Raw genomic sequence first — 113,913 nt, 5'->3', positions numbered from 1 at the left:
TCACACACAGAATTTAAAATTGCCAGTTTGCTAATGCCAGTGCTTGCTGGCAGTTTAATGCGCCGCCAGCTTGAGGCCGATAATGCCTGCCATAATCATGCACAAGCTGAAGATGCGCAATGGTGATACCGGTTCATTAAATAGCCAGATGCCGCCGATCACAGTACCGACAGCTCCAATGCCAACCCAGACGGCATAAGCCGTGCCGACAGGCAGTTGCTTGACGCAGACGCCCAAGAGCCAGACACTGATGACCATGGTCACGATGGTCCAGAACGAGGGCCAAAACTTGGTGAATCCCTCGGTATACTTCAAACCGATAGCCCAGGCGGTTTCAAACAATCCCGCAATTATCAGTACTAACCAGATCATGAAGGTCCTTTGTTGATCGTTCAGGATTGAACGGCAATTAAATCCTCGTCGGTGAGCCAGCGCCATTCCCCCACTGCCAGGTTCTCTGGTAGCGCAAGTTGACCAATTTTGATACGTTTCAAGGCTTCTACGCGGTTGCCGATGGCGGCGATCATGCGCTTGACCTGATGGTATTTGCCTTCTGCCAGCGTGAGGTGTATCACGTTCTCTGTGATCTGTCTGGCGGCCAAGGCAGAAATCGTTTCGTCTTCATCAATTAGTTGCACGCCTGCCAACAGGTGCTGCATATCGGCAGTGCTCAAAGCGTGTTTGCAAGTCACCTCGTATACCTTGGGTACATGGTGTTTGGGCGAACTGACTTTGTGTATAAACTGACCATCGTCTGACAGCAAAATCAGGCCGGTGGTATCTTCATCTAGCCGTCCGATACACTGAACGCCGCGTTCAACCAGTGGGCTGGGCAGCAGCGTATAGATGGTCGGGTGAAATTGGGTTTTATGCGTACATTCATAATGCGCCGGTTTGTGCATCATCAGGTAACTATGCTCGCGGTATTGCCAGGGCTCACCTTCCACCGTGAAGTGCAGGCTGTTGTCGAGCGCAAACTTGGCGTCCGGGTCATCACAGGGTTCGCCATTGACGGTGACTGCATCGTTAACAATTAAAATGCGGCACATTTTGCGTGTGCCAAAGCCCTGCCGGTGCAAGATACGTTCTAAATCAAGTGTTTTTGCCATGCAGGAATTATACGTGAATGGTGCGCAGCTTTGGGCTGGGCGCGTGTTTGTGGATGGATTCCAGGCAAAAATCAGCCAGCCGCGCAATTCACGTATAATTCCTGCATGGCTTTTAAACATATTACCTCCCGCGATAACCCTGTCTTCAAGCAATTGCGCAAGCTGGCCGACCAGTCGCGTGAGCGCAAAAAAACGGCGTCTACCCTGTTGGAGGGCGTGCATTTGATTGAAGCCTACCATCAGGTCTATGGTGAACCCAGGCTGCTGATTATCCCTGAAGGGCATAGTAATGACGAGGCGACGGCCTTAATACAGCAGTTGACGGATGTGGATACGATGCTGCTGCCTACGTTGATGTTTGCCGAGTTGGCGCCAGTCGCATCCAGTAGTGGGGTGATGGCCTTGGTGGATATTCCTGCTGCGACGCTGCCCGCGCACTGTGATTTTGCACTGGTGATAGAAGATATCCAGGATCCGGGTAATTTGGGCAGCATCTTGCGGACGGCCGCGGCCGCAGGCGTGCAGGCCGCCTATCTGACTAAAGGTTGTACCGATGCCTGGTCGCCCAAAGCGCTCAGAGGCGGGCAGGGGGCACAGTTTATTTTACCGCTGATGGAAAGCGTGGATGCGCTGGAGGTGATTGCGGGCTTTTCCGGCAAAACCCTTGCTTTGACCATGCAGGGCGCCAGCTTGTATCAGCAAACGCTGCAAGAGCCCGTCTTGTTTGTGGTGGGTAACGAAGGGGCTGGGGTTTCTGCTGCGCTGCAAGCCGCGGTTGAGACCTGTGTCACCATTCCTATGGCACATCAGGGCACACTGGCCCTGGAGTCTTTGAATGCGGCCGCAGCCACCGCGATTGCCTTATTTGAATGCCAGCGCCAACGCGGGCTGGGCACATAGCCGCAGGTTAGTGTTTGATGCCAGGCGAGTTGTCTGCCTCAAACAAGGCGAGCGCTTCTTCTTCATCGACCACATAGTGTTTGTGGCAAAAGTCACATTGAATCTCAATGCTGCCTTGCTCCTGCAAAATGCTTTGCACTTCTTCCAGACCCAGCATTTGCAGCATATTGCTGACATTGGCTTGCGAGCAACTACAAAACGCCTGCACTTCGCGCCCGCTAAATAACCGTACATCTTCTTCTACAAACAACCGCTGCAAGAGAGTGACCGCTTCCAGATCCAACAACTCCGGGGCCGTGACAGTACCCGCCAGATGTTGCACACGGTTCCAGCAGTCCAGATCACTTTCTTGCTGCTGCGGCAATTTTTGCAACAGCAGGCCAGCCGCGCGGTTTCCCTCTGCGGTCAGCCACAGGCGGGTGTCAATCTGTTGAGAGCGCAGCATGTAGTTTTCAAGCATGCTGGCTATGCTGTCGCCTTCTAGCGGCACAATGCCCTGATAAGGCTCGCCCGTTTCAGGCATCAAGGTAATCACCAGCTGGCCTTGTGCGAGCCAGTCTGTTAAATGTGGGCCATTGAGTTCGCCGCTGACCTTGGCTGTCGCGCGGATATTTAAAGCAGAAGTGCATTCAACCACCAATAACTGCAAGGCGCCTTTACTTTGCAATTGCAAAATCAGTTTGCCTTGCATTTTGAGGGTAGAGGTCAGCAACACACTGGCCGCTGCAAATTCACCAATCACGCTTTTGAGCGCATCAGGCAGGCTCTGATGCTCAAGCGCAGTGAACAGGCTTTGATTGAGCTGAACAAAATTACCGCGCACGGCGGACTGTTCAAAAATAAAAGGGTGCAGTTGGTCTGGGCGTTGTGCGTTATTCATGTGTGTTATTTTAACATTGAAGCTTGGCGTCGCTGACACCCGCAATAAAAAAGCCCGCACAGTGGCGGGCTAAAATCACATGCATGCTAGATCAGAAATGATAGTTCAAGGTCGCACGGGCGTTTAAAGGCGCACCGGGCGTAATGTTATTGTTGTTGTGCGCAAACAGGGCATAGTCTTTGTTAGTCAGGTTCTCGATATTGATTTGCGTATCCCACTGCGGGCTTAACTTGGCAAAAATCGCTGCATCAAAACGCGTGTAACCAGGCAGCAGCGTGCTTTGGCTAGCCGTTGGGGTGGCCGCATACATTTCTGAGCGGCTGACCATGCCCAACGCGACGGCCCACATGTCATTGATCTGGTATTTATTCCACAATGAGAAGGTGCGGGTGGGTGTCATTGCCAGATTGCTGCCAGCCAGGATCGCACTGTTGCCTGCGCCTTGCTGTTTGGTGATTTCGCCTTCTTGCAACGTGAATGCGCCCATGACCTGCCATTGGTCAGTCACCTTGCCGCTCAGGCCAACTTCCAGACCTTTGGTTTCCTGGCCGTCAAGCAGAATAGAGTTACCTGTATTTGTAGGGTCTGCGGCCAAAACATTTTCTCTTTCAAGTTGAAAAATGGCGGCAGTCAATGCCAGATTGGGGTTGATATCCCATTTTGCGCCGACTTCTTTATTAATGAATTTTTCAGGCTTGAAGCTTTGAGTGCTCACGGTAAGACCAATCAACTGATCCCCAGCGCGCGGCACATATGAGGTGCTGTAGCTTGCATATAGCGAGCTATCCGTCGTAGGTTTGTAAATCAGCCCGGCTCGCGGTGAAAGCAGATTATTTGTGACATTGATATTGGCAAAGTTACCTGTTCGCAAGTCGGTGTAATTTGTTTCCAAATGATCATGTCTTAAGCCCAGGACTGCCTGCCATTTTGGGTTGAAAACGATTTGATCCTGCAAGTATATGGCGGCAACGGTAAAGTCGCTTTTCTGATTGCGGCTGGTTGTATTAAAGGCTACATTGGAAACTGTAGGGTTATCGGCCGAGACGCTGCCAGTTAAGTTTTCACTCGTTCCCTGAGTGAGTCGCTTATTTGTCGTATCTTGTGCAGCAAGCTCTGTCCCAGCCAGCAACTTATGTTCTACATTTCCAGTTTTGGCTGTATAGGTAATATCAGTTTGGTTAATCAGGTTCTCACGTTTTGTCTCATCTCGATAAGCGCCTAATTGCAGGGTATTGGCGGTTGTCACACTGCTATTTGCATAAACGTTTTGATAATACTTATCGTAGTAGGCCAAACGGGTACTGTTTTTGACCTGCACGCCGTTATCAAAGGCATGGCTGATGGCAGCATTAAAGGCGACAGTTTCTGTTTCGGTCGGGCTTAATTTTGCGTTACCAAAAAACTTGTCATAATCCTTGATGCGATAAGGACGATTATTCAGGTTGCTGTTGTCCCCACCGATAAAAGACGGTATGCCTCTATCCGCAGTGCGTTCGTCTTTAAAGTATTCGGCACTTAAAACAATCTCGGTTTTATCCCCCGGCTTGATCGTAAAGGTCGGTGTCATGCCGTAGCGTTTTAATTCCACGCCATCACGGTAAGAGTTGGAGTTTTCATACACCGCATTGAGTCTGAATGCTAATTCTTCGGACAACCCCTGACCATAATCCGCGGTGATACGGCGGTGATCGAAACTGCCATAGCTCACGCTGAGGTCTCTGACTGGATCCCAGCCGGCTTTTTTGCTGACGCGGTTCACGACACCGCCTGCGCCGCCGCGGCCAAAAATCATGCCGTTAGGGCCTTTAAGCACTTCGATACGGTCAGTGTTATATAAGTCGCGGTAAGTCTGAATGTCGTCGCGCAGGCCATCTACAAATAAGTCACCCGTAGTCTGGTTGCCACGTAATACAAGCTGGTCACGGTTACCTTCACCTTGTGCCGCTTGCACACCAGGCACATAGCGTACAGCATCAGCGATGCTTTGCATGGACTGGTCTTGCATAAAGTCGCGCGTAATCACGGTAATGGCTTGCGGTACGTTGACCAGCTCGGTATCGGTTCTGGTCGCGGAGGTGGAGCGCTTTGCGTTGTAACCCTTGACCGGTTTGGTGTCACTCTGTTTCTCTGCCTTGACCTCGACCTCTTGTAACTCGACGGTTTCGCTCTCACTGGCGCCTAACGCGGTCATGGATAAGAGTGCGCTACTAAAAAACAGCCCGATCGAGAGCAGCGTTGGACGAGGTCTGAACGGATTTTCTTGGGTATTTTTAATCGTCATAAAATTAATATCCTCTCAATGATTGTCGCGAATATTAACTTAGTTGATAATGGTTATCAATAAATTTTGTAAGTTTTGTCAGCAAATCACGGGATAAGCGTGAGTACTAGTCGCTAGCAAGCTGGCCGAGTTGCCAATGGGCCATTGCCCATTGCCACAGCGCAGGCAAGTTTGAAAAAGTGGGAACCGGTTGCGGTAAATAGGGTAGAAAGTTGAAGGCGGCAACGAGCGTGGCCAGGATATTGTCGAGCGGCAAAGCGGTTGCCAGGGTTTGTTTGCTGAGTTTTTGCCCTTGGTCGTTCAATACCAGCGGGATATGGGCATACGCTGGGGTGGCATAGCCCAAGCACTGTTGCAGATAGATCTGCCGCGTGGTGGACTGCAGCAGGTCAGCACCGCGCACCACATGGGTCACGCCTTGCAAAGCATCATCAACGACCACGGCTAACTGGTAGCTGAACAGACCATCGGCACGCTTGATCACGAAGTCACCGATGTCACTGGCCATGGCATGTTGCTGCCAGCCGACAATTCTGTCTGCAAAGCCGATATTGATGGCAGGCGTTTTCAAGCGCCAGGCAGCTGGTGTGTCTGGTTTAATGGGATGTTGCAGGCAAGTGCCAGGATAAATGGCACCTTCAATGCCCAGTTGTGTTGAGCTGTCGGCAATCTCCTTGCGCGAGCAGGTGCAAGGGTATGCCAGGCCCCGGTGGCGTAACTGCGCCAGGGCCTGCTCATAGTGCTCGGTGCGTTCACTTTGGTAGACGATTTTCTCATCCCAAACAAAGCCATAATGCTGCAGGGTGCGAATCATGTCTGCGCTGGCGCCGGCTACGCGGCGGGTGGTGTCTACATCTTCTATGCGCAGCAGCCAGCGGCCGCCCTGGCTTTTAGCATCGCAGTAACTGGCGACGGCGGCGACCAGTGAGCCAAAATGCAAGGGACCGGTAGGCGAAGGGGCAAAGCGGCCAACCACCATGGCGTTTTACTGGGTGACGTAAGGCGGAATATGCCAGGCCACCAATTGGCCGCCCCGCAATTGCAGATGACAGGCCATGCGCTCAATGCCCTGGCTGGAGACGTCAAAGGTATACGTGCGTTGTAACTGCATACGTCCATTACCATCCCTGGCAAAACCGACGCGGGCGCAAGCCACGGTTTCATCCAGAAACTGCAGATGGCAGCGCTCAGCCAACTGGCGGCCAATCTTGAGCGCGATCTCACGTTTCGAAATCGTATCCATCCAATACCATGCGCCCGCCATCAAAATGGCTAATAAGGCCCATTCAGCCATCGTTGTTCTCCTTTAAGACGATTATCTTTTTCAGTGTATGATGACCAATAATCCGTTTCATATTCATTTCATTCTTATTTAGTGTTGTTAACGATGAATTCAAGCCGCGAAGCAGATGCGATTCAAGCTTATTATAATTTATTGCACAGCAAGGGCGCTGATGCTGCCATCATGGCACAGCGCGACGCGGTGCTGGCTGAGTTAACGCCGCTATTAAAAGACCAGGAATGCAGCAGCACGGTCTACCGGCAAGCGGTGGACGATTGTCTGGCCGACAAGGAAGCCCAGCGCTGGCCAGAAATCCTGACCATTATCCGCGAGTTTTATCCTTTTTGGCGCGGCGATGTGAAAGCCGTCATGCAATATGCCGATACTGTCGGCTTTGAATTACATCCTATCGGTTGGCAGCCGGCGGTGATTGATTTGCAGTCCGTTTGGCCGGCGTTGCAGTCCGAGAAGTTTGAAACAGCAGAATTATGGCCGCTTAACGGCTACGTCAAAGCGCTCAAATCCATGGAGCACAAGCAGGAGATGGATATTGAACTGCGTACGCGCATGGCAAAGCTCATGTTGTTGCGCTTGCGTGAAGCACCACTCACAGAAAAAAACGCCTACCGCATCACCGCTGACGCAACCCTGCCGCTATTTAATCTCAAAAATACCCGTCACCTATTTTTAAACGCGGTGCGTGAATTTTACTATTTCTGGTCTGCGCATCCTGATGCGGTCGAAATGCTCAAGCAATTGCAACCGGTCGAGATCATATAAGTCTGTCCCTCCTCAGTATTGGCATACGACGATACGGTTATCCACCGCTTTATCCGTGTTTTGTTGACGCAAACTCTCGATGAGTTCGCATGGCATGCCTCATTCATCAGCATTTGAGCATCTTTAAGTACTTTTGTTTAAATATGCCCTAATTTGCACCAATAATGTGCAATGCACTTTTGATTGAGTTATTTTGGGGCGTTTTTGCCAGTGCCCAATCTCCACTCCTTTTAAAATCAATCACTTAAAAATGGCCTGATATTTGCTTGAAACCTGCGCATTTTAAAAAGGCGTGTCTTTCAAACAAAACGCCAATCAATAATTATTGAATTCGGAGAGCGAAATGGAATCATTAGTGACAGCTAATGACGTCCTGTTTGTATTGCTGGGGGCCATCATGGTCTTGGCAATGCATGCCGGTTTTGCCTTTTTGGAGGTCGGCACAGTACGTCAAAAAAATCAGGTGAATGCCCTGGTTAAAATTATGGTGGATTTTTGTGTGTCTACTATTGCCTATTTTTTTATTGGCTATGGTATTGCTTATGGCATCCACTTTTTCAATGGTGCCGAAACACTGATCGTGCAAAACGGTTATGGTCTGGTCAAGTTCTTCTTCTTGCTCACCTTTGCCGCCGCCATTCCTGCCATTATTTCTGGCGGCATTGCTGAGCGCGCCAAATTCAACCCGCAACTGGCCGCAACATTTTTGCTGGTTGGCTTTGTTTATCCGTTTTTTGAAGGCATTGCCTGGAACGCTCATTTTGGGTTTCAGGACTGGCTGAAGGTCAGTTATGGTGCAAACTTTCACGACTTTGCCGGTTCGGTGGTCGTGCATGCCATGGGCGGCTGGATTGCCTTGCCTGCGGTGATACTGCTGGGCGCACGTAATGGTCGCTATACCAAAGATGGCCGTTTGCATGCGTATCCACCTTCCAATATTCCATTCCTCGCTTTGGGTGCATGGATACTCACTGTAGGCTGGTTCGGTTTTAACGTCATGTCCGCCCAATCCATACAAGGCATTTCCGGCCTGGTAGCGGTCAATTCACTGATGGCGCTGGTGGGTGGCACGCTGGCCGCATTGCTGCTTGGTAAAAATGACCCGGGCTTTGTGCATAATGGCCCGTTGGCTGGTCTGGTGGCCGTCTGTGCCGGTTCTGATGTCATGCACCCACTCGGCGCACTGGTCACTGGCGCAGTCGCTGGCACCTTGTTTGTCTGGGCATTCACCCTCACGCAAACACGCTTCAAAATCGATGATGTGCTTGGTGTCTGGCCGTTGCACGGCTTGTGTGGTGCCTGGGGCGGTATCGCGGCAGGTATCTTCGGTGCGACCAGTCTTGGTGGCATGGGCGGCGTCAGCCTGATGAGCCAGCTGGCAGGTACTGCATTGGGTGTAGTGATCGCGCTAGTGGGCGGAACCATCGTTTACGGCGCATTAAAGAAAATCGTAGGTATCCGCCTGGATGCCGAGTCAGAGTTTGATGGCGCGGATTTGAGCATCCATAAAATCCCGTCGGTGTCTGGGGATTAAGGCCTATCACTTTAAGAAATATGTTGATGCTGTTTTAGTGCATTCATCAACGCTGAGAGGGATGGTGCCGCAGGCAACTCTGCGACGCAGTGTTGACCAAGATGGGCTGTCCCAACCAAACAGATAGGGTACTGGCGTCAAAGCCAGTCATGCGCTGACCGTCAACCTCGATGAGTGGCCGCCGGATCAGCAGTGGTTCGGCGCGCAGCATGGCCAATGCGGTGTCGGCATCCAGGGTGGCCGGATCTATCTCGCCATCCCTGATTTTGGGGGCGGCCGGATTAAACCAGGCGTGCACCGGCAATGAGCCAAAGAATTGCAGCAGGCGCTCACGTGTCCAAGGCTCGGTGAGCAGATTTTTGGCAATCAATGTGTGTCCGGCCGCAGCCAGTTGGGCTTTTTGCCGACTGTTGTTGCTGCAACCGGGTTTTTCATAAAACAGTATGGTGCTCATCTAGACCCCCTTGCAAGAGTGCGGGGACTTGCTGTTCGATTTCCTGACGGATGGTGAGTGGCAGGGCCTGCAGCCAACGTTCGGGGATGGCCTGACTGCCATAGCGGGCACCCGCCAGCATGCCAACAATGGCGCCGGTAGTGTCGGCATCTTCACCCTGGTTGACGGTGCCAATCAGGCAGTCTTCAAAATTGTCAGTGTTGAGAAAAAAATGCAGCACGGTTTGCATCGTGTCAACAATATAGCCGCTGGCCCGGCCCGGATAGGGGTCGAATTTGAATGCCGGGTACTGTTTGACCAGTGCTGCCGCCAGCAAGCGGCAGGCCGCACCACCCTGGCCATTGAACAGTGCATGCACCATGCTGCACAGCGTCAGGCAGGCGGCATCGGACAATGGGTGGTGATGAGTGAGGCGCGCTTGTGCCAGCGTGATTTTTTCAAACTGGTCTGGTAGGTGATAGGTGGCGATGGCAATGGGTGCCATGCGCATGGCCGCACCATTGCCGCCTTCGGCTTCTGAAGCCGGGCCTTGCAGCGTACCATGAAGCAAAAAGCGGCGGATGCCGCGACGGCAGGTGTTACCCACATCTATCGGGTGGCTTTTTAGCCAGTCGGCAAAGCCGCGGGCGGCCGTTTCGGCATGCCAGCCATTGTGGCTTAGCCAGGCGCGGCCCAGACACAGCGACATTTCGGTGTCGTCGGTAATCTGACCGGGTTTGAGCTTGAGCCAGCCACCGCCTGTCATGTCGCGATGCTGGCCTCGGCTGGCGATTTCTCTGGCAGTCATAAACTCCACTGGCGCGCCCAGCGCATCGCCGACCGCCATGCCCAGATATGCGCCCAGCGCACGTTGCATGAGGTCAGGCATAGCGGGCCATGACCTCGTATTCGCCACCCAGCGCGATGACTTCTTCCTCGCCGCACAGTGGGCTGTGTTGCAGCAAGCCGGGAAACAGTAACAGTTTGACCAGCGGCACTTCCACTTGCAATATCCAGTCACCAAACTCGTCGGCGCGCTCGCGGTTGCGGGTAAATGACACCAGATTGTTAAGCCGCAGCCTGCACAGCCCGGCACGCAGCCCATGTTGCCCCAGGGTCGGTTCTTCGTTGAGGTTCACGCCGCGCCACAGGGTCAGTGTGGGGTGCGAGGTCGGCAAGCCAAAACGCGCAATCACAAACTGACAATACTCGTATAACAAATCAAGCTGCATATGGATGCTGTAGTTATGAAAGCGGCTGCAAAACTTCTCTTCCAGATAGGTGACCCAGGCCGGGGAGGGGAAATGCCTCAGCGGTGCGCGGTGAAAGCTGGGCGCGAGGCCAAAGCGACTCTCCACCCAGCCCTTGAGCACCGCCCCCTGCGGGCTGTTGGCATCAAAGCCCCAGCCCTCCAGCAATTTGAGGTAGCTGGGTCTGAAACGGCGCGGGCCTTGTGCTGTGGCTGGCCGCTGCAAGTCAAAGGCGATGGTCATATAGTGAGCAAACCTGTCGGCGGCTTCTTCGGCGTTGCGGCTGGCGTGCAGCAAACGAAACAGCCCGCCGTGGGTCTCGCGTGCTCCGGCAATATGCAGGGGCTGCGGGTGACGGTTAAACGCGACCGAGCCCAGCAATCCGGCCGGAAGACCGACCAGGTTGGTGCTGTACCAGTCTTGCGGGCTTTCTTCCGCCTGCATGCCAGCGAGATGTAGCCTTAAACCGGGCGGTTTTCGTTGGGGTTGCGTACTGGCCCCATCAGCTTCAAGCCTTCCTCATAGCTGATTTCAGGGAAGTTGGCACTGAAGCTCATCGCTTTGGCAATAACGGCATCCAGCTTGGCGCCAGTATCCAGTTTTTTTAGGTCATTTTTTTCCAGGCGCAACAGTTCCAGTAGCTCGTTATATACCGTGGCTTCATCAATGGGCAGGATGTAGAAAGTGCTGCCGTTCATCTTGACCGTGTACTTTTTCAACAGGTCAATATTGTTGCAGAAGACGATATATTTGCCTTCCGGGAGCAGCACGTCTTTGAGTGCATCGACGAGTAAATCCAGATAACCAAATGACAACAGGTAGCCGGTAAAAAAAGGCATGCCGTTTTCGCCCTCCTGCGCATAGGCCATGACCTGGTCGCAGGTGATTTCTGGCGGGCGTGCTTCATCGGCCAGTTGCGGCGCAAACTTGATGGCGAGTTCGCCACGAAAGCCAAAACGTCCAGGCACTTTGGTGGCGTCTTTAAATACCGGGTTTTGCAAACGGTTGGCGGCATTGAGTTTGCCGAAAATGGTGCTTTCCATGGTGGTCATTGCAAGGTTCTCCTAAATAAATGAGGCCAGGGGTTACGCTGGCTGGTTACGAATAAAGTCTGCCGTTTTAAAAAAAGCCTGATCGAGCTGTGCCCTTAACGTGGCATCTGTCACCACTTCCAGCAGGGCACGCCGCATGCATAACATCCAGGCATCTCTTTCTGCCTCGCCGATACCAAACATGGCATGTCGCTGGCGCAGGCGGGGGTGGCCGCGTTCACGGCTGTACTCCTTGGGGCCACCCAGCCATTCGATCAGAAACTGCACCAGCACCGCCTTGGTTTCAGACAGGTCTGCCGCATGCATGGCGCGGATTGCGGCAGCTTCCGGTGCCGTGTTCATATGCACATAAAAGCGGTCGACCAGACGGCTAATGACCGCTTCTCCACCGATTTGTGCAAAGTGCGGATTGCCTTGAATTTGCGCGACCGGTTTGTGGCGGCTGGTATCCAGCGCCGGATTAATGGGGGGTAATGGCTGATGCATCCTGACCTCTCTGGGAACTGACAGATAGTCCTGATTCAGCAAGTGTTATACCAACAGCTATGCCAATTGATCTGCAGAAGGCAAGGATCAAGCCTGGATGAGGCTTGGCGGCCAGTTGATGCATGAAGCAACGCATTGAAAGGCGGCTGACCGTATGCAGAAAGGTTTGTTTCATACCGCACGCTGGGCGCCGCTTTTGTCGTGTTTGCGACAGAAAGTATTTAAGGAAATGTCGTCTGCGTTTTTGTAAAAATATAAATATAAATCAAACACTTAACTTTTATTTTTTCTGTTGGCACGCTACTTGCCATAGACAGGCTACATGGCCGACACCCTCCATCGCCTGATAAGAAAAGTGATTAGGTTGCGATTCGGAATCGGAAGATGGCTGCGTACAGCGACGAATTTTTCATTTAAACCTAAAGGAGCTTCAATTATGGCTGCATTACGTCAAATTGCATTTTATGGCAAAGGTGGCATCGGCAAGTCCACCACTTCTCAAAACACGCTGGCTGCGTTGGCCGAAATGGGTCAGAAAATCCTCATCGTCGGTTGCGACCCTAAAGCCGACTCTACCCGCCTGATTCTGCACGCAAAAGCACAGGATACCGTGTTATCCCTGGCTGCCGAAGCCGGTTCTGTCGAGGATCTGGAAATCGAAGATGTGATGAAAATCGGTTACCGCGACATCCGTTGCGTGGAATCCGGTGGTCCAGAACCTGGCGTGGGTTGCGCAGGCCGTGGTGTGATTACCTCGATCAACTTCCTCGAAGAAAACGGTGCCTATGACGGCGTGGATTATGTGTCCTACGACGTCTTGGGTGACGTGGTGTGCGGTGGTTTCGCCATGCCGATTCGTGAAAACAAGGCACAGGAAATCTACATCGTGATGTCCGGTGAAATGATGGCGATGTATGCCGCCAACAACATTTCCAAAGGCATCCTGAAATATGCCAACTCCGGTGGCGTGCGTCTGGGTGGCCTGGTATGTAACGAGCGCCAGACTGACAAGGAACTGGAACTGGCTGAAGCACTGGCAGGCAAACTGGGTACCAAGCTGATCCACTTTGTGCCACGTGACAACGTGGTGCAGCACGCCGAGTTGCGTCGTATGACCGTGCTGGAATACGCCCCGGACTCCAAGCAAGCTGAGGAATATCGTCAACTGGCGCAGAAAGTTCACGCCAACGCCGGTAACGGTACCATCCCAACCCCGATCACCATGGATGAGCTGGAAGACCTGTTGATGGATTTCGGCATCATGAAGAAAGAGGATGAAACACTGATTGGTAAAGCGGCGACTGCAGCTTAATGAGTCTTTGGCAGGGGGCTTTGCCCCTTGCCAACCCCTCCAGAGACGGTTTCAAAAGTTGAGGAGGTTACTTCCGGGCAATTTCAACAATTTTTGAAAAGTTTCTTTTTATCACTAGTTTTTAGTCGAACATAGGAGACAACGATGAGTGCGACTGCTGAAACAAAAGTCAACGGCGCCGAGCTGATTCAGGAGGTGTTAAAAGCCTATCCTGAAAAGTCCGCCAAAAAACGTGCAAAACATTTGAATGTGTATGAAGAAGGCAAATCCGAGTGTGATGTGAAATCCAACATCAAATCACTGCCAGGGGTAATGACCATCCGTGGTTGTGCCTACGCCGGTTCCAAAGGCGTGGTATGGGGCCCGATTAAAGACATGGTGCATATCTCGCATGGCCCGGTCGGTTGCGGCCAGTATTCCTGGGCGTCACGCCGTAACTACTACATCGGCACCACCGGCATTGATACCTTCGGCACCATGCAGTTTACCTCCGACTTCCAGGAAAAAGACATCGTGTTTGGCGGTGACAAGAAACTGGAAAAAATTATCGACGAGATTCAGGTACTGTTCCCGCTCAACAAGGGCATTACCGTGCAGTCCGAGTGTCCAATTGGTCTGATCGGCGACGACATCGAAGCCGTGTCCAAGAAAAAAGCCAAAGAGTATGAAGGCAAAGTGATTGTACCTGTGCGTTGCGAAGGCTTCCGTGGCGTGTCGCAATCGCTGGGTCACCACATCGCCAACGACGCCGTGCGCGACTTTGTGTTTGACAAAACTGACCCGGAAAAAAACAAATTCGAGTCCAGCCCGTATGACGTGGCCATTATCGGTGACTACAACATTGGTGGCGATGCCTGGTCCAGCCGCATCCTGCTCGAAGAAATGGGCCTGCGCGTGATCGCCCAATGGTCCGGTGACGGCTCGATTGCCGAGCTGGAAAACACGCCCAAGGCCAAGCTCAATATCCTGCACTGCTACCGCTCGATGAACTACATCAGCCGCCACATGGAAGAGAAGTATGGGATCCCATGGGTAGAGTACAACTTTTTTGGCCCATCCAAAATCGAAGAATCCCTGCGCAAGATTGCCAGCTTCTTTGATGACAGTATCAAGGAGAAAACAGAGCAGGTCATTGCCAAATACAAGGCGCTGACCGATGCCGTGATTGCCAAGTACAAACCACGCCTGCAAGGCAAAAAAGTCATGCTGTTTGTCGGTGGCCTGCGTCCCCGTCACGTGATTGGTGCCTATGAGGATTTGGGCATGGAAGTAGTGGGTACCGGCTACGAGTTTGGCCACAACGATGACTATCAGCGTACCACCCACTACGTTAAGGACGGCACCCTGATCTATGACGATGTGACCGGCTACGAGTTTGAGAAGTTTGTGGAAGCCGTGCAACCAGACCTGGTCGGTTCCGGCATCAAGGAAAAATACGTGTTCCAGAAAATGGGCGTGCCTTTCCGTCAAATGCACAGCTGGGATTACTCCGGCCCTTACCACGGCTATGACGGCTTTGCGATTTTTGCCCGTGACATGGACATGGCGATTAACAACCCGGTATGGGGCTTGACCAAAGCACCATGGCAACAAGCGGCTTAAGAGGAGAACTGAACATGAGCCAGAATGCTGATAAGGTTTTAGACCATTTTGAACTGTTTCGCGAACCAGAATATACGGAAATGTTCGCCAACAAGAAAAAGAATTTTGAATTTGCCGTGCCTGCCGATGAAGTGAAAAAGCAGGTCGAATACGCCAAAACGCAAGAGTACAAAGAGAAAAACTTTGCCCGCGAAGCGTTGACCGTGAACCCGGCAAAAGCATGCCAGCCACTCGGGGCCGTATTTGCTGCGAATGGTTTTGAAGGGACATTGCCCTTTGTGCACGGCTCACAAGGCTGCGTGGCATACTACCGCTCGCACTTCAGCCGTCACTTTAAAGAGCCGACTTCCTGCGTGTCTTCATCGATGACTGAAGATGCGGCGGTATTTGGTGGTTTGAACAATATGATTGATGGTTTGGCCAACTCGTATAGTTTGTACAAACCAAAAATGATTGCGGTTTCTACCACTTGCATGGCCGAGGTGATTGGCGATGACCTCAACGCCTTTATCAAAACCTCACGCGAAAAAGGCTCCATCCCGGCTGACTACGATGTGCCGTTTGCCCACACGCCAGCGTTTGTCGGCAGCCATATCACCGGCTACGATAATGCGCTCAAAGGCATTCTCAACTACTTCTGGGATGGCAAAGCCGGCACCGTGCCAGCCTTAGAGCGCAAGCCCAACGACAGCATTAACTTTATAGGCGGCTTTGACGGCTACGTGGTTGGCAATAACCGCGAAGTGAAACGCATGTTCAACGAGTTTGGCATCACCCCAACCATGCTGTGCGATCCGTCCGACGCCTGGGATACGCCGACCGATGGCGAGTTCCGTATGTATGATGGCGGCACTACACTGGAAGACACCGCCAACGCGATTCATGCCAAAGGCACCATCGTCATGCAGTCCATCTGCGCCGAAAAAACTGCCGAGTATATCCAGAGCAAAGGCCAGGAGGTGATCAAGCTGCATCACCCCGTCGGAGTAAAGGGCACAGACGAATTCCTGATGGCCATCTCCAAGCTCTCTGGCAAACCAATTCCGGCCAGCCTGACCAAAGAGCGTGGCCGTCTAGTGGATGCCATTGCCGACTCCAGTGCCCATATCCACGGCAAGAAATTTGCCCTGTATGGTGACCCTGACCTCATGCTTGGCCTGACCGGTTTTCTGCTGGAACTAGGTGCTGAGCCCACCACGGTACTCTCCACCAATGGTGACGATGCCTGGGCCGCCAAGGTACAGGCGCTGTTTGACGCCAGCCCGTTTGGTAAAAACTGCAAGGTCTATCCGAAGAAAGACCTGTGGCACATGCGCTCCCTGCTGTTTACCGAGCCTGTCGATTTCCTGATCGGCAACACCTACGGTAAATACCTGGACCGCGACACCGGTATCCCGCTGATCCGTTTGGGCTTTCCGATTTTTGACCGCCACCATAAACACCGCTATCCGGTGTGGGGCTATCAAGGTGCCCTCAACGTGCTGGTCACTATCCTGGACAAGATCTTTGACCAGATGGACATCAGCACCAATGGCATCGCTACCACCGATTACAGCTTCGATATTATCCGCTAGCCTGTGATTGAAGGCCTACCGGGTAGGGCGGTCCGATGTCTGGCCCGGTAGCAATGTAGTCCTGTCTCTTCCCCCACTTTACAATGATCGATTGTTGAGTGTTTAAGCCTCCCGGACGGGAGGCTTTTTTTATTTGAAATTTGAGAGAGGCTGCTTTTAGCAGTTAGGTACATTGTTGTCCGCGTGAACTGCGGTGCCGAGGGTGTATTTAGAATATTAGGATTTAGTGGGTTTTGATACGTGAGGTAACGCAGGCGAGTCGCCAACCGAGCTAACGTTTAAGCTCTGGGGCTTACGCCGCATCGCGGCGCAGTGTCCCATTGCTATTCATAACTTATATTCTCTAATGCAGTCCAACCCACTTTACTTTCACAATCACCGGAAATTATTTTAATTTCCCTCCACATATCAATCATACCCATTTTCGCGCGTTTGCCTGTTAATTGAATTGGCGTGCCCGCTGGAGCCATGCAAACATGTTTGGTGGGATCGCCAGCTGCGTCCAAACTTGGTGTGTTTACTACTAGCGTAGACCCTACTTTTGTATTCCTTAGAACGTAGCTTTTTGATTTGGTCTGCTCTGGATTGTTGTAATTGATTGTGACATCTCTATTGTTAGAACCAATCGCAGGGCTTTGATTGCCTGATGTAGAAATATTCTGCGTTTGATTCGGAGAAGATGAAACTGAAGGCGGAATAAAGACGATAACAAGGCCTATTATTGATGCTATTGAACCCCATAAACCTATTTTTTCGTACATTGATAAACTCCCATACCATGAAGACATGCTTTTTACTGAAGTAATTCTTTGTATTTTTTTAGCCACCGTGGCCCACGGGTATGCAGTGCCGCAATTCTCACAATGCTTTGGTACAGGCGTTGTGAACCCAATAGCCACAACACCATCAAAATGATAGTCACCTTTTATAGGATGATTGCAATTAGGGCACGTGATGATGGTTTTTGCACCGCAAATATTACAATAACTTCTCCGATGTTGTGGCGACGTATTATATCGATCAGTGATTTGATGACCGTTAAGGCACACCTGTTGGATATCGTAATAACTCATGTTTTTGTTTTATGCTTACCGAAGCTGTAGAAAAAACTTTGGGGGATAGTTTGTAGTGTTTTAAGGGGTAAACATTTCTCGTTTTGAGTTTGTGGTTTTCAGAGCAATTGTGGAGGTTTCTTTATTGCCATGGTGCGCCTTAAATTTTCTAAAACACTTAATCTACAGCGTCAAAGTTTGAATTCACCAGCTTGCGCGGCATTCGTGCGGATCCGGTGGACTGGTTGTTTAGCGCTCAGGGCGCAAATAACCATTTTTGTTTCCGATCTGATGCCATGTTCTCTTCGGAAAACGCATGCGATTCGTGACTCAGTATTAGCTCGCAATCACTATACAGTTTTCGAGCTGGGTCAAACAAGTCGGCAGTTGAACCTGTTTGCTTTCGTTTGATTTTGAGGAAAACTTTGAGGATTGTGTCTAATTGGAATACGAAATACATTAGGCCAGTTGGTAGCTCAGCAAAAAATAAGGCTTTTGCATCTTGAGCTTCATTACTTGTAATAGCCTCATTTATTAGTAGGTAACGGTTGGCCTTGCAGCAACGATGTAGACCTTCGATTAGTACTTGATAAGATCGGATGCTGGAAAAAACATTGCGCAGATAGTCCGTAATCATTTCAATATGCTCTTCAGGAGATAGTCCGTTGTTGGCGCGTTCCTGTGCCATATTTTCTAGATGTCCGTTCATTGTATAGAGCATCTGATGAATCCCGATATCGTTGGACAAAGTTTCAAGCCCTTGAAATCGAAGAGTGGAAATTTCAGTACGATAGGCTCCTATCTGATTTTGTATAATATTCATTACACGGGTTAGAATTGCTTGTCTACGAGATTCCTGCAGCTCTTTTCTCTGTAAACGTAGTTCAACCCTTTGCAAAAGGATTGTCCATATGAGGCCAGCAAAAGCGAGCCCGGAGAAGAGCGATGTTAGGAGACCAAAACTGTCGCCAAATGTGCCCGCAGCCTCAACTGTGAAATGTGTGATAGGCCATGTGAGAGCAATGAGCGTTATGGCGTAGAAAACAACGAGGCTAATTATGCCAATTACGAGCCACTTGAAAAGCCGATTGGTTTTCGTTTCTTCTGAGGGCTGGTCTTGAGCGTCGGGAGTATTCATGTGAGAGTTAGTAGCCTAAAGTAGGCATCCTAAATGACGTAAAACTTTGCGTCATTGAAGTTTTGTTTATGTAAGGAAAGTTGTGCTTTATTAACATATACCAATACTTGGTAGTTTTTAGAGCATCCTAAAAGGTTTAGATTACTACGTCAATTCCATCAACTAAACAACTTGAAAGCTGAAAATAAAAGTCAGTTTTGTGGGGCGTAAGGTTTGTTTAACAGCATCAACAATTACTTTAAATCACGCTGTAGCCTTTTAACTCTTTCCAAGCAGTCACCATAGGTTAAATCGCAATCGAGTCTTTCAATTGCTGCATAGACTGGCGCTAAAATAGATTTTCTTGTTTCACATTGATGGATAAAGGCTTCCAGATTTTTTGTGAATATCATTCTGTTTTGCAAAATTGCATCATACGCATGATCAATCACCACGGCCAAATCCAACAAGTCACGTGGCGTTACTCTATCGCCCCGATGCCATAATTTTTTAGCTACGATCTCTACAGGCGTTTCTAATAATACTTCTCGCCCCAGAACTTCATGACTCTCAAAAGGGGTTGAGGTTAAGGGGGATGATGCTACAAAGTCAATTTCACCTTCTGGCAGATAAAGCTTGAGGTATTCAGAGCCGTCGGTGTATTGCTGGGTAATTTCTTCGCCTTTTCCACCTAAGCGCGGATTGATGAACCCCAAAAATTGAGGGTCTGGCACAAAAATATCAATATCTTTAGATAAACGGTGTGCATAGTGAAACATCAACACCGTGCCACCGCCGAGGCTCCAACGTGGCAGTTCAACGCCATCCTTTGCCACTGCATCTATGAGACTAAAAGCTTGCCTGAGCAAGCTTTGCCAAACACCCGCAGGGAACTGTAACGGGTTAGCCATTGATCGCCTGCCAAAATGGCTTGGGTGATTCTATGGCCATTGCCAATTTAGCAAGGTTTTTCCAAAGATGTTTTGGGTTAGCCTGCTGTTGCATTGCCAGCTGTTTCACTGCGCCGGTCAACAAGGCAATTGAGGCCTCTTCAATTAAATGAAACAGCTGACCTTCATAGCCCATTGGCACTTCACCTTTCAGCATGACGGCTTCCAATTCATCCTGAGTCATGGTGTTTTTGTAACTCGTGTTAACGCTGCGAAGTAACATCTGTACAAAGTTCATCGGTTTACCCGTTGAAAATAGTGGCTTGCCAACAATATCCGCCAACTCAGATAACTTCACAGCGCCAATGTCGCCCACCTTGCCGTTTTCAAGATTCACAATTGTTACTCTTGATAGATGTGCAGCTTCAGCAAGTGCCTTTTGACTGAGGCCACATGCTACGCGCTCGTGTTTAATAATTGATCCTATTGTTTGAATATTCATAGCAAAAAGTTTAAGCTTGTCCGTAAATAAAGTAAAGAATACTTTACTTTTATTTGTCAGTATTACAGATTCTGTAGGGTGCTATAGCATACGGTACGCGCTATGGTTTGTTTAAAAGATCGCTATCTTAAAGCGTTAAACGCGCGTGTTTTGAGTTCCTTCCTGATGCGTTACTCACTCCCTTTTCACATGAAATACTGCTAGTGGCTAAGTCATGTCAATGGTGATTGCAGGAGTACGAACATTTAAACGTCTTGTACTTCATTTAATCTCGCCAGCTGGTATACCAGGTAATGGATGTTGACCCGGACGCTCGTCACATAACACCCTTCTTTGTCGCAAACCTTACAATCGAAATTGTCTTCTGGTTATTTTTTAACCTGTTGTTTATAAAAGAATATATTGGATTCGTGCATCTTGGCACAGCCTGTGCTATCTCTAGGGTAATACATGCGGAGATGTCACGATGCGACAAAGCAAGCCAGTCATCAACGATACCACCTTGCGCGATGGAGAACAGACGGCAGGGGTGGCGTTTAGCCGTGAGGAAAAATTGCGAATTGCTTTGGCGCTGGCGGAGATTGGGGTGCCAGAGCTGGAGGTGGGCATCCCGGCCATGGGCGAGGCGGAAATTGCCGATATACGCGCAATTGCGGCGTTGCAATTGCCGACCAGGCTAATGGTTTGGGGGCGTATGACCGAGGGCGATTTGCTGGCATGTTTGCGCACCGGGGTGCGTCATGTGAATTTGTCCTTGCCGGTGTCGGATTTGCATATTGAGCGCAAATTGCGGCGTGACCGGGCGTGGGTGTTGCAGCAGGTGGCGCAGGTGGTCTCGCAGGCGTGTCAAGAGGGCTTGCAGGTGTCAGTGGGCGGTGAAGATGCTTCCCGCGCCGACCCGCAGTTTTTGCAGCAGGTGGTGGCGGTGGCCGAGACGGCGGGCGCTTGCCGCTTTCGTTATGCCGATACCCTGGGCGTCCTTGATCCGTTTACCACGTATGAGCGCATTGCGGCTTTGCGTGCGGTCACTTCGCTGGACATCGAAATGCATGCGCATGACGACCTCGGCCTGGCCACTGCCAATGCATTGGCGGCAATTCGTGCCGGGGCCAGCCATGTCAACACCACGGTCAATGGCCTGGGTGAGCGGGCGGGCAATACGCCGCTGGAAGAAGTGGTGACCGCTCTGTGGCGCATCCACGGGCTGGATGTGGGGCTGGACATGCATGCCTTTCCAGAGATTTCGCAGCTGGTGGCGCAGGCGTCGGGCCGGGCCGTGGCGCTCAATAAAAGCATCGTCGGTGCGGCGGTGTTTACCCATGAGTCCGGCATGCATGTCGATGGCCTGCTCAAAGACCCGGCCACCTACGAAGGCTTTGACCCGGCTGCAGTCGGGCGAGAACGGCATCTGGTGCTGGGCAAGCATTCCGGTAGCCACAGTGTGCGCCATGTCTATGCGCAGCTGGGTATACGCGTGCAACATCACGAAACCGAATGGCTGCTGCAACGCATACGCCAGTTTGCAGTAAACACCAAGCGCAGCCCGGCCAGTGATGAGCTCAAACTGTTTTATCTCGAAGGCCAGACCACACCGGGGAGACTGTCATGCATGTAAATTCGCCAGTGCAGTCTGGCTTGCTAGCCCTGTTGCGCGAAGACCTCGCCTGCGTGTTTGAGCGTGATCCGGCTGCACGCAACCGGCTGGAAGTGTTGCTGACCTATCCCGGCTTGCACGCTACCTTGCTGCACCGTATCTCGCATGGCTTGTGGCGGCATGGCTGGCGGTTTGCTGCGCGCTGGCTGAGTTATGTCACGCGCATGCTGACACAGATTGATATCCACCCTGGCGCCAGCATCGGCCGCCGCTTTTTTATCGACCATGGCTGTGGTGTTGTTATCGGCGAAACCGCGGTGGTCGGCAACGATGTCACCCTGTATCACGGCGTGACGCTGGGCGGTGTGTCGTGGAATCCGGGCAAGCGGCATCCTACCCTGTGCGATGGTGTCATGGTCGGCGCAGGTGCCAAAATTCTTGGGCCGGTGGTGGTGGGCGCACAGGCCAGGGTAGGCGCCAACTCGGTGGTCATCCATGATATTCCGGCCAGGATGACGGTGGTCGGTATCCCCGGTCGCGTGGTGCTGCCTGACAACGCCAGACGCCAGCCACAGCAGGGCATAGACCTCGACCACCATCTGATGCCGGACCCGGTGGGCAAAGCGGTCACAGCTTTGCTAGACCGTATTGATCAACTGGAGCATACCCTAGCGGCGATGCGTGACAACCAGCAAGCCGCTTCCGAAGCCTTGATACAGCACAGCGTCGCCGAGGCGCGTGCACGCAAACGTTTCGATTCCTGAGCCTGCATTTCCTTTTTATGTTTGGAGAACCCTGATGAGTGCCTTGTTATCACAGATGCAATCTTTTTCTGCTGCCGAAGAGTTTTTCGCGTTTCTCGGTGTCGCCTATGACCCGCAGGTGGTACATGTCAATCGCCTGCATATCCTCAAACGCTTTCAGCAATATCTGGTGCGTGACCCTGTGAGCCAGACCTTGCCCGAGAACGAGCAGCGCAATGCCTATCAGCGCTTGTTGCATGCGGCTTATGACGACTTCGTGCGCTCCAACGCCGCTACTGAAAAAGTGTTCAAGGTGTTTCAGGAAGCCGATGGCAGCAAGACTTTTAATCTCAACAGTCTGAAACAAACATTGCCTTCACAACGTGCCTGATTTGTCGGGTTTGCGACAAATAATTTTAATGTGAGTTTTTCTTGTAACTTACTGATTTTTATATATAAAAATAATTTTTTTAGCATGGCATGGTTGTTGCAATACTGAAATAAAAGGCCGGGTGTTTCTGGTCTGTCATCCAGGTAAAGTCAGGCAAAAGGAAGGATTCGATATGCATATTGTGGTTTGTATCAAGCAGGTGCCAGACAGTGCACAAATTCGGGTGCACCCGGTGACCAACACCATTATGCGTCAGGGGGTGCCGACCATTGTGAACCCGTATGATTTGTTTGCGCTGGAAGAAGCCTTGCGCCTGAAAGATGAATATGGCGCGCGCGTGACCGTGCTCACCATGGGGCCACCGATGGCCGAGGCGGCGCTGCGCAAAGCGATTTCTTATGGCGCAGATGACGCCGTACTGGTGACCGACCGTATTTTTGCCGGGTCTGACACCTTGGCCACCAGCTATGCGCTGGCTGCGGCCATCCAGCAGATCAGCAAAGATATTCCTGTTGATTTGGTGTTTACCGGCAAGCAAACGATTGATGGCGATACTGCGCAAGTCGGCCCCGGCGTGGCAAAACGGCTGGAGATGCAGTTGCTCACCTATGTTTCAAAAATCCGTTCGCTGGATACTGACAAACAGGAAATCGTGGTCGAGCGCCGTTCTGAAGGCGGCGTGCAGGTGCTCAAAACCAAAATCCCCAGCCTGATTACCGTGCTCGAAGGCAATAACGAAATGCGTTTTGCCACCATGGCCAATATGTTCCGTGCTGCCCGTTATCCGGTCAAAATCTGGAATAAAGACGCTGCCGGGATTGAAGACCCGACCAAAACCGGCCTGAAAGGCTCGCCTACCGTGGTTTCCAAAGTGTTTGCACCAACACCACGCGCGACCAAGGCCGAGATCATTCAATGCGAAAGCAACGAGCCCAAAGACCTGAGCGTGACCTTGCTCGCCAAAATGTTTACCAAGTTTCCCAACATCGAGAAGGAGCTGCTGAAGCGGTCGGCTTGAACAGATCCAGGGAGCATGAAGTAAAGGAATCCATATGAGTGAAGAAACCAAAAAACCGGCACCGGCTGGCAAGAAGAAATTTGAGCTTGATGAGCGTCTGAAAGCGTATAAAGGCGTCTGGGTGTTTATTGAACATGAGCGCGGCGCCATACATCCCGTTTCGCTGGAATTATTGGGCGAAGGCCGCAAACTGGCCGATATGCTGGGTGTGGAATTGGCAGGCGTGGTGATGGGTCCTCCCGGAGAGACCACCCGCAGTTTTTGCCAGGAGGCCTTTTACCATGGCGCAGACCTGTGCTACCTGATTGAAGACCCGCTGCTGCAAGATTATCGCAACGAGCCTTATACCAAAGGGCTGACCGATCTGGTCAACAAATACCAGCCTGAAATCTTGTTCCTTGGTGCAACCACATTGGGCCGCGATTTGGCAGGCAGTGTCGCCACCACGCTCAAAACCGGCCTCACTGCTGACTGTACCGAGCTCAATATCGACCTCGACGTGCGCAGCCTGCTGGCGAGTCGCCCAACCTTTGGCGGCTCCTTGCTGTGTACCATCCAGACCCTGAATTACCGTCCGCAAATGGCCACGGTACGGCCACGTGTGATGGCAATGCCAGAGCGCGACGCGACGCGCAATGGCCGCATCATTGAAGATACCCTGAGCATGATAGAAGACAGCATCATTACCAAAGTGCTGGAGTTTATCCCGGACGAGATGCAAGACAAACCGCAACTGCCATTTGCCGACATTATCGTCGCCGGTGGCCGCGGCATGAAAAAGCCGGAAAACTTCAAACTGATCTGGGAGCTGGCGCAAGTGCTGGGCGCAGAAGTCGGCGCCACTCGCCCCGTGGTGCAAGCGGGCTGGGTCGAGCTAGACCGTCAGGTCGGCCAATCTGGCAAAACCGTACGCCCCAAACTCTATATCGCGGTGGGCATTTCCGGCGCCATCCAGCACAGGGTCGGCATGGATGCCTCGGATGTGATTATCGCCATCAACAACGACCCCAATGCGCCGATTTTTGACTTTGCTCACTATGGCATTGTCGGCAATGCCATGACCATATTACCGGCGCTGACCGAGGCATTTAAGGCACACCTGGCAACCGCAAGAAAGGCAGGCTAAGCATGAGTGAAAAATTTGATGTGATTATTGTGGGTGCTGGCCCTTCAGGTAATGCGGCGGCCTTGCGTCTGGCGCAGGCGGGCTTAAGTGTGCTGCAACTGGAACGCGGCGAAAGCTCGGGCTCGAAAAACGTGCAGGGCGCCATCCTATACTCAGATGCATTGGAAAAACTGATTCCTGACTTCAGGGACGATGCGCCGCTGGAACGGCATATCATTGAGCAGCGCATGTGGATCCTGGATGACGACTCCTACATGGGTTCGCACTACCGCTCGGACAGCTTTAACAAGCCGCCCTATAACCGCTACACCATGATACGTTCGCAGTTTGACAAGTGGTTTTCCGAGCGCGTGCAAAAGGCCGGGGCGCTGGTCATATGCGAAACCACGGTGACCGAACTGCTGCTGGATGGCCAGCGTGTCATCGGTGTACGCACCGACCGTCAGGGCGGTGAGATTTATGCCGATGCGGTGATACTGGCCGATGGGGTCAACTCCTACCTGGCGAAAAAAGCCGGCTTTCACCCCGAGCTGCATCCCAAGGATGTGGCGCTGGCGGTCAAGGAAATCCACTTTATGCCAACCGAGCTTATCGAGCAGCGCTTTAACGTCAAGGGCGAAGAGGGCGTGGTTATCGAAATGGCGGGCAAAATCACCAAGGGCATGATGGGGACGGGTTTTCTCTATACCAACCGCGAGTCGGTGACCATAGGCGTCGGTTGTATGCTGTCCGACTTCAAAGCCCAGCAAACCACCCCTTATGCCTTGCTGGAGCAAATGAAAGCGCATCCGGCCATCCAGCCGCTGATTGAAGGGGGCGAGATGAAAGAATACACCGCGCACCTGATTCCAGAAGGCGGCTACAACGCCATGCCGGATTTGTTTGGCGATGGCTGGCTCATCGTTGGCGACGCTGGCATGTTTGTTAACGCCGTGCACCGCGAAGGTTCCAATCTGGCCATGACCACCGGCATGGTGGCGGCGGATACCTTGATTGCCTTGCGTGCCGAGGGCCTGCCCTTCAGCAAGGCCAACCTCAAGCGCTACGAGGCCACGCTCAACGACAGCTTTGTCATGAAAGACCTGAAAAAATACAAGGACATGCCGGCAATCTTTCACAAAAATCCGCAGTTCTTTAATGACTATCCCGAGTTGTTGTCCAAAGCCGCCCACACCATGCTGACTGTGGATGGGGTGGATAAAAAATCTAAAGAAAAGCAGATACGCCACAGCTTCCGTCAACGCCGCTCACTGATGGGCCTGATGGGAGATGCGTTCAAGTTATGGAGGGCTTTTGAATGAGTATTGTCGTCAAGGTTGAAGAGAAACTGTTCCAGAACCGCTACAAGGTGGACAGCGGCAAGCCGCATATCGAGATCAAGGATGCTGACGTCTGCCGCCATTGTGACAGCCATGCCTGTACCGTGTGTTGCCCCGCTGGCTGCTGGACCATGGAAGGTAACGGCAATGTCACCGTGATCAGTGATGGCTGCCTGGAATGTGGCACCTGCCGCATTATCTGTAACGAGCACCGCAATGTGGCCTGGGAATACCCGCGTGGTGGCTACGGCATCCTGTTCAAGTTCGGCTAATCCCCTTTTTTGTATTGCATTGTTGGAGACATCCCCCATGAGTAAACCCGCCAGACAAGTGTTTGTATGTAACCAGGCCAGACCACCGGGCCACCCGCGTGGCTCGTGCCAGGGACGGGGCAGCAATGATATTTTGCAGGCGTTCTGGCAACAGGTGCAGACGCGCAATCTGTGGGAGCAGTTTTCGGTGACGTTTAGCGGCTGCCAGGGTCCCTGTGACAGTGGCCCGCATGTGCTGGTCTACCCGGAAAGCGTGATGTACGGTGGAGTGAGCAAAGACGACGTGACCGAAATCATAGACAAGCACCTGCTGGCAGGCGAAGTGGTCGAGCGCCTGAAAGTGCCGGACAGCGTGTGGTAAGCGAGGCGATAGATGCACGTTCGGCCTATGTCAGCCCCGCAATCGTCGGGGCATATTCTGAGCGCAACACGACCGAGCGGTATTGTCGCCCACGAGGATTTGCCGTCACCGATAGCCGGATATCTGGCTGCCGCCGCGGCTACCCGTGACTGGCGCGAGTCTGAATCGCTGTTGCTACGAGCCCAACAGGCCTCGCCCGACTGCCTGCATGTGTATTACACACTGTACAAGCTGTATGCCGTACACAATCGCCTCAGTGATGCCGAGCGGGCCGTGCATATGGCGCTGGACACGGCAGCCAGGCTGGCGCAGATCGACGGCCACTGGCAATCACTCACCGCGCAAAGCTGCGACTGGACACGGGTCGATTCGCCGCAACATTTTTTCCTGTTTAGTCTCAAGGCGTTTGCCTATATCCGGCTGCGTCAGCAACGCCTGTCAGAGGCACGGCAAATACTGAGCAAGTTGCAGGAGATCGATCCACAAGACACGGTTGGCGCCTCAGTCATACAAGCTTATGCCGATGGAGTCCCGCTATGAGCCTGGCTAGCGCCACCATGCTTAATATTATGCTGCAATCCTGCGAGGCAGTGCTGACCCTCACCGAGGATGTCGCTCCGGAGGGTTTTTTTAGCAGCCAGCTCACCCAGGCTGAAACCCTGCGCCACCTGCGTATTATTGCCGAAAATGTAGACCGGCTGCCCATGGAAAACAAAACCGCCATGTCGGAAATCGACTGGGCAGGCTGGAATGTCCTGCTGTCACAAGTTCGTTCATCGGGCGGCTTCGAGCGCGATGCCATTTGGTTTGCTATCCGCGCCATGGTGCCAGCGACCCTGATGTGGTTGCGCGTGTTCAGGCAGCAACAACCGGCACTATTCAGTATGACTGTATAAGAGAATGATGATGCTACCTGCCACCAACCTACTGCCGCAACGTGTGATTGTCTGTCATTTTGATAATTACAGCACTGCACTGCTGTTCGTGCGCTGGCCCCATGGCGGGTTGTTGGCACCGGCAGCCTTGCCCGCCAGTGCCAGCGTATTAGCAGAGCCTGACCGGCCGTTGCGCCAGCCTCTCACGGCAGCACAAGGGGTGGAAATCGTCAAAACCCTGAATGTGCCTGCTGACACACTGCAATACCAGCATGATTTTACGGCCTGGGTCACCACTGATGAAGGTCCATTACGCATTCATCTTTGTCGTTACATGACACCGGATGCGCCCAAGTCCGAAATCGCCTTATTTGGCGGGGAGTTCAGACATATGAGTGCCTTGCGTACTGCCGACAGGCAGGAGTTATTGTTATTACGACAGGTGTTTGACTGGTTTATGCGAGGTGAAGGGCAGTAACTGGCAGTTTTTCCGGTATCTATCATGGCAGCTGGCACAAAAACTGCATAGTCTTGCCTATCGCTATATAATCTACTTTATAGCGTAGCAAATGTGACAAACATGACAAAGGCAGACAGAAAGATGACAACGCAGATGACGCAGACCATGCAGGTAAGTGGCTCACTGGTACTGGGCCCCGAAGGCAGTGATGGCCAGGCTGGCTTGCTGACAGACCGTCGCCTGGCACTGCTGGAGCATATCGGTAGCTGCGGCTCTATCTCGCAGGCGGCCAAACTGGCAGGACTCAGTTACAAGGGGGCCTGGGATGCGGTGGATGCCATGAACAGTTTGTTTGGCGACGCACTGGTGCAGACTACCACAGGTGGCAAGGGTGGGGGCGGGGCGCAATTGACTGAAGCAGGCATCCGTGTCGTGGATGCCAGTCGCGTGTTAAGGCGTGAGCACCAGAAATTTTTACAGGCGGCCAGTGATGGCATCGCTGATTTTGACAACATTTATACATGGATGCGGAGGCTGACAGTGAAAACCAGTGCGAGAAACCAGTTTTTTGGCAAGGTGGTGGCAATCAAGCAGGCGCAGGTCAATGTTGAAGTGACCCTGCAATTGACTGGCGGCGACCAGATACACGCTGTCATTACCCATGATGGCTTGAATGAGCTGGGCTTGCAGGTAGGCAGCGAGGCCTGGGCACTGGTCAAGGCCAGCTGGGTGATCCTCGCCAGTCCTGAAGCCGCGACTGGCCTGAGTGCACGCAACAAACTGGGCGGCGAGGTGACTCGAGTACACCAGGGCGGTGTCAACGCCGAAGTCAGCCTGCGCAGCACCGGAGGCAATGTGATCACCGCGACCGTGACCAATGACAGTGTGGCCGAACTGCAACTGGCCGCTGGTAAAACGATGGTAGCCATCTTTAAAGCCAGCAGTGTGATTTTAGGGGTGAGCGAGTAGTTTTTTCTCTATCGCTATATATCTTGCTTTATATCGAGTCTTTGAATACATCAGGGAGCGCTTTACATGAAAAAAGTATCCATACTGGTCAGTCTGGCCTGGCTGGGGATGCCAACCAGCCAGGCGTGGGCAGATGCTGAAACCGATGCCCGCATCGCGCAATTGCAGCACATGCTGGAAGTACAACAAACACAAATGCAACAGATGGCAGATGCATTGAAGTTGCTCCAGGCACGGTTAGAAAAACCGGCGGAAACCAAAGGGGTAGCGAGCGATGACAAACAGGTCTTGCGTGATCAGCAGTGGAAGATGGACGCGATGGCCGATGAAATCAAGGCGCTACAATCTGCCCGTGGCAAATCGAGTGGCCAGCCAGTGTACGCCAACTTTAAAAATGGCCTGAGTTTTGAAGATGGTAGTGGCGCCTGGAAACTGGGCCTCAATGGACGCGTGCAAGCCGACTACCGCAGTTTCTCTCCGGATATTGCAGCCGCAGATACCTTCAACATTCGTCGCGCCCGGCTGGGTGCCAATGTGGCGATGAAGGATTTTGCGGCAAGACTGGAAGCCGAATATAGCGGTACGGCCAATAATGGCAGTGTCGGCCTGACCTATGCGCACGTCGACTACCTGCACTTTAACGGATTCAAATTACGCGCAGGTCAGTTCAAGCCTTTTTATGGACTTGAGCGTGCCATGAATGCCAACTTTACAGACTTTCAAGAACGGGCAGGCACGGATTATCTGCTGGGCGCCACTTTTGACCGCGGCGTGATGGTGTTTGGCGAACCTGTGCCAGGGTTGTTCTACAACGCTTCATGGACTGATGGCAAAGGCGTTAACACGGCCACTGCGAATGGTGATGAAACCGATGCCAAATATGACAACAAGGATGCGCTGGTACGTGTGGTCGGCAATATTGCCCAGTTTGTGGGCTGGAAAGACAGTGTCCTGCATGTCGGCAGCTTTTATGCCAGGGGTCAACAGGAACCTGGCAGCGTGCCAACCCTCAATGTACTGACCGAAGGCCGCGGTTACACCGTATTTTCTACCAGTGAAGGTTTTACGCGCGCAGTTGACCGTACGCGTGAGGGTTATGAACTTGGGCTGGCACACGGTCCGGTCAAGCTACAGGCAGAACATATACGTGAAAATTTTGATGGCACGGGGTTTGATCGTGACCTGACCGCATGGTATGCCAGCATCAACTGGCTGGTGAGCGGCGAAACTTTTGCCAGCACCTATAAAGATGGCATGTTTGGCCGCTTGCGTCCCAAACAGGACTTTGTCTGGGGGGGGGAGGGCTGGGGTGCGTTGCAACTTGGGGCACGTTACAGCAAGTTTGATGGCGGTGATTTTGTCAGCACTAACGCTACTGGAACCGGCAAGCTGGCAAGCGGGCGTAGCAATGCGTTTGATGCCTGGACGATAGGCGCCAACTGGGTGCTGACGCCCTATGTGCGTGTGATTGCCAACTATGTGCACACCCATTTTGATACCCCGGTGACCACCTCTGCCACCGTCTCAGGTAGCAGCAAAACGTATACGCTGGATCATGAAGACGCCGTCACCATGCGTGCCCAATTCGACTTTTAACTTTTATTCAGACAAGGAGATCCCATGCGATCACTCAAACAACTGTTGATAGCCAGCGTGCTGGCAGTTTCCATGCAGGTCCAGGCTGCCGAACCTTTTACTGTGGCCATTGCGGCCAACCTCAAATACGTGTTCGATGACCTGGCTGCCGAGTTTAAACAGGAAACCGGCATCGAGGCACAAAGCGTGCTCAACGCTTCTGGCAAAATTGCCACTCAGGTACGCCAGGGCGCGCCCTTTGATGTATTCATGTCTGCCGATATGGAGTTTCCCGAGGGCTTGTATAAAGAAGGTTTTGCCGTGACTGCGCCCAAGCCTTACGCCTACGGGTTGCTGGTACTATGGTCACAAACCGGGGCCGATTTAAGCAAGGGCGTGGCCGGACTGACGGATGCGGCTGTCGGCAAAGTGGCCATTGCCAATCCAAAGTTGGCACCGTTTGGCAAACAGGCACTCAAGGCCATGGAGTTCTACAAGGTGAAAGTGGCGCTGGAACCCAAACTGGTCTATGGCGAGAGCATTACCCAGGTAAGCCAGTACGTGGATAGCAAAGCGGTAGATGTTGGCTTCAGTGCCAAGTCGATTGTCGTTGCACCGGAGACTACAGGCAAGGGTAAATGGGTGGCTGTGCCAGAAGAGAGTTATGAGCCGATTGCGCAGGGCGTGGTCATCCTCAAGCATGGCATAGATAATAATGCGGATGCCGCCCGCAAGTTTTACGGGTTCGTGCAGTCGGAAAAGGCGCGTGCCATCTTTGCCAAAAACGGTTATAAATTGCCCTGAGGCATCACACAGGAAACATCATGTTAAGCATCGAGGATATACAGACCATTTGGCTGACCATCAAGCTGGCGAGCCTGGTCACCCTGCTATTGCTCATCATAGGCACGCCCGTCGCCTGGTGGCTGGTACGCAGCCGCGTCTGGTGGAAAGGGCTGGTGGCCTCGGTCGTGGCCTTGCCGCTGGTGCTGCCACCTTCAGTGTTAGGGTTCTACCTGTTGCTGGCGATGGGACCACAAGGCCCGCTGGGTAAGCTGACACAGGCCACTGGTCTGGGCAGTTTACCGTTTACTTTCTGGGGGCTGGTACTGGCCTCGGTGTTATATTCCCTGCCGTTTATGGTGCAGCCCTTGCACACCGCATTTGAGGCTATCGGTGAGCGCCCGCTGGAGGTAGCAGCAACCTTGCGTGCTTCGCCACTGGATACGTTTTTCAGTGTGGTGGTGCCGATGTCCTGGCCGGGGTTTCTGACGGCAGCTATGCTCACCTTTGCCCACACGGTAGGCGAGTTTGGGGTGGTACTCATGATAGGGGGCAATGTGCCGGGACAAACCCGCGTCGCTTCGGTACAGATTTATGATCATGTGGAAGCCCTGGAATATAGTCAGGCGCATACACTGGCCGCGGTCATGCTGCTGTTTTCGTTTTTGGTGTTGCTGGCGCTGCATGTGTGGCGCACGCAACCAAACAGGGGTTACTGACATGGGCATGGGCGAGATACAGGCACGTTTTCATCTTACCAGGCCAAGCTTTACTCTGGATGTAGACCTTACCCTGCCCGGGCGCGGCATCACCGTCCTGTTTGGCCCTTCCGGTTCAGGCAAAACCACGCTGTTGCGCTGTATTGCCGGTCTGGAGCAACCCAGGGAGGGCTATCTGCGCTTTCACGGCGAGCGCTGGCAGGAGGGGTCGTATTGCCTGCCTACACATCGCCGTCCCATCGGCTATGTGTTTCAAGAGGCCAGCCTGTTTCCACACCTGACGGTGCTGGAAAACCTGCGTTTTGGCCTCAGGCGCAATACGCAGGCGCGGCCAGCAGATCTGGAGGCGGCCATCGCCTTGCTGGAATTGACGCCGCTACTGGGTAGAAACCCGGCACATTTGTCCGGGGGGGAGCGACAACGGGTGGCCATGGCGCGGGCCTTAGCAGTAAGGCCGCGGCTCCTATTGATGGATGAGCCGCTGGCTGCCCTGGATTATGCGCGCAAACAGGAAATCTTGCCCTATCTGGAGCGCCTGCATGACAATCTGGACATTCCATTGCTGTATGTCAGCCATGCCCATGACGAAGTAGCACGCCTGGCTGACCATATCGTTATGCTGCAAGCGGGCAGAGTGCTGGCACAAGGGCCATTGCTGGAGAAGCTGGCGCAACTGGATACTCCGATCCGACTGGGGGAGGACAGCGGCGTGGTCCTGCAGGCGCAAGTCAGCGAACTTGACCAGGAATGGCATCTGATGCGGCTGGCATTTGACGGTGGCAGCGTCTGGACCAGGCAGCAAGACCTGCCGCTGGGGCGTCAGCTGCGGGTACATATTCAGGCCCGTGATGTCAGTGTGGCCATCCGGCCACAAACCGATAGCAGTATCCAGAACCAGTTGCAGGGTGTGGTCGATGCCATGGCCATAGACACGCATCCCGGTGTCATGCTGATCCGTGTCAAGGTGGGAGCTTCGGTGCTGATTGCCAGACTCACTAAACGCTCGGCGTCGACCCTGGGCATCACTGTCGGTCAGTCAGTCTGGCTACAGGTCAAATCGGTGGCACTGATGGAGTAGGCGCGTTTCGCGCCATGCACGACGCATCCGCATCTTGAATGCGCAAGAAAGGAGTCCACTCATGATAGAACAACTCTATGCCAATTTGTCTGTGGCTGAACAACAGCGAGTGATTCGCGCCGAGCGTTTTGAAAGGCACGATGAACCCTCACTGCAAGCTACCAAGATCCATGGCTACGCCGCCGACGGGGCTAAGTGTTTTTATTACCACAGTTTTGTCTTGTCGGAAGAGGGCTTTGATATCGATGAGTTTCCGCTACGCATCGATGTCTATTACGAACGGGTGATGGCCTGGCGTCTGAAAGACGGTGGCTGGTTAAAAACTACCACCATCTCTGATCAACTGGATGCTTGCCAGCCACGCTTTCATACCCGGCCAGCGGAATGGGTGGCCAGCCTCTGAGGGTAAACGCCTAGCTGGCAACTGCCAGTATCACCGCAGAGGCTTTGAATACCACGCTGGCACTGGCGCCCTGACTGAGTCCAAGTTCACGTGCGGCTTCATGGGTAATGCTCGCAAACACGGTATTGCCGCCTGGTAAATCGAGTTTGACTTCGGCACTGACCGGCCCGCTGATCACCTGTGCCACCACGCCGCGCAGTACGTTACGAGCGCTCAGGGCATAGCCCTCGCTCTCTGTCATCACCATCATGGAAGAGGCTTTGACCAGGGCCAGCACCGATTTGCCACTGGTCAGGCCCAGACTGTGTGCACTGCTGTGGGTGACCATGGCCACCAGCGTGTCGCCATTGCCGAGGGCAATTTCGATTTCGGTATGTACGCTGCCAGTGTGTACGGCAGTGATGTTTCCCTGGAACTGGTTACGTGCGCTGATTTTCATGACGATATTTTCCTGATCGGGTTGAGATACCATTAGTGTATGCAAGCGCGCTGTAAAACATCAACCGCAGCGTCGGGCCTGCGGCTGTCAACGCTGCTATATTACGCAGCGTGAGCCAACTTTTCCGGCAGCGCCTGCACCAGTGGTGCCAATGCTTCATAGCCGCCATCCACGCTGTAGACTTCCTTGTAGCGGAAGTCGTCAAACATCTGCGCAAACACCTTGCTTGCATTGCCGTGATAGCAATAAATCATCACCGGGATATTGCGCGGCAGGCTGCGCAAGACCTGTTCCAGTTTGTACTCGGACAGCTGGTCGGCCCCTGGCAGATGGCCACTCTGGTAACTGTGCATATCTCGGGTATCAAACAGCGCGATTTCCGCAAAGCGTTCCGGGTTACTCAACATTTCAGCGGCTTGTGCCGCAGCAATGGTTTGCCAAGTCATAGCTTACTCCTCTGGTCCAAAACATAATTCATAATCCACACAGACACCGCAACTGGGGGACTTGCATATCAATACGTTTTCCTGCTCGCACAGCTGCCGGTAAAAAAACTTTTTCCACTTCATGTCGCTGCTGTTTTTGGCCACCAGCGCCGGGAAATAGTCGCGCATCAGTTGCGACAGTTCGGCGCGGCTCGACAGTTTGAGGTCTTGCCACAAATGGTTGGCGCCGCTGCAGCAGGTGCCTGCAATCAATCTTGCCAGTGCATAGGTGTTCACGTGTTGATCCAGCGCATGTGCCATCAATAATGCAATCAAATCCTCAAACTCGTCCCAGCCATGGCCAGATGAGGCTAGGGAACTTGCTACAACAGCACTGGGCGGGGAGAGGCTCTGTTGCATACGGGTTCCCCTCAGGCCGGGGCGTGGGTATAGCACTTTTTCGGACAAATTTTGGCGCAGGCCTCGCAGCCCACGCAGTTTTCCGGATGGGCGATGGTCATGACTTTCTTTTCATACTCATCATCCTCATCGTCGCCCAGCGTCATGGCGATGCGGTCACCGTCTTCAGTAATGCCAACCAGCTCCAGCACATCACGGCCACAGACACGAAAGCAGCGGCCACAGCCTATGCATTTTTCCTCGGCAATGTGGTCGGCAAATTGCGGCGTCCACTCCACGCCGCTGGGTAAAGTCACACTGAAAGCCATGGTTTGCTCCTAGCCACCCGCTGCGGTCAGCCTTTTACGGGCGTCAGTCAATTGTTGATAAGCCTTGAAGGTTTTCTCGGCCACTTCCGGAATTTTTTCCCAGCCGGTCGGCAAGTCTTCGGACAAGTCATGCAAGTCCATTTTGAGCTGGGTGGCCTGGGCATTGAGTTTTTTTACCTCGGCCTTGATGGAGTCTACGTCGCTTGTTTCTATCTCACTCATGGCGCACTCCTAACCGTAATTCACCACTTCGGGAAACTTTTGTATCATTTCCACTGCGGCCTGTACCAGCTTCTGTCCTTCGGCGGCCAGCTTGTCCATGGTTTCAAAACCAAAGCGGTGCACATCACGCAGATGCTTGTTCACCACCACCAGGCGGCCTGCAGTCAGCAGCATTTTGCCAAAGCCCTCGTGATGCATTTTCATCATGGGCGAGACCATGACGCCGGTTTCCCGCTCCACCGCCAGGCCCACCGCGTTATAAAACAATTCTAGCCGCCACAAGGTTTCCGGGTCGGGGTCGCCGATAATTGGCATCTCGCGGCGCTGCTCCTTGCTGATGATGTACGGCGCCAGCAAGGTCGCATTATCCTTGCCTTCCCATGCGCCATGGGTGTCTTGCGCCCGCCATTGCTTAATCAGTTCGATCACAAATGGCGAGGTCCAGGGATCACTCGCTACTGGCGCTTCAGCGACTGCTGTCATGTTTTTCTCCTATAAATAAATATTGCTTACCGCATTAACACTCAAACGCCTTCGGTTTTCTCTGTGCACTCCGTGTCCTCGGTGGCTCAAAATGAATTTAAAAGCTTTAATTAGTCACAGAGCGCACAGAGGTCACAGAGAAATTCTTAGTTTGCTGAGTGCACTTGCTGCTTTTGTGTTTTATTGGCGAATCATTGCGTTTACGAAATCATTTTTTAATCACAGCACAGGCCAAACATTTATCCGGTTCTACCTCTGTGCGCTCTGTGTCCTCTGTGGCTCAAAAAGCCTTTAAAACCTATACCGTTTCTTCTTCCTCATCAAAGTCCAGCGCGGCTGCCTGGTCTTTGAGCAGGGCTTTGCGTAACCATGGGGGTGGGGTGCCTTTGAGCACATCCTGCAATTTGCCTAAAATTTCGTCTATCGGTTCATCAGCGGTGACCTTGACCGGGTGTATCTTGTGCGCCACCACACGGGCAGCGGCGGAGCCACCTATGGCCGCCACATACAGCAGCGCACAGTCCTTGATAACTTCCAGTTTGGGTGCCAGCTTGTCTTCGTTGCCGTCTTCTTTTAAATCGCCATCAAACGGCACCGAGTGTAAAAACGTCCAGTTTTCCGGCGTCAGCTCATAAATGGCCAGGTGCTTGGCCCAGCCAAAGTGGGCGTCGACCCGTTTTAAATCCTGTGTAGCAAATGCGACTTTCATATGGGTTTCCTTTACGGGGTTAACTGAAATGCACAGTGCTTTCTAAATGCATGTCGCTTGCGCTGTGGCAACTGCCAGCAGGCGTGCAACTGTTACAGCCGCTGGCAGCACCGGCCTCTGTAGCCGGTGTGGGATACCAGTGATCAGGGGCCGGTTCATGGCTCTGTGCCAGAAAGGTGTTGGCCAGTTCAAATGCCAGATCACGCGTGCCCCGGTAGCCCACGCTAACTTTGTGTGCGGCGCCGATACGGTCAAAGGTGGGGATGCCGATACGGATAAAAGGCAGATGCAGGCGCTCGGCCAGTTGCCTGCCGTGCGAGTGTGTAAGTAGCAGGTCGCAGTCTTGCGCCAGTGCTTCCAGATCTTCCAGATCACCGATTTGAACCTGTTCTATAGGCAGTTGCGCCAATAACGGCGAGTGGGTGGTAGTCACCGCGCGCAAGTCACAGCCCATCTCTAGCAAAAACTGGCCGTAGCTCCACAACATGTCGGGTTCGGCACCGATAGCGACGGTTTTGCCGCCGGTATAAAAATGCGCATCCAGCATGGCGTCCTGACACTGGCTGCGCTGGCGGCGCAGTTTCATCGGCACGGGGGTGCCGGTGAGTTCGGACAGGCATTGCACAAAGTCATCACTGGCGGCCAGTCCGGTCAGCCGCTCAAACAGACGGTAGGGGACGCCACATTGGGCTTCCAGCGCCTGCGCTGCCGGGCGCATCTGCTCGCCGATAGCGAGCGTATAGCGTGCAGCACCCAGGGTCTGTAACTGCTCCAGCGTGGTGCCGCCCAGTGTAGTCGGTGTAAAGTCGTCCGGAATATGGCCATCCAGCGAGCCGGAAATGTCGGGCACTATCACCGCCTCCAGACCGAACAGTTCGACAATATCGCGAATTTCCTGCAAGTCGCCCGGTGTTAAATGGCTGCCAGCCAGTACATTGACGCGGCGTGCATGGCGCACGCTCACAGGCTGGGCAAAGTGCTGCACGATTTTCAGCACCGCCTTGCTCCAGCCATCCTGAAACGCGCCCACGTAGTCAGGCGTCGATACATACAGGATATGCATGTCGGCCAGCTCGGGGTGTTTTTGCGCAATCAGCTTGAGATAGGCATCCACATCATCGCCCTTGGTTTCGGTCAGCCCGGTAGAGGCGATGCCGAGGATGGAGGGCTGGTTGCGTTTCCAGATATTGACGATGGTCTGCTCGATATTGTCCATGCCACCAAGGATGGTGGTGACCTCGCTCATGGCCGTGGTTTGCATGGGGATCATTTCGCGGAAATGCCGCACAAACAATACCAGCCCGAATGAAGTACAGCCCTGCGAACCATGCAGGGTAGGCAGGCAGTGCTGCAAGCCCATAAAGGCCAGCGCCGCGCCTATCGGTGCGCTCATCTTGAGCGGGTTGACGCTACAGGCTTTACCGGGGTTGAGTACTTGTGCCATGGTCTTGCTCCCTTCAGGCCGCGATGTCGCCGCTGGTCAGTGGCGGCTCATCGCGGCTGACTGCCGTTTCCCACGGCGCTGGTTGCCGCACCTGTTGCCACACCGGGTGATACAGCGATTGCGTGATGTTTTTGACCAGTTCCACCATGCCCACATAGCCCGCATACGCATGGTGACGTTCCTGGTTAATATCCAGCCACGGCATTTTGGCCTTGAGCGCCACAAACTGGCTGCGCCCACCCGAGAGCATGATGTCGGCCTTTGCTTCCTTGAGCATGGCATACATGTCGCGCGGACGCATGTCGTCTATCATGTGGGCATCCTCGCCCATGATTTCCTTGATCTTTTCCTTGTCTTCCTCGGTGGATTTTTTGACGCTGGTGCCCACCACCTCCATTCCTGCTTCCTGTAAGGCTGACACCACAGACCAGGATTTGACGCCGCCGGTAATCAGCAACACGCGCTTGCCACTCAGGCGCAATTTGTAGTCGGCTATCGCCGCCCACGCACGGGTTTCTTCACGCGTAATCACTGCTTCGGTACGCGTCATCAACTCGGCATCTGCACCTTGCTGTATCAGCAGGTGGGCAATCTGGCGCAAGCTGTCGCTCATGTCGCCAATGCCGTAAAACGAACCTTCAAAAAACGGAATGCCATAACGCTCTTCCATCTTGCGCGCCACATTGATCATGGCCTTGGAACAAACCATCATTGCCGCCCTGGCGCGGTGCGACTGCGCTACTTCATGGTATTTGGCATCGCCGGAAATACAGGCCAGCACGCGGATGCCCAATTCATCCAGCAGCGGTTTGACCTGCCACAACTCACCGGCCAGGTTATATTCACCTATGATATTAATGTCGTACGGCGTGGTGTACTCAGGCTCCTGTGTGCCAATCACATGCGCCAGCAATGCTTCACCCGCCAGCTTGTTGCCCAGGTTTTTTGGTCCGGCAAAGCCTGGCGAATTCACCGGGATCACCGGCTTGCCAAATTTCTCACTGGCTTTCTTGCACACCGCCTCAATGTCATCGCCGGTCAGTGCAGGCACGCAGGTCTGGTAAACAAACACCGCAGGCGGGTCATATTTGGTGATGATTTCTTTAATCGCCTTGAACAACCGTTTTTCACCACCATAAATCACATCCAGTTCGTTCATGTCGGTGGTAAAGCCAGTTCTATAGAGAGTGGAATCAGAGGACTTGGCGCCACGGTTATCCCAGGAATTCCCTTCGCAGGCAATCGGCCCATGTACCAGATGCGCGACATCGGTAATCGGCTGCAAGGCGATCTTGGCACCATCAAAAGCGCAGCCACCGGCGGCGGCACCAGGCGTCAATTGCTTGGTACAACCTTTCTTGCGTGCTTTTTCATCCTTGGCCTGATTTTTATCGCAGCCGGGTTCATTAAACACGTCCTGAATTTTTTCGTTCAAACTTGCCATGACAAGACACCTTTGGAGTTCTTGTTGTGGTTATTGCAAGGAATGTGCCACGCTGTTTATGTGTTTTAACTGTATGAATTTAAAGAACATTATTTTAAGTTATTGAATGTCGGAAAGCAGACAAATGCGACAATCGGTGTGGGGATAGATGGCATGTTGTAGGGTGAGATGCATGCCCACACGTTGAGGTACTGGATGATGCGATGCCATGTGATTGAGTAGAACGTTATTGTTCTGATTTTTTGATAGTTGGTGAATTCAACGTCGGCGAGTTGGTTTAGTTTTTTGGGTTTATTAATACGGTTTGTTTCGCCTGTAGGCGAGTTACTTTCTGTTGCTTGCCCCACAGAAAGTAACCAAAGAAGAGGGCACCCAGCCATCACGGCCTTCGGCTTCCTTGCGTTGCTCAACAAAGTAAGCGGTCACGAAACTCGCCCTAGCAGCTTGCACACTTCGCAAGCTGCCGCGGAGCTCAGACAGTCGCTCCCTTTTTCCTTACTTTGTTTCCGCTACTCAGCGTGATGGGATGGGATCTGTCTCGCCAAACTCACAGCGTAGAAGTTTGGACCGTTGAAAAACACCAATTCATTTCTTCAATCCACGGATCGTTGCGCTCATCGGGTGTTCGGGGTCCCCATCTGCCGCGCCGAGTAGCGCAGGCAAAATAAGATCAAGCGAGCGGCTGTTCGAATCCCGCGGTGGCCTGCGGTGTGTGCAGGCCGCTAGGATGAGTTTCGCGAGCGCTTATTTTGATGAGCAACGCAGGAAACAAGCGGAAGCTGGGGTGCACTTTCTTTTGGTTACTTTATCTTTGTGCAAGCAAAGAAATGTAACTCGCCTACAGGCGAAAAGGCGCGTATCAACAGAGCACCAAAGTACTGGGGGACAAGCACCAGAAAGTGACTCGCCTACAGGCGAAAAAGAATATTACATATAACGCACTTCTGTGTGGGCATTCATGCCCATCCTACAGCTAATCTATAAAAAATCAGAAGAATCACTTTTTCTCGACTTTGAGGGGCAAGCGCTTTAGTCCATCTCTCTGGCATGGTTCAAACTATATTTCGGCAAGGCAATCGTCAACGCTTCACTGCCTATTTTCACCTGGCAAGCCAGTCTGGATTGCGGCGTTAATCCCCAGGCTTTATCCAACTGGTCTTCTTCCTCATCAGTGGCAGCCGTCAGGCTGGCATTGCCCTGCTGGATAATCACATGACAGGTGCTACAGGCACACACGCCGTCGCAGGCGTGTTCCAGGGCAATGCCCGCGTGTAGCAGGGTGTCGCACAGCACTTTGCCGGGTTTGGCTTCAATCTGCATACCTTGCGGGCAAAGCTCGGGGTGGGGCAGGATGGTGAGCTGGGTCATACGGTCAGGCTTTCCAGATGCTGGCCAGTGAGTGCCTGCTGTATGCTTTGGTCCATGCGGCGCGCGGCGAAGGTGGACGAGGCGTTGTTAAGGGCTTCGGTGGCATGGCGCAGGTCTTCGATCTTGTTGCTGTCACCCATGATCAGGGTTTCCGCCAGCGCGTAAATATGTTGCCAGATATGGTCCCATTCGGCTTTGCTGAGCAGGTTGTGGCCGTCTTCGGCCATGGCGGTTTCGGTGGCGTCCAGTAAGCGTCTGGCTTCCACCTGGGCTTCGCGCAGGGCGCGCATGCGCTTGTCGTGTTCTGCGTGTTCGACACCCGCACGCAGCAGGCGGGTGATTTCGTCTTCACTGAGGCCGTAAGAGGGTTTGATACTGATTTGGGCGGCAACGCCACTGGTTTGCTCGATGGCGGAGACTGACAGCAGGCCATCGGCATCGACCTGGAAGGTGACGCGGATACGGGCGGCGCCGGCTACCATGGGCGGGATGCCGCGCAGTTCGAAGCGGGCCAGCGAGCGGCATTCGGCCACCAGTTCGCGTTCGCCCTGAACCACATGAAAGCTCATGGCGGTCTGGCCGTCTTTGAAGGTGGTGAAATCCTGCGCGCGTGCCGTGGGCAGGGTGGCGTTGCGCGGGATGATTTTTTCGCTGAGGCCGCCCATGGTTTCCATGCCCAGCGACAGCGGGATGACATCCAGCAGTAGCCATTCCTGGTCTGAGCGGTTGCCTGCCAGCGCATTGGCTTGCATGGCGGCACCGAGCGCCACCACCTGGTCGGGGTCGAGGTTGGTGAGCGGTGGCTGTTTGAAAAAATCGGCCACGGCTTGCCGCAGTTGCGGCATGCGGGTGGCGCCACCGACCAGCACCACACCCTGAATGTCGTTTGTTTGCAAGCCTGCATCACGCAGTGCACGGCGCACCGGGCTAAAGGTTTTGGTCAGCAGTGGCTGGCTCAGCTCAAAAAACAGTTCGCGGCTGAGGATGGCGTGGATGTCGCCGTGGCTGGACAGGCTGCAACGGAGTTCGGTGCTGCTCTGGCTGGTCAGGCGTTCTTTGGCTTGACGGCACTCGTTGAGCAGGCTGCGCATGTCGGCGGCGTCTAACGTGTGCAATTGCAATGTGCTGCACAGCCACTGGTAGATGGCGAGGTCAAAATCATCGCCGCCCAGGGCTGAGTCACCGCTGGTGGCCAGTACCTCGAATACGCCACGGTTCAAGCGCAGGATGGAAAAATCAAAGGTGCCGCCCCCCAGATCATAGACGCAATACACGCCTTCCGCGGCGTTATCCAGCCCGTAGGCAATGGCAGCGGCAGTGGGCTCGTTAAGCAGGCGCAAGACATTGATACCGGCCAGTGTGGCGGCGTCCTTGGTGGCCTGACGCTGGGCATCGTCAAAATAGGCAGGGACAGTAATCACGGCGCCGGTGAGTTCACCGCCCAGGCTGTGTTCGGCGCGTGCACGCAACACCTTGAGGATGTCGGCAGAAATTTCGACCGGGCTGCGCACCCCGGCCACGGTCTCCAGTTTGACCATGCCCGGGCTGTCTACCAGGCGATAAGGCAACTGCCCCAGGTGTTGTATGTCTTGCAGGCCGCGTCCCATCAGGCGCTTGACCGAGACGATGGTGTTGCGCGGGTCACTGGCGGCGGCAAACTTGGCCTCCCAGCCCACGGTGGTCTCAGCCACCTGATAGCGCACCACCGAAGGCAGCAGGTGGCGACCATGGTCATCGGCCAGTGCCACACATTCGCCACTGCGCACGGTGGCCACCAGCGAGTTGGTGGTGCCGAGATCTATGCCGACGGCCAGTCTGTGCTGGTGGGGCGCTGCACTTTGCCCCGGTTCTGCAATTTGCAACAGTGCCATAGTCACTCCTCAGAATACGCTGCGCGGGCATGCCCCGCTGTGAAACTTAAACGCTGAAACTCTCGCCGCAGCCACAGTTGGCCTTGGCATTGGGGTTGCTAAACTTAAAGCCTTCGTTGAGGCCTTCTTTGGTGTAGTCCAGTTCGGTGCCATCGAGATAGACCAGGCTGGTTGGGTCTACCAGCACCTTGATGCCATGGCTTTCAAAAATCTGGTCTTCTTCACGCGCTTCATCCACAAATTCCAGCGTGTAGGCCATGCCGGAGCAGCCCGAAGTTTTAACACCGACGCGCAGGCCCAGGCCCTTGCCGCGGCTTGCCAGAAATTTTTGTACACGCCCGGCGGCGCTGGGGGTGAGAGTAACAGTCATGTTCGACTCCTGTGGTTTATACCGAGAACGAGCTGCCACACCCACAGGTGGAGGTGGCGTTAGGGTTGGTAATGACAAAGCGCGCGCCTTCCAGGCCTTCCTGATAGTCTATGGTGGCGCCCATCATGTATTGAAAGCTCATGGCATCTACCAGCAGCGACACCCCGGCTTTTTCTACCACCATGTCGTCTTCGGCGACCTGGTCATCAAAGGCAAAGCTGTACTGAAAACCGGAACAGCCGCCACCGGTCACGTACACGCGCAGCTTGAGGCTGGGGTCACCTTCTTCGGCCAGCATTTCGCTCACCTTGCCGGCGGCATTGTCGGTAAAAATAATCGGGGTCGATAAAATGTCGTCACTCAAAACGGCTTCAGTCATGGCGGGCTCCTAGGCTTGGGGCTGGCAGGCGTCGTACTCGCCCTGTTCCAGCCCGTTTTTGTTGCGATAATCGGAAATGGCGGCGCGGATGGCATCTTCGGCCAGTACCGAACAGTGGATTTTTACCGGTGGCAAGGCCAGTTCATCGGCAATATGGCTGTTCTTGATGTCCATGGCCTGATCCAGGGTTTTGCCCTTGAGCATCTCGGTCACCAGTGAGGAGGAGGCGATTGCAGAACCACAGCCATAGGTTTTGAATTTGGCATCCTCAATCACGCCCTCGGCATTGACCTTGATTTGCAGCTTCATCACGTCGCCGCAGGCCGGTGCGCCCACCATGCCTGTGCCCACATCCTCGGCATTCTGGTCAAAACTGCCAACATTGCGCGGGTTTTCATAATGGTCGATGACCTTGTCGCTATAAGCCATATGTGTCTCCTTAAACAGCCGCCGCGCTGGGTTCGCGGTGTGATTCGGTGCCGTGCACCCAGCTCACGGAAGATAAATCAATGCCGGACTTCACCATCTCCCACAGCGGCGAGAGTTCGCGCAGTTTGCCGATCTTGGCGCCGATGAGCGCAATGGCAAAGTCCACGTCCTGCTCGGTGGTGTAGCGGCCAATCGAAAAGCGGATAGAGCTATGGGCCAGTTCGTCTTCACGGCCAATGGCGCGCAACACATACGAAGGCTCCAGGCTGGCCGAGGTACATGCGGAGCCGCTAGACACAGCCAATTCTTTAATTGCCATCATCAGCGATTCGCCCTCAACGTAGTTAAAGCTGACATTGAGGTTATGAGGCACACGCTGCTGTAAATCGCCATTGAGGTAAGACTCCTCAATCTGTGACAGGCCTGCCCACAGGCGGTCACGCAGCAAGCGGACGCGGGCGTTTTCCTCTGCCATTTCAGCCCTGGCAATGCGGAAGGCTTCGCCCATGCCGACAATCTGGTGTACCGGCAAGGTGCCGGAACGGAAACCGCGCTCATGCCCACCGCCATGCAACTGTGCCTCAAGGCGGATACGCGGTTTGCGGCTGACAAACAGCGCGCCTATGCCTTTGGGGCCATAGGTTTTATGCGCGGAAAAGCTCATCAAATCCACCGGTAATGCTTTCAGGTCTATCTCCACCTTGCCGGTGGCCTGGGCTGCATCCACATGAAAAATGATGTTTTGCGCCCGGCAAATTGCGCCCAGCGTGGCGATGTCCTGGATCACGCCGATTTCGTTGTTGACCAGCATGACCGAGGCCAGCACGGTATCTGGCCGGATCGCTGCCTTGAAGGCTTCCAGATCGACCAGGCCGTTTTCCAGTGGTGATAAGTAGGTGGCGCTAAAGCCCTGGCGTTCCAGTTCGCGCACGGTATCCAGCACCGCCTTGTGTTCGGTGGCCACGGTAATGATGTGCTTGCCCTTGCTGCTGGCATAAAACTGCGCTGCGCCCTTGATGGCGAGGTTGTTGGATTCGGTGGCGCCAGAAGTCCAGACGATCTCTCGCGGGTCGGCATTGACCAGTGCGGCCACCTGCTCCCGTGCTTCTTCCACAGCGGCTTCAGCTTCCCAGCCGTAAGGGTGGCTGCGCGACGCCGGATTACCAAACAGCTCGGTGAGGTAGGGAATCATTTTTTCCGCCACGCGTGGATCGACGGGTGTCGTAGCAGAGTAATCAAGGTATATCGGTTTCATACAATCAACCTGACAAAAGGTGGGTTCAGGCTAGCTTGAGCAAGCTCTGTGCCATGCCGGGCTGGATTGATTTAACCTTTTGATTTATATGTTAATTTATTAAATTCATGACCAGGCTGACAATGGAGGCTTGTCGTGTTTGTCGTGAATGCGACAAACAAAGCAGAGATATTGTTGTAAGGGTTGTTGCATTGTGCAGGTAGGCAGTTCACCTGCAACAGGTTGTAACAGTGGCTGAGACTATTTAATTATGTAAAACCTCTTGGTCAAATAGCCGTGAACCCCGTTTTTATCCGGGTTTTGCACCATTCGTATATATCAGCTTCAATGATCATGTACCCCGGCATGAAAATTGCTGAATTCAGCCTAACTCTTCATTTTTCAGGTGGGTATGATGGCGAACTTGTCGGATTCCAGCCACGTGGCACTGGTCACAATTTATGAGATAGGCAAGATACTCAGCTCCTCGCTAGACCTGCAGAAAACGCTACGACAGGTGGTGAACCTGGTCGCCAACCACTTGGGCATGCAGCGTGGCATGGTCTATGTGCGCGACGATGGCGACAGTTTGCAGGTACTCGCCTCAGTAGGCTTTAGTAAAGAGGAGGTCGCACGGGCGCGTTTCAAGGTTGGAGAGGGCGTGACCGGCAGAATCTGCCAGATGGGGATGCCTGCGGTGATTCCTGACCTGGTGCAAGAGCCATTATTTTTGAATCGAACTGGTGCGCACCGCGAAGTGGAAGGGATGACTGTGGCCTATCTGGGCGTGCCAATTAAAACTGGCCGTGAAACCATAGGCGTCCTCAGTTTTGAACGGTTTGCCGAAGATAAACAGGGCCTGTTTGAAGAAGACTTGCAACTGCTGACCATGGTGGCCAACCTCATGGGGCAAACCATCTTGCTTAATCAGCAGGTCACCAGTGACCGAGAACAGTTGATGCAGGAGCGTCAGCGCCTGCAAAAAGAACTGGGCAGTAAATACAGCATAGACAATGTCATTGGGCAGTCGAAACGCATGCGCGAGGTATTTGCCGATGTGCATATGGCCGCTCCCGGCAATAGTACAGTGTTGCTGCGCGGTGAGTCTGGCACCGGCAAAGAAGTCATCGCACGCTCTATCCACTTTCTTTCATCTCGTAAAGACAAGCCGTTTATCAAGGTTAATTGTGCGGCACTCAGCGAGAGCCTGCTCGAATCCGAACTATTCGGCCATGAAAAGGGTGCTTTTACCGGCGCCATGCAAGAGCGCAAAGGCCGCTTTGAACAAGCGCATGGCGGTACGCTGTTTCTGGATGAAATTGGTGATACCTCAGCCGCCTTTCAGGTCAAGCTGTTGCGCGTATTGCAAGAGCGCGAACTGGAGCGCGTCGGCGGCAACAAAACTATCAAGGTTGATGTACGGCTCATTTGCGCCACCAACCGCAATCTGGAAGAAGCCGTCAACAAAGGCGAGTTTCGATCCGACCTCTACTTCCGCATCAACGTGATTTCCATCTCGCTGCCAGCCCTGCGCGAGCGACGCGATGATATTCCCCTGCTGGTAGAAAACTTCCTGGGCAAATTCAACAAAGAAAACAGCGCCCGTGTCAGCATCACCCCCGAAGCCATGAATGTACTCAGCAACTGTCACTGGCCGGGCAATGTGCGTGAACTCGAAAACTGCGTTGAACGCTTTGCCACCATGGCGCGCAGCAATTTGATACGCGAGGTGGATATCCCTTGCCAGACCAACCACTGCCTATCCTCCACACTGTGGAAATACCAGGCCCAAGGCACCGTGATTCCCATTGCCCCGGTCAATGTCAGCCCGGCCAGCCCACCGCCCCCGGTCGAGTTGCCGCCGCAAGAGGCGGCTGAAGAAATGCCCCTTACCGAGCGTGAACAACTGGTGCAAGCCATGGAAAAAAGTGGCTGGGTACAAGCCAAAGCCGCACGTCTGCTAAACCTGACGCCAAGGCAGATGGGGTATGCGCTGAAGAAATACAATATTGAGGTGAAGCGGTTTTGAGTGAATCCTGCGTAAGCTAACCATTGGCGGGGCTGCCTGTTACTGCATGTGCTGGCGAAACTTTATGGTGCGCGAGTCTGCCATCGCATATATAGCACGTGCAATGCATGAGCAGGTTAATTGCTATCGAGAAAGTCGGCTGAGACATTGCTTGCAGCAAGCAACTCAAGAAAGTCGCTCCAGTCCGCGGGTTTGCTAGAAAGGATGACATCGCCAGTCGCTTCATCCTTACGGATAAACATTTCTTTGGTGTCAAATCGATATTCCGCTGGCAAGCGTACCGCCTGACTACGGCCATTGATAAATATTTTTGCAGTCTGACTCATCATCACACTCCAAGTTTTGACGTTGTAGATGCCAAAGTGTATATCATCGGTTAGCAGCCATGCAATTGGTGCATATGCAAGCTCAGATTAGTTGAAGGTGTGGCTTAACCGTGAAGCGACATAGAGACAGAGGCTTTAATTTTGCATCTTTATCCAAACAAAATTTCGTAATGCAAGACTCGACCCCCGTCGTGTTCTTAATTACGTTTTAATACTCCGCATCGAAAAACACAGACCCATTTCCAGCGGCAGCAACACGAACTAGTTGATCAACGGTATAGGTCTGAGTGTTTTTAATAACGAGCTTTGCTTGGTGTTTTGAGGCTGCCGCCGCAATGCGAACAACCTGATCCACTGTTTTGCCTTTGGCGTCGATAGTCATGCCACCGCCTGCTGCAGCAATTCGAACGATTTGATCAATTATCAGGGCCATCCTCTACTCTCCTTTAGTGTTGAAATTTGGTGCTTGGCTAATTTTGGCCGGAGCGCCTATCGTGAGTTGAGGCGCCTGCGCGGTTTTTCGCGCAGGCACCTCGAACGTAGTGTTATGTGCGGCCACACGCATCACCTAAACCGCTCCCCAATTTGTCGAGTAAGGATAGGAGAACTTCAATGTCCCCCTTAGACACCACGAGGCGCTGGCCGGCCTTGTATGTCGAATCACCAGATTTCTCGACATAGCGCTGATCGATGATTCCGTCGTTATGCGCAAGGATGTGACGTTTCTGATAGAGAACCTTCAGGCTGCTCACCTCTTGAGCTGTTAGCCATGATTCATAGCCCTTACTCAGTGCCGAACGCCAGAGTTCACTCCCTTCATCGATCCTCTGAAAGACATTGAAAGGGGCTTTTCCAAATGGCTCGTATAGCCCTTCACAGTATTTCTGAAAGGCGGTGACGCCGTCGGATAGACAGGTTTCCCTTAAGGACCGACAAGTTAATTCCGCTTCATCTTTTCCCACTGCATCAGCGAGTGCCTGCTGGACGACTTCTTCGCTATCTTTCTTTGCCCTAATCTTTCTCAAGGAATCGTGATACGTGCGAACGACGGAGTTAGCGCCACATGCCGGACAAAAGTAGGCGCTGCCGACCACTGCAAAGCGAGCCGAGCAGTTGTCGCACCGTATTTCCAACTGCATTACGTCAGCTGCTTTTGCTGGCATTGCGTACGTTCGTTGCGTACCACCCTTTACCTCCATTGACATGGAAATAAAGCTGTTGCGAGATTGGCTGCGATTAAACTTCTGGGCGTCGGACCGAAGTGCATTGTTGATTTCGCCCTTTACAACCACCATGGCTTCCGACTTTGAATGCTCCACTTGTTCAATTGTAAACCATTGATCTGCTGGCGCCTCATGTCGGCACATTGGACACCAAACGGCTTCATTTCTGAACAGATTGGACCAGTCGTCCTCGTTCACCTTGAATAGGAACTCGCATTGCGGAGAGGGACACTGTTTATCGATGTAGCCCTTCTCGTCCGTCTGAATTGGAATCGAGATTGACCGACCATTCAATCCCTGAAGTTGCTTGATGAGATCCTCAAACATTACTATTCACCTGTTGAGCGCATAACTATTAAGTAGCCGTCCCAATGACAGCATGTAAACGAGCGGTATTTTTTCAATTTACTAATCAAACCATATACCTAGGTTAAAAATAGAAGGCGTAATTTAATCGGAAAAATCGTCAGTCGATTCTGACCTGTTTACATGGCTTAAATAATGCCATAAGTGTTAAAAAACCAGCAAAAAAATCTTTTTTGATGCTAATTCAAAAAGCTTTTAATTTTTGATCACTGACGGAAAATCCACTGGATACCCGCGTAGCCAGCATGACGAGCATTAGAAATAGTTTGCAACTACCTTAGTTTCCATACCCTGTGCTGTTAGTAATCCGACAATCATTTTTAGCTTTGTCACATAGCTGACAATGCAACTCCTCTGAAAATTTATATTTAATTCATTGATTTTTAATGGATTATTTTATATCTGCCAGATGGCATGCGAATTGCAATACTCCTTGTAAATTCATATTGAGGAGCATGCAATGGCAATTTCGGCAGAAAGCCCAGCGAGCACAAGTCGCTTGCGTCCCTTATCCGGCATTAAGGTGGAGGTGGCTGGTCAGGCGGCTTCCGGTTGCAGTACAACTGGTGGCGAAGGTAAAGCCAGTTGCGGTTCCTCCGATGGTCAGGGGGATATGCCTGCGGAAATCTGGGACAAGGTTAAAAATCACCCGTGCTATTCCGAGGAGGCGCATCACCATTATGCGCGCATGCATGTGGCGGTGGCGCCGGCTTGCAATATCCAGTGCAATTATTGCAACCGCAAGTATGACTGTTCTAACGAATCCCGCCCCGGTGTGGTTTCGCAAAAGCTGACGCCGGACCAGGCAGTGAAAAAAGTGCTGGCGGTGGCGAGTGAGATTCCGCAAATGACGGTGCTGGGCATTGCCGGGCCTGGGGATGCATTGGCGAACCCGGCCAAGACCTTTGAGACCTTCCGCCAGTTGCAGGAGCAGGCGCCTGATATCAAATTGTGCCTTTCAACCAATGGGCTGGCGTTGCCGGATTATGTGGATGAGATTGCCAAATACAATGTGGACCACGTCACCATCACCATCAATATGGTAGACCCGGACGTGGGGGCGCAGATTTATCCCTGGATTTTTTACAACCACAAGCGCATTTACGGCCGCGAAGCCGCCGAGATTTTGACCGAGCGGCAAATGCTGGGCCTGGAGATGCTGACTGCGCGTGGCATTCTCACCAAAATCAACTCGGTGCTGATTCCCGGCATCAACGACGAGCACCTGTATGAGGTGAACCGTGCGGTGAAAGCGCGTGGTGCTTTCTTGCATAACATCATGCCGCTGATCTCAGAGGCTGAGCATGGCACTTACTTTGGCCTCAACGGCCAGCGCGGGCCAACTGCGCAGGAGCTCAAGGATGTGCAGGATGCCTGCATGGGCGGCGCTAACTTGATGCGGCATTGCCGTCAGTGCCGTGCCGATGCGGTGGGCTTGCTGGGTGAGGACCGTAGCGATGAGTTTACCCTGGACCAGATCGAGCAGATGGACGTGGTGTACGACATCGATAAACGCCGCGCTTATCAGGAGAAAGTCGAAGCCGAGCGTCAGGCCCAGCATGCGGCCAAGCAATCGGCACTGGCCGAGCAGGGTGCCGACGATGGCATGAAAGTGCTGGTGGCGGTGGCAACCACTGGTGGCGGCAAGGTTAACCAGCATTTTGGGCATGCTGACGAATTCCAGATTTATGAACTGACTGCCAGCTCGACCACCTTTGTCGGTCACCGTCGGGTGGATTTGTATTGCCAGGGCGGCTATGGCGAGGATGAGCAATTGCCTTCCATCGTGAATGCGATTAATGACTGCCATGCCGTATTGGTTTCCAAAATCGGTGCTTGCCCACGCGATGAATTGTTGGCGGCAGGCATAGAGCCGGTGGAGGAATACGCCCACGAGTTTATTGAAAAAGCCGCTTTGGGCTGGTTTGCCGGTTACCGTGCCCGCGTTGCCAGTGGCGAAATCACCCATATTCCACGCGGCGATGCTGCGATTCGACAAGGCGCGTTTAAAGCAGCCTGAGCCATACAGTAAAGGAGACCTCACATGGCATACAAAATTGTAACTTCCCAATGCACAGGCTGTTCAGCCTGCGAGCCGGAGTGCCCTAACCAGGCCATTTATGAAAAAAATGGCGTGTTCATGATCAAGCCGGAAAAATGTACCGAGTGTATCGGCCATTTTGACGAAGCGCAGTGTGTGGCGGCGTGCCCGGTAGATAACACCTGCATTATCGATAACGCCTATCCGCGTTATCAGGCATAAACGGAGAACCGACATGGAACTGACGATCACCCCCAAGGCAGAAAAGTTTATCAGCCGCATGATTCGATTTAATGGCGGCACCGACCAGCACGGTTTTCGGCTGGTAGTTAGCCCTGGTGGCTGTTCTGGCCTGAGCTCTGAGTTTAGTGTGGAGGCCGCGCCTTTTGCCGGGGATGCCATTGTTGAGGCCAGCGGCGTACGCCTGTTTTTACCCGCTGAATCGCGCATGTTACTGGATGGTGCCGTGGTGGACTTTATGGATAGCCCGATGGAGTCTGGCCTGACCTTTCTCACCCCCAACAGCGGCAGTTGCGGTTGCGGCAGCAGTGGCGGTGGTCATGGCGACCATGCCAGCCATGGTGGCCCGGCGACAGTCAGTATCTCCAGTATCCAGCGGAAATCCTGAGGATTGCCAGCGGGTAGGGTGCGGCCATGGATGCTGACTTTAAACCGGAAGTGCTGGAAAACAGCTGGTTTGCTGAGCGCTACCGCGCCTTGCCTGCTGTGGCTAGCGAGCAACTCCGATTGGCCAGTATTCACTACGCCGACAGCAGCCGGGCCGAAACGCATCTGGTCATGGCGCGGATGATGGCGCCCCACAATCCTGCCGTCAAGGTAGCGGAATACCGTTTTTATTTCTATCAGGCCCGGTTGCAGGAGGCGCTGCGGGTGGCCGAGCAATGCATGGCAATGACGGCGTTGGAGCTCGGTTTTCCGCTCAGTTGGCGGCTTGTCAGTCCGCAACATGGTCAGTTTGAAAGTGATGAACCCGCCCACCGCTTTTATCTATTTTGTCTCAAGGCTTATGCCTATTTGCTGATGCGGCTACAGCGGTTGCAGGCTGGACGGGAGGCGGCAGAAAAACTGATGCAGCTGGATCCGGCCAACAAAGTGGGCGGTCAGTTGCTACTGGATGTGCTGGATCGGGCAGACCGGGAGGCTGAGGATGATTGAGCCCGGATCTATGGATCGCTTGCAGGCAGAAAGACACTGGATGGACAGTGATTTGCCTGGGGTTGACTGGCAGGGTAACGCCTTGTCATGTTCCTCCTGTGAGCATGCGGAATTAAATGCGCAGGGGCTATGCCAGTTGATGCGCAGTTGTGTGCATGACCGTTATGCCAAGCGCATAGACCGTTTTTTTAGCCAGCATCCGGCATTGGCCGTGCGCTATATTGACCACCCCTATTTTGAAGTGCGGGCAGTGGCGGCCAAGTTTCTGGATGTTTTTCACCTGAACCGCCTGGTCAGTGATGTGGATGAAACCGTACGTGCCAGCGTTGCTTTGCGCTTGCCGTCACATTTGTTGCACAAACTCATCTATGACCCTGACCGTGAAGTTCGCATCCGGGTGGCTTTGCGCTTACCCGAATCTGAATTGGGCAGTCTGTTGTATGACAGCGATTATTACGTGCGTGTGATCGTGGCACGCCGCATTGCCCCCACACAGCTGTTTTATCTGATGCACGATGCCGATGCCTCGGTACGCCGCGAAGTGGCGGAACGTATCGGCATGGACTGGCTGCCTTTACTGGCAAATGATAGTGCGCAGGAAGTCCGTTTGACGGCCATTCGCCGCTTGCCGGTCGCGATGTTGCCTGCATTCCGGCTGGATGCCGACTGGCGTATTCGTTTTGAAGTGGTGTTGCGCATTGCGCCCGAGTTTTTAGCAGACATGAGCCGCGATAGCGACGAGGCGGTGGCGATGGCGGCTGTCGCCAGGTTACATCCGCATCTGCAACCCTCTGTCCTGACCCACCCGAGTGAACATAAGGAGAGTGTCCATGGCGACCAATATCGTACGTGACAGTGATGTCGTCGAACTGGTGAATCCGCCCCGGTTTGACTATGGGCAAAAGGTGCGCTCGAAAAAATATGTGCGCAACGATGGCACTTTCCCTGGCAAAGAGGTCGGGGAGATTCTGGTGAAAAAAGGCGATGTCGGCTATGTCACCAGCATAGGCACGTTTTTGCAGCAGTTTTATATCTATGGTGTGGATTTTTACGAGTTGGGTTACCGCGTCGGCATGCGTGGCAAGGAGCTGGAAGCCGATGCGCCAGAAGATGACGATGAAGACCTGCTGGCCGATGAGGCCGCGCAACAGACAGAGGAGGCATCAACATGACTGAAGTCGTAAACGCAGGCGCCAGTCTGGCCGGATTTAATCTCAGGGAGCCGCGTACGCCGCGCTTTCAGTGGGGGCAGCCGGTGGTGACCCTGGTGGACTTGCTCAATGATGGCAGTTATCCCGACCTCGCCGAAGCCGCCTTGCTGGCCGAGGCCGGGGCGCGCGGCGAGGTGGTCAATGTTGGCATGGTGGAAGACAGTGGCATCCCGGTCTATCTGGTGGAGTTTGCCGATGGCAAGGTCATCGGCGTGCTCGAAGAGGAGCTGGCCCCGGTGTAAGGGGCCTGCACACAGTGATGGCAATGCCGGTCACCTCTCTGTGTCCACACCCCAACGCGGTGGACCGCCTGCGTATCGAAAAACTGCTCGCTGGGCGCAGTCGCTACAAATACGTGGCGGCCACGGTCACGCCCTGTACCGACGGTTATCTGGTGCGTAGCCCATGCTGTTCGCGCACGGTAGATCCGCAGGGCGGCGAGATTGATATTGCCCGCATTGAATACCAGTCAGGGGATTTCTGGCGCCTGTATCGCAAGGATGATGTCAGGCAATGCTGGCGCGCGCATGCGGAGTTTCACAGTTTGTCCAGCTTGCTGGATGTGCTGATTGCAGATGTGAATCGGGAGTTCTGGCGATGAAATGGCTATATCTGGACCATAACGCAACTACGCAGCCGCTACCGCAAGTGGTGGAGGCCATGCTGCCCTGGCTGAGTACGCACTATGGCAACCCGTCCAGCAGTCATCCGCTGGGGCGCCAGGCGCGCGAGGCACTGGTCAATGCGCGCGCCAGTGTGGCGGCTTTTTTGCAGGTCACCCCGGCTGAGGTGGTGTTTACCAGTGGCGCCACCGAATCCAACCATCTGGCCATCATGGCGGCTTTGGCCGCCCGGCCCGAGCGGCGGCAGATTGTCACCAGCGCGGTAGAACACACCTCGACCCGTTTGCTGCTGGCACAGTTGGCAAAACAAGGCTTCGAAGTGGTGGAAGTTGGTGTCGATGCACAGGGGCAATTGTCCATGGCTGACTTGCTGGCAGCGGTGGGGCCACAGACTGTACTGGTCAGCCTCATGCATGCCAATCATGAAACCGGGGTGATTTTCCCGGTGGCTGAAGCGGCCGAGATCGCCCACCGCCATGGCGCGCTCATGCATGTGGATGCGGCACAAAGTGCGGGCAAGCTGCCACTCAATATGGCGGCGCTGGGCTGTGATTTGCTCGGGTTTTCTGCGCACAAACTGTATGCCGCCAAAGGCACTGGCGTGCTCTATGTGAAAAAAGGGCTGAGCCTGCAACCCATGCTGTGGGGCAACCAGGAACGTCACCGCCGCGGTGGCACCGAAAACCTGCCCGGCATTGTCGGGCTGGCCACCGCCTGCGATGTGCTGGGCGGAGACCTTGCCACCCATGCCAGCCGCATGGCGACCTTGCGTGACCAGTTTGAACAGGCCGTGCTGCAGGCACTGCCCGCCGTCGAGGTCAATGGCGGCGGCCCTAGGGTGGCCAATACCAGCCATCTGTGTTTTGCAGGGTTAAGTGCGGACTCGGGTACAGACCTCAATGGCGAGGCCTTGCTGTTGCGACTGGAAAAACAGGGTGTGCTTGCCTCGCGTGGCAGTGCCTGTAGCGCAGGCGGCAATCAGCCTTCGCATGTGCTGCTGGCCATGGGCCGCAGCGAGCAGCAAGCCTTGTGCTCATTGCGTTTTTCGCTGGGCATACACCATACCACCGCAGACATGCAGCAGTTACTGGCGGCTGTGGTCACCAGCGTCAGACAGTTGCAACTGCAACAGGCCGCCTAACCCCATTTGAAAGGAAACACAATGAAAGTGATGATACGCCGTACCGAACAGGGCTTGTCGCTCTATGTCCCGAAAAAGGACCTGGAAGAGCCGATTGTCGAACAGGAAAAGCCCGAGTTGTGGGGCGGCAGCGTCAAGCTGGCCAATGGCTGGCTGCTGAGTTTGCCGGAAATGGCCGCCGATACCCGCCTGCCGGTAACGGTAGAAGCGAAACGCATCGGTGAGTAAAGGAGAACAGGATGTGTATTGCTGAACAAACCCTGAACGAGATTGTGACGGCGCTGGGCGATTTTCGTACTGTGACCAGCAACCCGTTGACCATGTTGCGCGAGTGCTATCCGGACATCAGCTTTCTGCGCATGGCCGAGCGCGATATGGATGAAGCGCCATACTGTCGCCTGAGTGATTTCAACCTGTATTTGCTGGATACCCGCGAGCACTGTGTCAAACTGACCCGTCAGCTCGAGCATGCCACCGGCATCGTACTCACCCAGCGGGATGCCTGACATGGCCGATCAGGATTATGCGGGCAGTGCCATCACTTTGAGCAGCGCCGATTATGGCGAAGCCGAGGCTGCTGCGTTGGCCATGGTCTTGCAGCGCAATGCACAAAGTACAGGTCCGCTTGTCCCGGCGTTTGAACAGGCTTTTGCCAGCTGGCTGGGGCGCAAGCATGCCATTGCCGTTAGCAGCAGCACCATTGCCTGCCTGCTGGTGCTGCGGGCGGCCGGCATAGGCAGTGGCGACAGCGTGATTGCGCCCTCGTATAGCTGGCGTCATCTGGCGCATGCCATCCACTGGAGCGGGGCGCAACCGGTGTTGAGCGAGATCGATTACTGGTCGCAAACCCTTGCCGCAGACAAGATTGAAGCTGCCTTGCAGCGGGCACCACAGGCCAGGGTCAAGGCCCTGCTGGTGAATAATACCAATGGTCATCCGGCAGACTGGCAAGCTTTGCGCACCCTGGCACGTGCCCAGCAATGGTTGCTGATAGAAGATGCCAGCGAATCTATCGGTTCACGTTATCAGGGACAGCTCACCGGCAGCTTTGGCGATGTGGCGGTGTTTGATTTCAGCCAGCCGTCTGCCCTGTGTTGCGGCAAGGCCGCTATGATCGTCACCGATGATGACACGCTGGCGCTCAAGCTCAGGCATTATCGTCAGCATGGCCATGACGACCAGGCCTCGCTCAGTGCCAGCCTGCGGCCACCGCTGGATGCCGGTATCAGCGAGCTCACGGCTGCATTGGGGCTGATTCAGCTGCAACGCCTGCCGGAGATACTGGCCAAACGCAAACTGGTCGAAGCTTGGTATCAGGCACAGATCTCCAGTTTTGAAGGCATCAAACCGCCTTATATCGCCCCCGGCGTTGATGAAGTGCACTGGATGCTGTACTGCGTGCATCTGGGCACCCGTTTTTCAGCCAGTAGCCGTGATGCCATGGTCGAAGACATGTCCACCGAACTGGTGGAGGCCGCAGCTTACTGCAGACCGCTGCATTTGCAACGCGCCTATGTCGAGCAGTATGGCATGCGCAAAGGGCATCTTCTGGTCACCGAAAAGGTGGCTGACCGCGCTATCGCGCTGCCTTTTCACGGCGGGCTCACTGAAGACCAGATTGCCTTTATCGTCAAAACCGCCAAGGACGCCTCCATCAATCTCGGCGCCGGTGCGGCCATTTATCTCTAATCCTGCAAGACTTCGTCATCACAAGGAATACAACATGCCTACGCAACCACTGCCAGAAAGCGAACTGCAAGCCATCCGTCAAAGCCTGAGCGAAGGCAGTGTGATTCCCTATCTTGGGCCTGCCGTGCTGGAACTTGCGCCGACCACCTGCCAGGTGCCCGCCACGCCGGAAGCGCTGGTGGCCATGCTCACCACCAAGGTCAGCGTGCCACACAAAATCCGCAACAATCTGACCGCCGCTGCCCAGTTTATCGAGAACTTCAAGCACCGCAAAACACTGGTCAACCTGATGACGGAGGCCTATGCCGCCGGGGCCAGCCCCAATGCCTTGCACCGCTTTCTGGCCGTTTTGCCCAAGAAGCCGCTGCTGGTGGTGGATAGCTGGTATAGCAATGCCATGGCACAGGCGCTGGCCGGGCAGCACAACTGGGGCATGATACAGGGCGTGTCACAATCTGAGCACCTCGGGCAATGGGTGCACTATGTCGAGCCCGATGGCAACAGCATAGAAGCCAGCGAAGCCGATGCCTGGACCACCGTGCTTTATCAGCCGCTGGGCAGCAACCAGCCCGCACAAAACTATATTATTTCCGATTCTGACTATGTCGAGGTCCTGACCGAAATCGACATCCAGACCCCGATTCCGCCTCGCGTACAGGAGTTGCGCCATGGCGCGCACTTTCTGTTTATGGGATGCCGCTTTAACCACCAACTCACCCGCACCTATGCCAGACAGATCATGAAACGCTCTTCGGCGCAGCACTGGGCGGTAATTGCCGGGCCGCTGACTCGCATGGAAGAAAAATTTCTGGCCGAACAGCAGATACGCCGTATCGACCTGCCGCTGGCTGATTTTGTGCACTGGCTGCAAACCGCCGAGCTGGCGCAACCGCTGGTCGCTGCCTGAGGAGCCCGCCATGCCCTTGTATGATTTTCAGTGTAGCCAATGTGGCAAAACTCAAGAGCTGTTGCTCAAACTCAATGCCAGTGCGCCCGCCTGCCCGCATTGCGGTGGTACGCTGCAAAAACAAGTGTCCAGACTGGCTGAACCCGGCAAAACCGCTGGCATCATCGCCAGCGCCAGGGCGCAAGCCAAGCGCGAAGGGCACTTCAGCAACTACGCTGCTGCCGAAAGAAAAAAGCTGTGATGCGCCATGCCTAGGGTAAACCTGACCGACGCTCTATATTAAGCTTCGCAAAGGGCGCGCGCGTTAACAGTTTTTCTACCTTCACAGAATGACGTCAGTCCTCCATGAGCGGGATCCTGACGACATGCTTGTCGCTTCCCCCCTTTTTTCTATCTGATCAATGATTAAGCGTGTAGAACTCGGTCGGTAATTTTGTGCAAGCGCAAGGTGTGACATTTCTTGAGATAACGACTCAAGCGTTTGCAATAGGCAGGAGGGGGAGGCGTAGTCTTGATTTAATAATACTATCGTTTAAATGAGGCTTAGGATTCATATTTAAACTCTACATTTCATTTCTGACAACCAAGCCACTGTTACATTTAATTTGGAGAGTAGAAATGAAAGTCTGTCATCGTATAGGCCTGATGTTAGCGGGTGTTTTCATGCAAAACCTCGCTTTTGCCCAAGGCGTGTCAAGTTTCGGGATTGCTGTTTTGCCCGACACACAATTTTATTCACGCTATGCTACACCTGCAGAAGGTAATCAATTTATGGAAAGATATGGCTCTGAGCCATATACATCGCAAACAAGCTGGTTGGTGCAAAACTCAAAAAAATACAATATTCCTTTTGTGGTTCACGTAGGGGACGTCGTGGATCAGCAGAGTAAGATTCCCCAGTGGGAAGTTGCAAGTAAGGCAATGAAAATACTTGAGGATGGTGGTGTGAATTACTCCATTCTGGCAGGGAATCATGACGTCACTTACGGATGTAGCTACTGGGGGTCGCAAACAGATTGTACAGATGAGCAAAGAACGAGTAACGACAACTATTTAAAGTACTTTCCTACTTCCAGAGCCCAAAAACAAGGCACTTTTGGTGGGCGTAGTCCCAATGGCTGGCATGAATATCACATTTTTACGGCTGAAGGTCAGCAGTATTTGGTCCTTGCTCTTTCGTGGCGTGCATCGAATTCTGCCATTGCATGGGCTCGTCAGGTGATCAAGGATCATCCTACGCTCCCTGTGATTTTAACGAGTCATGAGTTTTTGGCGATACAAAGTGACGGTGTCAATGTTGTAGAAACAGACTACAGTAACTTTTTATGGGATCAGCTGATCAAGGATAATGATCAAATATTCATGGTGGTTTGTGGTCATAATCACGGTGCTGGACACAAGGCAAGAGTCAATAGTTATGGCCACCCGGTTTGGGAGATGGTGGTTGACTATCAAATGGCTTACCAAGGCGGTAATGCACAAATGCAGGTATATGAATTTGACCTGACCAATAACAAAATTAATGGCTTGTCATTCTCGCCTTGGGTACCAGAAAAGCCTGAGTCTACTGTGACACAGTTTGACCGTGCACTCTTAAGCGGGAATGGCAATGATTTTTCTGTGGATATGGATTTTGCAGAAAGGTTTAAGGGATTTAATTCCACATTCATTGCGGGCTCAACAAACTACCACACATCTATTGTCGAAGAGTTGCGTAATGATATTGCTGAAAGCTTCACCGAGCCGTCAGAGCCTGTCATTCTCACACCGCTAGATCGGGATGATTACGCACATAGCGGTAACACCCTGGCACATTGGAAATTTGATACCGGCACAGTGGGCACTCCTGTCATCAATGGCTCTGATAAGTATGCCGTGCCTGATCAAACCGGAAAGAATCCATTGCACTTTGAGGGTAAGTCTGGCGATATTATGTGGTCAGCCGATCATCATGCCTATTCCGCCTCTAATGGTAGCGTTTGTTTTATGACAAACGACAAAACCAAACCCAATCCTGCTTTCTTTTTTACCGATGGTAACGGGGCTTTAAGTAATGAGCAATTTAAAAACTCAGGATATACGGTTGAAGCTTTCGTGAAAATTGCCAAAGACTGGACACCGGCGAATGGCGCCTGGATGAATATTCTGACGCGTGATATGCCCAGAGGTTGGATTGGCGGTTATCAAGGGGGTGACGGGGGGGAGAGCTCACTGTTATTTGCGGTTTCTAGCCTTCGAGAGTTTCAATGGGAGCCCACTACCTTTTTAAGTTCAGGTGTTGCCGAAAAAACAAACTGGTCAGGGGAGGTGATGGCCGATACATGGGAGCATGTTGCGATTGTGAATGATCCTGTGACACATGATACAACGATGTATGTTGCAGGTGCCCCGGTTTTGCGTAATGTCAAATCAGCCGTTGGGATCGCAGGTTTAAATTGGGCTGCCTGGGTTGTTGGCGCCGGTCAATATGGTGGCTGGCAAGGCGGGCATGTCAACGGGTTCCGTGGTTGTATCAACGAAATTCGTATCACCAACGCGGCACTGACTCCCGATCAGTGGCTAACCGCTCGTAAAAACAGGGTTACCCCAGCCGGTAGTCGTCAAGTGGTTAACGCTACAAACAATGATGATGAAATCATTGTCACGGGCGGATCTATGTTCACTGGAGGTAATGGTCACAATACTTACGTGTTGCGTTCGATCCGGGATGCCGGTGCTACGGTTACCGATTTCATTGTTGGGCGTGATAAGTTGAACCTCATCCAGTTGCTGAAGGCGGTTGGATATAAAGGAAGTGATCCAATCGCAGATGGCTATGTGCGTGCAGTCAACCAGGGGGGCGATACCATTATTCAGGTGGATACTGATGGCGCTTCCAGACCGACTGCTTTCCGTACACTGATTACTTTGAAAGCAACAACCGCTAATAAAATCGACAAAAATAGCTTTTATTTCTAACGATTTTTCTTAAACAACTCAGGGTGGTGCAGATGATGAGCACTACCCATTCATGACATTCATGAGTCATATCACAGGAGTATTAAAATGAAACCGCAATTGATTTTACGCAATGTGTTGATCGCTTCTTTAATGATCTTCTCACTCTCGGGCCACGCAATGGCAAACAACCTCCAGGTACAAAGTTACAGAGGCGATGTTGGCAATTTGAATAATGTATGGACGCTCACTACAGCCTCTAAATTCAACCAGGATGATTATCCCCTTGATGCTGGTGTGCTGAATGTTTCAGGCAATGAGCCTGAGCAAACAAATATTGGCACCGGGTTGGAAAACTATCTAGGTTTGGCTGATGGCAGTTTGGATATTGACTCCTTCAGTGCGCAAGCTTACGAAGGCTCTGCAATGAAACTGAGTTTCAACTTAAAAGCGGGCGACACGCTTTCTTTCGACTACAGCTTTGCAACGCGCGATGTAGGCGCAAGTAACATTGGTAAAGACTACAGTTTTATTGTGATCAACGGCAAATTGTCTACCTTAAGCGATGTGGGTAAAACAACTGCAAGCCATGCCTCCGGTAATGATTTAGCGAGTACTGGTCTCACCAGTTTCTCATTCAAAGCAGACCACACGGGTAATTTCGATATCTATTTCGGCGTGGTTGATATTGGCGATTTCAATGCGAGTTCTACACTGCGATTGTATGGTTCACAGCTAGTTGCTGCAGTCCCTGAGCCAGATACAGCGATTCTGTCACTGATGGGCTTGGGTTTGGTTTGCTTGGTACGCAGGCAAAAAAGAGACGTTTAATCACTGGTTTTTAAAGGGTTAACACATGGCTGCTACCAACTGTTAGCAAGTGTAGCAGCCATATTTTGACAATCTCAGCGCAGCCAACACCAATGAACATTGTCAGTTTTTTTTCAATATCAACTCAGTTAACTCGACTCATTTTTTTATCAGTGATTGCATCTAGCGCACTCTCTGCTGAAGCGATCCAAAATGGACTATCTCCATTGGAGGGACCACAAAATAAAAATCCATATCGAGGCAATCGCACGTCAGAAAATATTGGTTATCGGTTATATAAAGCGCACTGTGCCCTCTGTCATGGGGAAAATGCTGTCGCCCAGGGCAAAGCCCCAGATTTGCGTTTTTTACCTACAGCAGAAGAGGGGGATGCTTTTTACTTCAAATCCGTGCATGAAGGAAAAAACAGTAGCAATAGCAAAATATCCATGCCGGCTTTCGCAGATAAATTGACCCAAGAGGAAATATGGGCAATTCGTACCTGGTTGGAAACTATCCCCAATGGCGATGAGTAATTCTAATCAGTAACATGACATACCGCTTGACTCGAGCCCTATTGTGAGAGCATGAAAGGCTATTGTCTTTTTGTGTTGTGACTAAATCAACGCTTATTCTCAACTTCTTAATCGTTTACAGACTGCTCCTGGCAGTCCTGATTAACCAATGACAAGCCAGCCACCAGCCGGTTTTCTGTATTCATTGATGCTGGTAACCAAGGCAAGGCGGTATCACAATTCCGTTTCCAGTGTGAATATGGTGACCAGGCCAACCAGTCAGAAGACGCCAACGCATTGACCTGGCTATCGTTGCTGGGATGGCACGCTAGGCGTCAGCCTCACATAGACCTCACGCAAGCCTGATACCACCAAGACTTGGTTGACGTTGTTGTATCAGTTTTAATTCTTTCTTGCTGGCGAGTCCCAATCGAAGTGCGATTTTTACTTGAGCGATACTGACTCAGTGGGGCTGCTGGGGACAGTCACCAGTGTCTTGAAGTTACTGTAAGGCATGGGTTTATAAAAGTAATAGCCTTGCACGAACTTGCACGAAGTGGTGTTCAAAAAGTTTAACTGCTCCAGAGACTCTATGCCTTCTGCCACTACTTCAAAATGCAGAATTTCGGCCAGTTTGACGATGGCCTTCACCAGCTCGGTATTGTCCAGATGTAAGGGAATGTCGTTCATAAAGGCACGATCTATCTTGATCTGGCTGATTGGGTATTTGGTTAGATAGCTCAGTGAGGAGTAGCCTGTCCCAAAGTCATCCAGTGAGACTGTAATGCCCAGTGATGCGATCTGTAACAGGGTTTTTAGTACCTCCTCACTCTTCTCCAACAGCACAGATTCTGTGATCTCCAGTTTGATCCAGGCCGGATCGCACTGCCAATGGCTTAATTTTTGTTGCAAGCTGTCAAAAAACTGCGGCGCCTGAATCTGGTGCGAAGACAAATTGATTGCAATCGGGATCATGTCAAGTCGGTTCTGATTGATTTCGACGGCATAAGCGATGCCTTGATTCAGAATCCAGTCACCTATCTCCAGAATCTGCCCGTTGCGTTCAGCCACAGGAATAAATTTATCTGGCGGGATAAAGCCTTTGAGCGGATGTTTCCAGCGGATCAAGGCCTCGGCACCGGCAATCCGGTTGTCGCGAATATCCACTTGCGGTTGCAGGTAGATTTCAAATTCCTTGTTTTCAAGCGCATGTGACAGTGCGGCTTCCATTTCAATATAATCAAGAGACTCTTGTAAAAAACCCGGGGCAAAAAACAGATACTGCTGTAGTGTTTTTTCCGCCTTGGTTGCTGTCAGCGTCGTGTAGGGAATCAAGAGCTTGAAGTTCTCAGTATCTTGCGGCAGCTTCATGATTCCGGCAAAGGTCTTGATCTTGATGGCGCGTATGCCCAGCGAATAAGGGGCTTGCAGGCGTGCAATCAGTGTTTCAATTTCGGTCACCAGCTTTTTATCATCCCCGCATTCTTCTCTGACCCATAGAAAACTCGAATAGGCGACGCGTGCAATCATGCTGTTTGACACGACTCTTTCTTGTAGCCGTGCCAAAAACTGGTTCAATAGTTCAGTGGTGCTGGCCGGTCCAATAAACTCTGACAGCTCTTCGAGTGACTGTACCCTGATCAGGGTCGCAACGACGGGTTGGTCTGCGGAGAATCGCTGCGGGTAATGGTGCAAAAAGCCCAGTTTATTCAGCACTCCGGTTTCTCTGTCAAACAGCAAGGACTGCTGCAGCCTGAACATTAGACTGTTTTCTTGCACTTGTTGTGGCGGCGTTTGCTTGCCTTCCAGCAAACCATTAATCACGCCTATAAACTCATTTGGCTCTGACCCCAACACCGCCAGAATCCTTGCATAGGTTTTTTTGCCCGCAAAATACAACACGGCCAGCAGGAGCAGCATGCTGGCCAGATAAATACCGATATTGGTAAATTCAAGATATTCCAGTGACTTGAACTCTTGCCAGGTTTGCGAAAGATTCCCGGCCAGTGCGGTGTCCACGCTGTCTATGGTCGCTTTCCCGGCATGAAACAGAGGTGTAAATCGTGTTGTGACTGAGGCTTCTGACTTATCAGCCGGTTGCTGGATGAGTAACTGGTTGAGTTCGTCTTTAAACAGATGGAAGTTGCTCTCTATTTCGTCAATCAAACTAGCATTTTGCGAGTTGATTGCAGGGAGTTGTTTCAACTGCTCCACCTTGTTAGTCAGCACATGGAGTTTGTTCAATATTTCTGGCAGGACGTGATTGCGCTCATATAAATCCTGCGTTCTGAGCGACTCTCGTACATCGGCAATCAGCATCAGGGTTTCTGTTCTGACCTCGTTCAGCGCCTCCATATTCGGGATCAAGGTATTCATGATCACCCCGCGTGAGAAGTAGGTTTTATGCGTCATCCAGATCAGACAGCCAACGGTCAAGGTAATGCTGATAATCATCATGAAGACGAATTTCAACAAGGTCCGTTTGATGTTGAGTTCCTGCATTTTCATAGCTAATTCCTTGTTTTAACGTGAAAAATTCACGTTGGCGGTTATGCGCCGCTCGTCTCTCTATAACGCCATAAATACCGTAGGCTTTAGGCCTGATTCTAGGATTAGATTAGGATAAATAAACCCACGCTTATTAGAGGATTAACGCATCCGTCAGTCTCTTAAAATTGAGCTAGACAAATGTAATTTCATTGGCACTACTGTAAGGATCCCATGAATGCAAAATTATTACGATCACACCGCGAGCAGCAATGATATGCCTGAATTTCACAATGAGGAATTACAGCAGTTGTGCCAATCGGTGCTGCCACTATGGGCAGATCAGATCCATGCTGCAAAAACACTGACCAGTAGCTCGATTGATGAGTTAAGTGCCAAGTTTGCAGGATTGTCGCAAAGCGTACGTGCGGTCACCAGCCATGGACAATCGCAGAGTAATGCGCAATTGCTTGAATTGCTCAATTTAAGCCAGGATCAGTTAGCCATGGTGATTGCCTTGCTCAAAAACAGCATCGAAGAAAAGCAGACGCTGCTAGAGGCCGTTTCAACTTTATCCAGTTATACCAAAGAACTGTTGGATATGGCAGATATTGTCACTCGCATCGCCAAGGAAACCGGGATGGTCGCTGTCAACGCTGCGATTGAAGCAGCGCGTGTCGGTGAGCGCGGCCGCGGGTTTGCTGTGGTGGCCGATGCAGTGAAAAGACTGTCCTCAGATGCCGGCCGTACCGGCTCGCATATTTCTGAAACCGTGAATCGTGTGTCGCAAGCGATTAAAAATGTATCGCAAGTTTCAAAAGAGTTTGAAAAGAAAGATGCGCAAACCCTGGTTGAGGCCGAACAGATTGTGAATACGGTACTGGATAAATTTGGCCATACCGCGAATGAAGTGGTCGCAGAGAGCCAGCAGATGGTTAAAGAAAGCCAGCATGTGGCACAAGAGATTGATCACGTGTTGTTTTCATTGCAGTTTCAGGACCGTGTCAGTCAAATGCTAAGCCACGTTCAGCAGGATATCGAAAAACTGAATCAGCGCGTGGACGATGTGAACGGACTGGGCAGTGTTGATGAATGGTTAAAACAATTGAAGTCCACTTACACCATGCGTGAGCAAACCCAGATCCACGACAAGCGCTCCAGACCAGCTGTTGCTGCCAGCAAAAAATCTTTCACTGCGAGTGCCGCGCCACCGGCCAGCACCAGCAACGATGCAGATGACATCACTTTCTTTTAAACGCTTTAGATAATAAGGAATTAGCCATGGCAAAAACCATACTTATTGTAGATGACTCTTCTTCTTTGCGATCCGTAGTTGGCACCGCTCTCAAAGGCGCCGGTTACGATGTGATTGAAGCCGAAGACGGCAAGGACGCACTGACCAAGTTAAACGGGCAAAAAATCCACCTCATCATTAGTGATGTGAACATGCCCAATATGAACGGCCTTGAGTTCCTCAAAGCCAGCAAGCAAATCCCCGCCTACAAATTCACACCAGTGATCATGCTCACGACCGAGAGCGCCGAAGAGAAAAAAATGCAGGGTCAGGCTGGGGGCGCCAAGGCATGGATGGTGAAACCTTTCCAACCGCCACAATTGTTGAACGCCGTGTCCAAGCTGGTGTTGCCATAGCGCATCACCCTTAGCCATCCGTCGATTTTCTATCTCAGGGAGTTCCAGTATGCCAGTCATGATTGATACCAATGAAGCGCGTTGTGCGCTGACCTTTAGTGGTGAACTAAATATTTATAACGCAGCAGAGACCATGGCCCAGGTGAAGGCGGAGCTCAGCAAGACCTTGCCTTTGCATCTTGAGTTGGCCGAGGTGGACGAAGTCGATGCGGCTGGTCTACAAATTTTGATGGCAATCCGCTTGCATGCACTCTCACATGGCGTGGATTTCCAACTTGCAAACCCCAGTGATGCGGTCATGGATTTGATTGAGCTCTCTGACACCGCTGGCTTTTTTGGCATCACCCAGGTGCTGACAGAAGTTGCCGCTTGAGACCACTATTTAAGGAGGAAACAAGATGCAACTAGATGAATCCCTGCAGATTTACATCATTGAAAGCCGTGATTTGCTACAGCAGATGGAAGAAGCGCTGCTGACGCTGGAACAGAATCCCGGAGACGAAGAAAAGATTAATGCCATCTTCCGTGCGGCCCACACCATTAAAGGCTCGGCCGGCTTGTTTGGCTTGGACTTTATCATCAGCTTCACCCATGTGGCTGAAAGCGTGCTGGATAAAGTGCGGAATGGTGAAATTGAAGTCACTGAAGAGATCGTGGCCCTGTTTCTTGAAGTGGGCGACTTTATCAGCAAGCTGATTGATCATGTGGCCGAAGGTACTACCCCAGATGCCGACACCCTGGTGGTCAACGACAGTTTGATTCACCGGCTCAATGTTTACCTGGAAGCCAAGCAGACGGCCAAAGCCGTGGCTGAGTTGCCAGTTGCGACTGTCACCGCCGCCGAGCCGGGCGCGGTAGAAAGTATGGACACCGCAGAAACCGGTTGCTGGCATCTCTCCTTGCGCTTCGGTCCGGATACCTTCCGCAGTGGCATGGATCCGTTCAGCTTCTTGCGTTACATGAATACCATGGGCCGCATTGTGCACATGGTCACCCTCACGCAAGCCCTGCCTGCACTCGAAGAGATGGATGCCGAGAGCTGCTTTCTGGGTTTTGAAATCAGTTACGAAAGCCAGGCCAGCAAAGTCGAGATCGAAGGTATTTTTGATTTTGTGCGTGATGATTGCGAGATTCATATCCTGCCGCCGCATGGGCAGATTCAGCACTATATCGACTTGATCGACCGCCTCTCCAATGAAGACATGAAACTGGGTGAGATTTTACTCAAGTGCGGCACACTGACGCCCAATGAGCTGGAGGCGGCGCTGGCCAAACAGGCCAACCCTGCAACTGGCGACAAGCAGCCCATCGGCCAGACACTGGTCAATGAGCAACTGGTGCAACCCGCGGTGGTCAATGCGGCGCTGGAAAAACAGCGTCAGGTCAAAGAAACCAAAAATGCCGAATCCAACTATATCCGCATTGATGCCAACAAGCTGGATGAGCTGATCAATCTGGTGGGCGAACTGATTATTGCAGGGGCTGGCGCCACACTGATTTCCAATAAGATCGGTGATAGTGCCATGAATGAAGCCACTTCCAATATCTCTACGCTGGTGGAGCAAGTACGTGACTCAGCACTGGCCTTGCGTATGGTGCAAATCGGCGCCACCTTTAGCCGCTTTAACCGTGTGGTACGTGATGTCAGCAAAGAGCTGGGTAAAGATATCCGCCTGGAGATCAGTGGCGAAGAAACCGAGCTGGATAAAACCGTGGTGGAGAAAATCAGTGATCCACTCACGCATCTGGTACGCAACTCCATGGACCACGGCATTGAATCGGCCGAGGTGCGTGTTGCCAAAGGCAAACCCGCTTATGGCACGCTCAAACTCAATGCTTTCCACGACTCCGGCAGCATCGTGATTGAAGTCAGTGATGATGGCGCGGGCCTTAACCGCGACAAGATTCTGGCCAAAGCCATAGACAAAGGCTTGGTCAGCCCTGAGCAGTCACTCAGTGACAAAGACATTTATAACCTGATTTTTGAAGCAGGCTTTTCTACCGCAGACGCCGTCAGCAACCTGTCTGGCCGCGGGGTGGGCATGGATGTGGTCAAACGTAATATTCAGGCCCTGCGCGGCACTATTGATATCCAGTCGCGGCCTGGCTTGGGTTGCACCATGAGCATCCGCCTGCCACTGACACTCGCCATTATTGATGGCTTTCTCGTGGGCGTGGCCGACTCTTCTTATGTGGTCCCACTGGATATGGTGGTGGAGTGTATCGAATTGTCGACGGCTGATTACGAGTCTTCAATCAGCGATAAACGGAACTTTATTAACCTGCGGGGCGAGGTATTGCCTTACCTCAAACTCAGGAATGAGTTCGAATGTAAAGGTGAGCCTCCAGCACGACAAAACATCGTTGTGATGCAGTATGCAAATCAAAAAATAGGATTAGTGGTGGATAAGTTGATTGGTGAATTCCAGACCGTGATTAAACCCCTGGGCAAGGTGTTTGAGAACGTCAAAGGTATTGGTGGCTTCACCATTCTTGGCTCAGGCAGCGTGGCACTGGTATTGGATGTGCCGCGCATGATGCAACTGGCCAATATGGAAAGCATAAAAGAGCAGGCGCTTGTGGAAAGTTAAGTGATCACTCTCCCAGTGGCGTAACCAAACAATTTATTGATTAAAGAAAGCGGGTTTGTAATGAAAGTTTCTCACAAGATCTCCCTCATGATTGCCATCGCAATCCTTGGATTATTCAGTTTGATCGGTCTCAGCTACAGTAGTCTGGAAAAAGTGTTTGAGGCGACCAACAATGCCAACGTGAACGGGATTCCAAGCATCAGTACTTTAAACGAGGTCATGAAGAAGTTTGGTCAATTGCGGGTCAGGGTGTATCGCCATGTACTCAATACCGATCAAAATGCCATGACATCGATTGAAACTGCGATTAATGAGGCGAAAAAAGGCCTCGAAGATGGTCTGGTGAAATACAGCAATGAGAACATCTTTGATGCAAAAGATAAAGAGCTGTTAGATCGCGTGCGTAAAGGTTACGAGGCATATCTACCAGGGATGACTGAAGTCATCAAACTCTCGAGAGAAGGTAAGCAAAAAGAAGCACTTGCCATTTTGACTTCTAATGCAAAAGTAGCTGAGGAGTTGAATTCTTCGATTGATGAGCATATGGCTTATAACCAGTCTTTGGCTAAGGCCTCAGCTGAAAATGCGATTGAAGTCAAATCAAGCGCCGTCACTACTGGCTTGATAGTGGGTGGTTTACTTTCGTTTGCTGTATTGGCTCTCGCGCTCTTTATCATCCGATCCATCACCCGCCCACTCAATAGCGCTGTGATTTCTGCCAATGCCATTGCCAATGGTGATTTAACGCAAACCGTTGAAGTCACCTCCAATGATGAAATCGGCCAGATGATGGCCTCCATGAAAACCATGTCTCAAAAAATCAGCACGGTGATTAACGAGATCAAGGCCTCTGCTGACAACATTGCCAGTGCCTCCGAGCAAGTGAGTGCGACAGCACAAAGCATTAGCCAGGCGACCAATGAACAAGCCGCTTCAGTAGAAGAGACCTCTGCGTCAGTCGAGCAAATGAGCGCTTCTATTAACCAGAATGCTGAAAACTCTAAAGTGACCGATGGCATTGCAGGTCAAGCGGCTAAAGACGCCAACGAAGGTGGGGCTGCGGTAAAAGACACTGTGATTGCCATGAAGAGCATCGCTGACAAGATCAGCATTATTGATGATATTGCCTACCAGACTAACTTGCTGGCCCTGAACGCTGCGATTGAAGCCGCGCGAGCAGGTGAGCATGGCAAAGGCTTTGCCGTGGTAGCGGCAGAGGTTCGCAAGCTGGCTGAACGTAGCCAGGTGGCCGCGCAAGAGATTGGTGAAGTGGCGAAAAACTCCGTGGGTCTGGCTGAGCGTGCCGGTGACTTGCTGGATGAGATCGTGCCTAGCATTAACAAAACCAGTGATCTGGTACAAGAGATTTATGCCGCGAGTGAAGAGCAAAGCAGTGGAGCCTTGCAGATTACGGCTGCGATGAATCAACTGAGCCAGGTGACCCAGCAAAATGCCAGCTCCAGTGAAGAACTGGCGGCGACCGCTGAAGAGATGAGCGGCCAGGCCGAGCAACTGCAACAACTGATTGGATTCTTCAAGGTGGGGGTAGATGATCATCTGGTCTCGGCAGCCACTAAAAAGGTGATCAAAAAAGTCTCTAAACCAACGATTGGTCATGTGACTGGTGCCAAGTCAACTAACGACTATGCAACTCAAGTCGATGAAGCACAGTTCGTAAAATTCTAAGGAATATTGATTGTCGACATTCGCAGCAGCCTACAGGCGAGATTGCGAGAACTGCCGACAACTGTGAAAGGAAAAGTCATGAGTGAACTGAGTGTGGCAGAGCCACCAAAAACTCGGCAAGTATTACTAGAGAATACGATTCAGCAATACCTGACCTTCGTTCTCGGGCGCGAGACGTTTGCCCTCAATATTCTCAATATTAAAGAGATTATTGAATATGGTCAGCTCACTGAAGTGCCCAAAATGCCAGCGTTTATCCGTGGAGTGATTAATTTACGCGGGGCGGTAGTACCGGTGATTGATATGGCTGCGCGTTTTGATAAGCCCAGCGCAGAAATTACCCGTAAAACCTGCATTGTGATTATTGAAGTTGCACATGCAGAAGGCACGCAGGTGGTGGGGGTGATGGTGGATGCCGTGAATGAAGTGGTGGATATCGAGTCTGCCAACATTGAGCCAGCGCCAAGTTTTGGTGCCAATATCCGTGCGGATTTTATTGAGGGCATGGGCAAAATTGATGGCAAGTTTGTGATTATTTTGAATGTGAACAGTGTGTTGTCGGTAGATGAAATTGCCACCTTGGCCAGTGATATGCAAAAGCATCACTAAATGTTGAAAAGGAATATGAAATGAAGATGACCGTTGCGAAAAAGATGATACTGCTGATCGGCACAGCTGTATTCGGCCTGATTTTAATTGCATCTATGGCGCAGTATTACCTGGATCAGGTTTACAACAAAACCAACTACCTCAATATTAATACAGTACCCAGTATCATTATTCTGGATGAAATGTCCAAAGCCTATGCTGATATGCAAGAAACGGTTTACCAGCATATCGTCAATACGGATGACGCCACCATGACGCAGCTTGATCGGGTGGTTCTTGAGTACCGCGCCAAGCTGGATGAAGGTATTAAGAAGTATGAGGCTGAAAATATCACGGATGATAAAGATCGTAGTCTGATTGAAGGCATCAAGACGGAGCTCAGAAATTATGACAATGTTCGTGAGCGTGTTTTATCTCTCTCACGCGCCAACAAGATTGATGATGCACGTAAGGCAGTGTTTGCGGCTAAAGATGACTTCCTGAAAGTGTCTCAGGCGATAGAAGCGGACAGAAGATATAACGTGGAGATTGGTCAGAACGCTTCAAAAGACGCCTCTGACACACAGGCGACCGCTTTACTTCTATCCCGCACAATCGCCTTGGCAGTCATCGTGCTAGCAGCCACTATTGGCTTCTTTATCACTCGTAACCTTCTCAAGCAATTAGGCGGTGAACCTGATTATGCAGCCTCTGTGGTTAAAACAGTGGCAGCAGGGGATTACACCATTCAAGTAGAAACCAAGCCAGGTGACACTAACAGTCTGTTGTACTCCATGAAGCAAATGGTTGAACAATTGTTGGCACAAATCGGTGGCGAGCCTGCCTATGCTGCGGGTATTGTCAAGCGCGTGGCTGAAGGGGATTTGACGGTTAAAACGGATATCCGACCTGGAGATAACAGCAGCATTTTGTTCGCTATCGACAATATGGTGAACCGCCTCACAGGCATTATTTCTGAAGTCCGAGGTTCTGCTGACAATATCGCCAGCGCCTCCGAGCAAGTGAGTGCGACGGCACAAAGCATTAGCCAGGCGACCAATGAACAAGCCGCTTCAGTAGAAGAGACCTCTGCCTCCGTTGAGCAGATGAGTGCTTCGATTAACCAGAATACAGAAAACTCCAAAGTGACCGATGGCATTGCTGGCAAAGCGTCTAAAGACGCCAACGAAGGTGGGGCTGCGGTAAAAGACACTGTGATTGCGATGAAGAGCATTGCTGACAAGATCAGCATTATTGATGACATTGCCTACCAGACTAACTTGCTGGCCCTGAACGCTGCGATTGAAGCCGCGCGAGCAGGTGAGCATGGCAAAGGCTTTGCCGTGGTAGCGGCAGAGGTTCGCAAGCTGGCTGAACGTAGCCAGGTGGCCGCGCAAGAGATTGGTGAAGTGGCGAAAAACTCCGTGGGTCTGGCTGAGCGTGCCGGTGACTTGCTGGATGAGATCGTGCCTAGCATTAACAAAACCAGTGATCTGGTACAAGAGATTTATGCCGCGAGTGAAGAGCAAAGCAGTGGAGCCTTGCAGATTACGGCTGCGATGAATCAACTGAGCCAGGTGACCCAGCAAAATGCCAGCTCCAGTGAAGAACTGGCGGCGACCGCTGAAGAGATGAGCGGCCAGGCCGAGCAACTGCAACAACTGATCTCCTACTTTAAAGTGGGTTCAGAAGAGACTGCTTTTGCCTCTTCAGTGAAAAAGAGCGTTAAAAAAGTGACCACGCCAGCCAGTAGCAAGTCAGCACTGCATGTAGCGACGGCCAATGCCGCCGATATTGATGAGTCACAGTTTGTGAAGTTTTAACTTGAGTGGGATCTGTGTGGCTTGTGCCGGGAAGCATAGGTCACACGGCCAGTCGGCCAGAAGTTTGTCAAATCACATGTGATCAATTTTGGGGGAAAGCATTATGTCTATCTTGAACTACAGGGCAGTCAATAAAAGTCGTATTCAAATTGCGCAGCAATATTTAATGCAATTGGCGAAGGGGCAATTGAATCAAGCCATTGATTTAAGCGTTCAAGATGAATTAACCCCCTTATTCCTGCAGATTTCTGAGTTGCAACAGCAGTTGGCGCAGAAGCAGCAATCGCTGGATGCTTTTACGCATGAGCTCAATCATATGTCTAAAGAGCATGACGCAGGCGATATCGATGTCGTCATGAATGCAGACAAGTTTCAGGGCGAGTTCAAGACCATGGCTGTGGGGGTGAATACCATGGTCGGTGGCCATATTGCGGTGAAGAAAAAGGCCATGGCGGTGATCAAGGCCTTTGGTGAAGGCAACTTTGATGCGCCTATGGAGCAACTGCCTGGCAAGAAAGCGTTTATTAACGACACCATCGAAAACATGCGTAGCAACCTCAAGGGCTTTATTGCTGACATGAACCATATGTCCAAAGAGCATGATGCCGGTGATATTGATGTTGCGATGAGCACAGACAAGTTCCAAGGCGACTTCAAGACCATGGCGGTCGGTGTGAACACCATGGTTGGCGGCCACATTGCCGTCAAGAAAAAAGCCATGGCAGTGATCAAGGCCTTTGGTGAAGGTAACTTTGATGCGCCCATGGAACAGTTGCCAGGCAAGAAGGCCTTTATCAATGACACCATCGAAAACATGCGTAGCAACCTCAAGGGCTTTATTGCGGACATGAGGCACATGTCCAAAGAGCACGACGCGGGCGATATTGATGTGGTGATGAATGCAGACAAATTCCAAGGCGACTTCAAGACCATGGCGGTCGGCGTGAACACCATGGTTGGTGGCCACATTGCCGTGAAGAAAAAGGCCATGGCAGTGATCAAGGCCTTTGGTGAAGGTAACTTTGATGCGCCTATGGAGCAATTGCCTGGTAAAAAGGCGTTCATCAATGACACCATCGAAAGCATGCGTAGCAACCTCAAGGGCTTTATTGCGGACATGAACCATATGTCCAAAGAGCATGATGCGGGTGATATTGATGTGGTCATCGATGCAGACAAATTCCAGGGTGACTTCAAGAGCATGGCGGTCGGTGTGAACACCATGGTGGGCGGCCACATTGCGGTGAAGAAAAAAGCCATGGCGGTGATCAAGGAGTTTGGTGAAGGTAACTTTGACGCACCTATGGAGCAGTTGCCAGGCAAGAAAGCCTTTATCAATGACACCATAGAGATGGTCCGCAGCAATATGAAAGCCATGTCGCGTGAAATTAACCTGCTGATTGAGGCGGCTTCACAAGGCAATTTGACCATACGTGCAGATTCCAGTTTGTATAAAGGTGATTACCGCAAGATGGTGCAAGGCCTCAATGACATGCTGGATAACATAGTCAATCCGCTGGTAGAGGTCATGGCATTGATGAAAGAGGTCGAACAGGGTGATTTGACCCAACGTATTGACAATGAATACCAAGGCCAGCTTGAAGAGTTGAAGCTGTCCGTGGTCAATACGGTAGAGCGCTTGATGCAAGTGATTGTAGAGGTCAGGGGTTCTGCAGACAACATAGCCAGTGCCTCCGAGCAAGTGAGTGCCACCGCACAAAGCATCAGCCAGGCGACCAATGAACAAGCCGCCTCGGTAGAAGAAACTTCTGCTTCAGTGGAGCAGATGAGTGCTTCGATCAATCAGAATACCGAGAACTCCAAAGTGACTGATGGCATTGCCGGTAAGGCCGCTAAAGACGCCAACGAAGGCGGGGCCGCGGTGAAAGACACCGTGATTGCCATGAAGAGCATCGCTGACAAGATCAGCATTATTGATGACATTGCCTACCAGACCAACCTGCTGGCTTTGAACGCGGCGATTGAGGCGGCACGTGCCGGTGAGCATGGTAAAGGCTTTGCCGTGGTGGCAGCAGAGGTGCGCAAACTGGCGGAACGTAGCCAGGTGGCGGCGCAAGAGATTGGTGAAGTGGCTAAGAATTCCGTGGGTCTGGCTGAGCGTGCCGGTGACTTGCTGGATGAGATCGTGCCTAGCATCAACAAAACCAGTGATCTGGTACAAGAGATTTCTGCCGCGAGTGAAGAGCAAAGCAGTGGTGCAGAGCAAATCACTGCAGCCATGAACCAATTAAGCCAGGCAACCCAGCAAAACGCCAGCTCCAGTGAAGAACTGGCGGCGACGGCCGAAGAGATGAGCGGCCAGGCCGAGCAACTGCAACAGTTGATCGCTTTCTTTAAAGTGAGTGGTGAGCATCACGTGCTCAAGGGGGCAGACAAGCCAAAAGCAAAATCACAGGGCAGTAAGCCTACTGTGAGCAAATCTTTCAATAGCCCAGTGATACAAACGCCTAAAACCGGCACCTTTGGTGGCGGCATTGATGAGGAGCAGTTCGTGAGGTTTTAAGTCGTCACGGCGACGTACAGTGTCGCGTGATTGTGATGCGCTTGAAACCAACAACGAGAGGATAGAAAAATGAGTGAATTGGTAATTGCAAGAGGTGAACAGCATCAGTTAAACGGTTTTTCTGATGCCATGCAGCAGTATTTGACGTTTGTCCTCGGACGAGAGGTGTTTGCGATCAATATCCTGAATGTGAAGGAAATTATCGAGTATGGGCAGTTGACTGAAGTGCCCAAAATGCCGGCGTTTATACGAGGAGTGATTAACTTGCGCGGGGCCGTAGTGCCTGTGATTGACATGGCGGCACGGTTCGACAAGCCGACGGCGGAGATCACACGTAAAACCTGTATTGTGATCATTGAGGTTGCACATGCGACGGGAACGCAAGTGGTGGGCATGATGGTGGATGCCGTCAATGAAGTGGTGGATATCGAGGCGGGCAATATTGAGCCAGCGCCGAGCTTTGGTGCCAATATCCGCGCAGATTTTATTGAAGGCATGGGCAAGATAGAGGGTAAGTTCATTATTTTACTCAACGTTAACAAGGTACTTTCTGTCGATGAAGTGTCTAGCCTGGCGACTGGCTCGACCTTGGCCAGTGAGTCTGCAGCGAGTTAAGTAGTGAAGGGGTAGCACATGGATCAGATTGAATCATTGACAGTAAAAGAATTTGGCTTGTTTAAAAGCTTTATTTACGCACAAGCCGGCATTGCCCTGTCAGACGTTAAAAAACCGTTGGTCAGTGGCAGGCTTAGCAAACGCTTGCATTTTCATCAACTCAATTCGTTTACGCAGTATTACAAATTGATCAATGATCCTGCCAATGCAAAAGAAAAGCAGATTGCGATTGATTTGCTCACCACCAACGAAACGCATTTTTTCAGAGAGCCCAAACACTTTGACTTCTTTAAAGAGGTGATTCTGCCCAAACGTAGCAAAGGCAAGCCTTTCCGGGTCTGGAGTGCGGCGTGCTCGTCAGGTGAAGAGCCCTATACGATTGCCATGTTGCTCGATGAACATCTGGGCAAAGAGCCCTGGGAAATCGTCGCCTCAGATTTAAGCACCAAGGTCTTGCAGCAGGCACAAAGCGGTTGTTACAACATGCAGCGTGCCTCCGAGATCCCCAGACCTTATCTGACCAAATATTGCCTGAAAGGCACCGGCGATCACGATGGTGAGCTGCTGATTGTGAAAGAGCTCCGCCAACGCATCAAATTCTTGCAGGTCAATCTCACCAAGCCTTTTCCTGATCTGGGCCAGTTTGATGTGATTTTTTTGCGTAACGTGATGATTTACTTTGATGTCGAGACTAAGCGACAGATTACTGATCAAATGTTGCCTTTGCTCAAGAATGACGGTTACTTCATGATCAGCCATTCCGAGAGCTTGAATGGCGTCACTGAGAAATTTGTCTCTGAAGCGCCTTCTATTTATAAAAAAACTGCTAATTAGTTGTTATGTTGATGCGTACCCAGCCTGCCTTGAGTTTTGGATTGTTGGATAAGAAGCCTGAAGAGGTTTTTGAGGTTTTTTTGCAGCCTGGCGAGTGGTATTGGGGCGATGCCGATACCAGAATTCGTACTATTCTGGGCTCCTGTGTGGCAGTCACGATCTGGCATCCGGCAAAACAGATGGGGGGCATGTGCCATATCCTGTTGCCGCAACGCCATGTTTCACATAAAGAAAAAAATGAAACTGCTGCTGGCAAGTCAGGCAAGTATGCAGATGAAGCGATTGCCTTGATGATGGAAGAAATGGCCAAGTGCAAGATTCGACCACAAGACTGCCAGGTGAAAGTATTCGGCGGCAGCAATATGTTCCCGCAATTGCAGATCAATCAGAAAAACCATATTGGTGACCGTAACCTGCATGCCGTTCTGATGCTTCTGGCAGAGTATGGTTTTCATGTGCATGCCAATCATTACGGTGGCGAGGACTCACGCTATATTATTTTTGATATCTGGAGTGGGTTTGCCTGGGTGAAAAGCAAGGTTTAACGAGAATATTAATTATGAAAAAAATCAGGGTCATGATTGTGGATGATTCAGCAGTGGTCAGAAAAGTCCTTGCTGAGAAAATTTCAAAATCTTCAGAGATTGAGGTCATCTCTGCAGCGGCAGATCCCATTTTCGCCATGGATAAAATGATGAAAGATTGGCCAGATGTAGTGATTCTGGATGTGGAGATGCCCAGAATGGACGGCATCACCTTTCTCAAGAAAATCATGTCGCAGCGCCCCACGCCGGTCATTATCTGTTCGACGCTGACCGAAAAGGGCGCCGAAACCACCATTCAGGCGCTGGCGGCCGGGGCGGTGAGTATCGTGACCAAGCCCAAGGCGGGCTTGAAAGATTTTTTAGAAGATGATGCCAATGACATTATCAATGTGATCAAAGTCGCGGCAAAAGCCAATCTGAAAAGAATCTCGCATGCTGAGCCTGTGGCCAAGGTCGCCCCTAAACTGACGGCGGATGCGGTACTCGCGGCGACGAATCGTGCCATGGCGCAAACCACAGAGGGGATAGTGGCAATTGGGACCTCAACAGGCGGTACGCAAGCACTGGAGGCCGTGTTGACTTCATTACCACGTGTTTGTCCTGGCATGGTGATCGTGCAGCATATGCCCGAAAACTTTACTGCAGCATTTGCCAAAAGACTGAATGAACTGTGCGAGATTGAGGTCAAGGAAGCCGCCCATGGCGACCGCGTGATTGCCGGTCGCGCTTTGATTGCGCCCGGTGGTAAGCACATGCTGCTTAAACGCAGTGGCGCTCAATACCATGTTGACGTGATTGATGGCCCGCTCGTCAGTCGCCATCGCCCTTCGGTCAATGTGCTCTTCCGTTCGGTTGCTCAGCAGGCGGGTAAGAATGCTCTGGGCATCATTATGACGGGCATGGGGGATGATGGCGCCCAGGGTCTGAAAGAAATGCGAGAGGTGGGCGCAAAAACGCTTGGTCAAGATGAAAGAAGTTGCGTTGTATACGGAATGCCTAAAGAAGCAAACAAGCTGGGAGCCGTTGAACGGGAGGTTTCTCTGGCAAAAATTCCACAAGAAATTGTGATGTATGGTAGTGGGAGATAAGGTGAAAGCGCTGATTGTGGATTCTTCCAAGTCAACAAGAAAAATATTGTCATCTTTGTTGAAGAAATACGAGATTGAGGTTGAAGAAGCTGCAAGTCCCTTACAGGCAATCGAGTTATTAGACGGGCAGCATGTTGATTTGCTTTTGTTTTCTTACCATCATAAATCCATGAATGGGATTGAATTTTTTAAAGCATTGCCTCCAAAAACACGTAGCAGCTGCGTGAGTTTGTTGGTCGCATCAAATGCCATTCACCAAATTGCGCATGAATCTATTGAGGTGGGAATTACAGCCTGCTTTAGTAAATTAAATATCTCCTCTTTAGATACATTCATTCAGAACTTTGCACAGGCTAAGCGCAATAAACTCCAAGGTCGGGTGTTGCTCATTGAAGATAGTCCGTCTCTTTCTCAAGTCTATGGCGAGCGATTAGCGAGCATCGGGCTTGATTGCGAATTTTGTGTCGATGCTGAAGGCGCGATTCAGCGCATCAGCGACAACACTTACGATTTGGTGATTACAGATTTCAGCTTAGCCGGGATAGGCGATGGATTCTCCGTGATTAGCGCAATAAGAAATTCTCATGACGCGGCTAAGTCACGTATTCCGATATTGGCTATTTCAGGCTTAAATAGTCCTGCACGGCGAACACAATTGCTACTCAATGGTGCAAATGACTTTTACTCAAAAGACTCGTCTCTGGAAGAGTTTGAAATCAGGGTCAAGCATTTGCTGGAGAGCTATCAACTATTGCTCACATATGAGATGCAATATCAAACCATGCAATCACTGGCAACGCATGATGCATTGACCAAGTTATATAACAGACATTATTTGCGTGATGTACAGCAGCAAGTCATTTCTGAAGCCTATATGTCTTCCAAACCATTGGCGCTAATCGTGGCCGATGTTGATTTTTTTAAACAGATCAACGATACCTATGGCCATAAGATTGGCGATGAGGTATTAGCTGCGGCCGGTGCTTTATTTGCAAATTTCTTTGCGAATGAACTGTGCTTTCGTATTGGTGGGGAAGAGTTTTTAGTGATTTTGAAAAATACAACAACGTTAGCGGCCAGTCAGTATGCACAAGGCTTTTGCGACTACTTTGCGAATCAACATTTATCTGGTTTGAATGTCACGATCAGTGCTGGTGTTGCCTCGTATGAGTATGGAGACGATTTCGAACATCTCTTTGCGCGTGCGGATAATGCGTTAAGCAAAGCTAAACTTTCAGGTCGAAATCAGGTGGTACTTGATCAGTCCTTGAATATGTTGTCGCTGATGGCCTGATGAGTGAGATCTGATCATCGCTTAATTTATAACTTATGATGGGGCGTTGCCGTGCGTGGATTTAGTTGTGTTATCGTTTTGATTTCTCTCATTTTTTCAAGTTTTGCTCGGGCAGAAGTTGAAGAAGACGGCCGTTATTGGCTGAATATTTATGCGCAAGGTAAATTGCCGGTAGAGAATTTATACTGGAGCATGGACACGCATCCGCGCTGGCGTGATGAGGGCAAGCATTTTGATACGCTGATTCTGCGCCCGTCCATTTTTTACAAGGTGACGCCCAAGGCCAGTGTCTGGTTGGGTTATGACACGATTATCAATCATCCGGCAGGCGCCTCGGCCTATCAGGAAAACCGCTTGTGGCAGCAGTTTTCTTACCAGTTTGACCCGATTGGCGGCGTGAGCTTGAGCAGCCGTTCCAGGCTGGAAAACCGTGAGCGCGAGGACTTTAGCCAGCATGCCTATCGCTGGCGGCAAATGGTGCGCGCCAGTCTGCCTTCGAGCTTGAATCCGCAATTATCCTGGGTGGTGTATGACGAGTTGTTTATCAACTTTAACGATACGCACTGGGGTCCACGCAAAGGGTTTGACCAGAACCGCCTGTTTCTGGGCGTGAACTGGAAATTCAGTGACTTTAGCAATGCAGATATCGGCTATCTGAACCAGTTTATAAATACCAAAACCGTAGACCGTGAGAATCATGTCCTCATGACGGCGATCCGTTTTAATTTTTAGCGCAATCTGTCGTTAAATGCATATGAACTTAAGTAAGATCGTTTCGACTATGTTGGTGTTGACCAGTGGTTTGCCACTGTCTGTCAAGGCGGAGGAGACGCCGGTAGCGGTGTCCTCACCCTTGAGCTTGAGTGGCTACCTCGAGACCTACTATGTGCGTGATTTTAATGATCCGCCCAACCATAAACGGCCCGACTTTATCTATAGCCATAACCGGGCCAACGATTTGAGCATCAATCTGGCCATGATCAAGGCCAGTTTGAATACGCAACGTGTGCGCGGCAATCTGGCGCTGGCTTCGGGCAGTTATATGCGCGCCAATTACGCTGCCGAGCCCAAAGACTTGCAACATATCTTTGAAGCCAATGCGGGTGTCAAGCTTTCTGACAAACATGATCTCTGGCTGGATGCCGGGGTGATGCCCTCGCACCTGGGTTTTGAAAGTGCGATCGGCACCGAGAACTGGACGCTGACGCGGAGCTTGATGGCTGAGAGTTCGCCTTATTTTGAAACAGGGGCCAAACTCAGTTATACCTCAGCCGATGGCAAGTGGATGGCGAGTGGCCTGGTGTTGAGTGGTTGGCAGCGCATCCGTGCACCACAAGGCAACACAACGCCGTCCATCGGCCATCAGCTCACCTATAAACCGAATGATCGGGTGACGCTCAATAGCAGCTCGTTTATTGGCAATGACAAATCTGACCGTGCGCGGCAGATGCGTTATTTTCATGACTTTTATGGCATCTTCAAGCTGGATGAGCAGTGGAGCCTGATTACCGCGTTTGATATTGGCGCCGAAGAAAAACCGCTAGGAGAGGGCGACGGCTACAATGTGTGGCTGGCGCCAGCCGTGCTGGCCAAGTATCAGTATTCCAGCCAGTTTAGTGTTACCGGGCGCGTGGAATACTATCAGGACAGACAGGGGGTGATTATCAACACCGGCACCCCCAACGGTTTTAAAACCATGGGTTACTCGGTGAATGCCGATTATAAAGTGTGCCCGCGTGTTACTGTGCGTGCTGAGTTGCGGCAGTTGCAAAGCAGGGATGATATTTTTAATGAGTCGGGCCGTCGTCAGACTGATCAGAGCTTGATCGCAGCGACGGCGATTGCTATTCAGTTTTAATCAAGCCCATACTGAGGGCCAGGCAAGAGCGATGCGATGCAAACAAGGGTTTGCTTGTATGGCTCTACCCCAAAAATGTCAGTGTGTATGAGTTCATCTAAGGAAGCAGTTATGAATGCAGCGACACAAAATAACAGTGCAGACAGTGCAAGCGCAAAACAGACAGCGGGCGAATACCTGACTTTTATTCTCGGCAACGAGCAATACGGGATTGATATCCTCAAGGTGCAGGAGATCCGCGGCTATGATCCGGTGACCCATATTGCCAATATGCCTGCCTTTATCAAAGGCGTGGTCAACCTGCGCGGCAAAATTGTGCCTATCGTGGATTTGCGTATCAAGTTTGATCTGGGCGAGGTGGTCTATAACGAATTCACGGTCGTCATTATTCTGAACCTCAGTGGTCGCGTCGTCGGCATCGTTGTCGATGGTGTATCGGATGTGCGGGAGTTGTACGAAGAGAATCTGCGTGAAATGCCGACACTGGTGACACGGATTAACACCAACTATGTGATTGGTCTGGCAACAGTTGAGAGTGAAATGATTATTCTGGTGGACATCGAGCGCTTGATGGCCAGTGATGAAATGGAATTGATGGACAAGCCCGCCGAATAAATGTGCCACTGCCAAATAAAAAATAAACCTGCGCAAGCAGGTTTATTTTTTTGTGGCTACCCAGGCTTACTTTTTAACCGTCTCGCTAGGGTTGTGATACCTGGCCAGCCAATGAGCATAAGGGGCGGGCAAGACCCAGGCGGCCTGATCTTGACCCAGCGCCTTGGCCGCAAAATAAGGCCAATGCGGATTTTCAAGGTGCGCGCGGCCGATCATGGCCAGATCCAGTTGCTCGTTGCGGATGGCGCCATCCGCCAGGGTGGGGGCACCAAAGCCCCAGGCGGAAGACACCGGAATCCCGGCTTCTTGACGCACGCGCTGTGCAATCGGCGCCAGAAAAGCGGGTCCCCAGGGAATATTGGTTTCAGGGATGGTAAAGCCGACACTCACACTGAGCATATCCAGGCCACGATCACGCCAGGCTTTCACCAGCTGGATAGACTCATTCAAGGTTTCTTCATCTTTGCCATCATACTCAATCACGCCAAAGCGGGCTGTCAGTGGCAGATGCTCCGGCCAGACGGCGCGAATGGCTTCCAGGGTCTCAATGGTAAACCGTGAGCGGTTTTCAAAACTACCGCCATATTGGTCGGTCCGCTGGTTAGAGTGCGCCGAGGTAAAGCTTTGCCCCAGATAACCATGTGCAAAGTGGATTTCCAGCCATTCAAAACCAGCGGCCAGTGCACGTTTGGCCGCAGCCACAAAGTCATTTTGTACGCGGGCAATATCCGCTAGCGTCATGGCTTGGGGGACACGCGGCAAGCCACCACCAAAGGCCAGGGCAGAAGGTGCAATCGGTTGCCAGGCACGCGGATCACTTTCGGCCATATGGTCATCGCCCTCCCAGGGTTTGTTGGCACTGGCTTTGCGGCCGGCATGCGCTATCTGGATGCCGGGGACTGCGCCTGCAGCTTTGATGGCCGCCGCAATCTTGCGCAATTGCTCTGCTTGCGCATCATTCCAGATGCCCAGACACCCAGGTGTAATGCGGCCTTCTGGCGCCACGCCGGTCGCCTCCACAATCACCAGGCCACTGCCACCGCGGGCCAGTGTCGCGTAATGCGCCTGGTGCCAGTCGTTGGCGACGCCATCTTCGGCCATGTACTGGCACATGGGCGGCACCGCAATGCGGTTTCTTAAGGTCACTGCTTTTAACTGGAAACGAGAAAACAAATCAGCCATAAAACGTCCTTTAACAAATGTGTGTTGCAGAATGGGTTTAAATTCTATTGTTCGAATATAATCGAACAATAGAATAATATCAAGAGGTATGATAAATTCAGACCATGCGACAAATTAAACATCCCAGCATCGAGCAGGTCGAACTCACCGACCTCATGTATGCCTTGTCAGATCCGACACGGCTTGAAATTGTCGGGCGACTGGCGGTGGCTGGCCGAAAGATGACCTGCGGCGAGTTTGACTTGAATCGGCCTAAATCCAGCCTGTCTCACCACTTTAAAATTCTGCGTGCGGCCGGCCTGGTAGAAACTCTCATTGAGGGGACAGAGCATATGAATGCGTTGCGTCTGGAAGAAATTGAGCAGAAGTTTCCCGGTGTCCTCAAGTCTGTGTTGCAATCCTTGCGTCTAGCAGGGGTGCCGTCATCCGAATAAACATGTGCCTGAAAACAGGCACACTAACGCAAGCGCTTGTGATGTCCTAGCGTTGTTGCCCCAGTCTGAAACTGAAAGCGTGAAGTGAACCTGATCAAAACGTATTTGATGGCTACCCTGGCAGCGATTCTGTGGGGAGCCAATTTCAACCTGGCAAAACCTGTGCTGGCTGAAATGAGCCCTTATCTGGCGGGTGCGAGCCGCTATGTGATCGCTGCCATGGTGATGATTCTGATTGCCAGGCTCAAGCATGCCACGATCCCGTTACGTGAGTGGAAAGCCTATCTGACGCTGGGCATTGTCGGTGTGTTTGGGTTTAACCTGTTTTTCTTTTTGGGCATGCAGCATTCATCGGCAATCAACGGTGCCTTGATCATGGCTTTAAATCCCTTGCTGACCGCTATTCTGGGTTACTTTATTTTGGGGGACCGGCCAAGTCGGCGGCAGTGGATGGCGTTTCCGATCGGCATCGCTGGGGTGGCGATTGTGGTATTGGGGGGCGGCGCACAATGGACGATAGCGACTGGCGATCTGTATATCCTGATTGCTTCGTTAAACTGGGCGCTATACAACGTGCTGGTGAAAAAGATGATGCCCAAACAGGTGAGCGGTATAGCCAGCACAGCGGGTATCATGACCGTGGGCGCACTGGCTTTGAGCGTGGTGGCGGTCTGGCAGGGCAGTGCGTTTAGCATGCTGAGCCCGCATGCCGGACTGGCATTGATGACGATGGCGCTGGGCGGCGGTGTGTTGGCCTACCTGTTCTGGAATGCCAGCATTAAACATTTAGGCCCTGCCAAAGCAGCGATTTTCATGAACCTGATTCCAGTCACCACTATGGTGATTGCAGCAGTTGAACAGGTGCCACCAACGCACGCACAACTGTTTGGTGCCGTGCTCGTGATTAGCGCTGTCAGCTTTAGCGCGTTCTCACGAGCGAAAACAGCCTAGGTCTTCATCAAATCGGCTGGTATGCGTTGCGGAGCGTTGATGCCGTTCCGTACAAGGGGCCGGTTATCGTAGTCAAGCTGCCTCTACCAATGGCGCTGTCAACTGCCAGTGTGTCTGCTGAGTAGTCGCTTGGTCGAGTTTGAAGCGTTGTACTGATTGACTGAGGTGATGTGCCTGATCAAGCAGTGACTCTGCCGCTGCAGCCGCCTCTTCAACCAGCGCAGCGTTTTGCTGCGTGGCTTCGTCAATGGTAGTGATGGCCTGATTGACTTGTTGAATCCCTTTGCTTTGTTCGAACGAGGCGTCGCTGATTTCGGTCATGATTGCTGAGACTTTTTTCACTGAGCTGACTACTTCCTCCATGGTTTTCCCCGCATTGCCGACTTGTTTTACCCCTTCATAGGTATTGCTGACTGAGGTTGTAATCAGTTCTTTGATCTCTTTGGCGGCGATAGATGAACGGTGTGCCAATGCGCCCACTTCGTTGGCTACGACGGCAAAGCCGCGACCCTGTTCTCCTGCGCGCGCGGCTTCTACCGCCGCGTTCAAGGCCAGTATATTGGTCTGGAAGGAGATGCCATCGATCACGGCAATAATGTCCTCAATTTGCTGTGCACTTTCATTCATTGCATTCATGCTTTCAATGACCTGGCGCACTACTTCGCCGCCGTTTTCAGCGACACTGGAGGCTGCCAACGCCAGTTCGTTGGCCTGTTGCGCATTTTCGGTATTGTGTTTCACGATAGACGCCAGTTGTTCCATGCTGGCCGCTGTTTCTTCGAGATTGGCGGCTTGATCCTCAGTGCGGCGTGAAAGCTGGTTATTGCCCGCTGCAATTTCACTGGCTGCTATGTCAATGGCCTCTACCGCCTGACGCACGGCTTTGATCGGTTCGACAATCAGGTCCAATGTCTGGTTGACGCCTGCAATGACTTTACGGAAATCCCCGGTATGTTTTGTCTCGTCTGCCCGCACCTGAATGCGTCCTTCTTTGGCTGCCTGTGCTAACAGGGCAGAGTCTTCGACCAGGTGGTTGACCGCCTGGATGCAGGTATTCAGATTGCGTTTGATTTCGTTAAAATCACCATGATAGGTTTCGGTAATCAAGGCAGGAATCTCGCCACGTGAAATGCGTGCGACATAACTGGCCGCCATGTTGAGCGGCACGATCACGGCATCCAGTGTCGCATTGACGCCTTCTACAATTTTACGGAAATCTCCCTCATGTTGACGGGCTTCGGCACGGGTAGAGAGTTCGCCCCTCACTGCGGCTTGAGACAGCATGTTGGTATCCGCAATCAATGCATTGACCGCCTCAATACACTGGTTCAGGTTGTTTTTAATAGTATTAAAATCCCCGCGGTAAGTGTCTGTGATTTTTGCCGGGATACGACCTTTGGCAATATGATCCACATATTCTGCAGCGACATTGAGTGGAGAAATGACCGCATCCAGCGTATGGTTCACGCCCTCAACAATTTTGCGGAAATCGCCTTCATGTTTGCTGGCATCTGCACGCGTAGACAAGCGTCCGGCAACCGCCGCTTCTGACAACATATTGGCGTCCGTAATCAGCGCATTCACGGCATCAATGCAATGATTAAGATTATCTTTAATGGCATTGAAATCGCCATGATACGTTGCAGTAATTTTGTCAGGGATATTGCCTTTGGAGATATCTGCCACATAGCTCGCCGCCACATTTAACGGCACAATCACACCATCCAGCGTCTGGTTAAAGCCCTCGACCAAGCGCTTGAACTCGCCATTAAAGGCTGCCGTCTCTGCACGCCTAGACAATTGCCCTTCAATCGCTGCTTTCGCCAGCCGGTTGGTTTCCGTTGAGAGTTTGCTCAGCGTGCGTTGGAGTACCTGCATGGAGTGCGCGACACTGGTTTCATCGCCAACAGGCAATGCAATGTGCGCTGAAAAGTCACCATCAGAAAAACGGCCAGCCAACTCTGACAACTCAACAGGATCCATACCCAAACGTTTTTTAACCGTGCTGACGATGAAATAGCCTAAGCCGCTGGCAAACGCGATCAGCAGCAACACCATCACATAATTGGCGATCTCACCCTTGGAAATGACTTGCGCTGTTTCAGCTTCCAGCGTTTGCGCTGTCTTGTTTGTGTAGATGACCACCTGATCAACAATTGTTCGATGGGCCTCGTAGGCAGCGTTTAACTCGTGCAATGCAGACTCAATCTGCTTTTTATCCTGCGCATTCAGCGCAGGGATAAATTTGTGATCGTATATTGCAAAAAAAGCCTGGCCTGAGGCATACAGCTGTTCAGCCATCAAATGCTTGATCTCGGGGTTATTAAGTTTCTTCTCCCAGTAAGCATGGCGTTTTTCAAACTCGGCCCTAAGTACGCTGACTTTTTGCTGCAGGGGGCCCGCGGATGATGCATTCATGGCGACGCTTTGCAGAATCAGTTGCCAGGTTTCAATCAGGTATTCCGGTGGGGGTAATACGTCAGCGACCAGATCCTTCTGGTCTATGATCTTGTTGTATTGCTCCCCATTAATCGCCACTGTTTTATTGGCCTGCATATTCAAAAACACGAACAGGCAAACAGCCAGCAGGATAGTCGTCAAAACGCTGACTATCAAGGTAGACAGCTTGAGACGTGCAATTTGCATGAAAAAAGTCCTCTTTAGTAATAGTTACACGCTATGAGTCTGCTATTAAACCCCTAAATAACGGATGGGAATAAGCGGATAAAGCCTGATTGAGTCTTGTAAATCATTTATTTTCATAATATTTATTTTCGTGATTTTTTATTGTTTTCAATGTAGTTGTCGTGGCTATCGTGTATGTAAGTCAGAGCTAACTATACGGTTTGTCCAGTAGCAAGCCTGATTGGATAAGGTATCAAAGTTATTGAACCTAACACTCGACTCTATGGATGAAGCCAAGTGTTAACTGATGCCCTGGGGGTAGTTTAGTCAAGCAACCAACAGCGCTGTAAGAAAAAACCTCCTATTGGCAAATAGGAGGTATAAAGAACCTTTGGAGATCAATTCAAAGGTGACTTCACAACATTGAATCTAAAGTGAAAAGACGTTGAGTGTGCCGCCGCCTGGCGCGGCGTTATATTTGGTCAACTCTTTGTACGCACCGCTAGCACCCAGCGCATCTGTGTCATTGCTCATCCCCAGGTTCATGGCAACCCCTGCCCAACCACCAATCCCGGAGTAGATGCCTACATACTGTTTGCCTTTATGACCATAGGTGAAAGCATTGCCGACCACGCCAGAACCCACTTGCATTTTCCAGAGTTCTTTACCAGATTTGGCATCTACGGCTTTGAACCAGCGATCCAGCGTTCCATACATGACAATGTCACCAGCGGTGGTTAAGGCCCCACTCCAGGCTGAGAATTTTTCTTTGTTGTACCAGACATTCTTGCCGTTCATAGGGTTGTAAGCAGCAAAACCACCCATCACGCCATCTGGCCCAGGAAACATGGTCAAGGTTGCCCCTACCCAGGGTTGACCTGCAACATATTTGGATTCCACCGGTTCATAGGTCATGCACAAGTGAATCAAAGGCGTGTACATATAGCCGGTTCTTGGGGAGTAGGCAGCAGGTTGCTGGTCTTTGGTACCTTGTGCAGCCGGACAAATACCCTTGGCGTTGTAGTCCTGATGGGTAGAGGCCGCCGCGTTCTTGTCAGGGATCCCGGTTTTTAAATCAATCCCGTTGGCCCAGTTCACAAATGGATGCACTTTCTCGGCAACAACGATGGAGCCGGTTTTCGCTTCAAAGGTATAAGCAAAGCCGTTACGGTCATGGTGCCAGGCATAAGTTTTACCTGCTTTATCAAACAGGATCAGCTCATTGACGCCATCGTAGTCCCACTCGTCATGAGGTGTTTTTTGATAGCCCCATTTGGCCATGCCCGTGTCTACATCACGCGCAAACACAGTCATTGTCCACTTGTTGTCGCCAGGGCGGACATCCGGGTTCCAGACCGAAGGGTTGGCCGTGCCGTAATACATCAAGTTGGTTCTGGGATCAAATGAAAACCAGCCCCAGATTGAGCCGCCGCCATGTTCCCAACCATTTTTAACCGCTTGCGGTTTTAGCCAGGTTTTGATACCAAGGTCTTTTTCAGGATATTGCAGTTGTTCTTTTTTCAAGGCTTTGAATGAGCCCCCTTGTTTATTGCCGCCGTTGACATCCTGATACACAGATAAAGCACTGTAGTGCGGATTATCTGCATTAAAGCCTTCGCCAATCAAGGCATCCGCATCAGAGCCTGTACTATAGGCGCGCCAGGCTAAGGAACCATCTTTGGCGTTATAAGCCGACAGGTAGCAGCGCAAGCCAAACTCTGCGCCTGAACATCCCACAATCACTTTGTCTTTGATCACATGGGGTGCTGCCGTGAGTGTCCCGCCCACTTTGGTATCGACGACCTTGGTGTCCCACAGTTTGGCCCCGGTTTTTGCATCCAGTGCGACCAGCATACCGTCGTTTTGCGTCAGGTAAATCTTGCCGTGACCCCATCCCAGTCCGCGGTTGACGTTGTCACAGCACAACACTGCCTGTACCGACGGCTCCTGTTTAGGGAAGTAAGACCAAAGAATCTTCTGATTGTCATTGAGGTCCAGTGCATACACATTGTTAGGAAAGGCGGTGTGTACATACATGACACCATCCACCACAATCGGCGAGCCTTCATGACCTCGGTTAACGCCTGTCGCAAATGTCCACACCGATTTAAGGTTTTTGACGTTGTTTGCATTGATTTGATTTAATGTGCTGTAGCCCTGATTGCTATAGTTGGCACGGGGGTGCACCCAGTTATTCGGGTTTTTCATGGCGGCTTCCATATCGGTCTCGGCATACGAGACTGGCACATAAGCCATAGCACTTGCCATGGCGACGATCGCTAGGTGAGTTGTTTTCACGTTCATTGATTCTCTCCATATTCTGATAATCTTGGTTTTAATCTCCCGGTCGTTTGGGAGAGACTGATTGCATCAGTGCAGCCACTGTAACCATCTACTGGTGCTCAAAAACCAGCCAGAATTCAAATGTTCATGGGTCCAGGCTTGAAACCTGCCTGCTCATGTCAACAATAGGTAAACTGTGTTTTGAGAAAAACAATCACACACGCTTGCGAGAGAAAGCTGAGGGGGTATGTTAAGACCATGGGACCTGGTAATTAAGCTGGATGAATCGTCGTCCACGCCGTTTTATTTGCAACTGGTTACACTAATCATTGCAGAGATCAAAGCCGGTAGGCTCAAGCCACAAGATGCTCTGCCGGGTACGCGGGAGATGGCCACCAAGCTTGCCATCAATCGAAAAACCGTTGTACTGGCTTATGATGAACTCATCGCACAAGGATGGTTGCAGTCAGAGGGCAGGCGGGGCACCTTTGTCGCAAGTCATTTGCCTATAACCTTGCATCAAGCACCAAGCCAGGCATCATCACATCCCTTGGCCACTGTTGCTGTGATGCCCAATGCCACATTCCCCGCTGCAGAGCGATTTGAAATCATCATTAATGATGGCATTCCTGATTCACGCCTGATTCCGTTTGAAATTATTTCCCGCGCCTTTCGCCATGCCCTGATACATACCGCTCGATCCAGCCGTCTCGGCTATAGCAATCCCTTGGGGACGGATGAGCTGCGTATGGCCATCGCGCAAATGCTTAATATGGAGCGTGGCTTACATGTCAAACCAGACAATATTTGTGTGGTACGCGGGAGTCAGATGGGCATTTTTCTGACGGCGAAAGTCATGATCCAGCCAGGCGATGCCGTGGTCATGGAGCGACTCAGCTATCAGCCAGCGCGACTGGCCTTTCAGGCTTGCGGCGCAGAAGTGATCACGGTGGAGACTGATGAACATGGCATGAATATTGACCAACTGGATCATATCTGCAGCAAGCGCGAGATCCGTTTCGTCTATGTGACGCCACATCATCAGTTTCCGACGACGGTCATGATGAGCATGGAGCGGCGCATACAACTACTCACTGTTGCGGCAAGGCATGGCTTCAAAATACTGGAGGACGATTACGACCATGAGTTTCATTACATTTTGCAGCCTGTATTACCTTTGGCTTGCCGTAGTCCTGAAAGCGTAATTTATGTCGGCTCACTTTCCAAAGTGTTGGCGCCTGGCTTACGTGTGGGCTATATCGTGGGGCCAGAAGCATTTATTCAGGCCTGTGCCGACCATATCATGATCATAGACCGGCAAGGTAACCCGGTGACAGAGCTGGCGGCGGCAGAGTTGATGGGCAACGGAGAGCTAAAGCGCCATATTCTGAAAACCTTGAAGATTTATGACCAGCGGCGAAAAACACTGGCGGCCGCCCTCAACAAGGACTTCGATCAACTGGTGGATTTTAATTTGCCTAGTGGCGGTTTGGCCTTTTGGCTCACCTTAAAAAAAACAATTGCCATGCAAGACTTTCTGCTGTGGTCCAAGCAGCATAGACTACATTTTCACCGCGATAGCCTCTATGCGCATGCTAATCAGACAGTGGCTGCGATCCGGCTGGGGTTTGGCAGTCATGATGACAGGCAACTCGCGCAGCTGCTAGGCAAGCTGCATGAACTGCTAAGCAGCTAACTTTTCGGTTCTGCACTTTCTGGACCATCCTATATTTCGTAACAGGCTCACGACATCAGCGTGCAACGCTTATACATTCTCTCCTGAAACAGCGGTATCTGCCGGCAAACGCTACCGGTAAAGGGAGAAATGCGATGAACGATACAACCATGCGTAGAAAAGTGGCCATGGTGATCCGTCACCTTGCCTTTGAGGATCTTGGGACATTCGGCCCGGTGCTACAAAGCAGGAATTATGAGATTCGATATGTTGAGGCAGGCGATCCATTGCCTGCGTTGCCTGATGTCATACAAGCCGATTTAGTCGTCATTCTGGGTGGTCCCATCAGTGTGTATGAGCTGGGACGCTACCCGTTTCTTAAGGATGAGGCTGAACTGATTCATACCAGACTACTCGCGCGTAAACCCATGATTGGTATTTGTCTTGGCGCACAACTGATTGCCAAGCAGCTGGGCGCCGAGGTGTTGCCCATGCGGCAAGGCAAAGAAATTGGCTTTTCACCGCTGAGTTTGACTGCTGAAGGCAGGCAATCTGCCTTGGGCTTACTGGGGTCTGAGGTGTCAGTACTCCATTGGCATGGAGATCAGTTTTCTGTGCTGCCGCAGGCCAAGTTGCTTGCAGGGACGTCACATTGCCCAAATCAGGCATTTAGCCTTGGTGATTATCTGTTGTGCTTGCAGTGCCATCTGGAGTTTGATGCAAGTGCGCTTGAAAAATGGCTGATTGGACATGCCTGTGAATTACATATGGCAGAGATCAATCTGCACCAGCTGCGCGGGGACAGCAAACTGTATGCTGCCGCTTTGTCGGACGCAGCCCAGCGCGTATTTCATGCCTGGCTAGATCAAGCAGAACAGGATCTGCCATGAAAAAAGTCATCGGTGTGGTGCAAGCGGTATGTATGGGTACTCCGCGTGCTTTTTTGCGTCCTGGGACAACCAGCGCCATATTAAAAACGGCTGTGCATGTGCCTGTGAAGGTTGGTTTTACAGGATTGCAGGGCGATGAGCAGGCAGACAGACGCCTGCATGGCGGGCTTGATAAAGCGGTGCATATTTATCCGAGCGAGCATTATGCACAATGGCAGCAATACACTCGCTATCCCTCAGCAAACTTGATGAGTCATGGCGCATTGGGTGAAAACCTGAGCACAACGGGGCTCTCAGAACTGACGATTTGCATGGGGGATAGATTGTCGATAGGGAGTGTCATGCTGGAAGTGACACAGACTAGACAACCTTGCTGGAAAATCAATGATCGCTCCGGGATTCCAGACTTGGCCCAGCAAATGCAGATATACAGGAAGACGGGTTTTTATTGTCGTGTCCTGCAGCCGGGAGTGATTGCCGCTGGCGATGTCATAACCTTGAACGAGCGTCCGTATCCTGACTGGAGCCTGCACAGGATGCTGTTATTGCTTTATCACTCCCCGCTAGATCAGAATGAATTGAAAAGTGCACTCAACCTACCCTTGGTGGACAGATGGCGGACCATGTTTGAGCACAGGCTTGAGACTTCATCGGTGGAGAATTGGTCCGCACGGTTGGCAGGGCCGCAGCGCTATGAGCCTACGTTATAGACTCATCGTCTGGAAAGACTTCCGGCTTTGGTGCAAGGTGGAAACACAGGGCCCGATGGCAAAAGAGGTCGTGCGAGACATGATGGCACTATTGAGTGCGTCGGCAGGTTATTCCATAGAAATTCAGGTCTCCTACGAGGAAAACCGGATTCTGGAAACAGGTCCTCATGGCACCCGATTGCTCGCCATGGAACCTATTTTTACAACCGTAGATATTACTTCTCTAGAACTTGAGTAGAAAGACAAAGTCATGCATTTGATGCATACCTATCAGCGCCTGCCAGTGATGTTTCAACGAGGTAAAGGTGACCGTTTGTGGGATATTCACCAGACGGAATATATTGACGCCATTTCTGGCATTGGTGTTACCAGCCTGGGGCATGCTCATCCTGTGATTGCTGAACAGCTTGCAGAGCAAGCAACGCAATTAATTCATACCTCTAATATGACAGAAATTTACTGGCAATCGTTACTTGGCGAAAAACTGTGTGCCTTGAGTGGCATGGACAAAGCCTTTATTTGTAACTCCGGGTGCGAGGCAAATGAAGTTGCCTTAAAGATTGCACGGCTGTATGGCTTAAGAAAAGGCATTACTCATCCGGTGGTGATTGTGATGGAGAATGCTTTTCATGGCAGGACCTATGCCACCAATGCAGCGAGTTCCAATGCCTCCAGGCAGACTGGGTTTGAGTTTGAACGGCAGATTGCAGGCTTCATCCGGGTGCCCTTTGATGATTTAGCAGCAATACAACAAGTTGCGGCTGAGCAGAAGCGTGTTGTTGCGATTCTGGTGGAGCCGGTTCAAGGCGAAGGTGGCGTTCAAGTGTTCTCACCGGGCTATTTAAAGCAATTAAGATCACTTTGTGATCAGCATGGTTGGTTGCTGATGTTAGATGAGATTCAGTCTGGTCTTGGTCGAACCGGTCAGTGGTTTGCCTACCAGCATGAACAGATTGTGCCTGATGTGCTAACGTTGGCGAAAGCGTTGGGGAATGGTTTCCCGATAGGCGCCTGTCTTGCCACAGGGGAGACAGCAAGGCTGTTTTCACCAGGGGGCTATGGATCGACGTTTGGCGGCAACCCACTGGCCAGCAGGGTTGCCTGCGCTGTCCTGGACATCATGCAGGCAAGTCAGTTAGCGGAACGGGCTGCCGAAATGGGTCATGTTTTTTTAGAGCGGCTCAATCGCACCACAGCAGGCAATCGATATGTGGTGGATGTGCGAGGGTTGGGTTTGATGGTGGGCATAGAGCTTGCGGTGCCAGCCAGTCATTTAATGACTCAGGCATTGCAGCAGGAGCATCTGTTGATCAATGTCACCAGAGATCACGTCATTCGATTATTGCCTTGTTTAACCTCTTCTGAACACACGCTGGACATGGTCATCGCAAAAATAGGCCGCCTGCTTGAGTGGCTTGAGCCCCGTCAAGTGCATGGCCGTCAACAAGCTAGCTTGGTTTGACGCAAATCGCACTCAAGTTGCAATCAGCGTTGTTTCTCCATCATGTTGGCGTTGTAATTGAGCACACACCTGTTGCAACAGTGCTTGATTCACATGGTTCCTATTCCAGTAAACGCCAATCGAGCGACCAATCGCCGGTAAGGCAAAGGGGATATAGTGCACATCATGATCCTCATGGTTGATGGCTGTGCCAGGAATCACGGCCAGCCCCAAACCATGTTTGACCATCATCCTGAGCGCTTCAAAACTCACCGCCTTGAAATCATCATCTTTGTCCAAATGCTGACGGGCAAAATTGGCATCAAAATGCTCCAGAATTTGCCGGTAATGCGACTGATCCTCCACCAGAAACAGCAGGGGTTGCTGGTTTAAATCACTGAGTTGCAGGCTTTTGCATGAGGCATAGGCATGATGGCTGGGCACGACTACGTAAAACGGGTCATCCAGCAGTTTGATGCCCGTCAGACTGGCATGCGTGACCGGCAATGGCAGCAAGGCAAAATCAATTTCCTGATTCACCAATAAATCGATGAGCACATCCACATCTTCTTCCACATGTTGCACTTTAAATGGCTTGAACTGCTGTTTTAGATGGAAGATGTATTGCAGTGGCAGGGCATGGCCAAGAGACGGAAAACTGCCAAAGGTGAGCTTGGCAGAGGCATGCTGCCTGGCTTCACGAGCAATGTGAACAATCTGGTTTGCATGCTCGATCACCTGCGTGGCCGCCTCAATAATCTTTTCTCCCACAGGGGTGACGCGCACAAAATGCGTGCCTCTTTCAAAGATCTCCACCTCCAGATAGTTTTCCAGCTTTCTGATCTGATTGCTCAAAGTGGGCTGCGTGGTCGCACAATGTTCAGCCGCCTTGCTAAAGTTTTTATATTCAGAGACGGCTAATAAATACTTCAAATCACGTAAGTTCATGGCTTATCGGTCCTTGGCTGAGTGTGGGGTCAGAGGCGCTGGCAGGCAATCTTTCCACATTGGTCAAAACGAATGGTGGGGGCATGCATCTCATCATTCCGGTGGCGGCGCAGGGTCAGGCCCCGGCTTGGGCAAGACAGGCGGATAGGGTTGCGGCGGACAGGAAATCCGAACCGAATGTTGACGTAACAAGGTCTGTGGTGTGTGAACTGGTGTCAATTTCAAGAGACTTGTCCCAAGCTTGGTTTCAATATCAGGACAAGGCGTATGGTCGTGTCTACACCCCCCGTCCCGGGTTCGTGTAGACATCATCAGCACTGGGCGGTTGAGGAAGTATTTACTCGCGACTCCCAAGGAGGAATGTCATCTCCTATGGGGTTTGATATTAGATGGGCATCAATCTATCGTCAAGGGAATCTCCTCCCTATTTAAGGCTTTGTAAGCTCGCCGTAAGGCGCCAAAGGTTCCATTGTTTGTTTGAATAAATCCATTCAAACAAACAATTTCATTTCCTCCCAGACTCCGCGTAAATTTCACCTCACAACGTACTGTTGTTTATCACTAGGAGTCAAAAATGAAACTGTTATCTACCCTTGTTCTGTTGTCTTTTTCAGTCGCTGGTTTTGCGGCCGATAACTCAAACGCCACAGATTTAAACGCGGTTGAAACGATGCTGCATACCAAGTTTGAATCGAGCCAGGCCAGCGCACAAAGTGCGTCTGATGATAGCCTCAGCCAGAATCCCTTTATCGAGCAAGTGATGGAAAATAATGTGCAGTCACAGCATCAAGTGGCTGCTGCCCATGAACACCACGGCTAACCCATGGGGAATGATTGCGTCATCCCCGCATAATGCGCGACGACAGTGACTGGCACTGCCGTTCGCCCGCAAACAAATCACCATCATCCATCCGGGCTGATGGTGATGGTGTTTTAGGGTGTTAATCACTCACCAGCGCTTTAGCCACCAGTTGTTCAATTTCATTGGTGATGTCGGTCATGACGCTGGCGACCACGGCAAACTCCTTGCCGGCGTCGCCAGACCGTGCGGCGATGACCTGCGCGTTAAATGAAACAATCTTGGCTTCTTTGGCGATCTTCTGGATGCTGCTCATCAGGTTTTCCTGCTTTTTGCGTCTGAGCAGTTCGCAGTGTTTGGATTCATTTTCGTACGTGACCGTGATCTGGTTGAGGACGGCCACGATCAAGCTGGCCTCTTCGCCCAGCAAGGGGATCATGGCTGCAGGCAGACCCTGATTACTTTCGCAGGCACTAATCGCCTGTTGGCAATGTTGAATAAATTGCCGGATTTTGGCCTCGTTATCTTCCGGGCCAAACAATACTTTTTCCAGCGCGGCAAAATAAACACCGGGATACTCATGGTTGCCTTTGACCAGAAGTGTATGCGTCTGGCTAAACAAGGCCAACGCCTCTTTGGCTTGGGCCAGTGTTTCAGGCTGGTGTGCACTTAACAGGATATTGAGCGCAATGCGTTGCGATAGCATGCGCTGGCGGCCAGAAAGGTTGATCAGCGCCACCATGCGGTCACTATTCAGGATGGTGTGCTGGCCGGGTTTGTCAGTCTTTTTCATGGCGTGCATCGGTCTGTCCTCTGAGTCACCCTGGTTATCGTTGCACCCATACCCTGCCATCCCTGACTTCGACCGGGTAAACATTCAGACACACGGTTGCGTCCTCAACACAGAGGCCAGTGCGTAGCTGGTAGTGATGCTTGTAAATCGGCGAGGCGACTACAGGCTCGCCGCCCAAATCACCGACCAGGCCACGTGACAGTACATTGGCATCACTGTGCGGGTCGCGATTATCCAGCGCGTAGAGCTGGTCGTCCTTGAGTCTGAAAATGGCGATCTGCTGGCCTTCAATCAGGGCACAGACCCCCATATTCGGCCAGATATCCTCGAGTGCGCACACCGGGTGCCATGCGGCTGCCTCGGCAGGCCGGGCGTTTGTTGCTTGTAACTGATTCATAAACGGTTTCCTTGATTACTCTGTTGCCGCCAGGATGGGGATGACCTTGGCGGCAGGTATTGTCTGTTGTTTTTCTGCGGGCGTGGCCGGGCGGATCTGGTTGCGCTCATTGACGAAAACAATATTGTCGTCACCCGCCACACTGTTGACGAAGCTGCGGAAGCGCTTGCGCACTTCGGGGTCAGTCACGGCGGTTTTCCACTCGTCCTGATAGTTGTCTACCACGTGTTGCATTTGGGCTTCCAGCTCTGCGCCCAGGCCTAATGAATCTTCAATCACGACTTGTTTGAGGTAATCCAGGCCACCTTCGAGGTTGTCGCGCCAGGTGCTGGTCCGTTGCAGGCGATCCGCCGTGCGGATGTAGAACATCAGGAAGCGGTCTATCATGCGGATGGCGTCTTCTTTGCTGAGGTCGCTGGCAAGCAGCTCGGCATGGCGTGGCTTCATACCGCCGTTACCGCACACATAGAGGTTCCAGCCATTTTCAGTCGCAATCAACCCCACATCTTTGCCCTGGGCTTCTGCACATTCACGTGTACACCCTGAGACGCCAAACTTGATTTTGTGCGGGGCACGCAGGCCTTTGTAACGGTTCTCCAGCTGCACGGCCAGGCCGACACTGTCATCCACGCCATACCGGCACCAAGTGGAGCCGACACAGCTTTTGACGGTACGTAACGATTTGCCGTAGGCATGGCCAGACTCAAAGCCTGCAGCAATCAACTCTTCCCAGATATTGGGTAATTGCTCCACACGCGCGCCAAACATATCCACGCGTGCGCCGCCGGTGACTTTTGTATATAAACCATATTTTTTCGCAATCTGGCCGATGGCGATCAGGCCATCAGGCGTGACTTCGCCGCCCGGCATGCGTGGCACCACCGAGTAGCTGCCGTCTTTCTGGATGTTGCCCAAGAAGTAGTCATTCGAATCCTGCAAGGACGCCAGGTCTTTTTTCAGGATAAATTCGTTCCAGCATGAGGCTAGAATGCTGGCGGCAGTGGGCTTGCAGATATCGCATCCCAGGCCCTGGCCGTGTTTTTGTAACAATTCGTCAAAGGTTCTGATCTGGCCCACACGCACCAGGTGGTAAAGCTCCTGGCGCGAATACGGGAAGTGTTCGCACAGGTGATTGTTGACGGTCATGCCCAGTTTCACCATCTGTGCTTTCATCACCTGCGTCACCAACGGCACGCAGCCACCACAGGCGGTACCGGCTTTGGTGCAGGACTTGATGGCGCCTATGCTGCAATTGCCAGCCGCCACCGCTTCGCCAATCGCGCCCTTACTGACGTTATTACAAGAACACAGCACCGCGGTATCCGGCAGGGCATCCACGCCCAGGCCAGGTTTTTCCTTGCCATCACTGGCTGGCAGAATCAGGAATTCAGGATTTTCCGGCAGCGGTATGTCGTTGACGGTCATCTGTTGCAGCGTGCCGTATTCATCGGCATTGCCAATCAGCACGGCACCCAGCAGTTTTTTGCCATCTTCGCTGACGACGATTTTTTTGTAGATATTGCGTACTTCATCGGTGTACTGGTAGCTGCGGCAACCATGTGTTTTGCCATGCGCATCGCCCACGCTGGCGACATCCACCCCCATCAGTTTGAGCTTGGTGCTCATGTCTGCGCCCTGGAAAGTGGTCGATGTTTCACCCAGCAGGTGCGCGCAGGCAGTGCGGGCCATGTCATAGCCAGGCGCGACCAGGCCGAACATCTCGTCGTTCCAGCTGGCGCATTCGCCGATGGCGTAAATATTGTGGTCACTGGAGCGGGAGAAGTTATCTATGGCAATACCGCCACGGGCACCGATGGCCAGGCCGGATTCACGTGCCAGTTCGTCTCGTGGACGGATACCGGCAGAGAACACGATCATGTCGGTTTCCAGCCAGGTGTCATCAAAGAACACCATACGGTGACGTGCTGTCGCACCATCGACAATCGCCGTGGTATTGCGGCTGGTGTGCACGTGTACACCCAGCTCCTCAATTTTGCTGCGCAGCACTTTGCCGCCCGCTTCGTCTACTTGCATCGCCATCAAACGCGGCGCAAATTCAACCACATGGGTTTCCAGGCCCATGTCTTTCAATGCCTTGGCACATTCCAGGCCCAGCAGGCCGCCACCAACGACGACACCGCTCTTGGCGGTTTTGCCTGCTGCCGTCATGGCTTCGAGATCTTCAATGGTGCGGTAGACAAAACAGTTTTCACGGTCACGCCCGGTGACAGAAGGGACAAATGGATAAGAGCCGGTCGCCAGCACCAGCTTATCGTAGGCCAAGATCGTGTCGTCTGTCAGTGTCACGGTATGCTGGTGGCGGTCAATCTGGCTGACGCGTGCATTGAGGCGCAATGTCAGGCCCGGCCGGTCATAAAATCCAGGCTCGACCAGCGACAGGTCTTCCGCGGTACTGCCCGAGAAAAAGCTGGAGAGGTGCACGCGGTCATAAGCCGGGCGTGGTTCTTCGCCCAGCACGGTGACTTGCAGGTTAGCCGCGGCCAGGTCAGGGTGGCGTTTCACCAGCGATTGCACAAAGTAATGACCCACCATGCCGTTGCCGACGACGAGGATGCGTGTGTGTTGATTCATCTTGTATTCCTAATCAGATGCAAGCAGGCAGTGTCACGATGTTTTTCATGTCAGTTGCGTGCATTGCGTTATCAAACTCAAAGCCTAAAAACAAAAACGGCGTCCATAGCCTATGCCGCGATTGCACATTGCAATCCTGCGAAACAAGCTATGGACGCCGTTGTCCAGTATGAGATTTGCCGACGATGGAAAATCTCTGATTTAAAAATGGCATGATCAAATGCCACGTGTTACTACAAAAAAGCAATTGGCATGCCAACCGCCAGGATGGGGGCGCAGATGAATCGGGATTTAAGCTAAGTCATTGTTCCTGATGTGTTTTATCTGAGATATTGCGTGTATGTTTGAGCTTGCGGGCACCGTGCTATCCATCTGCCATTGGTCTGGTGCACGCTAATGAGGCATGTGCACAGGATTGCACCATCCTTGGCGAAATCCTGTGCAGACAGACGGTCACCTGCATTCAGGTGCGCGCGTGATGTCCTTATCCCGCATGGGTTTTGCCATGCAGTTTGACCAGCCGCTTGAGTTCCGGCACGCAGGAGCCGCAACTGGTGCCACATTTCAGCTTGGCTTGCAGCGTCGGTAAATCCGCCCCCATTTGACAGGTGTCGATAATCTCGTTTTCTGAGACATCCAGGCAGTTACAGACGATCTTGCCGCGTGACTTTTGTCCGGTGGGGGGCGCCGCTAGCGGCGCCAGTGCCCATTTGCGCAATTCGTCGGTGAACTGGCCTTCGAGCATGACTTGCTTGAGCCAGTCTGCGGCCAGCATTTCACCAATCAGGCGCACCGCGCTGACCTGGCCTTGCTCGACCAGAATGCGTTTACTGATGCCGCGTTTGACATCATCCAGCTGTAGCATGGGCGCATCTTCTACCATGCCAAGCAACTGATCCAGCCGGGCGATCAGCTGGCTATCTGGAGCAGCGTGGTGCGCCGCGCGCAGAATCAGCATGCCGTTGCCACGGCCATACAGTCCCACGGTGGCGTAATCAAAGGCCACCAACAGCGCGCGGATGTCGGCGAGCAAGTGCAGGTCGTTGCAGCTGCGCATCACCGTCATTTGCCAGGGCAAGCTCAACTTTTCGATCTTGACCGCTGTGTGCTTGAGTTCCGGTTGCTTGGAGGTTTTATCAAAAGCCGGTGGCATCAACACATTCACGCCCAAGCCGTGCATAAACTGGCTGCCCCAATGCATAGGGATAAACAGCTCCGCCGGTTTGACTTCGTCGGACTGCTGTACCTTGATGATTAACTCACCGCGCTTGTTACTCAGTTTAACAATGTCGCCCTCACTGATCTGGCGACGTTGCATGTCATCGGCATGCATGGAGACCACGGGCTCTTCGACATGGTTGTAGAGCTGCGCCAGCGTGCCGGTGCGGCTCATGCCATGCCACTGGTCGCGCAAGCGGCCGGTCAGCAGGCGGAAGGGATGGCGCGCGTCCGGCTTGTCGGCGGTCGGCTTGTACACCGCGCTGACAAAATGCGCCTTACCGCCCGGTTTCTGGAACACGCCATCGGTGTACAAGCGGGCTTCGCCCTGGCTGGCGCCCGATTTAAACGGCCATTGTTGCGGGCCCCGGGTTTCCAGAATCTGGTAACTCAAGCCTGTGATATCAAGGTCGCGGCCACGCGTGCTTTCGCGGTGCTCGTTAAAAATGGTTTCGGTATTCGGGTAGTTAAACAGGGTGTCTGGTTTACCCAGTTTTTGTGCCAAACGGTGGGCAAAGTCGACCACTGCCTCCCAGTCATGACGGGCTTCACCCGGCTTGGGGGCGGCTGGCTGCACGCGCGTGATGCGGCGCTCCGAATTGGTGACCGTGCCTTCTTTTTCGCCCCAGGTCGAGGCAGGCAGAAATACATCCGCATAGACATTGCTGTCGGTATTGTTAAACGCATCTTGCAACACGACCAGCTCAGCCTGTTGCAGGGAGGCCAACACATTGTTGAGGTCTGGCATGGAGTGGGCGGGGTTGGTGCAGGCAATCCAGATCGCCTTGATCTCGCCGCTTTTAACCGCCTCAAACATCTCTACCGCGGTTTTGCCCGGCGTGGCCGGGACGTCGGGCACGCCCCACAAGCGCGCGACTTCTGCACGGTGTTCGGCATTGGCGAGGTCGCGGTGGCCCGACAGCAGGTTGGCCATCCCGCCGACTTCGCGGCCACCCATGGCGTTGGGTTGACCGGTCAGCGAGAACGGGCCTGCGCCGGGCTTGCCGATCTGGCCGGTGGCCAGGTGCAGGTTGATCAGCGCGGCATTTTTTTCGGTGCCATGGATGGACTGGTTCAGTCCCATGCAATACATGGACAAGGTCGGGCCCGCACCAAACCACTTGGCGGCCTGAATGATATCGGCCTCAGGCACGCCACAAATATCGGCCACCATCTTGGGGGTATATTCGCGCACGGTTTCCTTGAGCGCCTCAAAGCCTTCGGTGTAGTTGTGGATATAAGCCATATCGAGCAGGCCTTCCCACAGCATCACGTGTAGCAAGCCATTAAATAGCGCGACATCGGTGCCGGGCAAGATCGCCAGGTGCAAGTCTGCCAGTTGTGCGGTATCGGTGCGGCGCGGGTCTACCACCACAATTTTCATGTTCGGGTTGTTGGCCTTGGCATCTTCAATGCGACGGAACACAATCGGGTGGGCAAAGGCGGTATTGGAGCCAGCGATGAACAGGCATTGCGTATGGTCGATATCCTCATAACAGGCCGGTGGCGCATCGGCACCCAGTGTGGCCTTGTAACCGGCGACGGCAGAACTCATGCACAGGCGCGAGTTGGTATCGACGTTGTTGGTGCCAATCAAGCCTTTGGCCAGCTTGTTAAACACATAATAATCTTCGGTCAGCAACTGGCCAGAGATGTAAAAAGCCACTGCATCCGGGCCATGGGTGTTGATGATCTCAGCAAAGCGGTCGACCACATGATCGAGCGCGGTATCCCAACTGACGCGTGCACGCGGCAGGTCACGCGACAGGCGCAGTTCCGGGTAGAGGGCGCGTGCATCCAGTTTGGCAGTCAGGTGAAGGGTCGAACCCTTGGTGCACAGGCGGCCAAAGTTGGCCGGATGCTCGGGGTCACCTTTGACATCGACAATCTGCTGGCCCTCGGTGGTAATGATGACGCCACAGCCGACACCGCAATAGCAGCAGGTGCTGCGGGTTTCACGTCGTTGCGGATGGAAGGAGACCGGTACTGCGGTGAGCAGATCGTTTGCAGTCTGTAGTTGTTGCTGTTGCGACATAAGGGAGCTGTCCGTGTTGCCTGAAAATTACGGGTTTAATTGCAGATAGACCATGCCATCTTCGACCTTGACTGCATAGCAGGCAGTCTGGCCGACATCGGGCGCTTCGGCCTGGCCATCGACCAGGCTGATTTTCCAGCTATGCAATGGGCAGGCGACTTTGTCGCCATAGACCAGGCCTTGCGACAGCGGGCCACCTTTGTGCGGGCAACGGTTGTTAAGCGCAAACACGCGGTCATCTTCAGTGCGGAACACACCAATGTCGGTTTCGCCATGACGCACCACACGTGCGCCCAGGGCAGGGATGTCGTTTAGCGGGCAGATTTTCGTCCAACGCATTTTTTTCCTCTTTTCCAATTTGTTACTGGCTTATGAGACCATTAACAAATAAATCAATAACACATTCACGCACAATGAAATGATGGCCAGCCACTGCCATTTGACCAGCCGCGCGCGGGCAATCAACGGCGTGCGCGGGATGAAGATGGGTCTGAGTTCGCCATGCTCTAGCGCCAGCAGCATTTCTTCGGCGGTTTCAAAGCGGTGTTCCGGTTTGCGGGCAATCGCTTTCAGAATCAGGTTTTCCAGCCAGGCCGGAATCTCGGGGCGGTAGCGGCTGGGGCGCACCGGCTCACCAAAGCGCGGCGACTGGAACGGCTCGATTTCGCCATAAGGATACTTGCGTGTCAGCAGGTGGTACAGCGTCACCCCTGCGGCATAAATATCCGCCTGGCGGTCGGCCAGTTTGCCGTCAAACAATTCCGGCGCCATATAGCTGGGCGTGCCGGGATTTTCCATCTGCTCGGGCATGGGCAGCGTGGTGTTAAGCGCGACGCCAAGGTCGAGGATGCGCAGCCGTGTATCGCTACCCAGATGAATATTGGCCGGTTTGATATCGCGGTGCACAATATTGAGCCGGTGCAGCATGCTCAAGCCACGCAACAGATCCTGGCCGATATTGGCCACGCCATTGATGGTGAAGTGATGGCCGGCATCCAGCCGTTGCTGCAAGGTGGCCCCTTCATGCCAGGTCATCACATAATACAAATGCGTGCGCTGTTCACGCGTGAGGGGCAAAATTTGCGGCACACATTGCGACACCACGCGCTTGCCCAGCCACTCTTCATTAAGCAGGGCTTCGCAACTGGCCTTATCTTCCGCGCGGGCGGGTTGCAGGGTTTTCAGCACAAATAATTGCCCAGCGGCATTTTTTACCTGATATAACAAGCTGATGCGTGCATCATGTAACACGCGGGTGACGGTAAAGCCATCCAGGGTGTCGCCCACCGCCAGCTTGGGCGGCACCGGCAGGCTCAAGGCATCGGCCAGCATGTCGGTCAGGTGGTCTTCCCCGAGCTGGTCGATACGCACCACCACGGCAGAGGCGTTATCCTGCCCGCCTTGTTCCAGCGCTTGCCGGGTCAGGTGTTCGGCCATCAACTGCGGTGTATGGTAGAGCATCAATATTTTGTGCAGCTCGGCCTCGCCCAGTGCGGCCCACACACCATCACTGACAATGGCATACACATCGCCGGTTTGCAGCAGGCCTTCGGCATAATCCACGCTCAACTGGTCATCGAGGCCGACTGCACGCTTGAGTACATGCCGCATATCTGGCCGGTCCCAGACATGGTCGGTGGTCAGACATTGCAGCGACTGCTCGCGCAGGCGATAGATGCGGGTGTCGCCGACATGCGCCAGCACATAGCGCTGACCGCGCAGCACCAGCATGGACAGCGTGGTCGCCATGCCGGCCATCTGACTGTGTTTGCGTGCCTGCGACAGCACCCAGCGGTTAGCCGCCTGAACCACCTTGTCCAGCGCATGCTGGATAGTCCAGGTATCGGGCGTGGCGTAATAATCTGCCGACACCGTGCGTATCGTCATCTCGGCAGCTTCGGCCCCGCCCGCCCCCCCGCTGATGCCATCAGCCACCGCCAGCAGGGCGCCCTTGATCTCCAGCTGCGCATCGGCAGGCGTCACCAGGCCTACGTAGTCCTCGTTACGAGGCCGCGGTCCGGTGAGGCTGCTTTCGCCGACGCTGATCCGTAATTTCATGCGGGGTTCCGTGATGACGCTAACATTTCAATCCTGGGATGTTGTCCGGTGCCATTAAATTTTGGCGCTGGTGACTGTGGCTGCGCCCCAGGTGGTGCGCCAGCGGTTTTTTACGCGGGAGAGGCCGATCAGTGCCAGAATCGCCAAGCCGGCAAAAATGGTCAGGCCGACCTGATAACTGCCCGTCACTTGTTTAGAGTAGCCTAAACTGGACGCCAGGTAAAAGCCACCAACGCCCCCGGCCATGCCGACCAAGCCGGTCATGACGCCGATTTCCTTGCGGAAACGCTGCGGTACCAGCTGGAAGACCGCGCCGTTGCCCATACCAAGTGCTGCCATGGCGAGCACTACTACCAGCAAGCCTAGTGACTGGCTAGCCATGCCAAAACTTAGGATAAACAGGAATACCGCTGCCAGCACATACATGGTGCTCAGTGAACGGATGCCGCCGATGCGGTCGGCCAACCAACCGCCAATGGGGCGCACCAGCGAGCCGGCAAAGACACAGGCTGCGGTGAAGTAACCCGCGTGCACCGCATCCAGACCATACTGGTCGTGGAAGTAAATAGTCAATGAAGACGCCATACCCACAAAACCGCCAAAGGTGACGCTGTAGAAAAACATAAACCACCAGGCATCTTTATCCTTGAGTACGGCCAGGTATTGCGACAGCGATTTTGGCGCAGGCGTATCCGGGGCGTCTTTGGCCATCGTGACATAGACCAGCAACGCCAGCACCAGTGGAATCAGTGCCAGGCCAAATACATTGTTCCAGCCAAAGGCCACGGCCAGCCCAGGGGCGAACAAGGCCGCCAGGGCCGTGCCTGAGTTGCCTGCCCCGGCAATGCCCAGCGCGGTGCCCTGGTGCTCTGGTGGATACCAGCGCGAAGCCAGTGGCAAGGCCACTGCAAATGCAGCACCGGCGAAGCCCAGAAACATGCCTAGCAACAGCGCTTGCTGATAGGTATGGATGCCATGCAGCCAGGCTGTCAGCAGCGCGCCAATCACAATCACCTGACCAATCAGGCCGGCTTTTTTCGGCTTGAGCTGATCCACCAGCACGCCCATGACTATCCGCAGCAGCGCGCCTGTGAGTACCGGGGTGGCGACCATCAGGCCTTTTTGTGCCGGATTCAATTGCAGGTCGGCGGCGATTTGCACCGCCAGCGGCCCCAACATGACCCAGACCATAAAGCTCAGGTCAAAATAAAAGAAGGCCGAAAACAGGGTGGGTTTATGGCCCACTTCCCAAAAACTTTTTTGCATCATCTATCTCCCGGGCGTGCAATCAGGAGAATGGCACGCCACTTTTCATTTAAACAGTATTTGTCGTTACACGGTAATTGTGTCGAACTCTTTGTGGGCATCACGTTGGTTGACGCGTTCTGCCCACGGGTCCACCGCGCCTTGCAGCGCATACAGCAGACGCTCATATGCCGCTTTGCGGCCTTCAGCATCTTCAAGAATGCGTTTTTTCACATAATCCAGCCCGACACGTTCTATCCAGTGCACGGTACGGTCCAGATAACGTGCTTCTTCACGGTAGAGCTGGATAAACGCGCCCGAGTATTCAATCACTTCCTCAGCGGTCTTCACCTTACACAGAAACTGCGCCACTTCGGTCTTGATGCCGCCGTTGCCGCCGACATAAATCTCCCAGCCGGAATCCACGCCGATCACGCCGACGTCCTTGATCCCGGATTCGGCACAGTTGCGCGGGCAGCCTGAGACCGCAAACTTCACCTTGTGCGGGGCCCACATATGGTCAAAGGCTTTTTCGATATCAATGCCCAGTTGGGTGGAGTTTTGGGTACCAAAACGGCAGAACTCCGAGCCAACACAGGTTTTGACCGTGCGTATAGACTTGCCATACGCATAGCCGGATGGCATGTCCAGGTCAGCCCACATGCCGGTCAGGTCTTCTTTTTTCACGCCCAGCAAGTCGATGCGCTGACCGCCAGTAACTTTCACCATTGGGACCTTGTATTTGTCGGCCACATCGGCAATTCTGCGCAATTGCTCGGGCGAGGTGACACCGCCGTACATACGCGGCACCACAGAGTAAGTGCCGTCTTTCTGGATATTGGCATGCACGCGCTCATTGATAAAGCGTGACTGCGGATCATCCTTGGCTTCATGCGGCCAGGTGGAAATCAGGTAATAATTCAACGCCGGCCTGCAGGTGGCGCAGCCATTCGGTGTTTTCCAGCCCATGCCCTTCATGGCGGCCGGGATGCTCAGGTATTTGTGTTTGCGGATTTCGTCACGCACTTCTTCGTGGTTAAAGTCGGTGCAGCCACACACGGCTTTGCTGCTCGAAGGAGGCGCATAACCGCCGCCCAGCGTCGAGGCCAGAATCTGCTCAACCAGGCCAGTGCAACTGCCACAACTGGAGCCAGCTTTGGTGTGTTTTTTGACGTCATCCAGTGTGAACAGGCCTTGTGCCTGAATCGCTTTGACGATGGTGCCTTTGCAGACGCCATTACAACCACAGACTTCCATTTCGTCGGTCATGGCAGACACCTTGTCCTGACCCTGGTGGCCGGTATTGCCCAGACTATCCTGCCCGAACATTAAGTGATCCCGGATTTCGTGGATCGGCTTTTTGTCGCGCAGCAGCTGGAAATACCAGGCCCCATCCGTCGTATCGCCATACAGCACGGCACCGATGATGGTGTCATCTTTGATCACGAGTTTTTTGTATACCCCGCCGACCGCGTCGTGCAGTAAAATTTCTTCGGCATCGTCACTGCCCATAAAATCACCGGCAGAAAACAAATCTATGCCGGTCACCTTCAATTTTGTCGAAGTGACCGAGCCTTTGTATAATCCGATGCCGAAGTTGGCCAAATGTGTGGCGCACACTTTGGCCATTTCAAATAAGGGGGCCACCAGGCCATAGGCAATGCCACGGTGGTTGACGCATTCGCCTACGGCATAAATGCGCGGGTCATAGGTCTGCATGGTGTCGCTCACCACAATGCCGCGGTTGCAATAAATGCCTGCCGATTCGGCCAGTGCATAGTTGGGGCGGATGCCGACTGCCATCACCACCAGGTCTGCAGGCACTTCCTGGCCATCTTTAAAGCGCACGGCGACCACGCGGCCGTCTTTTCCGATCAATTGCTCCGTGTCTTTTTGTAGCAAGAACTGCAGCCCGCGCGTTTCTAGGGATTTTTGCAGCATCTTGCCTGCGGTCTTGTCGAGCTGGCGTTCCAGCAGCCATTCGTTTTTGTGCACCACTGTGACGTCCATGCCTTGCACCTTGAGGCCATTGGCGGCCTCAAGGCCCAGCAAGCCGCCGCCAATGACCACTGCATGCTTGTAGATTTTGGCCGCAGCGATCATGTCGTTGGTGTCTTTGATATCGCGGTAGCCCAGCACACCCTGCAAGTCTGCACCTGCAATCGGCAAGATGAACGGCTTGGAGCCGGTTGCCAGCAACAGGCGGTCATATTCGACCGTGAGGCCGTTGTCGGCGGTCACGGTGCGGGCCTTGCGGTCTATCTTGTTGACACGGGCGCTGGTATGCAAGGTAATGTTGTGTTCGGCATACCATTCGCGGCTATTGAGGATAATGTCATCGATGGTCTGCTCGTTGGCCAGTACGGGCGACAACATGATGCGGTTATAGTTGGGATAAGGCTCATCGCCAAACACGGTAATGTCGTACATGTCCGGCGCAATCTTGAGCAGCTCTTCCACCGTCCGCATGCCAGCCATGCCGTTGCCGACCACCACCAGTTTCTGTTTTATCATTGAATCACTCCTTTCAGCGCTTATGCTGCATCGCCGATGCTGAGCCAGTGTTGCAGGTTTTGTTGCCAATCTTGTTCCTGTTGGCTGTTTCTGGCTAATTTCACCACTTCGCCGACCACAATAATGGACGGACTTTTAAGACTTTGCTGATGGGCCAGGTAAGGCATGGCTTGCAGCGTTGAGGTCAGGCCACGCTGTTCGGCGCGTGTGCCGTTCTCCACCACCATACAGGGCATGTCTGTGGGCATGCCTGCAGCAATCAGTTCACGGCAGATTTCAGCCAGATGCTGCATGCCCATGTAAATGACCAGCGTGGTATGGCTGGCCACCAGCGCCTGCCAGGGCAGGGGGCCGCCATCTTTGGTATGGCCGGTGACCAGCGTCACGCCATGGTTGTAGGCACGGTGGGTCACTGGTACCTCCATGCTGGCGCAACTGGCAAGGCCACTGGTCATGCCCGGAATGATTTCGTAGTCAATATTGGCGGCACGCAGTGCCAGCATTTCTTCGCCACCACGGCCAAACACAAACGGGTCACCGCCTTTCAGGCGAGCCACGGTTTGGCCTTGCTCGGCCAAGGCAATCATCATGCGGTGAATAAAATGCTGTGGCGTAGACTTGCAACCGCCGCGCTTGCCCACCGGCACAATACGCGCCTGCGGGCAATGCTTGAGCAGTTCCGGGTTAACCAGGTCATCGACCAGCACCACCTCTGCCAGCTGCAAGGCCTTGACCGCCTTGAGCGTGATGAGCTCAGGGTCGCCAGGACCGGCACCGATTAAATACACTTTGCTTGCTGACATGAGGGGCTCCTTTGCTTACAGACGAGACGTCCGTTTAGAACGTATACATGGCGGTCAGCCACAGTTTTTCGGTATCACGGAAACGGCCACGTGTGCCAGCAGCATTGCTGGTGGTATTCGGCCCAAGTCCAAACTGGTCACCTTCACTGAATTTTCCGTATTCAAACTTGGTCATCCAGTTTTTATCGATATTCCAGGTGACGGCGGCATTCCATTCCGTGCCGTAACGGCTGCCATTACGGTTGGTGCCGCTGCCCACGGTATAAAAGTCATTGTCAGAGTCAATCACGTGGTAATCGGCAAAGAACAGAAAGTCGCCGTAACGGTAAGTGGCTGTGACAAAGGTATCTTTAATGCCCTCACGTGGGGTGACCAGAAACTTGTCTACCCAACCTTGAAACAGGTGGTTGGTACCAAAAGGAGTCTGGAACGCGAAAGTATTGTTGTTGCTGGAGAGCAATTCCTGATCGACACGCATATTGAAGTTATCAATCCCGAAGCCACCGCCCAGCTTGTAGTAATGCGCATCAATGCGGCTATCACCACCCCGGTAATTATCCTGTTTGGCATATTCGGCAGTGTAGTGCGCGCGGTAGTTCGGGGTGAATGGATGTGTGCCATCGAGGCGTACGCCAAACGTTTTGTTGGACTGGCTGGCGGCATAATTGGCTGTTCCGGTGCCAAACCAGGCATTGCCAAAGCCCAGATTGTCAAAGTCGCTCAGGTAAGCGTAGCCAACCAGAAATTCGGTCGGGGATATACGGTATCTGGTGTTCAAAATGTCGAGGTCGCCGCTTCTGTGCGTCGTGAAAATCTGGCGGACACGGTCAAAGTGAGCATAGAAAATTTCAGTATCTGGAATTGACTTGTTCAAGATGGACAGACCATCAAAGACCTGTGTATTTTGTCGGAAAGCAATATCCCCAATAAAACGCACATTGTCCAGGTTGACAATTTGTCGTCCTAAACGCACCTTGGTATTTTTAATGCCGGTCCAGTCTACAAACAGCTGGTTCACATCGGTATAGTCAGGATCCACTACTTTGGCGTAATTAATCTTGTCGCTCTCATTAGAGGCGCCATTGACACGCACTGGGTTAGTGCCATCGTTGAAATCATCTTGCAGTTTGCTGACGTTGGTAAGTTGCGCGGCAAAACTCCAGTTGTGGTACGGGGCCGTTTGCCAGCCAACCAGGCTGCGCATCGTCATGGCGTTGGCGTTGTCCAGGGCTTGATTGGCAGTCGGGTTAGGGCTGCCGTTGGCAAAAGTGGCCGGCTGTAAGCCATCCTGATCGACATACTCATAACGTAGTCTGAAACTGGTCAGATTTTTACCGGTTTTAATCGCGTCCATAAAAGTGTATTCAGGCAGAACTTCTTCTTCTGCCATTGCAGGGGAGCCAAGTGCCGCCAGCAAGATGGCTGCGGAAACTTGACGCAAGCGTGGGTGTAGGTTAGCGTTCATGTGTTGCTCCTTTTCTCTATTGGGGTAACCTTGCTTGGATGAGGGTTGCTTTTGAAAAGCAAGTGGTGCTGACAGGTGGCCGCCTGCCAGCACCTTTCACTTAGGCCGCCTTTTTGGCGTGCCGCTCATACAGAAACTTCAAAACTTCGCTGCGCAGATGCGTATACGCTGGGTCTTCCACCAGCTCCAGGCGTTTGCGCGGACGGGGTAAATCGACCGCCAGGATTTCACCGATGGTGGCTGCCGGGCCGTTGGTCATCATGACAATGCGGTCAGACAGCAGCACCGCTTCGTCCACATCGTGCGTCACCATGACGGCGGTGCAGCCAGAGCGCGCCATGATGGCCATCAGTTCGTCTTGCAGGCCGGCACGGGTCAGCGCATCCAGCGCGCCAAACGGCTCATCCAGTAGTAGCACTTTTGGCTCCATGGCCAGGGCACGGGCAATGCCCACGCGTTGTTTCATACCGCCGGAAATTTCATTCGGGCGTTTTTCCATGGCGTGGCTCAAGCCCACCAGTTCCAGTGCCGCGCGGGTACGTTCTGCCAGTTGCGGCTTACTCTCGGTGGCAGCAAACACACGTTCCACGGCCAGATAGACATTTTCAAAACAGGTCAGCCATGGCAGCAAGGAGTGGTTCTGGAACACCACGGCGCGTTCCGGACCCGGTTTGGCAATTTCGCGTCCGGCACAAAACAGGTAGCCGTCTGTCGGTTGCAGCAAGCCGGCAATCAGGTTGAGCACGGTCGATTTGCCGCAGCCTGAGTGGCCGATGATGGAAATGAATTCACCTTCCTGGATAGACAGGTTGATGTCTTTCAAGGCTTGGAAACTGCCTTTTTTGGTGTTGAAAATCATGTTGACGTTTTCAATCAACACATAGCGGTCTTGTTTTACAGCGGTGGTCATGATCAGAGTCCTTTTCCAGTCAATCAGGCGTCGTGGTTATTCGTAGCTATAGCGTTTGGCCAGCATGACCAGGCACTGTTCCAGCAACAGGCCGACGATGCCCACAATGAAAATCGCGATGATGATGTGCTCAACGTTCAGGTTGTTCCATTCATCCCACACCCAGAAGCCAATGCCCACGCCGCCGGTCAGCATTTCTGCCGCCACAATCACCAGCCAGGCAGCACCGATGGAGAGACGCACACCGGTCATCATGTAAGGCATGACATACGGCAGCAGGATTTTGGTGATGACTTTCCACTCGGACAGGTTCAGTACCTTGGCCACGTTCATATAGTCTTGCGGCACTTTGCTGACACCAACGGCGGTGTTGATGATCATGGGCCAGACCGCGGTGATGAAAATCACCCAAATTGCGGCCGGGTTGGCCGCTTTGAATACCAGCAGGCCGATCGGCAGCCAGGCCAGCGGAGAGACAGGCTTGAGCAGGCTGATAATCGGTGCCGCCATTTTTGACATAAATGCATAGCGGCCGATGATAAAACCCATGGGGATGCCGACAATCGCTGCCAGCGCAAAGCCTGTGGCGACGCGTTTGAGCGAGTTCAGGATGTTCCAGCCGATGCCCATGTCATTCGGGTTGTTGATATAAAACGGGTCGCTAAACAGCTCCACCGCCGAATGCCAGGTCTGCACCGGTCCTGGCAAACCCTGAGTCAGGGCGGCCACGGTAGACCAGATGGCGCCAAAGATCAGCAAGCCAATCACAGGCGGCAACAGTCCTTCAAAGACACGTTTGGCCATTGCCGCCCATGCCCCGGCTTTTTTGCTTGCCGGGGTGGCTGCTGTTGCGGTGGCCGAGAGAGGGCTCACCACCGCGACAACCGGTTTTGCTTGCTTGGCTGGCATTGCTTTGGCAGCCTGCTCACTGTTTTGCATGATTTTTTCCTTGTTAAAGCTGACGACACTCATGGTGACTCTCCTTGAAAGAATTACGCTTTAACCTTGAAGCTGTTGGCATAAGCTTTAGGGTCTTTACCATCCCAGACCACGCCGTCAATCAGCTTGCTGCTACGCATCACGTCTGTCGGCACGCTAATGCCCAGAGATTTGGCGGCTTCGGTATAAATATCAATGCGGTTCACCTTTTTCGCCACGCCGAGGTAATCCGGGTCAGACTTGAGCAAGCCCCAGCGTTTGTGTTGGGTCAGGAACCACATGCCATCTGACAGGTAAGGGAAGCTGACCTTGCCGTCATTGAAGAACTTCATATAGTTGGGGTCTTCCCATTTTTTGCCGATACCATTGTCGTAGTGGCCGAGGAAGCGACCTTCAATCACTTCTTCTGGCGCATTGACATAGGCTTTGCCTGCGATCAACTTGGCCACTTCGGCACGATTTTTGGTTGCATCAATGTAGCGTGAGGCTTCGAGGATGGCTTTGGTTAACGCCAGCGCGGTATTCGGGTTCTTGGCGATAAAGTCAG

116 protein-coding genes and 1 riboswitch (1 of these 117 cut by a window edge) are annotated in these 113,913 nt (G+C 52.4%); of the genes, 65 read left to right on the top strand and 51 right to left on the bottom strand.

The features are described 5' to 3' along the window. Positions 1–54: 54 nt before the first annotated feature. Complete coding sequence (gene sugE, locus INP77_RS03675; protein ID WP_194747328.1) at positions 55–372, bottom strand: quaternary ammonium compound efflux SMR transporter SugE; 318 nt, start codon at positions 370–372, stop codon at positions 55–57. Positions 373–392: 20 nt separating this feature from the next. Further along, positions 393–1,109, bottom strand: a complete 717-nt coding sequence (locus tag INP77_RS03670; protein WP_194747327.1) for a pseudouridine synthase — start codon at positions 1,107–1,109, stop codon at positions 393–395. Positions 1,110–1,214: 105 nt separating this feature from the next. On the opposite strand from INP77_RS03670, the gene INP77_RS03665 reads away from it, so the two are divergent. Continuing rightward, a complete protein-coding gene (locus INP77_RS03665) occupies positions 1,215–2,009 on the top strand; it encodes an RNA methyltransferase (protein ID WP_194747326.1) in 795 nt (264 codons plus the stop codon). Between the two features lie 7 nt (positions 2,010–2,016). On the opposite strand, the gene hslO is transcribed toward INP77_RS03665, so the two are convergent. From hslO to INP77_RS03645, 4 genes are all read right to left on the bottom strand, one after another. Next, positions 2,017–2,889 (bottom strand): Hsp33 family molecular chaperone HslO, encoded by an 873-nt coding sequence (gene hslO / locus INP77_RS03660; RefSeq protein WP_194747325.1) that lies wholly within the window; start codon positions 2,887–2,889, stop codon positions 2,017–2,019. Between the two features lie 91 nt (positions 2,890–2,980). After that, complete coding sequence (locus INP77_RS03655; RefSeq protein WP_194747324.1) at positions 2,981–5,170, bottom strand: TonB-dependent siderophore receptor; 2,190 nt, start codon at positions 5,168–5,170, stop codon at positions 2,981–2,983. Between the two features lie 106 nt (positions 5,171–5,276). Next, a complete protein-coding gene (gluQRS, locus tag INP77_RS03650; RefSeq protein WP_194747323.1) occupies positions 5,277–6,149 on the bottom strand; it encodes a tRNA glutamyl-Q(34) synthetase GluQRS in 873 nt (290 codons plus the stop codon). A gap of 6 nt (positions 6,150–6,155) precedes the next feature. Next, positions 6,156–6,464, bottom strand: a complete 309-nt coding sequence (locus INP77_RS03645) for a DUF3301 domain-containing protein (protein ID WP_194747322.1) — start codon at positions 6,462–6,464, stop codon at positions 6,156–6,158. A 93-nt stretch (positions 6,465–6,557) separates the two neighbouring features. Between INP77_RS03645 and INP77_RS03640 the strand changes: the two genes are divergently transcribed. Both INP77_RS03640 and INP77_RS03635 read left to right on the top strand, forming a co-directional pair. Then, the gene (locus INP77_RS03640; RefSeq protein ID WP_194747321.1) at positions 6,558–7,232 is read left to right on the top strand and encodes a hypothetical protein; all 675 of its coding nucleotides are present in this window, start codon (positions 6,558–6,560) and stop codon (positions 7,230–7,232) included. A gap of 343 nt (positions 7,233–7,575) precedes the next feature. After that, positions 7,576–8,766, top strand: a complete 1,191-nt coding sequence (locus tag INP77_RS03635) for an ammonium transporter (protein WP_194747320.1) — start codon at positions 7,576–7,578, stop codon at positions 8,764–8,766. A 46-nt stretch (positions 8,767–8,812) separates the two neighbouring features. On the opposite strand, the gene INP77_RS03630 is transcribed toward INP77_RS03635, so the two are convergent. From INP77_RS03630 to INP77_RS03610, 5 genes are read right to left on the bottom strand one after another with little or no spacing between them, the layout of a single operon-like run. After that, complete coding sequence (locus INP77_RS03630; RefSeq protein WP_194747319.1) at positions 8,813–9,220, bottom strand: ArsC/Spx/MgsR family protein; 408 nt, start codon at positions 9,218–9,220, stop codon at positions 8,813–8,815. After that, positions 9,198–10,076 (bottom strand): ADP-ribosyl-[dinitrogen reductase] hydrolase, encoded by an 879-nt coding sequence (gene draG / locus INP77_RS03625; protein WP_228518673.1) that lies wholly within the window; start codon positions 10,074–10,076, stop codon positions 9,198–9,200. The genes INP77_RS03630 and draG overlap by 23 nt, the downstream gene beginning before the upstream one ends. Before the next feature lie 4 nt (positions 10,077–10,080). Beyond that, a complete protein-coding gene (locus INP77_RS03620) occupies positions 10,081–10,893 on the bottom strand; it encodes an NAD(+)--dinitrogen-reductase ADP-D-ribosyltransferase (RefSeq protein ID WP_194747317.1) in 813 nt (270 codons plus the stop codon). Between the two features lie 17 nt (positions 10,894–10,910). Next, entirely contained in the window at positions 10,911–11,501 is a 591-nt protein-coding gene (locus tag INP77_RS03615) for a hypothetical protein (protein ID WP_194747316.1), read from the bottom strand. A gap of 33 nt (positions 11,502–11,534) precedes the next feature. Further along, on the bottom strand, positions 11,535–11,987 hold the full coding sequence (locus INP77_RS03610) for a group II truncated hemoglobin (RefSeq protein ID WP_194747315.1): 453 nt from the start codon (positions 11,985–11,987) through the stop codon (positions 11,535–11,537). A 436-nt stretch (positions 11,988–12,423) separates the two neighbouring features. Between INP77_RS03610 and nifH the strand changes: the two genes are divergently transcribed. The 3 genes from nifH to nifK all read left to right on the top strand — a co-directional run bounded on the left by nifH (position 12,424) and on the right by nifK (position 16,475). Continuing rightward, complete coding sequence (gene nifH, locus INP77_RS03605) at positions 12,424–13,299, top strand: nitrogenase iron protein (RefSeq protein WP_228518672.1); 876 nt, start codon at positions 12,424–12,426, stop codon at positions 13,297–13,299. A 144-nt stretch (positions 13,300–13,443) separates the two neighbouring features. Further along, positions 13,444–14,901 (top strand): nitrogenase molybdenum-iron protein alpha chain, encoded by a 1,458-nt coding sequence (nifD, locus tag INP77_RS03600; protein WP_194747314.1) that lies wholly within the window; start codon positions 13,444–13,446, stop codon positions 14,899–14,901. Positions 14,902–14,915: 14 nt separating this feature from the next. Next, positions 14,916–16,475: a nitrogenase molybdenum-iron protein subunit beta gene (nifK, locus tag INP77_RS03595; RefSeq protein ID WP_194747313.1), complete on the top strand. Its 1,560-nt coding sequence runs from the start codon at positions 14,916–14,918 to the stop codon at positions 16,473–16,475. A gap of 323 nt (positions 16,476–16,798) precedes the next feature. Here nifK and INP77_RS03590 read toward each other — a convergent pair whose 3' ends face one another. From INP77_RS03590 to INP77_RS03575, 4 genes are all read right to left on the bottom strand, one after another. After that, complete coding sequence (locus INP77_RS03590; RefSeq protein ID WP_194747312.1) at positions 16,799–17,548, bottom strand: DUF2321 domain-containing protein; 750 nt, start codon at positions 17,546–17,548, stop codon at positions 16,799–16,801. Positions 17,549–17,783: 235 nt separating this feature from the next. After that, complete coding sequence (locus tag INP77_RS03585; RefSeq protein WP_194747311.1) at positions 17,784–18,665, bottom strand: hypothetical protein; 882 nt, start codon at positions 18,663–18,665, stop codon at positions 17,784–17,786. 233 nt (positions 18,666–18,898) lie between these two features. Then, the gene (locus INP77_RS03580; protein ID WP_194747310.1) at positions 18,899–19,555 is read right to left on the bottom strand and encodes a nucleotidyl transferase AbiEii/AbiGii toxin family protein; all 657 of its coding nucleotides are present in this window, start codon (positions 19,553–19,555) and stop codon (positions 18,899–18,901) included. Beyond that, positions 19,548–20,036 carry a helix-turn-helix transcriptional regulator gene (locus tag INP77_RS03575; protein ID WP_194747309.1) on the bottom strand — a complete coding sequence of 163 codons (489 nt, stop codon included), beginning with the start codon at positions 20,034–20,036 and terminating at the stop codon, positions 19,548–19,550. Before INP77_RS03575 ends, INP77_RS03580 begins: the two co-directional genes overlap by 8 nt. Positions 20,037–20,502: 466 nt before the next feature. Here INP77_RS03575 and nifV point away from each other — a divergent pair, with 466 nt between their 5' ends. From nifV to INP77_RS03490, 17 genes are all read left to right on the top strand, one after another. Continuing rightward, positions 20,503–21,651, top strand: a complete 1,149-nt coding sequence (nifV, locus tag INP77_RS03570) for a homocitrate synthase (protein WP_194747308.1) — start codon at positions 20,503–20,505, stop codon at positions 21,649–21,651. After that, complete coding sequence (cysE, locus tag INP77_RS03565; RefSeq protein WP_194747307.1) at positions 21,642–22,394, top strand: serine O-acetyltransferase; 753 nt, start codon at positions 21,642–21,644, stop codon at positions 22,392–22,394. The genes nifV and cysE overlap by 10 nt, the downstream gene beginning before the upstream one ends. Positions 22,395–22,428: 34 nt before the next feature. After that, the gene (gene nifW, locus INP77_RS03560) at positions 22,429–22,764 is read left to right on the top strand and encodes a nitrogenase-stabilizing/protective protein NifW (protein WP_194747306.1); all 336 of its coding nucleotides are present in this window, start codon (positions 22,429–22,431) and stop codon (positions 22,762–22,764) included. 172 nt (positions 22,765–22,936) lie between these two features. Beyond that, positions 22,937–23,782, top strand: a complete 846-nt coding sequence (locus tag INP77_RS03555; RefSeq protein WP_194747305.1) for an electron transfer flavoprotein subunit beta/FixA family protein — start codon at positions 22,937–22,939, stop codon at positions 23,780–23,782. 34 nt (positions 23,783–23,816) lie between these two features. Continuing rightward, a complete protein-coding gene (locus tag INP77_RS03550) occupies positions 23,817–24,908 on the top strand; it encodes an electron transfer flavoprotein subunit alpha/FixB family protein (RefSeq protein WP_194747304.1) in 1,092 nt (363 codons plus the stop codon). Positions 24,909–24,910: 2 nt separating this feature from the next. Then, positions 24,911–26,209: an FAD-dependent oxidoreductase gene (locus tag INP77_RS03545; protein ID WP_194747303.1), complete on the top strand. Its 1,299-nt coding sequence runs from the start codon at positions 24,911–24,913 to the stop codon at positions 26,207–26,209. Next, the gene (locus INP77_RS03540; RefSeq protein ID WP_194747302.1) at positions 26,206–26,499 is read left to right on the top strand and encodes a ferredoxin family protein; all 294 of its coding nucleotides are present in this window, start codon (positions 26,206–26,208) and stop codon (positions 26,497–26,499) included. The genes INP77_RS03545 and INP77_RS03540 overlap by 4 nt, the downstream gene beginning before the upstream one ends. Positions 26,500–26,536: 37 nt before the next feature. Continuing rightward, positions 26,537–26,860 (top strand): ferredoxin, encoded by a 324-nt coding sequence (locus tag INP77_RS03535; RefSeq protein ID WP_194747301.1) that lies wholly within the window; start codon positions 26,537–26,539, stop codon positions 26,858–26,860. 27 nt (positions 26,861–26,887) lie between these two features. Continuing rightward, positions 26,888–27,400 (top strand): lipopolysaccharide assembly protein LapB, encoded by a 513-nt coding sequence (locus tag INP77_RS03530; protein WP_194747300.1) that lies wholly within the window; start codon positions 26,888–26,890, stop codon positions 27,398–27,400. Then, entirely contained in the window at positions 27,397–27,756 is a 360-nt protein-coding gene (locus INP77_RS03525) for a hypothetical protein (RefSeq protein WP_194747299.1), read from the top strand. The genes INP77_RS03530 and INP77_RS03525 overlap by 4 nt, the downstream gene beginning before the upstream one ends. 10 nt (positions 27,757–27,766) lie before the next feature. Further along, entirely contained in the window at positions 27,767–28,213 is a 447-nt protein-coding gene (locus INP77_RS03520; protein ID WP_194747298.1) for a hypothetical protein, read from the top strand. Positions 28,214–28,336: 123 nt separating this feature from the next. Continuing rightward, positions 28,337–29,164, top strand: coding sequence for a TOBE domain-containing protein (locus INP77_RS03515; protein WP_194747297.1), 828 nt, complete (start codon positions 28,337–28,339; stop codon positions 29,162–29,164). A 66-nt stretch (positions 29,165–29,230) separates the two neighbouring features. Next, positions 29,231–30,760, top strand: a complete 1,530-nt coding sequence (locus tag INP77_RS03510; RefSeq protein WP_194747296.1) for a porin — start codon at positions 29,231–29,233, stop codon at positions 30,758–30,760. Positions 30,761–30,784: 24 nt separating this feature from the next. Beyond that, on the top strand, positions 30,785–31,543 hold the full coding sequence (modA, locus tag INP77_RS03505; protein ID WP_228518671.1) for a molybdate ABC transporter substrate-binding protein: 759 nt from the start codon (positions 30,785–30,787) through the stop codon (positions 31,541–31,543). Positions 31,544–31,563: 20 nt separating this feature from the next. Continuing rightward, complete coding sequence (gene modB / locus INP77_RS03500; RefSeq protein WP_228518670.1) at positions 31,564–32,241, top strand: molybdate ABC transporter permease subunit; 678 nt, start codon at positions 31,564–31,566, stop codon at positions 32,239–32,241. After that, positions 32,207–33,319 (top strand): molybdenum ABC transporter ATP-binding protein, encoded by a 1,113-nt coding sequence (gene modC / locus INP77_RS03495; RefSeq protein ID WP_228518669.1) that lies wholly within the window; start codon positions 32,207–32,209, stop codon positions 33,317–33,319. Before modB ends, modC begins: the two co-directional genes overlap by 35 nt. A 61-nt stretch (positions 33,320–33,380) precedes the next feature. Continuing rightward, the gene (locus INP77_RS03490; protein WP_194747295.1) at positions 33,381–33,722 is read left to right on the top strand and encodes a hypothetical protein; all 342 of its coding nucleotides are present in this window, start codon (positions 33,381–33,383) and stop codon (positions 33,720–33,722) included. Between the two features lie 10 nt (positions 33,723–33,732). Here INP77_RS03490 and INP77_RS03485 read toward each other — a convergent pair whose 3' ends face one another. From INP77_RS03485 to INP77_RS03415, 15 genes are all read right to left on the bottom strand, one after another. After that, the gene (locus INP77_RS03485) at positions 33,733–34,194 is read right to left on the bottom strand and encodes a molybdopterin-binding protein (protein ID WP_228518668.1); all 462 of its coding nucleotides are present in this window, start codon (positions 34,192–34,194) and stop codon (positions 33,733–33,735) included. A 68-nt stretch (positions 34,195–34,262) separates the two neighbouring features. Beyond that, the gene (locus INP77_RS03480) at positions 34,263–34,607 is read right to left on the bottom strand and encodes a rhodanese-like domain-containing protein (protein ID WP_194747294.1); all 345 of its coding nucleotides are present in this window, start codon (positions 34,605–34,607) and stop codon (positions 34,263–34,265) included. A gap of 3 nt (positions 34,608–34,610) precedes the next feature. After that, positions 34,611–35,006 (bottom strand): nitrogen fixation protein NifQ, encoded by a 396-nt coding sequence (locus INP77_RS03475; RefSeq protein WP_194747293.1) that lies wholly within the window; start codon positions 35,004–35,006, stop codon positions 34,611–34,613. 11 nt (positions 35,007–35,017) lie between these two features. Then, positions 35,018–35,314, bottom strand: a complete 297-nt coding sequence (gene fdxB, locus INP77_RS03470) for a ferredoxin III, nif-specific (protein ID WP_194747292.1) — start codon at positions 35,312–35,314, stop codon at positions 35,018–35,020. Positions 35,315–35,323: 9 nt separating this feature from the next. Continuing rightward, the gene (locus tag INP77_RS03465; RefSeq protein ID WP_194747291.1) at positions 35,324–35,536 is read right to left on the bottom strand and encodes a CCE_0567 family metalloprotein; all 213 of its coding nucleotides are present in this window, start codon (positions 35,534–35,536) and stop codon (positions 35,324–35,326) included. Between the two features lie 9 nt (positions 35,537–35,545). Then, positions 35,546–36,019 carry a NifX-associated nitrogen fixation protein gene (locus INP77_RS03460; RefSeq protein WP_194747290.1) on the bottom strand — a complete coding sequence of 158 codons (474 nt, stop codon included), beginning with the start codon at positions 36,017–36,019 and terminating at the stop codon, positions 35,546–35,548. A 298-nt stretch (positions 36,020–36,317) separates the two neighbouring features. Continuing rightward, positions 36,318–36,728 (bottom strand): nitrogen fixation protein NifX, encoded by a 411-nt coding sequence (gene nifX / locus INP77_RS03455; protein ID WP_194747289.1) that lies wholly within the window; start codon positions 36,726–36,728, stop codon positions 36,318–36,320. A 19-nt stretch (positions 36,729–36,747) separates the two neighbouring features. Then, positions 36,748–38,172 carry a nitrogenase iron-molybdenum cofactor biosynthesis protein NifN gene (gene nifN / locus INP77_RS03450; RefSeq protein WP_194747288.1) on the bottom strand — a complete coding sequence of 475 codons (1,425 nt, stop codon included), beginning with the start codon at positions 38,170–38,172 and terminating at the stop codon, positions 36,748–36,750. Positions 38,173–38,185: 13 nt separating this feature from the next. Further along, positions 38,186–39,616: a nitrogenase iron-molybdenum cofactor biosynthesis protein NifE gene (gene nifE / locus INP77_RS03445; protein ID WP_194747287.1), complete on the bottom strand. Its 1,431-nt coding sequence runs from the start codon at positions 39,614–39,616 to the stop codon at positions 38,186–38,188. A 1,029-nt stretch (positions 39,617–40,645) separates the two neighbouring features. Next, on the bottom strand, positions 40,646–40,984 hold the full coding sequence (gene fdx, locus INP77_RS03440; RefSeq protein ID WP_194747286.1) for an ISC system 2Fe-2S type ferredoxin: 339 nt from the start codon (positions 40,982–40,984) through the stop codon (positions 40,646–40,648). Next, on the bottom strand, positions 40,981–42,855 hold the full coding sequence (gene hscA / locus INP77_RS03435) for a Fe-S protein assembly chaperone HscA (protein WP_194747285.1): 1,875 nt from the start codon (positions 42,853–42,855) through the stop codon (positions 40,981–40,983). Before hscA ends, fdx begins: the two co-directional genes overlap by 4 nt. Before the next feature lie 46 nt (positions 42,856–42,901). Next, positions 42,902–43,225, bottom strand: coding sequence for an iron-sulfur cluster assembly protein IscA (gene iscA, locus INP77_RS03430; protein ID WP_194747284.1), 324 nt, complete (start codon positions 43,223–43,225; stop codon positions 42,902–42,904). 16 nt (positions 43,226–43,241) lie between these two features. Beyond that, positions 43,242–43,604, bottom strand: coding sequence for an iron-sulfur cluster insertion protein ErpA (erpA, locus tag INP77_RS03425; protein WP_194747283.1), 363 nt, complete (start codon positions 43,602–43,604; stop codon positions 43,242–43,244). A gap of 9 nt (positions 43,605–43,613) precedes the next feature. Continuing rightward, positions 43,614–44,033: a Fe-S cluster assembly scaffold IscU gene (iscU, locus tag INP77_RS03420; RefSeq protein ID WP_194747282.1), complete on the bottom strand. Its 420-nt coding sequence runs from the start codon at positions 44,031–44,033 to the stop codon at positions 43,614–43,616. Between the two features lie 10 nt (positions 44,034–44,043). Then, the gene (locus INP77_RS03415) at positions 44,044–45,288 is read right to left on the bottom strand and encodes an IscS subfamily cysteine desulfurase (protein WP_194747281.1); all 1,245 of its coding nucleotides are present in this window, start codon (positions 45,286–45,288) and stop codon (positions 44,044–44,046) included. Between the two features lie 394 nt (positions 45,289–45,682). On the opposite strand from INP77_RS03415, the gene nifA reads away from it, so the two are divergent. Further along, a complete protein-coding gene (nifA, locus tag INP77_RS03410) occupies positions 45,683–47,296 on the top strand; it encodes a nif-specific transcriptional activator NifA (RefSeq protein WP_194747280.1) in 1,614 nt (537 codons plus the stop codon). Between the two features lie 116 nt (positions 47,297–47,412). Here nifA and INP77_RS03405 read toward each other — a convergent pair whose 3' ends face one another. The 3 genes from INP77_RS03405 to INP77_RS03395 form a co-directional block, all read right to left on the bottom strand. Continuing rightward, on the bottom strand, positions 47,413–47,625 hold the full coding sequence (locus tag INP77_RS03405) for an antitoxin (protein WP_228518667.1): 213 nt from the start codon (positions 47,623–47,625) through the stop codon (positions 47,413–47,415). A gap of 205 nt (positions 47,626–47,830) precedes the next feature. Next, complete coding sequence (locus INP77_RS03400) at positions 47,831–48,055, bottom strand: hypothetical protein (protein ID WP_194747279.1); 225 nt, start codon at positions 48,053–48,055, stop codon at positions 47,831–47,833. Positions 48,056–48,167: 112 nt separating this feature from the next. Then, positions 48,168–49,172: a hypothetical protein gene (locus tag INP77_RS03395; RefSeq protein WP_194747278.1), complete on the bottom strand. Its 1,005-nt coding sequence runs from the start codon at positions 49,170–49,172 to the stop codon at positions 48,168–48,170. 499 nt (positions 49,173–49,671) lie between these two features. Between INP77_RS03395 and nifB the strand changes: the two genes are divergently transcribed. The 17 genes from nifB (at position 49,672) to INP77_RS03310 (ending at position 62,282) form a co-directional block, all read left to right on the top strand. Further along, positions 49,672–51,231, top strand: coding sequence for a nitrogenase cofactor biosynthesis protein NifB (nifB, locus tag INP77_RS03390; protein ID WP_194747277.1), 1,560 nt, complete (start codon positions 49,672–49,674; stop codon positions 51,229–51,231). A gap of 24 nt (positions 51,232–51,255) precedes the next feature. Beyond that, positions 51,256–51,474, top strand: coding sequence for a 4Fe-4S binding protein (locus tag INP77_RS03385; protein WP_194747276.1), 219 nt, complete (start codon positions 51,256–51,258; stop codon positions 51,472–51,474). A 13-nt stretch (positions 51,475–51,487) separates the two neighbouring features. Then, positions 51,488–51,880, top strand: coding sequence for an iron-sulfur cluster assembly accessory protein (locus INP77_RS03380; RefSeq protein ID WP_194747275.1), 393 nt, complete (start codon positions 51,488–51,490; stop codon positions 51,878–51,880). Positions 51,881–51,906: 26 nt separating this feature from the next. Beyond that, positions 51,907–52,428 carry a hypothetical protein gene (locus INP77_RS03375; RefSeq protein ID WP_194747274.1) on the top strand — a complete coding sequence of 174 codons (522 nt, stop codon included), beginning with the start codon at positions 51,907–51,909 and terminating at the stop codon, positions 52,426–52,428. Further along, positions 52,421–53,281, top strand: a complete 861-nt coding sequence (locus INP77_RS03370; RefSeq protein ID WP_228518666.1) for a 4Fe4S-binding leucine-rich repeat protein — start codon at positions 52,421–52,423, stop codon at positions 53,279–53,281. Before INP77_RS03375 ends, INP77_RS03370 begins: the two co-directional genes overlap by 8 nt. Further along, positions 53,259–53,600, top strand: a complete 342-nt coding sequence (locus INP77_RS03365) for a nitrogen fixation protein NifZ (RefSeq protein WP_194747273.1) — start codon at positions 53,259–53,261, stop codon at positions 53,598–53,600. Before INP77_RS03370 ends, INP77_RS03365 begins: the two co-directional genes overlap by 23 nt. Beyond that, complete coding sequence (locus INP77_RS03360) at positions 53,597–53,881, top strand: nitrogen fixation protein NifZ (RefSeq protein ID WP_194747272.1); 285 nt, start codon at positions 53,597–53,599, stop codon at positions 53,879–53,881. The genes INP77_RS03365 and INP77_RS03360 overlap by 4 nt, the downstream gene beginning before the upstream one ends. Positions 53,882–53,898: 17 nt before the next feature. After that, positions 53,899–54,240 carry a hypothetical protein gene (locus INP77_RS03355; protein WP_194747271.1) on the top strand — a complete coding sequence of 114 codons (342 nt, stop codon included), beginning with the start codon at positions 53,899–53,901 and terminating at the stop codon, positions 54,238–54,240. After that, positions 54,237–55,403, top strand: a complete 1,167-nt coding sequence (locus INP77_RS03350) for a cysteine desulfurase family protein (RefSeq protein WP_194747270.1) — start codon at positions 54,237–54,239, stop codon at positions 55,401–55,403. The genes INP77_RS03355 and INP77_RS03350 overlap by 4 nt, the downstream gene beginning before the upstream one ends. A 21-nt stretch (positions 55,404–55,424) precedes the next feature. Further along, the gene (nifT, locus tag INP77_RS03345) at positions 55,425–55,631 is read left to right on the top strand and encodes a putative nitrogen fixation protein NifT (RefSeq protein ID WP_194747269.1); all 207 of its coding nucleotides are present in this window, start codon (positions 55,425–55,427) and stop codon (positions 55,629–55,631) included. An 11-nt stretch (positions 55,632–55,642) separates the two neighbouring features. Then, positions 55,643–55,909 carry a hypothetical protein gene (locus INP77_RS03340; protein ID WP_194747268.1) on the top strand — a complete coding sequence of 89 codons (267 nt, stop codon included), beginning with the start codon at positions 55,643–55,645 and terminating at the stop codon, positions 55,907–55,909. A gap of 1 nt (position 55,910) precedes the next feature. Then, on the top strand, positions 55,911–57,092 hold the full coding sequence (locus tag INP77_RS03335; protein WP_228518665.1) for a DegT/DnrJ/EryC1/StrS aminotransferase family protein: 1,182 nt from the start codon (positions 55,911–55,913) through the stop codon (positions 57,090–57,092). Between the two features lie 34 nt (positions 57,093–57,126). Beyond that, positions 57,127–57,999: an SIR2 family protein gene (locus tag INP77_RS03330; protein WP_194747266.1), complete on the top strand. Its 873-nt coding sequence runs from the start codon at positions 57,127–57,129 to the stop codon at positions 57,997–57,999. A 10-nt stretch (positions 58,000–58,009) separates the two neighbouring features. Beyond that, the gene (locus tag INP77_RS03325) at positions 58,010–58,240 is read left to right on the top strand and encodes a zinc ribbon domain-containing protein (protein ID WP_194747265.1); all 231 of its coding nucleotides are present in this window, start codon (positions 58,010–58,012) and stop codon (positions 58,238–58,240) included. Positions 58,241–58,617: 377 nt separating this feature from the next. Then, a complete protein-coding gene (locus tag INP77_RS03320; RefSeq protein ID WP_194747264.1) occupies positions 58,618–60,957 on the top strand; it encodes a LamG-like jellyroll fold domain-containing protein in 2,340 nt (779 codons plus the stop codon). A gap of 87 nt (positions 60,958–61,044) precedes the next feature. Next, a complete protein-coding gene (locus INP77_RS03315; protein WP_194747263.1) occupies positions 61,045–61,767 on the top strand; it encodes a PEP-CTERM sorting domain-containing protein in 723 nt (240 codons plus the stop codon). Between the two features lie 92 nt (positions 61,768–61,859). Continuing rightward, positions 61,860–62,282: a c-type cytochrome gene (locus INP77_RS03310; RefSeq protein WP_194747262.1), complete on the top strand. Its 423-nt coding sequence runs from the start codon at positions 61,860–61,862 to the stop codon at positions 62,280–62,282. 423 nt (positions 62,283–62,705) lie between these two features. On the opposite strand, the gene INP77_RS03305 is transcribed toward INP77_RS03310, so the two are convergent. After that, entirely contained in the window at positions 62,706–64,769 is a 2,064-nt protein-coding gene (locus INP77_RS03305; protein ID WP_194747261.1) for a bifunctional diguanylate cyclase/phosphodiesterase, read from the bottom strand. Positions 64,770–65,025: 256 nt separating this feature from the next. Between INP77_RS03305 and INP77_RS03300 the strand changes: the two genes are divergently transcribed. The 16 genes from INP77_RS03300 (at position 65,026) to INP77_RS03225 (ending at position 82,459) form a co-directional block, all read left to right on the top strand. After that, positions 65,026–66,003, top strand: a complete 978-nt coding sequence (locus tag INP77_RS03300) for a methyl-accepting chemotaxis protein (RefSeq protein WP_194747260.1) — start codon at positions 65,026–65,028, stop codon at positions 66,001–66,003. Positions 66,004–66,029: 26 nt separating this feature from the next. Continuing rightward, the gene (locus INP77_RS03295) at positions 66,030–66,398 is read left to right on the top strand and encodes a response regulator (protein WP_194747259.1); all 369 of its coding nucleotides are present in this window, start codon (positions 66,030–66,032) and stop codon (positions 66,396–66,398) included. Positions 66,399–66,447: 49 nt separating this feature from the next. Then, the gene (locus INP77_RS03290) at positions 66,448–66,771 is read left to right on the top strand and encodes a lipid asymmetry maintenance protein MlaB (RefSeq protein ID WP_194747258.1); all 324 of its coding nucleotides are present in this window, start codon (positions 66,448–66,450) and stop codon (positions 66,769–66,771) included. Between the two features lie 25 nt (positions 66,772–66,796). Continuing rightward, positions 66,797–68,989 (top strand): chemotaxis protein CheA, encoded by a 2,193-nt coding sequence (locus INP77_RS03285; RefSeq protein ID WP_194747257.1) that lies wholly within the window; start codon positions 66,797–66,799, stop codon positions 68,987–68,989. 60 nt (positions 68,990–69,049) lie between these two features. After that, positions 69,050–70,675, top strand: coding sequence for a methyl-accepting chemotaxis protein (locus tag INP77_RS03280; protein WP_194747256.1), 1,626 nt, complete (start codon positions 69,050–69,052; stop codon positions 70,673–70,675). Between the two features lie 78 nt (positions 70,676–70,753). Next, entirely contained in the window at positions 70,754–71,284 is a 531-nt protein-coding gene (locus INP77_RS03275) for a chemotaxis protein CheW (protein WP_194747255.1), read from the top strand. A gap of 20 nt (positions 71,285–71,304) precedes the next feature. Then, positions 71,305–73,086 (top strand): methyl-accepting chemotaxis protein, encoded by a 1,782-nt coding sequence (locus INP77_RS03270; protein WP_194747254.1) that lies wholly within the window; start codon positions 71,305–71,307, stop codon positions 73,084–73,086. Between the two features lie 166 nt (positions 73,087–73,252). Continuing rightward, positions 73,253–75,610, top strand: coding sequence for a methyl-accepting chemotaxis protein (locus INP77_RS03265; RefSeq protein WP_228518664.1), 2,358 nt, complete (start codon positions 73,253–73,255; stop codon positions 75,608–75,610). 69 nt (positions 75,611–75,679) lie between these two features. Then, entirely contained in the window at positions 75,680–76,225 is a 546-nt protein-coding gene (locus tag INP77_RS03260) for a chemotaxis protein CheW (RefSeq protein ID WP_194747252.1), read from the top strand. Positions 76,226–76,243: 18 nt separating this feature from the next. Then, positions 76,244–77,059: a protein-glutamate O-methyltransferase CheR gene (locus INP77_RS03255; RefSeq protein ID WP_194747251.1), complete on the top strand. Its 816-nt coding sequence runs from the start codon at positions 76,244–76,246 to the stop codon at positions 77,057–77,059. 5 nt (positions 77,060–77,064) lie between these two features. Continuing rightward, on the top strand, positions 77,065–77,604 hold the full coding sequence (locus INP77_RS03250) for a chemotaxis protein CheD (protein WP_194747250.1): 540 nt from the start codon (positions 77,065–77,067) through the stop codon (positions 77,602–77,604). Between the two features lie 14 nt (positions 77,605–77,618). Next, positions 77,619–78,692 (top strand): chemotaxis response regulator protein-glutamate methylesterase, encoded by a 1,074-nt coding sequence (locus tag INP77_RS03245; protein ID WP_194747249.1) that lies wholly within the window; start codon positions 77,619–77,621, stop codon positions 78,690–78,692. Between the two features lies 1 nt (position 78,693). Further along, positions 78,694–79,986, top strand: a complete 1,293-nt coding sequence (locus INP77_RS03240) for a diguanylate cyclase (RefSeq protein ID WP_194747248.1) — start codon at positions 78,694–78,696, stop codon at positions 79,984–79,986. Positions 79,987–80,064: 78 nt separating this feature from the next. Then, positions 80,065–80,718 (top strand): DUF2490 domain-containing protein, encoded by a 654-nt coding sequence (locus tag INP77_RS03235; protein WP_228518663.1) that lies wholly within the window; start codon positions 80,065–80,067, stop codon positions 80,716–80,718. A gap of 49 nt (positions 80,719–80,767) precedes the next feature. Beyond that, positions 80,768–81,844 (top strand): porin, encoded by a 1,077-nt coding sequence (locus INP77_RS03230; RefSeq protein WP_228518662.1) that lies wholly within the window; start codon positions 80,768–80,770, stop codon positions 81,842–81,844. Positions 81,845–81,955: 111 nt separating this feature from the next. After that, positions 81,956–82,459 carry a chemotaxis protein CheW gene (locus INP77_RS03225; RefSeq protein WP_194747246.1) on the top strand — a complete coding sequence of 168 codons (504 nt, stop codon included), beginning with the start codon at positions 81,956–81,958 and terminating at the stop codon, positions 82,457–82,459. 66 nt (positions 82,460–82,525) lie between these two features. On the opposite strand, the gene INP77_RS03220 is transcribed toward INP77_RS03225, so the two are convergent. Then, positions 82,526–83,641: an NADH:flavin oxidoreductase/NADH oxidase gene (locus INP77_RS03220; protein WP_194747245.1), complete on the bottom strand. Its 1,116-nt coding sequence runs from the start codon at positions 83,639–83,641 to the stop codon at positions 82,526–82,528. A 104-nt stretch (positions 83,642–83,745) separates the two neighbouring features. Here INP77_RS03220 and INP77_RS03215 point away from each other — a divergent pair, with 104 nt between their 5' ends. Further along, a complete protein-coding gene (locus INP77_RS03215; RefSeq protein WP_194747244.1) occupies positions 83,746–84,075 on the top strand; it encodes a helix-turn-helix transcriptional regulator in 330 nt (109 codons plus the stop codon). Between the two features lie 84 nt (positions 84,076–84,159). Further along, positions 84,160–85,026 (top strand): DMT family transporter, encoded by an 867-nt coding sequence (locus tag INP77_RS03210; protein ID WP_194747243.1) that lies wholly within the window; start codon positions 84,160–84,162, stop codon positions 85,024–85,026. A gap of 72 nt (positions 85,027–85,098) precedes the next feature. On the opposite strand, the gene INP77_RS15010 is transcribed toward INP77_RS03210, so the two are convergent. Together INP77_RS15010 and INP77_RS03200 are read right to left on the bottom strand one after the other, a co-directional pair. Further along, positions 85,099–87,672, bottom strand: a complete 2,574-nt coding sequence (locus tag INP77_RS15010) for a methyl-accepting chemotaxis protein (protein ID WP_305076184.1) — start codon at positions 87,670–87,672, stop codon at positions 85,099–85,101. Between the two features lie 408 nt (positions 87,673–88,080). Continuing rightward, on the bottom strand, positions 88,081–89,955 hold the full coding sequence (locus INP77_RS03200; RefSeq protein WP_194747242.1) for a PQQ-binding-like beta-propeller repeat protein: 1,875 nt from the start codon (positions 89,953–89,955) through the stop codon (positions 88,081–88,083). Positions 89,956–90,181: 226 nt separating this feature from the next. Between INP77_RS03200 and INP77_RS03195 the strand changes: the two genes are divergently transcribed. From INP77_RS03195 to INP77_RS03175, 5 genes are all read left to right on the top strand, one after another. Then, a complete protein-coding gene (locus INP77_RS03195; RefSeq protein ID WP_194747241.1) occupies positions 90,182–91,630 on the top strand; it encodes a PLP-dependent aminotransferase family protein in 1,449 nt (482 codons plus the stop codon). 134 nt (positions 91,631–91,764) lie between these two features. Then, complete coding sequence (locus tag INP77_RS03190; RefSeq protein WP_228518661.1) at positions 91,765–92,499, top strand: glutamine amidotransferase; 735 nt, start codon at positions 91,765–91,767, stop codon at positions 92,497–92,499. Continuing rightward, entirely contained in the window at positions 92,496–93,209 is a 714-nt protein-coding gene (locus INP77_RS03185; protein ID WP_194747240.1) for an MOSC domain-containing protein, read from the top strand. The genes INP77_RS03190 and INP77_RS03185 overlap by 4 nt, the downstream gene beginning before the upstream one ends. Before the next feature lie 55 nt (positions 93,210–93,264). Continuing rightward, complete coding sequence (locus tag INP77_RS03180; RefSeq protein WP_194747239.1) at positions 93,265–93,447, top strand: hypothetical protein; 183 nt, start codon at positions 93,265–93,267, stop codon at positions 93,445–93,447. A 12-nt stretch (positions 93,448–93,459) separates the two neighbouring features. Next, positions 93,460–94,671: an aspartate aminotransferase family protein gene (locus tag INP77_RS03175; RefSeq protein WP_228518660.1), complete on the top strand. Its 1,212-nt coding sequence runs from the start codon at positions 93,460–93,462 to the stop codon at positions 94,669–94,671. A gap of 12 nt (positions 94,672–94,683) precedes the next feature. On the opposite strand, the gene INP77_RS03170 is transcribed toward INP77_RS03175, so the two are convergent. Continuing rightward, positions 94,684–95,598 (bottom strand): LysR family transcriptional regulator, encoded by a 915-nt coding sequence (locus INP77_RS03170; protein WP_194747238.1) that lies wholly within the window; start codon positions 95,596–95,598, stop codon positions 94,684–94,686. Between the two features lie 295 nt (positions 95,599–95,893). Next, positions 95,894–95,978: riboswitch (Fluoride riboswitch) on the bottom strand. 194 nt (positions 95,979–96,172) lie between these two features. On the opposite strand from INP77_RS03170, the gene INP77_RS03165 reads away from it, so the two are divergent. Then, positions 96,173–96,418: a hypothetical protein gene (locus tag INP77_RS03165; RefSeq protein WP_194747237.1), complete on the top strand. Its 246-nt coding sequence runs from the start codon at positions 96,173–96,175 to the stop codon at positions 96,416–96,418. A gap of 121 nt (positions 96,419–96,539) precedes the next feature. Here INP77_RS03165 and INP77_RS03160 read toward each other — a convergent pair whose 3' ends face one another. The 13 genes from INP77_RS03160 to INP77_RS03100 form a co-directional block, all read right to left on the bottom strand. Next, positions 96,540–97,190, bottom strand: coding sequence for a type IV pili methyl-accepting chemotaxis transducer N-terminal domain-containing protein (locus tag INP77_RS03160; RefSeq protein ID WP_194747236.1), 651 nt, complete (start codon positions 97,188–97,190; stop codon positions 96,540–96,542). A gap of 34 nt (positions 97,191–97,224) precedes the next feature. Beyond that, positions 97,225–97,587, bottom strand: a complete 363-nt coding sequence (gene nirD / locus INP77_RS03155) for a nitrite reductase small subunit NirD (protein WP_194747235.1) — start codon at positions 97,585–97,587, stop codon at positions 97,225–97,227. A 15-nt stretch (positions 97,588–97,602) separates the two neighbouring features. Continuing rightward, positions 97,603–100,179: a nitrite reductase large subunit NirB gene (gene nirB / locus INP77_RS03150; protein ID WP_194747234.1), complete on the bottom strand. Its 2,577-nt coding sequence runs from the start codon at positions 100,177–100,179 to the stop codon at positions 97,603–97,605. Positions 100,180–100,663: 484 nt separating this feature from the next. Further along, positions 100,664–103,432 (bottom strand): nitrate reductase, encoded by a 2,769-nt coding sequence (locus INP77_RS03145; RefSeq protein WP_228518659.1) that lies wholly within the window; start codon positions 103,430–103,432, stop codon positions 100,664–100,666. A 27-nt stretch (positions 103,433–103,459) separates the two neighbouring features. Beyond that, positions 103,460–103,771: a nitrite reductase small subunit NirD gene (gene nirD / locus INP77_RS03140; RefSeq protein WP_194747233.1), complete on the bottom strand. Its 312-nt coding sequence runs from the start codon at positions 103,769–103,771 to the stop codon at positions 103,460–103,462. Between the two features lie 30 nt (positions 103,772–103,801). After that, positions 103,802–105,490, bottom strand: coding sequence for a bifunctional protein-serine/threonine kinase/phosphatase (locus tag INP77_RS03135; protein WP_194747232.1), 1,689 nt, complete (start codon positions 105,488–105,490; stop codon positions 103,802–103,804). A gap of 54 nt (positions 105,491–105,544) precedes the next feature. Then, positions 105,545–106,756 carry a NarK/NasA family nitrate transporter gene (locus INP77_RS03130; protein WP_194747231.1) on the bottom strand — a complete coding sequence of 404 codons (1,212 nt, stop codon included), beginning with the start codon at positions 106,754–106,756 and terminating at the stop codon, positions 105,545–105,547. A gap of 66 nt (positions 106,757–106,822) precedes the next feature. Further along, entirely contained in the window at positions 106,823–109,249 is a 2,427-nt protein-coding gene (nirB, locus tag INP77_RS03125; protein WP_194747230.1) for a nitrite reductase large subunit NirB, read from the bottom strand. A 20-nt stretch (positions 109,250–109,269) separates the two neighbouring features. After that, complete coding sequence (gene cobA, locus INP77_RS03120; protein ID WP_194747229.1) at positions 109,270–110,052, bottom strand: uroporphyrinogen-III C-methyltransferase; 783 nt, start codon at positions 110,050–110,052, stop codon at positions 109,270–109,272. 34 nt (positions 110,053–110,086) lie between these two features. Then, on the bottom strand, positions 110,087–111,517 hold the full coding sequence (locus INP77_RS03115) for an alginate export family protein (RefSeq protein ID WP_194747228.1): 1,431 nt from the start codon (positions 111,515–111,517) through the stop codon (positions 110,087–110,089). Positions 111,518–111,617: 100 nt separating this feature from the next. Beyond that, positions 111,618–112,427, bottom strand: a complete 810-nt coding sequence (locus tag INP77_RS03110) for an ABC transporter ATP-binding protein (RefSeq protein WP_194747227.1) — start codon at positions 112,425–112,427, stop codon at positions 111,618–111,620. Positions 112,428–112,463: 36 nt separating this feature from the next. Further along, positions 112,464–113,399 (bottom strand): nitrate ABC transporter permease, encoded by a 936-nt coding sequence (gene ntrB / locus INP77_RS03105; protein ID WP_194747226.1) that lies wholly within the window; start codon positions 113,397–113,399, stop codon positions 112,464–112,466. A gap of 20 nt (positions 113,400–113,419) precedes the next feature. Next, positions 113,420–113,913: the 3' end of a CmpA/NrtA family ABC transporter substrate-binding protein gene (locus INP77_RS03100; protein WP_194747225.1), read on the bottom strand. It continues 808 nt past the right edge of the window; the window shows 494 of its 1,302 coding nt (coding positions 809–1,302); the start codon falls outside the window, past its right edge; its stop codon occupies positions 113,420–113,422.

This window comes from Methylophilus sp. 13, assembly GCF_015354335.1.
Lineage (GTDB): Bacteria > Pseudomonadota > Gammaproteobacteria > Burkholderiales > Methylophilaceae > Methylophilus > Methylophilus glucosoxydans.
Note: the sequence above shows the minus strand (reverse complement) of the source record. Positions and strands in the feature narration are given on the sequence as shown.

Bases quoted from the DNA above. Each gene is read 5' to 3' on its own strand.
- INP77_RS03640 (WP_194747321.1), top strand. From the start codon at position 6,558: ATGAATTCAAGCCGCGAAGCAGATGCGATTCAAGCTTATTATAATTTA.
- INP77_RS03145 (WP_228518659.1), bottom strand. From the start codon at position 103,432: ATGTCGCAACAGCAACAACTACAGACTGCAAACGATCTGCTCACCGCA.
- iscU (WP_194747282.1), bottom strand. From the start codon at position 44,033: ATGGCTTATAGCGACAAGGTCATCGACCATTATGAAAACCCGCGCAAT.
- INP77_RS03670 (WP_194747327.1), bottom strand. From the start codon at position 1,109: ATGGCAAAAACACTTGATTTAGAACGTATCTTGCACCGGCAGGGCTTT.
- INP77_RS03610 (WP_194747315.1), bottom strand. From the start codon at position 11,987: ATGCATCAGCCATTACCCCCCATTAATCCGGCGCTGGATACCAGCCGC.
- nifN (WP_194747288.1), bottom strand. From the start codon at position 38,172: ATGGCACAAGTACTCAACCCCGGTAAAGCCTGTAGCGTCAACCCGCTC.
- nirD (WP_194747235.1), bottom strand. From the start codon at position 97,587: ATGAATCAGTTACAAGCAACAAACGCCCGGCCTGCCGAGGCAGCCGCA.
- INP77_RS03340 (WP_194747268.1), top strand. From the start codon at position 55,643: ATGTGTATTGCTGAACAAACCCTGAACGAGATTGTGACGGCGCTGGGC.
- INP77_RS03165 (WP_194747237.1), top strand. From the start codon at position 96,173: ATGAAACTGTTATCTACCCTTGTTCTGTTGTCTTTTTCAGTCGCTGGT.
- nifA (WP_194747280.1), top strand. From the start codon at position 45,683: ATGGCGAACTTGTCGGATTCCAGCCACGTGGCACTGGTCACAATTTAT.
- INP77_RS03355 (WP_194747271.1), top strand. From the start codon at position 53,899: ATGGCAATGCCGGTCACCTCTCTGTGTCCACACCCCAACGCGGTGGAC.
- INP77_RS03615 (WP_194747316.1), bottom strand. From the start codon at position 11,501: ATGACCACCATGGAAAGCACCATTTTCGGCAAACTCAATGCCGCCAAC.
- INP77_RS03135 (WP_194747232.1), bottom strand. From the start codon at position 105,490: ATGAAATTACGGATCAGCGTCGGCGAAAGCAGCCTCACCGGACCGCGG.
- INP77_RS03485 (WP_228518668.1), bottom strand. From the start codon at position 34,194: ATGGTATCTCAACCCGATCAGGAAAATATCGTCATGAAAATCAGCGCA.
- INP77_RS03290 (WP_194747258.1), top strand. From the start codon at position 66,448: ATGCCAGTCATGATTGATACCAATGAAGCGCGTTGTGCGCTGACCTTT.
- iscA (WP_194747284.1), bottom strand. From the start codon at position 43,225: ATGACTGTTACTCTCACCCCCAGCGCCGCCGGGCGTGTACAAAAATTT.
- INP77_RS03190 (WP_228518661.1), top strand. From the start codon at position 91,765: ATGAACGATACAACCATGCGTAGAAAAGTGGCCATGGTGATCCGTCAC.
- INP77_RS03215 (WP_194747244.1), top strand. From the start codon at position 83,746: ATGCGACAAATTAAACATCCCAGCATCGAGCAGGTCGAACTCACCGAC.
- INP77_RS03275 (WP_194747255.1), top strand. From the start codon at position 70,754: ATGAGTGAACTGAGTGTGGCAGAGCCACCAAAAACTCGGCAAGTATTA.
- INP77_RS03545 (WP_194747303.1), top strand. From the start codon at position 24,911: ATGAGTGAAAAATTTGATGTGATTATTGTGGGTGCTGGCCCTTCAGGT.
- INP77_RS03385 (WP_194747276.1), top strand. From the start codon at position 51,256: ATGGCATACAAAATTGTAACTTCCCAATGCACAGGCTGTTCAGCCTGC.
- INP77_RS03645 (WP_194747322.1), bottom strand. From the start codon at position 6,464: ATGGCTGAATGGGCCTTATTAGCCATTTTGATGGCGGGCGCATGGTAT.
- INP77_RS03285 (WP_194747257.1), top strand. From the start codon at position 66,797: ATGCAACTAGATGAATCCCTGCAGATTTACATCATTGAAAGCCGTGAT.
- INP77_RS03580 (WP_194747310.1), bottom strand. From the start codon at position 19,555: ATGGCTAACCCGTTACAGTTCCCTGCGGGTGTTTGGCAAAGCTTGCTC.
- INP77_RS03655 (WP_194747324.1), bottom strand. From the start codon at position 5,170: ATGACGATTAAAAATACCCAAGAAAATCCGTTCAGACCTCGTCCAACG.
- gluQRS (WP_194747323.1), bottom strand. From the start codon at position 6,149: ATGGTGGTTGGCCGCTTTGCCCCTTCGCCTACCGGTCCCTTGCATTTT.
- hscA (WP_194747285.1), bottom strand. From the start codon at position 42,855: ATGGCACTGTTGCAAATTGCAGAACCGGGGCAAAGTGCAGCGCCCCAC.
- INP77_RS03200 (WP_194747242.1), bottom strand. From the start codon at position 89,955: ATGAACGTGAAAACAACTCACCTAGCGATCGTCGCCATGGCAAGTGCT.
- INP77_RS03175 (WP_228518660.1), top strand. From the start codon at position 93,460: ATGCATTTGATGCATACCTATCAGCGCCTGCCAGTGATGTTTCAACGA.
- nifB (WP_194747277.1), top strand. From the start codon at position 49,672: ATGGCAATTTCGGCAGAAAGCCCAGCGAGCACAAGTCGCTTGCGTCCC.
- INP77_RS03265 (WP_228518664.1), top strand. From the start codon at position 73,253: ATGCAATTGGCGAAGGGGCAATTGAATCAAGCCATTGATTTAAGCGTT.
- nifH (WP_228518672.1), top strand. From the start codon at position 12,424: ATGGCTGCATTACGTCAAATTGCATTTTATGGCAAAGGTGGCATCGGC.
- INP77_RS03400 (WP_194747279.1), bottom strand. From the start codon at position 48,055: ATGGCCCTGATAATTGATCAAATCGTTCGAATTGCTGCAGCAGGCGGT.
- INP77_RS03195 (WP_194747241.1), top strand. From the start codon at position 90,182: ATGTTAAGACCATGGGACCTGGTAATTAAGCTGGATGAATCGTCGTCC.
- INP77_RS03490 (WP_194747295.1), top strand. From the start codon at position 33,381: ATGATAGAACAACTCTATGCCAATTTGTCTGTGGCTGAACAACAGCGA.
- INP77_RS03250 (WP_194747250.1), top strand. From the start codon at position 77,065: ATGTTGATGCGTACCCAGCCTGCCTTGAGTTTTGGATTGTTGGATAAG.
- INP77_RS03360 (WP_194747272.1), top strand. From the start codon at position 53,597: ATGACTGAAGTCGTAAACGCAGGCGCCAGTCTGGCCGGATTTAATCTC.
- INP77_RS03475 (WP_194747293.1), bottom strand. From the start codon at position 35,006: ATGCAACAGAGCCTCTCCCCGCCCAGTGCTGTTGTAGCAAGTTCCCTA.
- INP77_RS03550 (WP_194747304.1), top strand. From the start codon at position 23,817: ATGAGTGAAGAAACCAAAAAACCGGCACCGGCTGGCAAGAAGAAATTT.
- INP77_RS03530 (WP_194747300.1), top strand. From the start codon at position 26,888: ATGTCAGCCCCGCAATCGTCGGGGCATATTCTGAGCGCAACACGACCG.
- nifT (WP_194747269.1), top strand. From the start codon at position 55,425: ATGAAAGTGATGATACGCCGTACCGAACAGGGCTTGTCGCTCTATGTC.
- INP77_RS03320 (WP_194747264.1), top strand. From the start codon at position 58,618: ATGAAAGTCTGTCATCGTATAGGCCTGATGTTAGCGGGTGTTTTCATG.
- nifD (WP_194747314.1), top strand. From the start codon at position 13,444: ATGAGTGCGACTGCTGAAACAAAAGTCAACGGCGCCGAGCTGATTCAG.
- sugE (WP_194747328.1), bottom strand. From the start codon at position 372: ATGATCTGGTTAGTACTGATAATTGCGGGATTGTTTGAAACCGCCTGG.
- erpA (WP_194747283.1), bottom strand. From the start codon at position 43,604: ATGACTGAAGCCGTTTTGAGTGACGACATTTTATCGACCCCGATTATT.
- INP77_RS03480 (WP_194747294.1), bottom strand. From the start codon at position 34,607: ATGACTTGGCAAACCATTGCTGCGGCACAAGCCGCTGAAATGTTGAGT.
- INP77_RS03225 (WP_194747246.1), top strand. From the start codon at position 81,956: ATGAATGCAGCGACACAAAATAACAGTGCAGACAGTGCAAGCGCAAAA.
- INP77_RS03310 (WP_194747262.1), top strand. From the start codon at position 61,860: ATGAACATTGTCAGTTTTTTTTCAATATCAACTCAGTTAACTCGACTC.
- INP77_RS03515 (WP_194747297.1), top strand. From the start codon at position 28,337: ATGACAACGCAGATGACGCAGACCATGCAGGTAAGTGGCTCACTGGTA.
- INP77_RS03350 (WP_194747270.1), top strand. From the start codon at position 54,237: ATGAAATGGCTATATCTGGACCATAACGCAACTACGCAGCCGCTACCG.
- nifK (WP_194747313.1), top strand. From the start codon at position 14,916: ATGAGCCAGAATGCTGATAAGGTTTTAGACCATTTTGAACTGTTTCGC.
- INP77_RS03525 (WP_194747299.1), top strand. From the start codon at position 27,397: ATGAGCCTGGCTAGCGCCACCATGCTTAATATTATGCTGCAATCCTGC.
- INP77_RS03590 (WP_194747312.1), bottom strand. From the start codon at position 17,548: ATGAGTTATTACGATATCCAACAGGTGTGCCTTAACGGTCATCAAATC.
- INP77_RS03330 (WP_194747266.1), top strand. From the start codon at position 57,127: ATGCCTACGCAACCACTGCCAGAAAGCGAACTGCAAGCCATCCGTCAA.
- INP77_RS03160 (WP_194747236.1), bottom strand. From the start codon at position 97,190: ATGAAAAAGACTGACAAACCCGGCCAGCACACCATCCTGAATAGTGAC.
- nirB (WP_194747234.1), bottom strand. From the start codon at position 100,179: ATGAATCAACACACACGCATCCTCGTCGTCGGCAACGGCATGGTGGGT.
- INP77_RS03230 (WP_228518662.1), top strand. From the start codon at position 80,768: ATGTTGGTGTTGACCAGTGGTTTGCCACTGTCTGTCAAGGCGGAGGAG.
- nifV (WP_194747308.1), top strand. From the start codon at position 20,503: ATGCGACAAAGCAAGCCAGTCATCAACGATACCACCTTGCGCGATGGA.
- INP77_RS03325 (WP_194747265.1), top strand. From the start codon at position 58,010: ATGCCCTTGTATGATTTTCAGTGTAGCCAATGTGGCAAAACTCAAGAG.
- INP77_RS03305 (WP_194747261.1), bottom strand. From the start codon at position 64,769: ATGAAAATGCAGGAACTCAACATCAAACGGACCTTGTTGAAATTCGTC.
- INP77_RS03395 (WP_194747278.1), bottom strand. From the start codon at position 49,172: ATGTTTGAGGATCTCATCAAGCAACTTCAGGGATTGAATGGTCGGTCA.
- INP77_RS15010 (WP_305076184.1), bottom strand. From the start codon at position 87,672: ATGCAAATTGCACGTCTCAAGCTGTCTACCTTGATAGTCAGCGTTTTG.
- INP77_RS03245 (WP_194747249.1), top strand. From the start codon at position 77,619: ATGAAAAAAATCAGGGTCATGATTGTGGATGATTCAGCAGTGGTCAGA.
- cobA (WP_194747229.1), bottom strand. From the start codon at position 110,052: ATGTCAGCAAGCAAAGTGTATTTAATCGGTGCCGGTCCTGGCGACCCT.
- cysE (WP_194747307.1), top strand. From the start codon at position 21,642: ATGCATGTAAATTCGCCAGTGCAGTCTGGCTTGCTAGCCCTGTTGCGC.
- modC (WP_228518669.1), top strand. From the start codon at position 32,207: ATGTGTGGCGCACGCAACCAAACAGGGGTTACTGACATGGGCATGGGC.
- fdx (WP_194747286.1), bottom strand. From the start codon at position 40,984: ATGACCCAGCTCACCATCCTGCCCCACCCCGAGCTTTGCCCGCAAGGT.
- INP77_RS03185 (WP_194747240.1), top strand. From the start codon at position 92,496: ATGAAAAAAGTCATCGGTGTGGTGCAAGCGGTATGTATGGGTACTCCG.
- INP77_RS03460 (WP_194747290.1), bottom strand. From the start codon at position 36,019: ATGACAGCAGTCGCTGAAGCGCCAGTAGCGAGTGATCCCTGGACCTCG.
- nifE (WP_194747287.1), bottom strand. From the start codon at position 39,616: ATGGCAAGTTTGAACGAAAAAATTCAGGACGTGTTTAATGAACCCGGC.
- INP77_RS03540 (WP_194747302.1), top strand. From the start codon at position 26,206: ATGAGTATTGTCGTCAAGGTTGAAGAGAAACTGTTCCAGAACCGCTAC.
- INP77_RS03405 (WP_228518667.1), bottom strand. From the start codon at position 47,625: ATGATGAGTCAGACTGCAAAAATATTTATCAATGGCCGTAGTCAGGCG.
- INP77_RS03380 (WP_194747275.1), top strand. From the start codon at position 51,488: ATGGAACTGACGATCACCCCCAAGGCAGAAAAGTTTATCAGCCGCATG.
- nifW (WP_194747306.1), top strand. From the start codon at position 22,429: ATGAGTGCCTTGTTATCACAGATGCAATCTTTTTCTGCTGCCGAAGAG.
- INP77_RS03365 (WP_194747273.1), top strand. From the start codon at position 53,259: ATGGCGACCAATATCGTACGTGACAGTGATGTCGTCGAACTGGTGAAT.
- INP77_RS03630 (WP_194747319.1), bottom strand. From the start codon at position 9,220: ATGAGCACCATACTGTTTTATGAAAAACCCGGTTGCAGCAACAACAGT.
- INP77_RS03585 (WP_194747311.1), bottom strand. From the start codon at position 18,665: ATGAATACTCCCGACGCTCAAGACCAGCCCTCAGAAGAAACGAAAACC.
- INP77_RS03170 (WP_194747238.1), bottom strand. From the start codon at position 95,598: ATGAACTTACGTGATTTGAAGTATTTATTAGCCGTCTCTGAATATAAA.
- INP77_RS03465 (WP_194747291.1), bottom strand. From the start codon at position 35,536: ATGAGTGAGATAGAAACAAGCGACGTAGACTCCATCAAGGCCGAGGTA.
- nirB (WP_194747230.1), bottom strand. From the start codon at position 109,249: ATGATAAAACAGAAACTGGTGGTGGTCGGCAACGGCATGGCTGGCATG.
- modA (WP_228518671.1), top strand. From the start codon at position 30,785: ATGCGATCACTCAAACAACTGTTGATAGCCAGCGTGCTGGCAGTTTCC.
- nifX (WP_194747289.1), bottom strand. From the start codon at position 36,728: ATGAAAGTCGCATTTGCTACACAGGATTTAAAACGGGTCGACGCCCAC.
- INP77_RS03270 (WP_194747254.1), top strand. From the start codon at position 71,305: ATGAAGATGACCGTTGCGAAAAAGATGATACTGCTGATCGGCACAGCT.
- INP77_RS03130 (WP_194747231.1), bottom strand. From the start codon at position 106,756: ATGCAAAAAAGTTTTTGGGAAGTGGGCCATAAACCCACCCTGTTTTCG.
- INP77_RS03635 (WP_194747320.1), top strand. From the start codon at position 7,576: ATGGAATCATTAGTGACAGCTAATGACGTCCTGTTTGTATTGCTGGGG.
- INP77_RS03255 (WP_194747251.1), top strand. From the start codon at position 76,244: ATGGATCAGATTGAATCATTGACAGTAAAAGAATTTGGCTTGTTTAAA.
- INP77_RS03110 (WP_194747227.1), bottom strand. From the start codon at position 112,427: ATGACCACCGCTGTAAAACAAGACCGCTATGTGTTGATTGAAAACGTC.
- INP77_RS03575 (WP_194747309.1), bottom strand. From the start codon at position 20,036: ATGAATATTCAAACAATAGGATCAATTATTAAACACGAGCGCGTAGCA.
- modB (WP_228518670.1), top strand. From the start codon at position 31,564: ATGTTAAGCATCGAGGATATACAGACCATTTGGCTGACCATCAAGCTG.
- ntrB (WP_194747226.1), bottom strand. From the start codon at position 113,399: ATGAGTGTCGTCAGCTTTAACAAGGAAAAAATCATGCAAAACAGTGAG.
- INP77_RS03180 (WP_194747239.1), top strand. From the start codon at position 93,265: ATGGCAAAAGAGGTCGTGCGAGACATGATGGCACTATTGAGTGCGTCG.
- fdxB (WP_194747292.1), bottom strand. From the start codon at position 35,314: ATGGCTTTCAGTGTGACTTTACCCAGCGGCGTGGAGTGGACGCCGCAA.
- INP77_RS03375 (WP_194747274.1), top strand. From the start codon at position 51,907: ATGGATGCTGACTTTAAACCGGAAGTGCTGGAAAACAGCTGGTTTGCT.
- INP77_RS03335 (WP_228518665.1), top strand. From the start codon at position 55,911: ATGGCCGATCAGGATTATGCGGGCAGTGCCATCACTTTGAGCAGCGCC.
- INP77_RS03220 (WP_194747245.1), bottom strand. From the start codon at position 83,641: ATGGCTGATTTGTTTTCTCGTTTCCAGTTAAAAGCAGTGACCTTAAGA.
- INP77_RS03260 (WP_194747252.1), top strand. From the start codon at position 75,680: ATGAGTGAATTGGTAATTGCAAGAGGTGAACAGCATCAGTTAAACGGT.
- nirD (WP_194747233.1), bottom strand. From the start codon at position 103,771: ATGCGTTGGACGAAAATCTGCCCGCTAAACGACATCCCTGCCCTGGGC.
- hslO (WP_194747325.1), bottom strand. From the start codon at position 2,889: ATGAATAACGCACAACGCCCAGACCAACTGCACCCTTTTATTTTTGAA.
- INP77_RS03415 (WP_194747281.1), bottom strand. From the start codon at position 45,288: ATGAAACCGATATACCTTGATTACTCTGCTACGACACCCGTCGATCCA.
- INP77_RS03520 (WP_194747298.1), top strand. From the start codon at position 27,767: ATGCTACCTGCCACCAACCTACTGCCGCAACGTGTGATTGTCTGTCAT.
- INP77_RS03280 (WP_194747256.1), top strand. From the start codon at position 69,050: ATGAAAGTTTCTCACAAGATCTCCCTCATGATTGCCATCGCAATCCTT.
- INP77_RS03535 (WP_194747301.1), top strand. From the start codon at position 26,537: ATGAGTAAACCCGCCAGACAAGTGTTTGTATGTAACCAGGCCAGACCA.
- INP77_RS03510 (WP_194747296.1), top strand. From the start codon at position 29,231: ATGAAAAAAGTATCCATACTGGTCAGTCTGGCCTGGCTGGGGATGCCA.
- INP77_RS03315 (WP_194747263.1), top strand. From the start codon at position 61,045: ATGAAACCGCAATTGATTTTACGCAATGTGTTGATCGCTTCTTTAATG.
- INP77_RS03665 (WP_194747326.1), top strand. From the start codon at position 1,215: ATGGCTTTTAAACATATTACCTCCCGCGATAACCCTGTCTTCAAGCAA.
- INP77_RS03620 (WP_194747317.1), bottom strand. From the start codon at position 10,893: ATGCAGGCGGAAGAAAGCCCGCAAGACTGGTACAGCACCAACCTGGTC.
- INP77_RS03295 (WP_194747259.1), top strand. From the start codon at position 66,030: ATGGCAAAAACCATACTTATTGTAGATGACTCTTCTTCTTTGCGATCC.
- draG (WP_228518673.1), bottom strand. From the start codon at position 10,076: ATGCAACGTGCGCTGGGCGCATATCTGGGCATGGCGGTCGGCGATGCG.
- INP77_RS03300 (WP_194747260.1), top strand. From the start codon at position 65,026: ATGCCTGAATTTCACAATGAGGAATTACAGCAGTTGTGCCAATCGGTG.
- INP77_RS03115 (WP_194747228.1), bottom strand. From the start codon at position 111,517: ATGAACGCTAACCTACACCCACGCTTGCGTCAAGTTTCCGCAGCCATC.
- INP77_RS03555 (WP_194747305.1), top strand. From the start codon at position 22,937: ATGCATATTGTGGTTTGTATCAAGCAGGTGCCAGACAGTGCACAAATT.
- INP77_RS03370 (WP_228518666.1), top strand. From the start codon at position 52,421: ATGATTGAGCCCGGATCTATGGATCGCTTGCAGGCAGAAAGACACTGG.